Consider the following 115343-nt stretch of genomic DNA (forward strand, 5'->3'; position numbering starts at 1 on the left):
ATCCCGCTTATTTAATACTTTCTTAACAAATGGGATTTTGGTTTATACCTAGTTTTGTTAAAACTAAATAAATCAATTAACTATGAACAAAGTAATACTCTTTTTATTGGCCATTGTGGCATCATTATCCCTTGAGGCCCAAATCAATACTCCGGCCCCAAGTCCCGCTTCCAAATTGGTTCAAATGGTTGGATTGACGGAGGTAGTGGTGAATTATTCCAGGCCTTCCATGCGTGGAAGAAAAGTTTTTGGCGATTTGGTACCTTATGGCAAATTGTGGAGAACGGGTGCCAATGCCTACACAACAATTTCGTTTGATACGGACGTAACCATTGCAGGTAGCGAGGTAAAAGCGGGAACCTATTCCATCTTTACAAAGCCAGGTCAAAAGGAGTGGGAAGTGTTTTTCTACACGGATACCAATGGAGGTGGCGTACCCAGTAATTGGGAAGAGAGCAAAATTGTTGCCACGGCGACCGTACCTGTGTATCCTATTGAAATGCCCATTGAAACTTTTACCATCACCATAGATGACCTTACTACAACAGGTGCCAATTTGGGTATTATGTGGGAGCAGGTCTATGTAGGCGTTCCCATAGAGGTTCCAACCGATGCTACCGTAATGAAAAATATTGATAGAATCATGTCCGGACCAGGAGCTGGGGATTACTATGCTGCTGCGGTTTATTATTTAAGTGAGGGCAAGGACATAAATAAGGCCAAGGAATGGATGGATACCGCCATGAACATGACGGAGAATCCTGCATATTGGCAATTAAGACAGCAATCCTTGATCTTGGCGAAGGCCGGGGATAAAAAAGGAGCCATAGAAGCTGCAAAAAAATCATTGGCAAAAGCGAAAGAGGCCGGTAATGCCGATTATGTAAAAATGAACGAGGATTCCTTAAAGGAATGGGGAGCCTAAGAATATTTTTGTCTTTGTAAAAGGCCCGTAATGCATGTAGCTTGCGGGCTTTTTTATTGGTAACGAAAGAGACTTTATTCCAATAGATTCGCTTAATTTGAAAATTCCATCCGTATGGACATCCAGTGGGCTTACTTCTTGGCAGCTTAATCTAGCACATGGACCCCATCCCCAATTTCCAACGGATAGGTTTCACATTCAATGTTGGTCTCTTTACGATAGGCACTTTTTATTTCGGACAGACAGGATTCAACTTTGTCCGTTTTAAGTAGGTTTATGGTGCACCCGCCAAATCCACCTCCCATCATTCTGGAACCCACTACGCCGTCCAATTTCTCACCTGTTTTTACCAGAAAATCAAGTTCGGGAGTCGTTATTTCAAATTCCCGAGACATGGCCCAATGGCCTTGTAAAAGTAGATTACCTACTTCTTGGGTGTCACCGGCTTTTAGGGCAGCTATCATATTTAAAACCCTTTCGTTTTCCTCTAGAATATATTTTGCCCTTTTGTAATCCGTAGGGCTTACCTCCATTTTTATTTTTTCCAAATGTTCTAGGGTAACATCCCTTAAAGAAGCTGCGGGATGAATATTTTCATTGACCTTGGAAACGACCGTTTCACAAGAAATTCTCCGTTTGTTGTATTCGGAGTCTACAGCAAGGTTGTGTTTTATATTCGAATTGATAAGTACCCAGCTGTAACCACTTAAATTAATCGGTACAAACTCATGGGTCAAATCCCTGCAATCCAAAAACAGCGCATTGTTCCTTTTTCCAAAAAGAACGGCATATTGGTCCATCAATCCGCAGTTAAGTCCAATCCTATGTTCCGCGGCCTGTGCTATGAGGGCATTCTCTTCCCTGTTAATGGAAAGGCCTAAAATTTCCGAAACGCCAAAAATGAAACCACAACAAAGGGCGGCGGAGGAAGATAGTCCGGCTCCTATTGGAATATCTCCTCCAAATACACAATCGAAACCTTTTAATGAATATCCTTTGGATACCATGATTTCCAAAATGGCCTTGAAGTAATTTCCCCAAAAGGCCTGGTAAGGTTTAGGATTTCCCTTTAGGTCGAATTCGATTTTTTCGGCATCCGTCAGAAAAGTTTCTATGTGAATGGACGAACTCCCATTTTTTTGAATGGCAAAATAAATTCCTTTTTCAATGGAAGCGGGTAGTACAACCCCCATATTATAATCTGTATGTTCCCCAATCAAATTGATTCTTCCGGGAGCCTTTACCAGGATCGATTCCCTTTGATATTTTGAAATAAACGAACGCTTGATATCGTGGGCAATCATGGAAATTAGGATAGTTGATTGGTTTTATGCTTCTGTTGGAGGCTTGCTCAACATTCTGTCAAAGGCTTCGAAAATAATGGCCGTAATTATGACCAGGGCAGCCCCAATAAAGTTTAACCATAGGTACCCTAGCTTTTCTTCTCCAGAAGGATAAATATGGATTAGGTTGTAATATATGATGCAGATAATTATCTGGGTAATGATGGCGGCAAAAAACACTGCATTTCCCTTTACGAACTTGAAGAAAAAAGCCAAGAGAAATATGCCAAGTACATTTCCGTAAAAAATACTACCTATAATGTTCACTAGTTGAATTAGATTATCAAAAAGATTGGCAATACAGGCAATCAAAATGGCGATGACACCCCAGGCAAGAGTAAAACCTTTGGAAGCAAGTAAGTAGTGTTTTTCCGTAAAGCTTCCTTTTTTATTACGTTTATACAAATCTAGAGCCGTAATGGTTCCCAAGGCGTTCAGTTCCGATGCCGTAGAGGACATGGCGGCCGAGAGAATTACCGCCAATAAAAGACCGATCAATCCCTTTGGCAGGTTGTTCAGAATAAAGTGAATGAAGACATAATCCTTATCATTGGTTTCGATGGAATCATCTGCTTGTGAAATCAGGGCTTTTGCGGCAACCCTGTTTGTGCTATCTTTTTGATTGATCCGAATGATTTGTTGTTTCGCTTCCTGAACGGCCGTGTATTCCTTAATATCGAGGGCGGTCGAAAACTGATTTTGGGCGATACGCTTTTCAGCTTCCAAGGCAACCTGTCCTTCCTGAAGGATTTTATAATCCTCGGCATAGTCAGACTCCATCACGGCCGTTGTCGCCGCCGGATTAAAATTCAAGGGCGAAGGATTGTATTGATAAAAGACAAAGACCATCACCCCGACCAATAGAATGAAAAATTGCATGGGGATTTTAAATATGGCATTGAAGACCAATCCCAGTTGACTCTCCCTGATGGATTTTCCGGATAAATAGCGTTGTACCTGGCTCTGATCTGTACCAAAATAGGCAAGGGCCAAAAAGAGACCGCCCGTGATACCGCTCCAAAAGGTATACCTACTCTTGGTATTCAGACTAAAATCAAGGATATCCAATTTATTGCTCGCGCCGGCTATTTTTAGGGCCTTGGAAAAAGTAATGTCCGAAGGAAGAAATCCTAATATAAAGAAAAAGGCCACGAACATGCCCGTCATGATGATGAACATTTGCTGCTTTTGGGTAACACTGACCGCTTTGGTCCCACCCGAAACCGTGTAAATGATTACCAAGGTACCTATGATAATATTGAGGGTGCCCAAGTCCCAACCCAAAACGGCCGAAAGGATAATCGAAGGTGCAAAAATGGTGATTCCCGCGGCAAGGCCCCGCTGAATCAAAAATAGGATGGCCGCCAAGGAACGGGTTTTTAAATCGAACCGTCCTTCCAAAAATTCATAGGCAGTATATACCTTCATGCGATGATAAATGGGAACGAACACCAAACAGATGATAATCATGGCCAGTGGTAGGCCAAAATAAAACTGTACGAAACCCATACCATCGTGAAATGCTTGACCGGGCGTGGACAGAAACGTTATGGCACTTGCCTGTGTGGCCATAACCGAGAGTCCAATGGTCCACCATTGCGCCTCGTTTCCACCTTTTACATAATCGTCAACGTTCGCACTTCCCTTGGTTTTCCATACCCCATAGGTTACAATGAATAATAGGGTACCAGCAAGAATCGTCCAGTCCAGTGCGCCCATTTTAATTGTATGAAGTCATTATAAGATAAAAAACGATAATGTAAACAAGATTAAGAATCAGAACCAGGGAATACTCACGTTTCCAACTTTTATGTTCATCTTTTTCCTGACTCATCCTTTGATCTGTTCCTTTTTTGACAGGTTATCCTTACCCACGGATAGCATGTTCGAAAATAATTTATAGGCTCCTGGAACACCCGCGGGAAGTTCCCTGAAAAAGCTTAATCCTGTGTAAATATAGTGACCTTCTCCGTAAGGAGCTATCAATAAACTTCCTTTTGTGGCTCTTTCCCCTTCATCTTTCATTTCCAGGATGGGTGTAAATTCCTTGCTCCAGCTATCCGGAAAATAAAGACCGCGTTCCTGAACCCATCCATTAAAATCATTGGAGGAGATTTTATTGGGATAATTTACCAATTCATGGTCTTGGGCGATTATTTTAACCTCGGAATTTTCATTGGTCACCCGGTCACGGGAAATCTGAAGATCATACGGGGCGATATTTTCAAATTGGTCCGCCCATCTGCCCGCCGTGTTGTACTGGACGATTACGGTACCCCCGTTTTTTGCGTATTCCAGAATATATCGTTGCTTAAAGCTCAATTCATTTACCACATTATAGGCCCTGATACCCAGGACTACGGCGTCGTATTTACCCAAGGAATTTTCGTCTATGTCCGTAGGATTTATAATATGCACTGTATACCCAATTTGTTCCAGACTGGTGGGGACATCATCCCCGGCGCCCATGATATAACCAATATGCTGACCAGCTTTTTGAATATCCAGTCTAACGACTTTTGCCTCGGAGGGCATCAACACGGTCTGAGTAGGTATATGATCGTAGGCGATGGTTACCAGTTCCTTTGAAATGTTTTCGCCGTCTATGGATACTATAGAAGTTAAATACGTTTCATTTTCGGTAGTGGGAGGGGTCAGTGTAAATACCAGCGTCTGCTCGTCGCCCTTCTTCTCAATGGAAAATGGTTGGGTAGCCGAATCGAGAATCCAGCCGTCGCCAATTTCCAAACGTACTTTACCCGATACATGGTCCTTATGGGCCTTTACGGTAACCGGAATCTGTTTTGGCGTTCCGTCCGAAAATATAAGAACTTTGTCCTTCAACATGGACGTTGCCTTTGGCACGATTTCAAAAGGCTGATATATTTCCCCTTTGTCCGGTCTTCCGTATTTATAGGATACATTTTTTGTTATCGGGATATTGACACCGTCAAAAAGTAGATTAAAAGTCGCTTTGAAGGCCCTAGGGGTTTCAGATTTTCCTATTAATTCCGAATCGGTCACTGTATAGGTTCCCAATGTTCCCTTTTCCATAAGCCAATAGGGACTTGTATAGTTTGTAGTGTTGGGAATGGTGATCTTCAGTTGTTTTTTGAACAGCTCGTTGTACTTCAAATCCGTCGATTCAATTAAAAGTTTTTCTCCATTTACCGATACCGATTCCAGAACGATGTCGGCATTGCTTCTGTTGACCGCCTCCAAATTGAGTTCTATGGATTCCCCCGGGTTGGAAAAGGCCTGGGTGGTAAATGCTTCCAAATGAAGCCCCGCCACATCCTCGATGATTGCCTTTAGTTCTTTTGATTTTAGTTCCCTCCAATGGTCATCGTTTATTTTTTGAAGCAGCTGATAGGCCTTTACCAAATCCGATAAATGAACGGAAGGATCCTTAAAATTAAATTCGGACTCAACCTTGTCCAGAATGGCTCCTATTTCCTTACCATCGGCCACCCGGGTCCACGTGGTATTGATACCTTCAAACAAATCCGACTTATTCTTAGGTAAGTCGCCTTTTAGGAGTTCAAGATATTCTTCTTCGGTGCCACGGGAGCTCAATCTTCCAAAACCTTGGCAAAGGTGCTGGCTACTGGCCAAGGAAGCAATTTCATTATTGGACATGCCCAACATAGGATAATAGGTTCCTATATCCACATTCAATAGTTTGGACTTGTCCGCCTGTTCAAACTTTTCTTGGCTACCATAAAACCACCAGGATGTGTTAAAGAACAAACGTTTGGGTTGCCAGGTGTCGGTGTTTTCCAATCGGTCCGAAAATGCCTTGGGGTCATTGGCCAAATCAAAAGCTTCCATACTTAGCATGGCCGATGAAGTATGGTGCCCATGTGTGGTTCCCGGACTTCTATGGTCAAACCGGTTAACGATGACATCGGGCTTGAATTTGCGAATGGCCGTAACCACGTCACCTAGAATCAGTTCCTTGTCCCAGATTTCCAATGTTTCCTTCGGATTTTTTGAATATCCAAAATCAACGGCCCTTGTAAACAACTGTTCGCCTCCGTCCACTCTTCTTGCGGCCAAAAGTTCCTGTGTCCTCAGTACGCCCAGCAATTCCCTAAGCTCCGGACCGATCAAATTCTGGCCGCCATCGCCCCTTGTTAAGGAAAGGTAGCCTGTCCTGGCGTGGACATGGTTGGAAAGGTAGGAGATAAGCCTGGTGTTTTCATCGTCTGGGTGTGCCGCAATGTATAGTGCCGTGCCTAAAAAATTCAGTTTTTGAATCTCATGGAAAATATCGGCGGGGGAATGGTTTTTTGGTGTCTGGGCAAAGGATGGGCCAATAAAAAGGAGGCCCATGAGTAAAAATATGGTGATACGGCGCATTAAATTGGTTTTTGGTCTAATCTCAAAGATAAAAAGATTGCATGCCCAAGACTCGATTTTACGACTTCTTTAACAGACTGGTAACTTATTTATCCGCAGCAATTTCCTCGCTTTTGTATGTCGATATCAATACCACCCCTTTTTGAAGGACCAAGTTATTGGGATAGGTAATAATTTCCCCGTTTGCCCTTCTCAAGTGAAGATGAAAGGGCTTAATATCCTCAATGACAAAAACCTCCCTCTCGGGATTGTCGGTATCCAGAATTTCTTTGTCCAGTATTCGAATGGTATTGCCAATTTTAAATGGAAAGGAAAAGAAGATGATGACCCCCGCAGTAATATTGCTCAAAATAGACCATTGCGCAAATAAGGCTACGCCGATTACTGCAAAAACGGAGGAAAGCAGAACGCCCAGATCCCGGTAGTTTACGCCCCAAATAAAGGTGAGGGCAATGATGGCCAAGGTAATCAATACGATATTGATGTACTTGATAATCAAATTGATCCGTACGGGATTAAAATCGCTCAATTTACCCACTTTCTTTACGATGGAGGTAAATATGATTTTAAAAATGAGGATAATTACAAAAAGTACAAGACTGAACAGGAGACTGCTTTTGTGATCTTCAATAAAACCTTCCATAAATTATAGACCTAAACTGTCCCGCAAATATAAATCCTTATTGTGATTCTTTTGCCAATAGGGAGCATTAATGGTCTTGATTTTAGTAGCTTTTGAAGTAAGAATTTGGGCGTCTGGGCCAAACCCACTTTTTGAGGTTTCTGACCAGCTTTCGATGGGATACGGAAAAGCATTTCCAAAGGTTATGGAAAGGCTTCTTTCCAATTCCGGATACGTAATTTCATAGGTATAAAAACCATCAGAATTTGTTAGGGTGGCTTCTGCATCATAGGCTTTTAATTCCTTGTGGCTGAGCCTAACATATTCGAGGGAAGGAATGATTTGATGGGTGCCTTGCGGCAGATTTTCCGGATCGATTTTTAGTTTGTTCCAAAGTTCATTTTCCAAAACTGTTTTTTTCAGGTTGAAATCTTGGTCGCCCTCCGATTCAAAATAGGAACGGGACATGACCTGAAACGCTTCTTTATTGTTAATTTGGGCATATACATGACCACACCACTCCTGCGCTGAAAAGGACACTTTAAGCGCATGCTGGTTGTCATAAACAGGATAGAAGCTACTGGTCATAATGGAGTAGGGGTAAATACCGGTCAGGTATTTCTTGGTGGCGTTCAATTTTAGGACCGGGACATTATCGCTAGATGCATTGTCCGCTTTGACCTGTTTGTCTTTCAAAAAAGGTTCCGTTACATAGATCATCACCGCCTTGCCTGTTCGTATTTCTCCATAGCGTGCCTGCTCCAGTTCATAGGATGTAATTTCCGCTGTGCCGGAATACCAATAGTCCTTAAATTCTTGGGATAATTTTTTTCGCGGGGATTCCGTTTCTTTTTTGGGCGTTACACTGTCTTCCTTTGTATCGTTCGCTACTTTGGAATTGCAGGACTGAAACGTCGTAAAGATGGCAGCCAAAAGGACCACCAACATTTCCAAGGTCAACCATTTCTTAAGCATAAAACGTTCTTTTCTTTAAAATTAAGGAAAATCTATCTGGAAACCATATCCAAAAGCGTTTCGTATACCAGGTTTGTAGGTAGACCCACCACGTTGGTGTAGGAACCTTGAATTTCAGAAATGCCAATAAGGCCTATCCATTCCTGAATGCCATAAGCACCAGCCTTGTCATAGGGCGCAAAATGGGTGATGTAATAATCGATTTCGGCATCGGACAGGTTCTTGAACTTTACTTTGGTGATGCTGTTTTTAATAATCTGTTCGCTATTTGTGGTAAAACATACCGAGGTAATGACCTCGTGCCAATCGCCAGATAATTTGGCAATCATGTCATGGGCCTCTTTGGCATGGCCCGCTTTGGCCAAGGAGGTGTTTTTATGCCATACCACGGTATCGGACGTAATTAAAATTTCCTTTGGACCCAATGTCCCTTCAAAAGCCGATGCCTTTAGTTTCGAAAGAAAGTCAGATATTTCCGCACCTTGAAGTACTTCGGGGTAGATTTCCTCCACAGGCTTCAACCTAATTTCAAAGTCCAGCCCCATCTCCTCCAAGAACTGTTTTCTCCTAGGCGAGCCAGATGCCAATATCAATTTGTAATCGCCAAGCTTTTCCCGTAACATCCCTAAGCGTTTGCCGCGTCAAAATTATCCATCCAGTCCCCCCGTACTTTAAGTACCTGTTCAATGACGTCCCGTGCGCATCCAGAGCCACCGTTGATATGCGAGATGTAGTCACAGATGGCCCTAACTTCCGGTACGGCATTTTGCGGGCAGGAGGCCACGCCCACCTTTTTCATGGCAGGGATATCCGGTATGTCATCGCCCATATAAAGTACATTTTTCGGATCGATTCCATAAATGTCCAAGTATTCTTCCAGAGCATCGATTTTGTGATGGGAGCCCATGTAAAAATCGGTGATGCCCAAACCTTGTAAGCGTTTTTTCACGCCCTCGTTGGTACCGCCAGTGATGATACATATATTGTACCCTTTATCGATGGCGACCTTTAGTGCGTATCCGTCCTTTACGCTCATTTTTCGGAGCATTTCCCCCGTGGTGGTCACCAGGACACTACCATCGGTCAAAACGCCGTCCACATCAAAGATAAATGTGGTAATATCCTTTAAGTACTCCTTATAGCTTTTCTTCATTTTCGTTTTGGTTGGATGCCTTTATCGCATTGCTTATTAGTTTATATAGGGTCCTATGCTTTTCATCGGTTAACAAAGTAAGGTGTCCGTGCAAGGTCTTTAAATCGTTACGAATGGCCGGGCCTGTTTGTGCAGCTTTGGGGGACAAAGTTTCTATTTTGGCAGCGGTTTCCTGTATCAAAGGATACAGTATTGAAAAATCCAAGTCATTTTCATCGCAAATTTGCTTTCCGATGGTATACATATAATTGGTAAAATTATTCACAAATACAGCGGCCACGTGCAACACTTTTCGTTGGGCGGAATCAATATGCTGAACGTTATCGCTAATTTTTCTCCCCAAGGTTTCCAATAGCTCCATGTCCTTTTCATTGAAAACTTCAAGACACATGGGAACAGTTTTAAAATCAATGATCTTTCCTGCGGTAAAGGTCTGTAGGGGGTAGAAAACACCCCTTCGTTCATGCTTTGACAGGGCATCCAGACCAACGCTTCCGGAAGTATGCACTACCATTCCTTCTGCGTTCAGGGCATCGGACACTTCCTGTATGGCATCGTCCTTCACGGCAATGATGTAGATATCGGCCTTCGGTATATCCATCCAATCCAAAACAACATTGACTTTGCCCTCAAAATGGGATACGCAGGCCTCTGACCTGCCAAGGACTCCTGCCAGATGTATTTTGGGAACACCATGCAATGCCGATGCCAAATTTTGGGCCACGTTCCCAGTTCCTATAATGACTACGGAAATCATTCGGCGAAAATACAAAGAATTGCTTGGAGATTTTATGGGTAAACTGTTGTAGTTCCTTCGTTCCGTGGGAAGCTTCCTGAAAGTGTTTTAATACCAAGAGCCAATTTTTCGAAAATAATTATGCTCTTTGGGACAGCCAAACTATAGGAAATATGGATGTGATTCTCACCTGTATAGGCTTATGTCGTTCCTAGAAAATTAACATTTTTGTTACACTATTCTCCATGGTTATCGTTTAAAAAAAGTGTAAAAGGACGTATTTTTGCGACCTGAAAACCATTGTCTTCTTACATGACAGATCTGTTAAAGAAAATTTTCTTCTCCACCCGTTTGATGTCCGTTTTGTTTATCGTATTTGCCGTGGCCATGGCATTTGGGACTTTTATTGAAAGTTGGTATAGTACCGAAACGGCCCGAATCTGGATATACAATACCACCTGGTTCGAGGTTATTATGGTCTTTTTTGTAATCAACTTTATTGGGAACATTGCGCGTTATCGCTTGTTGCGAAAGGAAAAATGGCCCGTTCTGGTCCTGCATTTGTCTTGGATTTTGATTATTGTTGGTGCATTTGTAACCCGATATATCAGCTACGAGGGCATGATGCCCATCAGGGAAGGGGAAACGGAAAATGTGTTCTTTTCGGATAAGACCTATCTGACGGCGTACATCGAAGGTGATATCAATGGAGAGCCCAGAAGGAAAACCATGGAGGATGATTTGATCGTAACCCCAGAGGCCATAAAATCCAATTTGCCATGGACCGGTGACTTTAACGGCCAGGAATTTACCATTTCCTACGTTGATTTTATTGAGGGTGCCAAAGAAGGCCTAATTCCGGGACCGACAGGGAATACATACCTAAAAATCGTGGAAGCAGGCGATGGTCAGCGACATGAGCATTTTTTGGAGAATGGTAAGGTCATGAGCATTCACGGTGTGCTGTTTTCCTTGAACAATGAGACCGATGGGGCCATAAACATTTTCACCGATGGCCCCGAATACCGAATATCCTCTCCGTTTCAAGGAAGTTTTATGCGTATGGCAGACCAGTTTCAAGGACAATTGGTCCAGGACAGCGTTCAAAAACTACAACTGCGTTCGCTCTACAATACGGCCAATATGCAGTTTGTCATCCCCGATTCCTTGGTACAGGGAACCTACGGCATTGTAGAAATACCCGAAGCCGAAAAAATGGAATTCGATTTGGATGCGCTTGTACTTTCCGTATCCAGTAATGGCGAGACCAAGGAAGTAAAGGTGTTGGGAAGTAAGGGGCAGACCCAGTTCAGCGATAAATTCAACGTTGGGGGCTTGGATTTTGCCCTGCGATATGGCTCAAAAATATATGAATTGCCCTTCGCCATACAACTCAACGATTTTATAGCCGAAAAATATCCTGGAACGGAGAACGCCTATGCCTCCTTTATGAGCAAGGTGACCATAAAGGATGAAAGGCCCTTTGATTATGATATTTACATGAACCACATTTTGGACCATAAGGGATACCGATTTTTCCAGGCCAGTTTTGACCCGGACGAAAAAGGTACCCGACTTTCAGTAAACCACGATTTTTGGGGCACTTGGATTACCTATGTAGGGTATTTTCTGCTGTATATTGGCTTAATGGGGATTATGTTCTTTGGGAAAACCCGCTTCAAGGACTTGGCGGAATCCTTGGACAAATTGAAGGAAAAAAAGAAAAAGATACTTACGGTCTTTATACTGTTAATTGGGCTATCTGGTTCCTTACAAGCGCAGGAGCATACTGCGGACGATGGCCATGACCATACCCAAGCACCCACCCAACAACAAATAGATTCCCTCATAAAATCCTCCATGGTGGCCAAGGAACATGCGGATAAATTCGGGAAATTGGTGATTCAGGATGAAGGCGGAAGGATGAAGCCCGTCAACACCTTTTCTTCGGAATTACTCCGGAAGTTGAGCCTTAAGGACACCTATTTAGGGTATAGTTCAGACCAAATTTTTCTTTCCATGATCATGAACCCCGCAGTTTGGTACAATGCGGAGTTTATTGCCTTGGACAAAAAGGCACAAAACGATAGCATCCGAAAAATTATAGGAATTCCGCAAGGGCAGAAATACGTAAAGGCGACCGATTTTTTTAATCCGGACGGGACGTACAAGCTGGAGCCCTTCTTAAGGGAGGCAACAGCTACAAATAACCCCAACAAGTTTGAACAGGATTTCAAGGATGCCAACATCCGTTTGAGTCTATTGAATCAGGCCTTAGGTCAGGATATCGTTAAAATTTTCCCGCTGTTGAACGATGAGAACAACAAATGGATATCGGCAGTGGAATATCGCGGGGGACAGATCCAGATTCAGGATTCCCTATATGCCAATTTTGTCAAGAATGCCATGCCCTACTATTTGATGACCTTAAGTAAAGCGCAGCAAACGGGAGATTATGGCGAAGCAGATCGACTTCTGGCCGCTTTCAAGCAAAATCAGGTAAACAATGGTAGTGAAGTTTTACCATCGGAAAGAAAAATCAACACCGAAGTTATTTACAACAAGCTGAATATTTTTAATCGGCTGTATCAGTATTATGCCTTGGTTGGCGTACTTTTCTTTTTGATTCTCATTTTTCAAATTTTTAAAGATCGTTCAATCTGGAGAATTGGGGTCTATTTTTTCAAAGGTGTCATTTATTTATTCTTTTTGTGGCATACCGCAGGTTTGATTTTGAGATGGTATATCTCCGGCCACGCGCCATGGAGCGATGCCTATGAAAGTATCTTGTATGTTTCCTGGGCAACGATGGGCATGGGCTTATTGTTTGGTAGAAAAAGTAATATGACCATTGCCGCATCGGCCTTTGTAACCTCCATGCTCTTATGGATAGCCCACCAGAGTTGGGTGGACCCTTCCATTGCCAATTTGGTTCCCGTATTGGACAGTTATTGGTTGATGATACATGTGGCGGTCATTGTTGGCAGCTATGGTCCTTTGACAGTGGGGATGATCTTAGGGGTGGTTTCTTTGATCTTGATTCTGTTGACCAATAAGAAAAATCGCGAACGTATGGATATCAATTTGAAGGAACTCACCATCATCAATGAGCTTTCGTTGACGATAGGTTTGGTCATGCTGACGATTGGGAACTTCTTAGGGGGTCAATGGGCCAATGAAAGTTGGGGCCGTTATTGGGGCTGGGACCCTAAGGAAACGTGGGCCTTGATATCCATTATGGTCTACGCCTTTGTCATCCACACACGATTGGTTCCCGGGCTAAGGGGAAGGTGGACCTTTAATTTTTTGAGCGTCGTTGCCTTTGGTAGTATCATGATGACCTATTTTGGTGTGAACTTTTATTTGGTGGGACTTCATAGCTATGCGAGTGGGGCACAGGTGATTACACCAACCTTTGTGTGGTATACGGTTGCTGGCGTTTTGGCCTTGGGAGCACTGAGTTACTGGAGGTATCAGGTGAATTACGCCAAAAAAAAGTAGGTGCTATCATGAAGCTGTTGATACACGGTGCGACTGGAAGAATATCTAAATATATAGTTTGACCGACCTTGGAGCAGGTATATAGTCAAAACCATGCAATATTGAACAAAGGATAGAAGAGAAAATCTCAAATTCCAAATCACAGAATACCGCTTAGTTTTTAAGCTAAAGTTGTTATTGGTTTAAATAAATCGTTTATAATTATAAAATTTACAAAAATCCATTTCGAACAACGAACAACGAACAACCCATGCCCCGAGCGTAGTCGAAGTGAACAACCAACAACTATTCCTTCTCCAACAACAACCGCATTATCTCCTCAGCGGCAACCTTTCCTTTCTCCTTTAGAAAATCCCGGGGCGTGTTATCGCCCAGTTCAAAAACGATGGCCGGCATGCCATGGTGTACATAAAAGTAATTTCTGGAAACCATGGTCGGTTTGATTTTATCGGAGGGGGCAATGTTCGTCCTTTTTTGAGGGAGTCGGGTTGAAATGCTTTCGATCCAATCGTAAACGATCTTTCCTTTTTGTCCGATGACCGTGCTGTCAATTGGATAATAGATATCGTCCCAAGTTGAGTGAAAATCGGCCCCAAAAACGAATTCGTAGCCCTCTTCATTTTTTTTGTTCAGAAAATCGCGCACGCTTCTTGTTTCCGGCTGATTGAAATTTTCCCAATCGCGATTCAGGTCAATACCGCCCATGTTATGACGCCAATGTCCGTTGTCCACGCCATCGGGATTCATAAGCGGTACGGCGAAAATATCAAACTTTTCCCTGAAAGTCTTTGCCTGTTCCGTATCACTGGATATGGTTTCCATAAAGGATTTCATCACAAGGAATCCAGTAACTTCCGGCGGGTGTTGTCTGGAGATGATCATCAATGCTTTCTTGGTACTTGGATATTCCTTGATCTCCATGAGCTGGATAGCACGGTTTTCGTGGGATTTCCCAATTTCATAATTGGTAATGAAGGGTTTAACGGAGAGTGAATCTACCCATTCCTGCACTCTTTTGGAAGTATAAAGTTCTTGGGCCGATATCCAAACGGGTTCATTACCAATGGTTAAGGTAATTTCAGCAAACTCGGGTGCCGCTTTGATGCCAAACTCCCCTTCGCCCGGATTTATTACCTTGTAGTTGGTACTGTCCAAAACCTTAAAATGGATACCATCTGAACTGATTTTGGGATAATACCTACTTCTTGAATCCTGATAGGAAAGTTTAATGGTGATTTCCCTGGGCTTACCGGTCCAAACTTTGAAGGAATACCAAGGACTCACGTTTATGGGCGTATTCTCTGCAGTTATCCAAATGGTGTAATGGTCGTTACCGTCTTCGGCCACACCGTTCAATCGGGCACCATCAAAATCGTTCGAAAAGTAGGTTTGATTTTCCATGGACCAGATGCCCTTCCATTGTTTTTGTACCGGTCTGTTTACGGTAGGCACGACAGGGCTGACACCTTGTCCTTGATAGCCGGAAGTTGATTTTTGGGGGACTACGGTCGCGGTATTTTTACAGGAAATGATTACCGAAAAAAGGATGAGAATTGCAAGTAATTGGGTCTTCATAAAGTAAGGCATATGAATCATTGTAGAAAATTAGCAGATTTTATTTTTGGTTGAAAGGTATTTTAAAAAAATCGAACCAAAGTTTGTCGGCTTTTATTTGCTTAAAGTGTTTCAGGGAGTAGTTTTGATCTTGAGTAAGCGCGTAAACTGCGTCGACTAAGTTTCACCTTCATTTCGTAACTTTAGCAATTCATTAAACTAGGAACAATGGATAAAAGAGGTAAAGGCTTGAATACAATTTGTACACACGTGGGAGAATTGGAGGATACCAAATATAAAGGCGCGGTTTCCCCCTTGTATATGAGTACTTCGTATGCGTTTGATGATGTAGATGTTAAGCGATACCCTAGGTATTTTAATACCCCCAACCAGGAAGGTCTTTGTAAAAAGATCGCCGCATTGGAACATGCGGAGTCGGCCTTGATTTTTGGAAGCGGAATGGCTGCGGTAAGTACGGCCCTCTTGGCATTCCTTAGGGCAGGGGACCACATTGTTTTACAACAGACCTTATATGGGGGCACTTATAATTTGGTGACCGAAGAGTTCGATAAATATGGTATTTCCTATTCCTTTACAAAAGGATGGGAGCCTAAGGATTTTGAGAACGAAATTAGGGAAAACACCAAGGTGCTTTATATAGAAACACCCTCGAATCCCTTGTTGACAATAACCGATATAGAAGGTGTGGCCGCCATAGCGAAAAAACATGGCATCGTTTCCATGATCGATAATACATTTGCCAGTCCGGTGAACCAAAATCCGATAGATTTTGGCATCGACGTGGTCATTCATAGTGCCACCAAATACATGGGCGGTCATTCGGATATCTGTGCGGGTGCCGTAGCCTCTACCAAGGAACATATGCATCGCATATTCCATTTGGCCAAAAACTTTGGAGGTAGCCTTAGTGATTACACGGTTTGGTTGTTGGAAAGAAGTATAAAGACGATGGGGCTCAGGGTCCGGGCCCAAAACGAAAATGCTTTGGCAATGGCCCAGTATCTAGAAGCCCATGTGGATATTGATGCAGTGTATTATCCCGGGTTGACCATCCATAAGGACCATGAACTTGCCAAGCGGCAAATGAAAGGCTTTGGGGGAATGCTTTCTTTTGAATTGAAGCCCTATTTGGATGCCTCGCTTTTTCAGAAATCCCTAAAAATAATCAAATCCTCCATGAGTTTGGCAGGTGTGGAAAGTACGGTACTTTCACCAACCCAGACGAGCCATGCCCTGATGAGTGCCGAAGTAAGGGCAGAACAAGGCATCAAGGATGGGTTGATTCGATTTTCAGTAGGAATCGAGGAGCCGGAAGATCTAATTGCGGATATTGAATATGCCATTAAAAAAGTCAAGAAAGAGACTAAAACGACCGTTTGATATTTTTAAAAATCCAAAAAGGCACTTATAAATGAAATTAGATATTTTGGTATTTGGAGCGCATCCGGACGATGCTGAACTTGGTGCGGCCGGGACCATAGCCAAGGAAGTCTCCAAAGGCAAAAAGGTAGGCATTGTGGATTTGACCCGAGGTGAGTTGGGAACTCGGGGTACTGCAGAAATTAGGGACAAGGAAGCTGAAAATGCCAAAAACATTTTGGGAGTTTTGGTCCGGGAGAACCTAGGCTTTCGTGACGGGTTCTTTGTAAATGACGAGGCACATCAATTGGAGGTTATTAAAATGATTCGAAAGTACAGACCTGAAATAGTCCTATGCAATGCCATAAATGACCGACATATTGACCATGCCAAGGGAAGTGAATTGGTGAGCCATGCCTGCTTTTTAAGCGGACTTATAAAAATTGAGACCCTTCTTGATGGTAAGGTTCAAGAAAAGTGGCGTCCAAAATTGGTATATCATTATATCCAATGGAAAAACCTGATACCTGATTTCGCAGTGGATATAAGCCTATTCATGGGAAAGAAAACAGAAGCCATTTTGGCGTATTCCTCCCAGTTCCATGACCCAAAGAGCAAGGAGCCGGAGACGCCCATCAGTAGCAAGACCTTTATTGAAAGTGTGCGCTACAGGGCTCAAGATTTGGGCAGATTGATCGGGGTGGATTATGCCGAAGGTTTTACCGTAGAGCGTATGCTGGCCGTAGACTCCCTTGATTCCTTGATTTAGGCCGTTTTCTTGTATTGTTTTTTGGCTTTTGGTATGGTGAAGTAAAAGCTGGATCCTTTGTGGATGGAGCTATCCACCCAAATGTTACCATGATTTTTTTCAACCATTTCCTTGCACAGTGACAAACCAAGTCCGGTACCTTTTTCATCATTGGTTCCATAGGTAGTATGGGAATTGGCCTGGTCGAATATTTTTCCAATGGTTTCCTTGCTCATACCTACACCATTATCGCGTACAAGAATTTCCCAGTGTCTGGCTTTTTCGGCTGCGCTTATGGTTACCATACCGTCCTTAGGAGTGAATTTCAAGGCATTGCTGATCAAGTTGCGGATTACAATATCAATTTGGTCACTATCGCACCAAGTCAGTGTATTGGACTCTATTCTGTTGATAAGCCTTATGGATTTATTGTTTGCTACTTCTGAAAGCAAGGCTATATTTTCGTTAACTATACTTTCTATGGCCGTGATTCCAGGTTTCGTATGGGCCCCATTCATTTGGGTTTGTCCCCAAGAAAGTAAATTGTTGAGCGTAAAGGCGATATTATCTATATCCGATTTCAATTTGGGTACAAAGCCTAAAAACTCTTCCTTGGACATGTCACCTTCCTTAAACAATTTGATCAGCCCTTGGAAAGCTCCAATGGGGCCTCTGAGGTCATGACCAATGATTGAAAAAAGCTTGTTCTTGGTCTGGTCGACCTCGTACAAATACTTTTCCTTTCTTTCTAAATCTTCTTGTTTTAAAATAAGTTCCTTATTCAACTCCTTCTGAATTTTAGCATTACGTTTAATTAGGGCTGTTATGAACAAGAATATTATTAAAACAATTAAGGTGGCATATACATAGTTCTTCTGTTTGGCCAAAGCCTCCTTATTTTCAAGGATTAACTGCTCCTTCTGACTCTCATACGCTATTTTGGTTTTTAACATCGTAAGTCCCTTTTTACTTTCCTTTCTGGAAATTTTTCCGGACACCTCATTGAAAATTTCATGGTACTCTAGTGCCATTTTATAGTCGCCTTTATTCTTGTATATTTCATACAATAATTCAGCACCTTCCTCTATTCCTGATAAAGCATCCAGATTTAAGGAATGGTCGTAAGCCTGCTGTGCGTATATTGTTGATATACTATCATTTCCCAATTTCAGATGTGCTTTTGCCATTCCCGTCAAAAGCTGTATTTCCTCCCTTAAATCGTCTAACCTATCATGAAGGATTTCACTTTGAGCATACCAATATAAGGCCCATTTATTCTTCTGCTGTTTTAAGTACACTTTACCCTTTACCTGGTATGCATAGGCGAGCCAATCCCTGATACTGTTATTCTCAAAGGTTTTTATGGCACTATTTATATTGAACATGGCAAGTTCCAATTTTCCCATATCGGCATAGGCCGAGGCCATATTGCTCATGGTTTCAGCCATGATGATTGCATCTCCTATTTTTTCGTTGATTTTTTTGACCTTTTCATAATAGAACATACCTTCTTCAAAATCCTTTTGGGAAATATAGAGGTTGGCAATATTTTCGTTGATTATGGATAACATCTTTTGATTTTCAAGATATTCTGCCAGTTCAATGCATTCAAGGTATTTGCTTAGGGCAAGGTCATAATCACCCTTATAGTCAAATTGTTCGCCTATGGTATTGAGAATTGTTAAGCGTAAGGTATCGTCCTTTTCAACAAAACTGATATCCAAGGCCTTTTGCAAGTTGCCCAAGGACTCATCATATTTGCCCTTGTCTGAATAAAATGTTCCTAAACCTAGGTAAGCATTTGCCTTACCGATTTCATAGCCTATTTTCTCACTTATTCTAAGCCCTTCCTCTGATAGTAATTTAAGGCTGTCCAGATTGAAATACCGCTGCTCTAGACCTAATTCCAATAACAATTCTACATACTCAGTATTTTCTTTGGACGATTTTTGAAACTTTGAAATTCCAATCAATAGGGAATCCTTGTAAGACATTTGGGCAAGTGCACCATAAGTAAAGAAAATAAATAGTAGAAGCACTCCTCTTATATAAAAGGCTTTGCTGTCGTAGTTCTTAAAGGGTTTAAATTTATAAATCACCTGAATTTGCTCATACAAAATGTGAATTTACAATGCCTTTACCACATGTCTCATTTTTTGTTGTGAACTATCAATTTTTGTGTGTTTTATCTTGAATTTATGTAATTCATCGATAGTTTGAAATTTCTACATCTAAATATTATTTATATTACTAATAAAGTAAAGCCTTTAAAGATAAAACGAAAATGCATCCTAAAGTTGGAAATTTTAGGTGATTAAGTACAGGGCCGCAAACTTACTTTGAAAGTTGTGCCCTTATTTATTTCACTTTCCACCCAAATATCACCATTATTTTTTTCGACCATTTCCTTGCAAAGCATCAGCCCAAGACCAGTACCTTTTTCGTCGTTCGTACCAAAAGTTGATAAATGTTCCTTGTAGTCCCATATCTTTTTAATATTGTCTTCGCTAATGCCAACACCGTTATCCTTAACTTTAATCAACACCTTGTCTTTTGATATTTCTCCATCAATAAAAATTTTTCCGCCTTCATGTGAAAATTTAATTGCATTGCTTATTAAATTTCTAAAGACAATTTCAAAATGGTTCAAATCCATTTTGGCACATAAATTATCTGGTATAGAGTTGATAAGTTTAATTCTTTTGTTTTTTAGATTTTCATTAAAAATCTTGGAGATATCTTCGACTTCATTTCGTGCTAGAAGATTTCTTGGTACCATACTTGATCCCTTCATTTGTGTTTGACCCCAATTCAAAAGGTTGTCCAAAGTAAAATGAATATGTTCAAGGTCCTTCTGTAATTTAGGTCCAAATCTCCTGAACTGACTTTCACCATTTTCTTCATTTAGGGAGACATCCAACAAACCCTTCAACGATATGATAGGACCTCTAAGATCATGACCCACAATGGAAAACAATTTATCTTTTGTTTGATTTGTTAGGTGTAATTCTCGCTCGTTGTCGGCAAGAATGGTATTTAATTTTTTTCTTTTTTTACTGGATTTCTGAATAAAAAAAATAACGACTATTGCCATTATTAGTGATACCAATGACCAACCTATGTATTTTTTTTGGGTATTTATGGTGGCCAGATTGGTTTCTTCAAGTCTTGACCTTTCCTCCTCAAAGGCCAACTTTGCCTTTAGCATGGAGAGATTGGTCTTATTTTGTTCTTTGGAAATGGAGTCAGAGTAGGCTTCGGCACTTTCCAAATATTTAAGGGAGTCTTCAAAATCACTTTCATACTTTGCCAACTTATAGAGTATGCGAGAACACTTTTCCAGGCCAGATCTTAATTTAAAGGATTTGTATAAATCTAGGCTTTTAAGGGCAAATTCCTTCGAAAGGGCATAATTACCTAGTTCGTAATGAACTGACGCAAATCCAAAATATAAATCCGAAATACCTTTTTTATCCCCACTTTTCTGATATTCCTTTTCGGCTTTTTCATAAAATTCCAATGCTTTGTCATATTCCTTATTTAAACTAAATACTTCACCGGTAGTCAGATAATTGAACGCAATGATTGTTGAAAAGTTGGTTTTTTTTGCAAGTTCAAGACCTTGCTTTAAATAATCCTTTGCTCTATCCAAATTATTTTTCCGCATATTCAGATAGCCAAGATTTGATAGAATAATACCATGGATGTGAACTGGCGTTTCTTGATCGATAACTTTTCTTGCAGCGTCATAATAAAGCATTGATTCGTTATAATCTCCCAATAATAGGAACATTGTACCCAAATTGTTGTTAATACGAACCAATTCGTTTAAATTTTTGGTTTTTTCAGCCAAATAATTGGCCATGAGGAAGTTTTGAAAGGCCTTTGGATGATCTGATTGTATGAAGTGGGCTTGGGCAATATCATTATATATTTTTATGCCCAAATCTGGGTATTTGGACAAGCTTGGATGGTTTGAAATTCCTAAATTTATTTCCAAGGATTTCTTGCTGTTCCCTTGATACAACTCGTAGCTGGCCAGATTGTATGTGGAATACAATACACCTCTTTCATAGTTGATTTCCTTGCTTAGCTCCAAAGCCTGTAAGGCGATGATTTGAATGGAATCCGATTTTCTATAGCGCAGTTCTTCCGCTCGTTTGTTGAGCTCCAAAATATAAATAGTGTCCTTAAGTATGGAAGGTATCTTTTGTGAGTATACAGCTATGGAAATAAATAGGAACAGAAATGTAGTTTTAAGCATTTTTGAACTTTTCATCCTGTTTAATAGTTAAATGGATATTGATACGTGTGTGAACGAAAAATACTAAAATTTTACTTTTATTTTATTCTTGAACGTATATAGAGTTTGTAATAGATTGGCTTTTGATTAGTGTTACTTTATAAAAAAAATCAGTTAGAAGGTAAATTCACCATCGTATTAATTTGTCAATTTCTCTTACTCTAGTGCACAAGTTTTTAATGGTTGAATTAAAACCTGATAATAGTAAGTATAACTTAATCTTTTTGTACGATCAACAATATTTTAAAGTAGATTTTCTTTTGATAAGTAGAAGAAAAAAAATTACCTTTGCCACCGCTTATAAATGGTGGTTGTAGCTCAGCTGGTTAGAGCGCTGGATTGTGGTTCCAGAGGTCGCCGGTTCGAACCCGGTCTTCCACCCAAAAAGCATTTTAAACTCGCCCTGTACATGATATGTCCGGGGCTTTTTTGTATCCTGAATGTAGGGTAAGAAGCCTGTGTAGAGCAAGGAATGCCCAGATTCCAGTCTTTACTTTTTAAAAGAAAAAGGCCGATAATAACTATCGGCCTTTAACTTAAATCTTAAACTTCCTTAATCCGAAGCCTTATCGACAACAACGGGATTGGCCCTGTTTGCCAATTCCCATGCCGTATAGAAAATCAGTCGGGTTCTGTTCTCCAATAAATCATAGTTTATTTTGTCCGGAGTGTCACTAGGCCTGTGATAATCGTCATGTGTTCCGTTAAAATAGAAAATTATGGGAATGTTGTTTTTGGCAAAATTGTAGTGATCGCTTCGGTAATAAAATCGATTGGGGTCGTTTTCATCGTTATAGGTATAATCCAATTCCAATTGGGTGTATTTGGAATTCACTTCCTCGGAAAGCTCATGTAGTTCCGTACTCAATTTATCGGAACCAATGAGGTAGATATAATTTCTATCCCCATCCCGCTTAGGGTCTATTCTTCCCACCATGTCAATGTTCAAATTCGCAACTGTCTGGCCTAGGGGAAAAATGGGCTCTACATCGGTATAATATTCAGAACCCAAAAGGCCCTTTTCTTCTCCGGTCACGTGCAAGAAGACCACAGACCTACTCGGTCCATTTCCGTCTTCCTGAGCTTTTTTAAAGGCTTCCGCAATTTCCAAGAGCGCCACGGTTCCAGACCCGTCATCGTCCGCGCCATTGTTGATCTCGCCCTCTTCGGTAATTCCTATATGGTCCAAATGCGATGAAATGATAATATATTCATTGGGTTTCTTGCTTCCCTGTATAATTGCCACTACGTTCTCCGAATCTACCTCCTCGTTGGAACTTTCAAATGCCAATGTTGCTTTTGAGTCTAATTCCATGGGCGTTTGGTCTGTTTCTATAGATGGTAAAATCGCTTTTGCCAACGTACCATCGATAAACAGACTTGAAAAGTCATTTTCCTGAAGGTCCTTAAGGCTCATTCTGCCACTATTACTGTTTCGCATATAGTCGAACCGACTTTTAAATCTTGGGTAATTATCGGCATCGTAGTAAAGTACGCCAATAGCTCCCTTGTCTTCGGCCAATTGGAAGCGTTTTCCAAGTGATTCCGACATGTTGCTCCAAATCGATTTTTCAGAGGTACCGGAAATCGTGTACGTACCGTCCGAGTTCATGGGCTCCCCGGTTTTCATCAATACCAACTTGCCGGCAATGTCCATTCCCTGGTAGTCAGAATAATTATCGTCCTCGATACCGTATCCTACATATACAATTTCATTGTCCCCGGATTGGGCTTTTGAAAAGGTAAGTACGTGCTCGCCCAAAAGATAATCGGAAGTGTCGATGCTTAACTTGCCAACGGGAATATTGCTGATTTCAATGGGTACTTTCTGAAAGTAATCACCATTGGACTGGGCGGGAGGAATCTCCAAATTCTCATATTCCGCTTTAAGGTAGGCAATGGCCTTTTTTTGTCCGGGTTGTCCGGTTTCCCGGCCTTCAAATTCATCGGAAGCGTAAATGTACAAATGCTCCTTCAATTCGGCCACTGTTATTGTTTCCGCATAGACTTTAGGGTCGACGGGTCCTTTTGAAATGGTTTCCGTGCTTACTGTCTTCTGTGAGGAATTACATGCGGCCAAAAGGACCGCCACCAACCAAACTAATTTTCTCATACGTTTAAATTAAATGCAACATATTGATTTTTAATTGCCTCCTTTGGAAGAGGAATTTAGTTAATCACTCAAATCCCTTGATGAGGGTTTCATAGGTATTTTGTGAAATTTGTCAAAAATAAGGAAAAGTGGGATATGGAATATGATCAGCAAGATGAATCGGCCACTATCTTCCAATCCCCATTAATTCTTTTGAAAATAATGAGAAAGGTCCCTTTGGCATCCCCAACCTCCCGGGTCAAATGATATTCTCCCATCACCCAATAGGCATCTTTGTTTATTTTGGAAATATCAGCGATTTTAAATTGTAAATTGCCCGTATGTGCTTTTGAAGGATAGCGCAGGTTATAATTCTCCAAGGTTGTCTCCCAGCCCTTGGAAAGTTTGGCACCACTGTAAAACTTAAGGGAGTCGCTCTCCCAGTATCCGGCCATAAAACCCTCAATATCACCGTTGGACCAGCTAGTTTGTTGGTCATGTAAGATTTTTTTGATTTGGTAGATGTCCTCCGCATCGTTACTAGTTTCAGCGCAGGAAACGAAAATACCTAGAGTGATGGCAAGTAAAAAGTACTTCATAATAGTTGGATTTACACGTCAATATAGAAAATAGAATTCAGTATCTTTAAGGGTAACCTTTATTATTTTTGACCGATGCAAATTAGGGATTTGGCAGAGCGACATTCGCTCATCTCAGAACTTTTTAAATTCCCCAAAACAGCGGATGAATGGGAGGCTTATAAACTATCCGAAGCCCAATTGACCCATTACGAGGAATATGGATATGTATCCGGTATCAAACTGTTGGACGAAGGGCAAATTTTACACTTGCAAAAGGAATTGGACGAGCTTATGGATCCAAAACATCCTGCACACTCGCTTTTTTACGAATTTCACAGTAACGAATCGAAGGACCAGGATTCCGTATTGTTTCATTCCCTTGGGCATTGGAGGATTACGGAAGGCTTTCATGATGTTCTATGGAATCCGGCGTTTGTAATGGCGGCCTATCAATTGTTGGGAAATAGGGCGGTTCGTTTTTGGCACGACCAGCTTTTTTATAAACCTGCAAAGCACGGTGGGGTAGTGGCCTGGCACCAGGACTACTCGTATTGGACACGCACCGTGGCCATGCAACATTTAACCTGTTGGACAGGTCTGGACGATGCCACCGAAGAAAACGGGTGCTTGTATTATGTTCCAAAAAGCCACAATTGGGGGTTGCTGGATGCCCCTGAACTTGCCGGAAACATGGAGGGGCTTTTGGACTATTTGACCGAAGATCAGCGCAGGGAATTTAACCCTGTTCCCATTCCCTTGAAGAAGGGCTATGCCACTTTTCACCATCCCTTAATGGTACATGGTTCCTATGAAAACAAATCGGATAGGCCTCGAAGGGCCTTTGTCCTCAACGTTTTTGCCGATGGTACGGTAAGTAATACCAATGATGAACTTTTAAAAGGTGTCCCGCCTATTTCAAAGGGGCAGAAAATGGAGGGTAAGTTTTTTCCGTTGCTTTTTGGTTAGGCCAAGCTTTTTGATTTTTCCTGCGTCCTTTTTTGTCGTAGCCTGATTTTCTTTTGTATCTCCTCCGGGTAGTTATTGGGAGTGTCTTCGGCCTCCAAAATGAGCAATTCCTGCCCTTCCTGGGGTTCTTTTAGTTCATCGGCGTGGCATCCTAGAATAACCGCTGCCGTATTTACCCCAGAATGGCTTGCCCCGGCCACACCGTGCGATAAAATACTGGCACCGCATAGATATAGGTTTTCTATCTCACTTTTGGATTTGTATGCAAAAGGTCCAATATGCTTTAGGCTTTTTTCTGTTCCGTAGACATTTCCTCTTGTTGTATTGATGTAATATTCGTTGGTAATTGGGGTGCCCAATTCTTGGTGGACGATGTGCTCGCTGATATTTGGGACCACTTTTTCCAAGCCCAAAACCATTTTTTTGGTGAGTTCCTCCTTAAACCGGAGGTATTTTACCGACCGTTCGGCACTTTCCTCCGCAAAAGGCTCAAATGTCCTGTAGTCTATAAAGGTGATTACTTCCAGGCAATGGTGCTTTCCATCAAAACTTGTAGGGTCTTTCAAGGTGGTACAGCTCACGAAAAGCGCCTCGAAAAATCCGACCTTTTGAAGGTCCGATTTCATTATGCTGTCATAGTAATCATCCATATCCCTATCCGGTAAAACCCAAATATTTCCGGAGTCCAAACCGGCCTTTCGCACATCCATATCCACCGTCAAAAACAACATGAGCGAAGTGCATGAATAGACCGTTTTTTCCAATTTTTTTTGAAGCTTTTGGCTTAGGTGCTGCTTCCCGATGAGTTGGTTGTAAGTGATGCCGACATCCGCATTGGAAACAATATGCTTCCCGAAAATTTGCCTTCCATCGGCAAGTTCCACTCCGGTAGCTTTCTTGTTCGTTCCGCCTTCGATCAGTATTTTTTTGACGGATGTGGAAGTTTTTAGGACACCTCCATATTCCTTGAATTTATTGGTCATTGATTTCACCAGGGCACCTCCGCCTCCCATGGGATAGTAGCCACCTTTAAAATAATGGTACATCAAAGCGGCATGTAAAATAAATGCAGCCTTCCTTGGCTGCACCCCGTGGTCGCCGCATTGAATATTTAGAACATTTTTTAAAAGTGGATCTTTGATATGCCAATTAATGACCCTTTTGAGACTGAACAAACCGTATCTGCCAAAATGCCTGGTTCTGTACGGAATGGTCAATTTTTTCCAAAATCCCTTTATGTAGGGTAACGAGTAGAGTTCCTCGCTTGCCTGTCGGATTAGCTTTAGGTATTTTTTGATTCCTTTTCTTTCCTTCGGAAATCTGTTAATCAATCGGTTTTCAAGTTCTTCGGGATTATCGGGAAAATCAAATCGGTGGTTTCCAATACGCACATGTTCATAAGCATCGGGATTCATCCTAAAAAACACCAAATCATTGGCAATGCCCAAACCTTTGTACAAATTACTGGTAGATTCACCTTCACCTACCAACCCGATATAATGTACACCCGGTGTAAATCGGTGTCCCTCTAAATAAAAGCTATGGCACCATCCACCGGGTACGTCGTGTTGTTCCAACAATAGGACTTTCTGTCCGGCCCTTGCAAGGCATAAAGCAGTGGTCAGCCCCCCAGCACCTGAACCTATGACGATGCTATCCCAGTTTTGGGTCGATATATCCTCTTGTAAATCCTTTTTTTTCAAGAGCTATTTTTTCAAGGCTTTCTGAATGGCTTCCTCCACTAAAGGCTCCATGACCTTATATCCTTCAACGGTGGGATGGACCTCATCATCCGCATATTTTTTTGGCAATCCGTTGCGTTCATCCGCCATTTGCGAGAAATAATCAAGATAGACATGCCCTTTTTCGTCGGCATAGGCCTTTATCATTTTGTTAAGTGCCACTATTTTTCCGGCGGGTTCCATCCCTGGTTTCCATGGATAATCATACGCTGGCAAGGTAGATGACAATACCACTTTAATATCATTGGCGTGTGCAATTTCTGCCATGCCCTTGATGTTGTCCATGATCATTTCCAAGGTGGACGGTCCCGTGTTCCCGGCAATATCATTGGTTCCGGCAAGGATGACCACCACCTTTGGATGAAGGTCCACCACATCCTGCCGAAAGCGAATCAGCATCTGGGGCGTCGTCTGTCCACTAATGCCCCTGTTCACATACGGTTTTCCCTCAAAGAATTCCGGTCTGGAATTCAGCCAACCAATGGTGATGGAATTGCCCATGAAAACGACCCTATCTTCATTTTCTTTTGGCGCTTCCAAAGATCCATTGGCCTCTTGGAACATTTTTAAGTTGGCCCAATCCTGAGCTAAAACCGTGTGCTGGGATAAAAAAGTGGCAAGAATTCCCATAAGCAAAACCTTGAAATTTTTCATTTGTACGTTATTGATAGTGATTGTGTTGAAGTATTCTTTTTTCGTCCGATGTCAAAGGAAGCGTATCCAAGAGCTTTTGTAGGTTTGGCCGTTGTACGACCAAGTACAGAACCAAACACACGGCTATGACCAAGGGCAAGGCATTTCCGGATGTATTATAGGCGACTATGGCCAAAAAAGCGGGCCCTTCCAATAAGGCATATTTAACGATCGATGCGGACTGGTATCTTTTCAATTTTTCCTCCAAAGGCATTGTTTTTTCTATGGCAGAAATCTGATTTCTAAAAATAAACTGACTCCCAAAATAGCCCGCGACGGCCACAATAGGAATGAGGTATAAAAATGGATTTGATTCATCCATTTGGGCATTAAATTCCCCTGAGCCTAAATAGGAAAGAAGTAGAAAAACCGAAACACCGGCCACCAAGGCCAGGTGAATTATTTTATTTGTCCTTAAATAGCTTTTGATCTCCAAGACGTTGAATAAAGCCCTAAGATACTATTTTAAACTAAAGTTTTAATGTAAAGTGATTCGGGATAGCTTTTGGTACACTAGTAAGGTCAAAGGTGATTTGTGAAGCCCTGGGGAAGTATGTACTTTTTGATTATCGGATAAAAAACAGCAACAAACCAATGCTTTCAATATATTTGCGTGGTATGAGAACAGTATTGTTATTTTGCCTTGTAGTTGGCTTTGCAGCAAAAGGATACTCCCAAATTGGTGAGGACAAGGTGCTTCATTTTGTGGGCGGTAATCTTTTTGGTATGGTTGGTGCAGGTTTGGCGAACCAAATTTCGGATGGAAACAGGGCATGGACCTTCGCTGGGTCTGTGGGTGGAAGTTTGCTCATAGGCTTGGCAAAAGAGGGCATCGATCAAAACCAATATGGTGGTTGGGACAATTCCGATCTATTGGCGACCGTCCTTGGTGGTGTTAGTGTAGGTGTCACCATCGATGTTTTCAAACAAAAGAAAAAAAGAAAGCGAGCGCAACTTTACAGGGAGGCCATTGGATTTAAAATTGAACATGATCATTATCCAATGGATTCCATTTCCCCAGCTACCTCGCTTTCCGTTTTGGCTATTTCGCCAAGTGTTCTCAGCGGCGAATACTAGTATTTTGCACTTTTGCCGTTTGCTTGCGTGTTTTTTATGAATTCACGAATGTCATCATTGGCCTTTTGTAAGTCCTCCTTACGAAGGTACATCATATGACCGGAACGATACCCTTTAAAACTGAATCGGTCTTTCATTCTACCACTGGGGTCCACTTGCCACATCAGATATTTTGCATTGAAATACGTAGTGGCGCCATCGTAATATCCTGATTGTACCATCACGTTCAAATACGGGTTTTGCGCCATGGCCTGTCTTAGGTTCTCACGTGTATTCTCATCTGAGTTGTCCCATGGATGTACGGGGCCGAACATATTGTATTTGATGTCGGTCTTAAATTTAAGTTCTTCCTGCAGATAGTAATTTATGGCCGGCGTAAAACTGTGCAGCCAGGAAGTAATTTCGGAATTATAATCGGGTCGCATGCCCATCAACTGTTTGTCCATTCCCAAATACCTGGAATCCAATCGCCCAACGGTATATCCCCCTTTTTCCTTCAACAGGTTTTTCCAAAAGAAGGAAGTTGGAACGGACAAATTCTGGTCCAAAATATCTTTCGCTTCCAAGCCGGAGTAATAGGCCATTTTTTCGGCAACCGCAGACCTTTCCGCATTCGGTATAAACCCACCTTTCGCCAACGCTGGAATCAAGGTGTTGATGGTATACTCCTCGGATTCGGGTAAAATTTCAAGTAAATCCTTGTTTTGCAATGTCGGGGGTAATGCCTTATGATGCCATGCAGCCGCCGTATAGTAAGGCAGGTTCATCGCCTCGGCAACGGGTCCGGAATTTCTGATGATTTTATAATCGGCGGGCGAGACCAAGATCACCCCGTTCAAGTACATCCATTGTGCATTTTGCAATTCCAGGGAAAGGCCCATTACACGAGGACCACCATAACTTTCCCCAATGAGGTACTTTGGGGAGCGCCATCTGTTGTGTCGGGTAACAAAGGTGTTCAGCCATTCTGCGAGGTATTTGATATCGGCATTGATACCAAAGAACTTTTTACGGTCCACTTTATCGCCAGTTTCCGGAATCGTTCTGGAATACCCGGTGTTCGCGGGATTTACGTAGACCACATCGGTTACATCCAAAACGGAATAAGGGTTTTCTTTAACCCCATAGGGTTGCACGGGATATCCCTCGTCATCAATGTTTAATATTCGGGGGCCTGTATAGGCCAAATGCATCCATACGGAACCGGAACCAGGCCCGCCGTTAAACGAAATCAATAAAGGTCTGGCCGCACGATCCTTAACATTGTTACGGGTATAATAGGTATAATGCAAGGAGGCAATGGGATCGCCATTTTCGTCCCAAACGGGCTGCGTTCCCGTTTTTGCGGTGTAATCAATGGAAGTCCCGTTTATGACAACGCTATGTTGGGTGGTAACTACCGTATCGACGGGAAGTTCCCTTCCCTGGGCCTTGGATTGAAAGTGAAATAGTAAAACTAGGATGGTTGGTAAAAGTAATCGTTTCATATGTTCTCTGAATTAGGCCCCTAAAAATAACCATTATATGTATATATCTCTTTTTACACGATCCAAAATTCAACTTTATTCTTAGTATATTTAAAAGTGTATCAAATTGATTAATCATTAAAGGAAGGAAATGAAACCCTCATCGAGGGTTTTGTTACAGTAAGTTAAAGACCTATGTAAAAGGAAATTTTTAAGAATCGAACTATTGACCAAATTTTAAACGCATGAAAACATTCACTCGTCGCGACTTTGGATGGACCCTTGGAAAAGGAATAACGGCCACGGCATTATTGGGCAGTACCAGTCTGGCCTGTGGCCAAAGCGCAAAAAATGAAAATAAAAAATTGGGCGTGGCCCTAGTGGGCCTCGGCAGCTACAGTACGTATCAATTGGCTCCGTCGTTGAAAGATACGGAGCACTGTTATCTGGCGGGCATCGTTACCGGGACCAAGGAAAAGGAACAAGTTTGGCAAGATAAATACGGGATACCAAAGGAGAACACCTATAATTATGACAATTTTGATACTATTGCCAATAACGAGGATATTGATATCGTATATGTGGTGCTACCAAACAGCATGCATGCAGATTTTAGCATTCGTGCAGCAAAGGCAGGGAAACATGTTATCTGCGAAAAACCCATGGCCATTAGTGTGGCCGAATGTGATGCCATCATCGATGCCTGTAACAAGGCCGGTGTGAAACTTTCAGTTGGCTATCGAATGCAGTCCGACCCGTATACGAAGGAAGTAAAAAAATATGTAGCCGAAAAGACATTTGGGAATGTTCATTTTGTTTCTTCGGATGCAGGATATATTTCCAATGGGAATCCGGATCAATGGCGACTCAATAAGGAATTATCCGGCGGAGGTGCCTTGATGAACATGGGCGTTTATTCCATACAGACCAGTATTTACGGATGTGGGTCAAACCCTTCATCGGTTTCAGCACAGGAATTTAGTACCAGACCCGATTATTTTAAGGATACGGACGAAACCATAACGGCCCAATTTGAATTTCCAAATGGTGCCGTCGCCCATATGATGACCTCCCATAATGCCAATGGAAATCGGCTAAAATCACATTGCAGCAATGGTTGGTTTGAATTAGACCCTGCCCATAGCTATGGGCCTATCAGCGGTAGAACATCCAACGGAAACGTCATCAGTTTTCCACATCAAAGGCAGCAGGCTCTTCAAATGGACGATTTTTCCAAACACATACTCATGGGAACACCAAATGTGGCCCCTGGGGAAATGGGGAAAAGGGACATGATCATTGTGGAGGCCATTTACAGGTCTATTGCGGAAGGCGGAAAAAAACAAATGCTGGATTTGGGCAACATGGGCATCGTGGGCTGAAACCAAGGTATAATGAATTTATAAACGGTGAATTTACATTAATTTAAAGCCCTAACCTTTAGGAAAACTAATCGTAATACATTCCTAATTTTAAGGACACCTTATAACAAGGTACCCGTTATAGTTTTGGACTATTCATAACCTGAAAACTGTAACGAAAATGAAAAAATCAAAAAATGTATTGTTTAAAATCTGTGCACTTTCCCTGCTTGGGATTGCGGCCGTTAGTTGTAATCCGGAGGATGGAATCGATGGTATGGACGGTCGTGACGGCATCGACGGTGTTGACGGAAGGGATGGGGTAGATGGTCAGGATGGCGAGGACGGACAGGACCTTACCATTGAGGAAATGGTACCTTTGACCAGTTCTGTAGTGCCTGATGATGTTTTTGAATTGAAAGGATCTTTTGCAAGTTCCGCCAATCTAAAAATGATTCTTTCTTCCGCTGATATCTTAGCATCGGATTCCACCTTTGTATACGGTTCTTATATGGACGGTGCCGCTTTGTATCCCTATGGAGATGGTACGTACGCATTTATCAACAATCTGGAGGCCGATTATTCCATTGCCCGAATCCGAATGAACTCGAATTTAGAGCCCATGGAAGGGGATTACATCGTCAATTCAACGGCCACTGCCTTTACCGCCATGTGTTCCGGTTCTTCGGTAACCGTCGAGGAACATGGATTTGGGCCCTTGTACCTTTCCGGCGGGGAATGGGGAGGAAACGCCAAAGGCGTCTACAAAGTAAATCCTTTTAGGGCCGCAGAAAATAGGGTAGAGGCCGAAAGGCTTCCTGCTATGGGCGAGTGGTCCACGGAAAATGCCGTGGTGATCGGTAAGGATGCCTATCCGTCCCAAACCGTTGTGTTTATGGGAGATGATGATAGTAATAATACCTATCCACAAGCACATTTTGGAATGTACGTAGGTTCCAGAGGAGATTTGTATGGTGGAAAATTATATGTATTGAGAGGGAAAAACCCGGTGGAAACCGCTCCCGGGGCTGGAGGACAATTGTTTGAAATGGGAATGGCCGAAGACATCGAGTATGATGTAGAATGGGTGGAAGTTACGGAAAGGACCTTGGCCGAATTGAACCAAGAGGCCATCGATTCATCTGCGATAGGCTTTCAGCGAATTGAGGATATCGACTGGAGAAAAGGTTCTGCCCAGGCCAACAGGGAAGTTTATTTCAATGCCACCGGAAGGATTCGGGGTGATAACCCGGACCTTAACTTGAGAGGGACCGGATTTGGTAGGGTATATAAATTGGAACTCAATCCAGATGATCCTACCGGTGATGCCAAATTGACCGTTGTGGTGGATGGTGACCTGGAAGGCGGAAAAGGTGATGGGATGCATTCGCCCGATAATATTTTGGTAACCGAAAACTATGCCTATATCCAAGAAGACCCCAACGGTTATGCTTCTTTGAATGCCGATATTTCCGGATTTGCAAAACTATGGCAATTGGATTTGAATACAGGTGCCTTTGTAGAGGTCATGGAGTGTAACCAGACCGTTGCGGCAGGATTAGGTTTGGGAACTACTACCGATATGTGGGAAATAACCGGTCTTATTGATGTAACCGATATTATTGGCGCTTCCGAGCCAACGTTCATGGGCGGTGCACAGGTACATGGATGGAGCTTTAGCGATACACCTGATACAGCGGTACGTGCGGACGGTTTGAAGTTTGTGGATCCAACGGCCATCGATGAATCCAGTGCTACCTTGGAAGGTTCCTTCCTTTTTAAAGTAACAGGCTTACCTAGATAATAGGATTTAGAATTTTATTCAAAGGGGTTTCTTACAAAAGAGACCCTTTTTGTCTATTTAAAAATTGAACGAAAATGGGAATAAAAGATTTGGGATTGATTATGGTTACCACATTTGTGTTGATGATTTCATGCAAAGGGGATACGGAACCTAAATTGTTGGCTTCAAATGAGATGGAATCCGCATTTAATGAATCGATACGAGCGCATTACTTTACTACTTTGGATAGCACGGCGCATTTTATTTCGCAAATGGATACCTTAAAGTCGGTAGCGGCCAATCGGGAATTATTTTTAAAGTCTAGAAAATGGTATAAGAGGGTAGAGCCCCTGCTCATCGCTTACGATTATGAAAATTACCTTTCCATGAACGCACCAAACCTAGTAAAGGTTGAAATAGACGATTATCAAGATGTTAAGGTGCTTCAGCCAAAAAGTTTTCAAGTTTTGGAGGAACTTTTGTTTGCCGAAGAGGGCTTTTCCAACAAGGAATTGAATACCGTATTGGAATACTTAAAGGTGCGCATACCTTTTGTAAGAAAGAATCATATATTGATTAATCAAAGAGATCGCCATCACCTCAAGATGATTCGTGATGCCGTTGTTAACATTGCGACCAAGGGCATTACAGGCTTTGATTCCCCCATGTTGTCAAATTCCTTGAACGAGGCGGTATACAATTACGAAACACTTTCCAAGGTTATCGATATGTATGAAAATGCTTTCAACGACAAATCCCTCTATCAGCAATGGAAGACCGAAATCGCCTTAACGATGAAGGATTTAAATACTTCCGATTTTGACAGTTTTGACCGTTACACCTTTATAAAAAATCATACTAACAAACAATTGGAATTGATCCATTTGACTGCCATCGATTGGGGGATTTCCATGAACACGTCCCGCACTTTAAATCCTTCCGTTACGAATCTTTTTGATAAAAACTTTTTCAATATGAAAATGTTTTCGGAACAACGGGATCCACAAATGACCCAAGATCGTATTGAATTGGGGAGAAAACTCTTCAACGACCCTTCCTTATCAAGTACCGGAAACATAAGCTGCGCAACTTGCCATATAAAGGAGAAAGCCTTTACGGACGGGCGGAAAATAGCAATCGGCATTAACAATAAAGAGCTTCAAAGAAACACTCCTACATTAAGTTACGCCGCCTATCAAACCTCGTTCTTTTTCGATGGTCGTTCGGATGGTCTCGAGGATCAAATCGTAAACGTAGCGAACAATGAGGACGAGTTTCATATCGATTTAAAACTTTTGGAACAAAAAGTTCAAGCGAATGCGGATTATAAGATTCAGTTCGATTCGTTGTTCAACGGGACCATTTCCGACCTGAATGTACGAAACGCCATTGCGACGTACATACGAAGCTTGGCTCCTTTCGATTCCAAATTTGACCGAAATATGCAGGATTTGGAAGCATCACTTTCGGACGAGGAAATAGAAGGTTTCAATCTTTTTATGGGCAAGGCTGCATGCGCCACATGTCATTTTCCCCCTGTTTTCAATGGTACGGTTCCTCCCAAATACATGGAAACCGAATTTGAAAATTTGGGCGTACCCAAAACAGATAACTTTGACCATCCTGAATTGGATGAGGATATGGGACAATTTTTTCCATACAAGGTAGCTGAAAAACGTAATTTTTTTAAAACTTCTACCGTTCGAAATAGTGAATTGACAGCGCCCTACATGCATAATGGCGTGTATGACAACTTGGAAGAAGTCATCACCTTTTATAATGTGGGCGGCGGTCAGGGAATGGGACTTGATGTTCCCAATCAGACCCTTCCTGCGGATTCCCTGGGGTTGACGGACAACGAAACAAAGGCCATTATCACATTCTTAAAAACCCTGACCGATAGGGAATTTGAAACCGTGAACTAGAATTTTTCAAAAACACCCAAACCAAAAAGGGCAAAATCATATTTTACCGGGTCAACGGGATCAAGTTTTCTTAAGTTCCTGTCCAGTTCGGCCAATGCTTTGGCATCGTTCTGTTTGCGTTTGAGCAGTTTTAGTTTGCGGGCCACGTTTCCGGAGTGTACATCCAAAGGGCAGGACAATTTGGAAGCTGGTATGTGCTGCCATAATCCAAAATCCACTAGGGTATTGGCATTACGCACCATCCAACGTAAATACATATTGATTCGTTTTGCCGCGGAACCTTTCAAGGGGTCGGAGACATGTTTTGCAGTGCGCCTCTCGAACGGAAGTTCAAAGAAGCGTTCTTTAAAAAGGGAAATGGTGGGTTGCAAAGAGGTTTTACCCTGGTTTTGAGTAAAAACACCTTCAAGTCCCCCGTGATTTTCATAAATGTTCTTGAGGCTTCGAATGAAATATACCAAGTCATTTCCATTGAAGGTCCTATGAACGAAACTGTCCAAAGCATCCAAATCTGCCAGCGTATGATTCAGTACAAAGTCATAGGGGCTATTGCCCAGTAAATCCATCATCCTTTGGGCATTGTTGATGATGCTTTTTCGATTACCCCATGCAATGGTCGCCGTTAGAAAACCACTGATTTCTATATCCTCTTTTTTGTTGAACCGATGCGGAATTTGAATGGGATCCGATTCCAAAAATCTGGGATTGTTGTATTCGATTACCTTTTGGTCCAAAAATTCCTTTAGTTCCTTTTTGTTCATTCGATGGGGATATCTAATAGTTGGAACACTAAAATGGGCCCAGCCAAAACGAAATTGTAAAGGGCGTGAAGTAGTATGGAATATAGAAGCCCGAATCTGACCCTTGCAAACCCGAGTAATAGTCCCGCAGCCAACTGTGGTGCGACTAGAATAGGGGACAACGCCAGGTTTTGAAGGGTCATTTCATAGTTGGAAATGTGCATAAACCCGAAGCCCAGTGTCAATACATAAAAAATGAACGGGAAAAACTTGGAATGCTTGAACCATATCATGGGCCCTCGAAATAGCAATTCTTCAAGGACGGGAGCGCCTACGACCGCGAAAAACAATAGGTAGACCAGCGGGTAATTTTCTAGAAAATCGTCCATAGCATGTTTTCCCAAATCCAAATTGAAGAGGGTTTCCAATAAACCAAGGAGGAAGCTCAAAAGGATACTTAGTGCAATGGCCAATACCACCAATTTTAGTATATATCTGAGTTTTTCCGAGGTGGTTAGGGAATCCATTTCCTCGTAAACCGGTCTTTTTAGGAAAAATAGGATTTCCTCGAACATGGAATTAGGAAAGTATGACCTCTTTGTCCACAATTTTACCGTCTACCATGGTCAACTTTCTGTCGGCCATTTCCGCGAGTTCCTCGTTATGGGTAACGATTACGAAGGTTTGTCCGAATTTTTCACGAAGCTCAAAAAACAGATTATGGAGGTTGTCCGCACTTTCAGAATCCAAGTTGCCACTGGGTTCATCGGCAAAAATGATAGAGGGATTGTTGATCAATGCACGTGCTACGGCCACTCTTTGTTGCTCGCCCCCGGAAAGTTCGGCAGGTTTATGGTCATAGCGATGCGATAGTCCAAGAAAATCCAACAGCTCCTTGGCTCTTTTTTCCGCCTCTGATTTGGGCGTTTTTTTTATAAACGCCGGCAGGCATACATTTTCCAAGGCCGTAAACTCAGGTAAAAGTTGATGGAATTGAAAAATAAAACCGATGTGTTCGTTCCTGAATTTGGCCAGTTCCTTATCGGACAATTGGGTAGTCTCCGTTCCGTTGACAATCAAGGTGCCATCGTTGGTATTTGTAAGAACGTCCAGTGTGCCTAAAATCTGTAAAAGCGTTGTTTTTCCGGCACCTGAGGCACCCACTATAGAAACGATTTCGCCCTGTTTTATATGGAGGTCAACACCTTTTAACACTTCCAATTCCCCATAATATTTATGGATGTTCGTGGCTGTAATCATATCATGGATTATTGAAGTGGTGAAAATAAAGAATGGGGGTCAGATAAAAAAATCCATCGGACATTTGAGAAAGTATTTGCGGTTGGGAAACGCACACAATAGAAATATTTGATTTCGGTATTCGAATTTTAACGATATATTGGCTTGAATTGATGTATCAATGAATATTTTTGTTCAACAAATAATTTAATTTATTAAACAGAATAAATGGCGCCATATAGAAATCTAGAGGAATACAACATGGAAATTACCGATGGAATCAAGGAAAAATTTGCATCGGTAATCGATGAAATAGGGGAGGACAAAAGTAGGGAAGGACTCTTAAAAACACCGGAAAGGGCCGCTAAAGCCATGTTGTTTCTTACGCAAGGCTACAAACAGGATGCCGAGGAAATTTTGAAAGGGGCTATGTTCAAGGAGGATTATGACGATATGGTCATTATAAAGGATATTGAACTTTATTCTTTGTGCGAGCATCATATGTTGCCATTTTTTGGCAAGGCACACATCGCCTATATTCCAAATGGACACATTGTTGGACTTAGTAAAATTCCACGGATAGTGGATGTTTTTGCCCGACGATTGCAGGTACAGGAACGACTTACCCATGATATTCTGGAATGCATCAACAATACATTGAAACCCAAAGGGGTGGCCGTGGTTATCGAGGCATCCCATATGTGTATGATGATGCGGGGTGTCCAAAAGCAAAATTCCGTCACTACTACATCTGGTTTTAGGGGGCAATTTGAAAAAATTGAAACCAGAAATGAATTCCTAAAATTGATCAGCTCAGATTTATCCTAAAACCTTATTATTTACGATTAGGATATTTTTAACCAATTATATCCCCTGTCTGGTCGAGCGGAGTTAAGACCTAATTTTATATAATTTTAATGCCATAACTTTAGTACTACCTTGAGGCTAATGATAAAGGGTACACCCTTTCTCAAATAAAATTCCTTGTGAAACTTGGCATTGTTATTGTTCTTTTCAGTAGGTTTTTTAAATTTATGACATGTCAAAATCTACAGATAAAAAATACAAACAATTATTCCTAGGGCTTCTGTTCGATGCTATTGGAATGCTATCCTTTGCAATTCCATTTGTGGGAGAGTTTTCGGATGTCATTTGGGCCCCTTTATCGGGTTGGCTTATGACCCGTATGTACAAAGGAAAAATTGGTCAGGCTGCCGGGATCATTACCTTCATTGAAGAGATTATTCCTGGTTTGGATATCATTCCAACGTTTACCATTATGTGGTTTTATACGTATGTGTTCAAGTCGGCCAAAAATAGAAAAACCATAGAGGTATAATTTCTTCCGAAATTTTAAAAAGATGTAACTTTAGGAGCAAATCCACGCATCTTGAAAAGAAGAAATTTTGTTAAAAAAGCCAGTTTTGGGGGCTTCTCCGCCATCGTTTTAAGTGATATCGTTTTTAAGGATTTACTGCCAAAAGACTATGTTCCACTGGCTTTCCAAGATCCGGAACCTTTTAAAATGTTCCAAAAGGACCCAGAAATGGTCCTCCTCAACGATAAGCCCTGGAATATGGAAGCCAGGGCCCACTTGCTCAACGATGCCATCACACCAAACAAATACATGTTCATACGGAACAACGGCATTGTTCCAGAATCAATTGACGCGTCAAATTGGACCTTAACGATTGACGGTGAGTCGGTCAAGCAGGAGAAAACATATACGCTCTCCGAATTGAAATCAAAATTTAAAAGCCATACCTATCAGTTAACTTTGGAATGTGGGGGCAATGGGCGAAGTGAATTTGACCCTCCTGCCAAAGGAAATCAGTGGACCATCGGGGCGGTATCCTGTGCCAATTGGACCGGTGTACGGTTGCGGGATGTATTGGAGGATGTAGGTATAAAATCCGATGCGGTGTACATAGGATACCATGGCGCCGATTTGCATCTCAGTAGGAATCCCAATCTGGAGCCGATTTCCAGGGGGGTTCCTATGACCAAGGCCCTACAAAATGAAACGCTTCTCGCCTTTGCTATGAACGGTGAGGATATTCCTTTGGTGCATGGATATCCTTTGCGATTGGTGGCGGGTGGTTGGCCTGCATCCGTATCGGGTAAGTGGATCAATAGAATCAGCGTGAGAAATAAAATCCATGATGGTGAAAAGATGGGGGGAAGTTCCTACCGAGTCCCTTGTGAAACCGTTGCCCCGGGAGAAAAAGTGGCGGATGAGAACATGTGCATTATAGAATCCATGCCTGTTAAATCCTTGATAACGTCTCCCAAATCCGGAGCGGTAATCGAAATCGGCGCCAATTTCCGAATAGCTGGCCATGCCTGGGCAGGGGAGCTTGCCGTTTCACAAATGGAGTTCTCCATAGATTTTGGATCATCATGGCAGCCATGTTCCTTAAAGCGACCTGTAAACCGATTGGCATGGCAACGCTTCGAAGCCACAGTGAATTTTCCCAAAAAGGGATATTATGAGGTATGGGCAAGGGCCACCGATAGTGAAGGAAAAAAACAACCGATGGTCCTGCCAGGATGGAACCCAAAGGGATACCTAAACAATGCCTGTCACAGGATTGCCGTTAAAGTGGTATAGGGCAAAGAACATCGATAAATGAAGAAAAAACGAATAATTAGTTATGTCGCCATTGTGGCTATTTTGATGCTGACCTTGGGTGCAGTTTATTTGTACATAATGCAATTGGAAAGGACCCAAAAGGACGATACATACGAAGTATTGGATGAAAATCCGGATGAAATTGTAGACGGTATTCATGTGAGAACCGGATTGATTGCTGCTGAAGGGCTACAGGAGGTCATTACCAACTGTACGACATGCCATTCCTCCAAATTGATCGTACAAAACAGAATGGGAAAGGAACAATGGAACGCAACCATCCGTTGGATGCAGGAAACACAGGGGCTTTGGGATTTGGGCGAAAACCAGCAAGTCATTGTGGACTACTTAACAACGAACTATCCAACCTTCAAAAAGGGTAGGAGAGCGGCCCTAACGGACATTGAGTGGTATACCTTGGATACAAAATAGTTCCAATTAGCATTTCCCAAATATCTATTTGTTCAATGGTCTAAATGAAAAAAGTCTTTCCATTGAATAGGAAAGACTTTTTTACAACTTGAACAAATTTATTAGTATCTAAAGAATTTAAACTATCGAAGAACTAAAGTGGCGTTTTACTCAACCACCAAAGTGAAGGTTTGGGCAATATCTGTTTCACCCCCCGCATCGGCCAAAGTTCCATCATTTGGCTTTTTGGGTTCATGACGTAGGGTAATCTGTAAGGTTCCGCTCCCTGCATCACCCGTGGTCAAGGTAAAACTCAATCCTACTGGGTTTCCATCACCATCCTCGTCATCGTAATCAACACTCGTAATCGCACCTGAAGCCGTAAAAAAGAATTGATGTTCTTCATCTTCTTCTTCAACTTCTGCAGTGATATCCTCCGCGGGAGTTTCCGTTTCGTTCAATAGCTCGATACTCCCATTATAGGTGGTATTTGCAACCAAGTTTCCTGAAACCGTTATTTCTGGAGGATTGGGCCCATCACCGTCCAAATCTTGGGATGTTAAAGTTACTGGGCTACCAGAAGCCGTCAATCTAACGTTCATTGTGGTTATGACCTCTTCCTCATCAATTGGTGCTGGATTGTCATCGTCATTATCACAGGACACAAAGCCAAATGCAACGAAGCATAGTAAAAGAATCGATTTGATAGCGTTGTTGTTTTTCATTTTAATTTTAATTGTATTCATAGTCATTTGTTTTTATTAGTAATTATAGATTATTCTTAGATTAATGTTTCTCCCCATGTCATCAACAAAATACCGTAACCTGTTTAAATAATCCCTGTATGAGGTATTTAATAGGTTGGTCGCAGCCAATCCTACGGTTAAATCATTTTCGTTTAACAGTGAAAAAGACTTTTCCGCGTTTAAGGCGATCAAGTGATATGCCGGCGGTGGTGTATTGATGGCCAAAAGGACATCTTCTTGTTGTTCCGGTGAGAAGACGGTGATGTTTGGGGGAAATCTTTTTTGCTCAAATACGAACTGACTTTCCATGCCAAACGTAAAACTGTTCCACGAAGGAATTTTAAATTCAATACTATTGTTCAAGTTTGCCGCCGGAATATTGATCAATGGGATATCGGTAACGACATCGGTACCTCGAACCCAGGCAAAATTATGTTCCGAACGTATATTTGTGTTCCAGTTATTATATATGGAGACGTCCAATCCATACAAGGTGGCATCGGTCTGCCTGTAGGACCAAACGGGAAAGGCTCCTCTAATGGTGAATTCCGCACCTGTTGGTTCCAGTAGTATAAAGTCCTTGATGCTATTGAAAAAAGGCGCAATTGTATAGCCCCAATTGTGGGCGTTTCGCTCCAGGGATACCGAAACTTTGGAGAACTTTTCGCTGTTGATGCGCAGATCGCCCAATTCAATCCTTGCCGCGGAGTGGTGAAGGCCTTCACTGAACAATTCGGCTGGATTGGGCGCCCTTTGCGAATAGGTGTAATTTACCCGTAACAAATTGTCACCACCCATTTCATAATTTAGGCCGGCACTACCAGAAAAATTGTGAAAATTGAAAATTGGATTTGTGAGAAGTTGTGTCCCCAAATCCTCCAATACAATATCACTGAAATCCTGATCGTACCCCCTTTCTTCCCATCGACTGGTGCGATAGAATTTTTTAGCGTTTATCCTATTAAAGTCGTAGCGCAAACCTCCATCTACGGTCCAAGACTCATTTAGACTGTATTCGGCCACGCCAAAGGCCCCCAAATCATATTTATCATAATCTGGAATGAGTCGTCTAACGCCCGTATCGGGGTTGGCAAAATTGTTTTGATATCTTCCCAACAGGCCTACCTTAATATCCAACCCTTGCTTCGCATCAAATTTTACATCCGTTAACAGGGAATGTGTGGTCAACTGCAAATCCAAGGAAGCTTTGTCGGCATCATCACCAACCCGAATATCATATTCAAACCTTCGGTTTTTCTGAAAATCGTACTGTACCGTCCATTTACCAAACCCTTCCATTCTGCGATAATAATTCAGTTTGCCAAGATGGTGTGAAACCTCTTGGTTGGGTCTGGCAATGGTATAGGTGAAATCGTTGATGACATTGGGCTGCTCACTATTAATGGACTGGATTAGGTCGTCCACATTACCAATATGCGAGGCCCTAAGGATTCCTATATCGGTATCGAAAAAGGAATAGTAGGCCTCCCAGCCTTGTATGAAGTCCCTTTTTCCAACATTGAAGGAAACCCCAATTTGCCTGATGCCTGTATTGGACAACATATAATCTGGAGCTTCCAAATCGCCCAAAAGCTTATAGGATCCTTGTGCTTTTAAATAAAGTCCTGAATCATACGATTTGGCAATTGTGCTCGTGATATTACCTCCACGACCATTGGAGAAAAGGTTCATTTGTGTTTTTCCAAACAGCGAATCCTTTCGAACGATAGGCAATGGGTTTAAAACAATAACACCTCCAACGGCATCCCCTCCATATTCAAGTGCTGCGGCACCTTTGATGACGCTTATTTCCTGATTTGCATTGATATCCACATTGGGAGCGTGTTCATCTCCCCATTCCATATCCTGCATGCGCACGTTGTTGTTGAGTATCAAAACCCTACTACCGTTCAACCCTTGAATGACAGGTTTTACTATATTGCCACCAGTATTCAAGGTGGATACGCCCGTAATTTTCTTTAGTGCGTCTCCCAAGCTACTACCGCTACTTCGTTCGATATCCTTTTGGGACAAACGCTCTTCCTGACCGGAATTCGTGTTTTTTGGAATATTGCCAACAACCTTTACCTCTTCCAGTTCCTCCAAATGATGTTCCAAAAAAACCTTCTCAAAAGTATCTCCCTTAATCGTTAGGACCACAAACTTTGTGGTACATGACGGATGTGAAATCTCCAATTCCAGGACACCATCGCATAGGTTCCTAAAACTGAACTTACCATCTTCCTTGGAAAGCGTAGTTCTATCCTTGCCGGTTATGGAAACGGTAGCCCCGTCCAAGGGACGGTTGTCATGAAAATCATATACCTCTCCCACCAAAATGGAATTACAATCCTGGGCACTTACCCTGAAGCCAGCAAATACAAAAAGTAGTATAAAATAATACCTCATTAAATGATGTTTACGCTAAATAATATCGGCAACCATAGTTTACCGATTTGAAAAGATGGAAATTAGCGTAAACTTGGGGGAGGTCTCCCGAAATGTGTATATGGAAGATTGGGAGACTTTAAAAGTTCAGTAGTCTCCTTTGTAAATTTTCTGTCGATATAAATCAGCACCAATGCCGTGAAAATTAGCACCGAAACAGTGCTAAATGCTACTTGCTGATTTTGAAAGGAAAAGTAACAGGTTTCACAGTTTTCGATCGTATCGGAACCATCTTGATGTGTATAAATATGAAAGGAAGACACCTTGAAAAGCATCAAGGTGAATAAGACAAAAGCCGCTAGATATGTAAATAGCCTACTTCCCATAACAGCAAAACTAGCAAATGCTACCCTAATAATTGTTAAATAAAACTTAACCCTTAAACAAAAAGCCAAACCCCATTCTTTTCAGCATCTTTTTTTCAAAGGTCCAAAAGAACTTGAATTGTCCAAACAACCATCCGTAGGCCACCAAAAGTACTTGATAAAAGGGAAATATAAGAAGTATACGTAATGTCCAATAGACAATTGGACTCCACCAAGTATCCGGAAAATTGTCTTGATCTAGTCCAATTACATCCAAAAATGGTTTTGCCACATATACCGATGAAGAACCGGTAATAGCGAAAACGATGAATATTATTATGAGTTGGAAATTAGAGCGTATTCCCCAATGCTTCTTTAACTTCTGCATTTTTTTTGATTTGCAGGGCAAAGATAAACCCTAAATCCTAGGTAAAAAAGGTCCCAGTCTTTGATTGTATTTGCGTTGAAAATAAATAAAGTAATTATAGAGTTTATAATTGACTTCATACCCATAATCAATTTCCGATTTATAATCGATTTGCAATTCGTACAGATTTGGACTGAACTGTGCAGGTTGTAAAACTCGTCTATTCCATTCCATGACCATTAAAATATTCCTGTTTTCCAAAAAGGATTGGGAATAATAACCTTCCGGCCTGGCTATGGAATTTAGCCAAGTGTAGAAACCGGGATCTATGATTATGATTTCATATTCAGTTTCTTCATTGGCAATTCGAACCGTGTCTCCCTCGGTTGACTCAAACGCCTGCCTTTCTTTATCGGAAATGGAAAGTGCCTCCTTGGAACCTCCACAGTGCGCCAGTAAAAGGCCGAGCGAGAGAACGCCTATGATTTGTAACGATGTATTTAGTATTTTCATTTTCACAATCATTAAGATACAAAAAAGCCGTTTGAACAATCAAACGGCTTCGTTAAATAAGGTTAAAAATGGCTTATTTGCCAAAAAGACCTCCCAAGAGACCTCCCAGTCCGCCTTTCTTTTTATTACTGCCCATGACCATACCGGCTACGTCGTCCAAAATGCTTCCGTCACCATCGGCATCCAACAATGTGGTAATCAAACTTTGGTTTTGTTGTGGTTGTCCGCCCAGCATACTTCCCAAAAGGGCATTCATTCCATTGGAATCGTTGACACGGTTTTGAGAGGTTTCCCTACCCAAATAGCCCATAACGATAGGAGCGGCTATCTTAAGGATTTGACTGACAGTTCCTGCGTCCAATCCGGATTTCTGACTTAGGGCATTTTCCACCTGCGGCTGCTTGCCACCAAAGACATGGCCTAAAATTCCAGCTCCATCGTTCATAACGGAATCATCGACCCCACCTTGGAACAGGCCTCCCAAATTGTCCAAAATACTTCCATCGTGCTTGTTGTTCAAAGCGCTCATCAAACCTTCAGCGCCACTTGGAGATTTTACATTTTTTTTCATAGCGCCCAAAATTAGGGGCATAGCCATGCTCAACACATCCGCCGTTTTACTTTCCGGTTGATTGGTCTGTCCCGCAACACCGCTAATAACCTGTTTGCCTATTGGGCTATTCAATAAATCTAATAATCCTGCCATTTTATAGTTAATTTAATGTTCTGTTGGTAATGTACAAAAAGAGTTCAAAAAAGTCGCAATAAAGCACTATTTAAAATGTGAAATTATCTGTTCCGCCAACTCAATCCCTATCCTATCCTGTGCTTCGTTGGTGGCACCTCCAATGTGTGGTGTCAACGATATTTTGGGGTGCATCAATATCCTTATTTCGGGTCGCGGTTCCGATTCGTACACATCCATCCCGGCAAAGGAAACCTTATCACTCTCCAAGGCATCCACAAGGGCGACTTCATCAATTACACCTCCTCTGGCCGCATTGATGATTCCAACACCATCTTTCATCAGGTCAAATTCCTTCTTGCCCAAAACATAGTTTTTCTGTGCGGGAACATGAACCGTTATGAAGTCCGATATCCTTAATAATTCTTCCTTATCCGTTTTTTTAAGATGGAAAGTGACGGATTGTCCGTCAAAAAAGGACAATGTTAGGGAAACATCATCCAACAATGGGTCAAAGAAGACCACTTTCATTCCTGCACCGAGGGCCAATTTTGCAACGGCCTGACCGATCCTTCCGAATCCAATGATACCCAAAGTCTTACCGGCAAGTTCCTTTCCGTTTCCGTAGGATTTTTTTAGCTGTTTGAACTTGCTATCGCCCTCCAAAGGCATGTTTCTATTGGCATCATATAAAAACCGGACACCACCGTACAAATGGGCAAATACCAGCTCCGCTACCGACAATGAGGATGCCGAGGGCGTATTGATTACCTGGATACCTTTTTTGTGGGCATATTCCACATCGATGTTGTCCATGCCTACGCCACCACGGCCAACGAGCTTTAGGTTGGGACATGCATCGATCAAATCTTTGTTGACCTTTGTGGCACTTCGTACTAAAAGTCCGGTTACCTCGTTTTTATTTATAAAATTGCCCAGTTGTTCTTGGGCCACATTGGTAGTAATTACGTCAAATCCATTCTTCTCAAGAAGCGAAATGCCCTTCTGGGATATTCCGTCGTTCGCCAATATTTTCATCTGTTTATATTTAATATTGTTAAAAGGTCAGATGCAATTCGCCAATAACCATCAAGGTGGGTATCAAGACTTGTTATGGCTCATTTCATACGTTAAATATGTGGTCAATAGCCTGATTATTAAATATTCAATCTGGAATAAGTAATTTACTTACCATAACAACTCCCTCGATTAGGGTTTCATTTTGTTATGCTTTCCGTTCCATTTCGCTCATTACGTCCACCAGGACTCCAACACTTTCCAAGGAAAGGGCATTGTACATACTGGCCCTATATCCACCAACCGAGCGATGCCCGTTCAAACCGTTGATTCCGGCTTCTTTCAGCATGGCGTCAAACGTATCCTTAAGACCTTCTTCCGCCAAATTAAAGGTGGCGTTCATATTGGAACGGTCATTTTTGTTGGCATACCCCTCGAATACGGGATTCAAATCGATTTCCGAATACAGTAACTGGGCCTTTTTCTCGTTGATTTCCTCAATGGCAGCGATGCCTCCCATATTCTTTAGCCATTCCAAGGTGAGCATGGACGTGTAGACGGCAAAAACGGGTGGGGTGTTGTACATGCTTTCCTTATCGATATGTAATTGATAGTTCAGCATGGATGGAATTTTCCGGGACACCTTGCCCAATATTTCCTCCTTGATAACGACCAATGTGGTACCGGCAGGGCCCATATTCTTTTGTGCGCCGGCATATATCAACTCGAATTTAGAAAAATCCAGCACCCGTGAGAAAATATCGGAACTCATATCGCAGACCAACGGAGCATCGGTCGTAGGAAATTTTTTAAACTGTGTTCCAAAAATGGTATTGTTGGATGTAAGGTGTAAATAATCCAAACCAGAAGGAACCGCATATCCCTTTGGTATGTAGTTGAAATTTTCGTCCTTAGAAGACCCGACTTCCACTACCTCCCCAAAAAGTTTGGCCTCCTTGATGGCCTTATCGCTCCAAGTTCCTGTATTTAAATAGCCCGCCTTCGTTTCCAAAAGATTGTAGGCCACCATTAAAAACTCCATACTGGCACCCCCTTGTAAAAATAGGGCCTGATACCCCTTTCCCTCTAGATTTAATAATTCCAACACAAGGGAACGGGCACGTTCCATTACGGCCACAAAATCCTTACTTCGGTGAGAAATTTCTATTAAGGACAGCCCAGATCCGTTAAAATCCATAACGGCCTCAGAGGCTTTAAGGAGTACTTCCCTAGGAAGGACACAGGGACCAGCACTAAAATTATGTTTTTGCATTTTTCAATTGATTAAGGGGATAAAGGTCAGAAATTTCTATTGATTTAAGATAAAGATGGATTTAATTCTTGAGGGATGTTTTTAACAGGAATTCAACAGTATCCACTCCATCCGCATAATCCCAGAGTGCGGGTTTTTGGGATTCTCCAAAGGCGATATGGCCTGGACGGGGTTTGGAAGAAACGATGCACTGGATTTTATCGGCATCCCTCGTCAACGTAGTTTCTAGAGACTCCCAAGTTTCATAATATTCGTAAAAAAGAGTCGCAATGGGAGAGGCATAGCCGTCATCTTCCTTCAATAGTAGGAAACCGTTGTCCAAAAACTTGAATTCGCTCATAAGGTACACGGCCTTGTTGTAATCATAGTTATTGGCGTATTTATTCTCGTGTATAATAGGATTAAAGGGATAAATGGCTTTGTAGAGCCGGTCAAAATCGAACCCATGGGGGACCAAGATTTTGGATACGCTTCTACATCCTAGGCCATAATACAGGAAAATATCCTCACCTAATAGCGAAAGTGTTTCGGGTGTTTCGTCGCCCTGGATTATTGCAACCGAATTTCTGTTTCTTCGGATAATGTTCGGCTTCTTGCCGAAATAATACTCAAAATAGCGGGCGGTATTGTTGCTTCCCGTAGCGATGACCGCATCATAATCGGTCAGGATTTCATCCGAAAATGAAATACGGTCTGAAAGTAAGGGGTCAGCCGATACAAGATATTCTGCCAAAAAGGGCAGCAAAAGGGTGTCGTTGCTGGATAACTTTACCAAGGCGCGGTTTCCGGTTACCAGCACGGATAAAAAATCATGGAACCCAACCAAGGGAATGTTTCCGGCCATAATGATGGCAACTGTTAAGGGACTCGAACTTTGAATATCATACCGATCCAGCCATTTTTTCAAGTTATCGGCCTGCAACGCGTTGGACCACTGTTCAAAGGCGAATAGGATGTTCTCCTTTGTGAACCAGCCGTTATGACTGGATGCCCTACCTACCACGGCCTCCAGTTTTTGGAACCAAGTTACTTGGTCTCCTTTAATTTCATTGTTCCCTTTGGTAAATTGGCAAAAATCACCCAAAAATTCTCCGAGTTTAACAAAAGCTTTTATGCTTTCTGGTTGTTCTGCCATTATATTTGTATACAAGTTTACTAGGGTTTACTTTTGTGCAAAAGTAAGATTCTCAATTGAAAAAGTGTGGGGCAGAAGTACCCAAAGATGGTTTTAATTTTGAATCGATATTAAATAAAAATTGAATTATGGCTATAATAATAACAGACGAATGTATAAACTGTGGGGCCTGCGAGCCGGAATGTCCCAATACGGCAATTTATGAAGGAGCAGATGAGTGGCGCTATGGCGATGGTACTTCTTTGAAGGGAGACGTGGTTTTGCCCAATGGTAAGGCCGTGAACGCAGAGGATGCCCAAGAACCTATTAGCGATGAAGTATATTATATAGCACCGGATAAGTGCACGGAATGTATGGGCTTTCATGAAGAGCCACAATGCGCGGCCGTATGTCCTGTGGATTGCTGTGTGCCCGATGAGGACCACGTGGAATCAGAGGAGACCTTGCTGGCCAAACAGGCTTTCATGCATCCAGAAGATTAGACTTAATAAGTTTGATTTTCAAAGGGTCTTCAATCATTTTACCCGAACTCTGTTCGGGTTTTTTATTTGATAGGAATAATAACAGCGTAAAAGCTATCTTTGCGCCCTGAAATAAAAGTCTATCATCTAATATCTAGTATCTAACTTCTAAAAAATGAAAGCAGGAATCGTGGGATTGCCCAATGTGGGAAAATCGACCCTATTTAATTGTTTGTCCAACGCGAAGGCACAAAGTGCCAATTTTCCGTTTTGTACCATAGAGCCGAATATTGGTGTGGTAAACGTCCCTGACACACGGTTGGAAAAACTGGAGGAGTTGGTAAAACCGGAACGTGTGGTGCCTGCGACCGTGGAAATCGTGGACATTGCCGGTTTGGTAAAAGGAGCCAGCAAGGGTGAAGGTTTGGGAAACCAGTTTTTGGGAAATATCCGTGAGACCGATGCTATCCTACACGTATTAAGATGTTTTGATAACGAAAATATCGTCCATGTTGATGGAAGTGTGAATCCGATCCGGGATAAGGAAACCATTGACATGGAACTTCAATTAAAGGATTTGGAGACGGTGGACAAAAAATTGGACAAGGTAAAAAGAGCGGCCAAAACAGGAAATAAGGAAGCACAAAAGGAAGAGGTAGTTTTGATGGCGATTAAAAATGGCCTGGAATCCGGGGTTTCCGTTAGGGCCATCGAAATATCCAATGAAGATAGGACGGAATTCGTGAAACCACTACAGTTCATAACAGACAAGCCCGTAATGTATGTGTGCAATGTGGATGAAGAGTCGGCATCCACAGGAAATGCCTATGTGGAAAAAGTAAAGGAGGCCGTTGCCAACGAAAATGCAGAAGTGATTTTTTTGGCCGTAGGTACAGAGGCCGATATAACCGAGTTAGAGACGTACGAAGAACGGCAAATGTTTCTGGAAGACCTTGGTTTGAAAGAGCCGGGATCTGCAAAATTGATACGTGGTGCATACCGACTCCTAAATCTTGAAACCTATTTTACAGCGGGAGTAAAGGAAGTTAGGGCTTGGACCATTCCAGTAGGAGCGACGGCACCCCAAGCAGCCGGAGTCATTCATACCGACTTTGAAAAAGGTTTCATCCGCGCCGAAGTAATTGCCTATGACGACTATGTGAAATTTGGCAGCGAGGCCAAGGTGAAGGAAGCAGGTAGAATGCGTGTGGAAGGCAAGGAATACATCGTTAAGGATGGTGACGTAATGCACTTTAGATTCAATGTGTAAAGTCCCCTATCTCCCAAAGGGGCAAACCTATTTTACTTAAAACCTGCTTTAAATTGGTTTCATTGGCTGTTCTATTCAATATAAATACTTCAATTTACACCAATACATCACCTTTCAGGATAAAAAAATTGGATTGTGGGCATGTTGAAAAACATGGGCTTTATAATTTTCCCTTGGAGGACAGGTAGCTACTATATCAACAATACGGGGCCATCTATTGTTAATTACTTTACTGTTAAGGGGTTTTATCTTTATGCGAGTCATGCTATCTTTAGCCACACTTTCATAAATTTTAGTTAAATGTCCCAAGAATCTCAGTATACCGAAGATAACATACGCTCGCTCGACTGGAAAGAACACATCCGATTGCGGCCTGGGATGTATATCGGAAAATTGGGGGACGGCTCTTCGGCAGACGACGGAATCTATATTCTGCTCAAGGAAGTTATCGATAACTGTATCGACGAGTTCGTTATGGGCGCCGGAAAGACCATTGAGATTACCATCAAGGACAAGACCGTTAAGGTTCGGGACTATGGTAGGGGCATACCTTTGGGCAAGGTGGTGGATGTTGTTTCCAAAATGAACACCGGGGGTAAGTATGACAGTCGTGCTTTTAAGAAATCCGTAGGACTTAACGGTGTGGGTACAAAGGCTGTGAATGCCCTTTCCAGTTTTTTTGAGGTCCAGTCCTCTAGGGACAATCAGGTAAAGACCGCACAATTCAGTTTTGGGAATCTGGATAAGGAGGAAGGCCCGGAAGATACTTCCAAAAGAAAGGGAACCAAGGTCACTTTCGTTCCGGACGAAAGTATTTTTAAAAATTACAAGTACCGGAACGAGTATGTGGAGCGCATGCTCAAAAACTATGTATACCTAAATCCAGGGTTGACCATCGTTTTTAATGGTGAGAAATTCCATTCGGAAAATGGGCTAAAGGATCTATTGGAGGACAATAACAATATGGATGACATGCTGTACCCCGTTATCCATTTGAAAGGGGATGATATAGAGGTCGCGATTACACATAGCAAGACGCAGTACAGCGAGGAATACCATTCCTTTGTCAACGGACAGCACACCACCCAAGGAGGTACCCACCAAGCGGCTTTTAGGGAAGCCATTGTAAAGACGATTCGTGATTTCTATGGGAAGAACTATGATGCCTCGGATGTGCGCAAATCGATTATTTCGGCCATCTCCATCAAGGTCATGGAACCCGTCTTTGAAAGTCAGACCAAAACGAAATTGGGCTCCACGGAAATGGGGGGCGATTTTCCAACGGTTAGGACCTACATAAACGACTTTTTAGGTACCCAGTTGGATAATTATCTACACAAAAATCCGGAGACAGCTGATAAACTCCAGCGTAAGATCATCATGGCGGAGAAGGAACGTAAGGAACTTTCCGGAATCCGAAAATTGGCCAGGGACCGAGCCAAAAAAGCCAGCCTGCACAATAAAAAATTACGGGATTGCAGGGTGCATCTGGGGGATATGAAAAATGAGCGAAGGTTGGAAAGCACCCTATTTATTACGGAGGGGGATTCGGCTTCCGGTTCCATTACAAAATCCCGGGACGTGAATACCCAAGCCGTTTTCAGCCTACGTGGCAAGCCATTGAATTCCTATGGCATGTCCAAAAAAATCGTTTATGAAAACGAGGAGTTCAACTTGCTGCAAGCTGCACTGAATATAGAGGAATCCATGGAGGACCTGCGGTATAACAATATTGTAATCGCTACCGATGCCGATGTGGACGGAATGCACATTAGGTTATTGCTCATCACTTTTTTCCTGCAGTTTTTTCCCGAATTGATCAAGGAAAATCATCTGTACATTCTCCAAACCCCGTTGTTCAGGGTTCGGAACAAGAAAGAGACCATATATTGCTATAGTGACGAGGAGCGTCAATTGGCCATTCAAAAACTTTCCGGCAAGCCTGAAATAACGCGGTTCAAGGGCTTGGGCGAAATTTCCCCAGATGAATTCAAGCATTTTATTGGGGACGACATTCGGTTGGAGCCGGTAATGTTGGACAAGGCCATGTCCATAGAGGAATTGCTGAATTTTTACATGGGCAAAAATACACCGGATAGACAGGAATTCATCATAGAAAACTTAAAAGTGGAGATTGACCTTGTGGAGGAAAATCAAAAATAAATTAGAAATACGATTGCTTCTGAATGGAAGAAAATGCAGCATTGAACGACGGTCAGAACGATAATCTATCTGAAGGTCAACAACCAAACAAAGACGAATCGTCCGAGGCCCTAACGAGGGTTACCGGAATGTACAAGGATTGGTTTCTAGACTATGCTTCCTACGTTATTTTGGAACGTGCCGTTCCCGCCATTGAGGACGGATTTAAGCCTGTTCAAAGGCGAATCATGCATTCGCTCAAGGAATTGGATGACGGTAGGTACAACAAAGTCGCCAATGTTGTGGGCCATACGATGCAGTATCACCCCCACGGGGATGCCAGCATCGCCGATGCCATGGTGCAATTGGGGCAAAAGGATTTATTGATCGATACCCAAGGGAACTGGGGAAACATTCTTACTGGAGATAGTGCCGCAGCATCAAGATACATAGAGGCCAGATTGTCCAAATTTGCCTTGGAGGTCGTTTACAGTCCTAAGATCACCGAGTGGCAATTAAGTTATGACGGTAGAAAAAAGGAACCTGTAAACCTACCGGTAAAATTTCCGCTTTTGTTGGCCCAAGGGGCGGAAGGTATTGCTGTGGGGCTTTCGACCAAAATCCTGCCGCATAATTTCATCGAGCTGATAGATGCCTCCATAAAACACCTAAAAGGAAAGCGTTTTACGTTGTTTCCCGATTTTCCAACCGCCGGGATTATCGATGTAAGCAATTACAATGACGGATTACGTGGAGGGAAGATTCGGGTGCGTGCAAGAATTTCCCAATTGGATAAGAATACTCTGGTTATCAGCGAAATACCCTATGGAACCAATACCTCTACGTTAATCGATTCCATCCTAAAGGCGAATGAAAAGGGGAAGATTAAGATCAAGAAAATCGAGGACAATACCGCTGCGGAAGTAGAAATTTTAGTCCACCTGCCATCCGGGATTTCGCCCGATAAGACTATAGATGCACTGTATGCCTTTACGGCCTGCGAATCCTCCATTTCTCCTTTAGGCTGTATTATTGAAGATAATAAACCATTGTTTATCGGAGTAACGGAAATGCTGAAACGTTCTACGGATGCTACGGTAGAACTGTTGCGGCAGGAATTGGAAATCCAGCTTTCTGAGTTGGAGGAACAATGGCACTTCGCTTCGCTTGAAAGAATCTTTATAGAAAATCGGATTTATCGGGATATCGAGGAAGAGGAAACTTGGGAAGGCGTCATCACTGCCATTGACAAAGGCTTAAAACCCCATACCACGCATTTGAGGCGTCCCGTCACCGAGGAGGATATCGTTCGCCTGACCGAAATCAGGATAAAACGGATTTCCAAGTTCGATTTGGACAAGGCCCAACAACATTTGGAAAGCCTTGAGGAGAAAATCGCCCAAGTAAAGCACCATTTGGAACATTTGGTCGAATTTGCCATAGACTACTTTAAAAACTTAAAGGAAACCTATGGTAAAGGCAAGGAGCGAAAATCCGAAATACGCATTTTCGATGATATCGAGGCAACAAAAGTGGTTATTAGAAATACCAAGCTCTATGTTAATAGGGAGGAAGGTTTTGTGGGGACTTCATTAAAGCGCGACGAATATGTGACGGACTGCAGCGATATTGACGATATCATAGTATTTACTAGGGATGGTTCCATGCAGGTAACCAAGGTAGACGCCAAGACTTTTGTGGGTAAGAACATTATCCACGTAGCCGTTTTTAAGAAAAAGGACAAGCGCACTATTTATAACATGATTTATAAAGATGGTAAAGGAGGCCCCTCCTATATTAAAAGGTTCAATGTCACTTCCATTACAAGGGACAAAAGCTATGATTTGACGGCAGGCACCCCCAATTCACAGGTATTATATTTTTCAGCCAATCCTAATGGGGAAGCCGAAGTGGTTACCGTGAATCTGAGGCAAGCTGGAAGCATCAAAAAATTGAAGTGGGATATCGATTTTGCCGATGTACTTATTAAAGGCAGAAGCTCCAAAGGGAATGTGGTGACCAAATATTCCGTGAAGCGTATAGAGCTCAAGGAAAAGGGCGTTTCAACGTTAAAACCCAGAAAGATCTGGTTTGATGATGTCGTCCGAAGATTGAATGTTGACGGTAGGGGAGAACTCATAGGGGAATTTAAGGGAGATGACCTTTTGCTGATTATTACACAAAAAGGGGTCGTGAAAACCATTCAGCCCGTATTGACTTCCCATTTTGACGAGGATATGATCGTTCTGGAAAAATACAATCCCAACAAACCAATCTCGGCCATTTATTGGGAAGGTGAAAAGGAACGTTTTTATGTGAAAAGGTTCCATGTTGAAAACGAAAATAAGGAGGAAACCTTCATAACTGATCACTCAAAGTCGTATTTGGAAATCGTTTCAACCGATTGGCTTCCGGTGGTAGAAGTTGAATTCCCCAAACCCAGGGGCAAGGATCCAAAGGAAAATCTGAGGGTGGAACTGGAGGATTTTATAGCAGTTAAGGGAATCAAGGCTATGGGCAATCAACTGACACCTGAGAAAGTAAAAAATATCAACCTGTTGGATCCGCTGCCTTATGAGGAAAAGGAACCCGAAGATGCCGAGGATATTGAAGTGGTGGATGAGGAAAATATTTCTCCAGAAGAAAATGGAAATGATGGCTCAGGGCCTACAAGTAAGTACGACAGTGATGAAAAGGAAGGCGAGCAGGGTGAAGGTCAAACTACTTTATTTTAATTTAGGTAATACATGAAAAGTCTGTTCAAAGAGTTCAAGGATTTTGCAGTTAAAGGCAATATGATAGACATGGCCATTGGTATCATCATTGGTACCGCCTTTAATGAAGTGGTAAATACCTTGGTTAAGAAGGTCATTATGCCGCCTTTATCATTGATGACGGATGATGTTAATCTTAGTAATAAGAAATGGATTTTACGGGAAGCAACTGAAGCCATGGAAGAAGTAGCAATTGGTTATGGGGAATTTATTGAAGTTATCCTAGATTTCGGAATCATAGCCTTTACCATCTTTGTAATGCTCAAGTTCATAAATAGGTTCAAGGAAAAATCTGAAGATCCCGCCAATGCGGAGGTGGTGACTCCAAAAAACATCGAGCTGCTGTCAAATTTGGAAAGTTTAATGAAAGAGCAGAATACCATCCTAAAAAATCAACAGCAACGCTAATTTTTTGAATTATTTATAGTTTTATAGAAATGAATTATTTTAATTCTCCTTCATAAGAACCTTTTCTAATTATATTTGGCTAAATCACGGAATTAAATGGATTTAACGAACCCCCTCATTTACGGAGTACCCTGTTTTATTGCTTTCATATTATTGGAACTTACCTATAGTCACACCCATGGTGACGAGGATTTATATGTCTGGAAGGATTTAATGGCTAGCGGGGCGATGGGAATCGGATCCGCCATACTGGGTCCGTTGATCAAGGTTACCGTATTGATTGTGGTTTTCAATTTTACCTATGAACTATTCAACCCTATGGTGGATGGGGTTAGAATGAATATCATGGGATATAAATCCTTTGGCTATGAATGGTATATTTTCCTACTGTGCCAACTGGCTGATGATTTTACGTACTATTGGTTCCACAGGGCCAATCATGAAATTAGGATACTTTGGGCAGCCCACATTGTGCATCATTCTTCGGATCATTTTAATTTGGGTACCGCCATTAGAAATGGATGGTTCACTTTATTGTACAAACCGTTTTTCTATATGTGGATGCCGGCCATAGGATTTCCTGTGGAAGTGGTGATATTTTGTTTGGCGATAGAATCTTTTTGGCAATTTCAGCTACACAGCAAGTATGTACCCAAAATGGGTTGGATAGAAAAGATTTTCAATACCCATACGATGCATCAGGTGCACCATTCGCAGAATATAGAGTATTTGGATAAAAACCACGGGGGGTTCCTCAACATATTTGATAAAATATTCGGGACTTGGAAGGAATTGGATGATGATATAGAGGTGAAATTCGGGGTGATTCACGCACCAAATTCCTATAATCCCCTAGTTATTTTAACGCATGAGTTCAAGGATATATGGAACGATGTGAAGAAAGCGGACAAATGGTCCCATAAGTTCATGTATATTTTTGGACCTCCAGGTTGGAGCCATGATGGCAGTACCTTAACGGTAAAGCAGCAGCAGCGTCTTTTTAACGAACATAAAAGCGCCAACCCAGAGATTGTCTTTAATAGACCTAATTAATAGTTCAAAAATCTATACTTCCCACCCATCCCTATAGGTCCTTCCTACAAATTGATTGGCTTCCTCCAAGTTGGTGATTCTCATATTTTCACCGTCCCATAATAATTTTTTGCGGGCATAGAAGTCCATTTGGCCTTGTTCATTTTCTTTTCTAAGCATGTAGCTTCGTATGGCGAGATTCCCCATAAGTACGGTTTCCGTCATTGGGCCCGCATAATCAAAGGAAGATGTTAAGGCCAAGTGTTCCTCACTTCCAAATCCCGCTTTACAAGCGTCTACCCATTTTCGCTGGTGCCCATACTCAGGTTCTAAATTTTCTTCCACTTCTGGACCAAATTCCGTAGTGCCATCGTTTAGATACAGTTTTGGCATCAATGGTGAACTGTCGTTGATATTGGTGGATATGATTCCCTTTTCTCCAATAATCAGAACGCCATTGGCACTGTTTCTCCCTCCTATATCATCATTTGCCGGAATGATATCTGGATGGGCCGGTCTGATGCCTCCATCACTCCAGGTCATTTCAATGGGCGACTTGGTTTTCTCCGTTGCATCAAAATTCAATGTGATGAATGAGGATGGAGGACAACCTTCTGGATAATAATCCGGTGTCCACATCTGTGTATAAACAGAACCGACACTACACTCAGCGGCCGTTGGATACTTCAAGTTTAGGGTCCTAAAAGGAATATCCACCAAATGACAACCAACATCTCCCAATGCACCTGTACCAAAATCCCACCAACCTCGCCAATTGAACGGATGCAAATTAGGAATGAAAGGTCTCTCTTCGGCTGGTCCCAACCATAGGTCCCAATTGAGATCCTTTGGTTTAAGACTGGCATCGGCCTTGGGCATCTGGATTCCTTGGGGCCATACGGGTCTGTTTGTCCAAATCTGTACTTTACTGATAGCACCTATTTTATCGTCGTCTATCCATTTTTGGACCATTCCCAATAGAGGATTGGAACCACCTTGATTACCCATTTGACTAACAATTTTGCTCTCCCTGGCCATTTGCGTGAGCTTTCTGGCTTCCTTGATATTATGGGTCATCGGCTTTTGAACATACACATGGATACCTCTTTCCATGGCATATTTGGCGGCAGGTCCATGTACGTGATCCGGGGTCGAAATGGTAACTGCGTCTATATTCTTTTTCTTATCAAGCATCACCCTAAAGTCATCGTAAAGTTTTGCTTTTGGAAAAGCTTCAACAGCCTTGGACGCAGAACCGGAAAAATCTACATCGCAAAGGGCCACTACACGTTCCCTACCATTAACTGATGCGTTAGTGATATCGCTAAATCCCTTACCTCCAGAGCCAATGGCCGCTAAGTTGAGCTGATCACTTGGGGCTATGAACCCAGGCCCTCCAAGAACGTTCCTTGGGACAATGAATATGGAAGAGGCCATGGCACTTTTCTTTACAAAACTTCTTCGGCTAATTGATTGATTTTGTTTACTTGATTTTTTCATTTTATTTAAAAGGTTGATTTTATGAATATCGTAATGGAATTTCAATGTACTAATTAAATTCGGTGTGAATCCAGCAAAATTTCAAACAATTGATAAAACTGCTTAAAATTCAAGAATTTGATTTGATAAAATCCGGGATGATGGGATTCGTAACCTATGTAAACCTAAAAAAATAATGATTTGGTGAAATAGTGTATTGGTGAGATAGTGAAACAGTTAGTTTGTGAAATGGTAAAATAATTAAAAAGGAACCGGTAATCTTTTGTTGAAATTTTGCACTTGAACTTGATTCTAGCACTTGAGTTTAAACTTATTACTTTAACCTGACTGCCGTACCAGTTTTTACGACGACTTTTCGATTAGGGTCCTTAACGGCATTCTTATATTCAAAGGTGTAAGAACTATCGGTCGTTTTGATGATTTTATAGTGGATGCCTACTTTGCTCTTCAAGTCCTGAAGTACAAACTCACAATCATTGATCCATCGAATGGATGCACTATCAACTTTGTTCTCATAATAATCCACACTGAAATTTTCACCTCGTATAAACCGCCCTTGTTTCAGGGAATCCCCAATTTGATAATCGAATAAAAATTCCCCTGTTTTAAATGCCTGACAATCCCTACTTGGACCATAGCAGGAGACCAAAGCAATGAACAAAATAAAAACAAAAAGTACTCTTTTAAACATGGGTGCAAAATAACCAAAATCGTCCTTTTTATTCACGAAGAATTGAAGCATGCCTACAAAAACTTTTGTTAAATTTTTTCAAGGAGTTTTGCCTTTCACGAATTGTCCATTAGCTATAAACATATAGGTAGGGGGTGGTAGTAAATTTGGGATTTCTAAGATAGTTTGTATTATTTTCGTTGAGCGAAATTAAAAATTATGCCGGACAAAGACGACTATCTAAATTTCAAGGTAACATCCGTTCAAGGTAGGTACGTAACCAATCAACATATCGAATCATTCCTAAATGGTCTGGGCAATTCGTTTAATTTAAAGGTTTTGGGACGTTCCGTAAAAGATAGGCCAATTTATGGAGTTAGAGTTGGTCAAGGGCCAAAGCGTATATTGATGTGGTCACAAATGCATGGTAATGAATCTACCACTACCAAAGCAGTACTTGATCTTCTAAACCTATTAAAGCAAAGCCCCTCACTGGTCGGGGATTTTCTGGGGAAGGTTACTTTACAGATTATTCCAATTCTCAATCCGGATGGCGCTAAGGCCTACACCAGGTCAAATTCCAACGAAATTGACTTAAATAGGGACGCACAGCATAGGTCGCAGCCAGAAAGCAAGGTGCTTCGCAGAGTTTTTGAAGCGTTCAAACCGGACTATTGTTTTAACCTTCACGATCAACGGACCATTTTTAACGTAGGCAGCATAAAAAGTCCGGCCACTGTGTCCTTTTTGGCGCCTTCATTTGACGAGGCTCGAAATAATTCCGATTCAAGAGGCATCGCCATGAAAATTATAGTGGCCATGAATGAGGAACTACAAAAATCGGTTCCAGGTCAGGTAGGTCGGTTTGACGATTCTTTCAATCCTAATTGTGTCGGGGATGCTTTTCAAATGGAAGGAATACCTACGATACTTTTTGAAGCCGGTCATTTCCCTGGTGATTATCAACGGGAGAGAACGCGGGATTTGATTTTTCAGGCACTTTATAAAGCTATTTATACAATTGCTAATGACAAAATGGATTCGTACCCATTAGAAAATTATTTTAAAATACCGGAAAACAATAAGCTATTTGTCGATATTCTTGTTGAAAATGCCCATATATTGGATGAATCCTTACGGGAAGGGGAATGCATTTCCTTACTATACAAGGAAGTTTTAGAGGATAACAATGTGAAATTTGTACCTACGATAACTGAAAAGGGACATAAACGAAATATATATTTTGGACATATAACCAAAGATTGTTTAATCAAACAAGATTTGAATTGGCTAAATACCAAGAAAATCACGGATTTGATCAAACAATAAAATTATTTATGGTTAAGTTTAGACTCATTACGATTTTCGTACAAAAACGTAATATTTATTATAATTCTTTTTAATATTTTTTATTTTTGCATAAAATAAATCAACCATGGGTAAAGTAAAATTAGACGAAATTGATCATCAAATTCTGGATATGTTGATTGACAACACCAGAACTCCTTTTACCGATATTGCTAAAAAACTACTGATTTCCGCCGGTACCGTTCACGTCAGGGTAAAAAAAATGGAGGAAGCAGGAATCATTAAGGGCTCCTCACTCACGTTGGATTATGTAAAGCTTGGATATGCTTTTATAGCCTATGTGGGCATATTCCTTGAAAAAACACATCAAACCAAATTTGTCTTGGAACGTTTGAATCAAATCCCAAACGTGACCATTGCCCATATCACTACGGGCAAGTTTAATATCTTTTGTAAGATTAGGGCGAAGGATACCACGCACGCAAAAAACATCATTTTCAAAATCGATGATATTGATGGCATCAGCAGAACGGAGACCATGATTTCGTTGGAAGAAAGTTTTAACGACAAGAAACGATTGATGCATACCATTTTTAATGAATTATAGTATTTATTTGACACTTATTCCAAGCCCGATCAAGAACTGATTGGGCTTTTTTGACCAAACTATCGGCACATATTATGAAGAAATCAGAAATTCCAAACTTAGGTTCCTCCAATTTTTACGATACCTATATCAACACCCTGGAAGATGTCAACCTCATGGATTCGTTTTACGAGGGAAAAGAGTGGTTTCTAGATTATGTTAAGGAACTTCCTTTGGAAAAATTAGGTTATGCCTATGCCGATACTAAATGGACCGTTGCGGAGGTGTTGATTCATATCATTGATACGGAACGCATTTTTCAGTATAGGGCATTTAGATTCTCAAGAAATGACAAAGTTGAGTTGCCCGGTTTTGATCAGGATGCATACATTTTGGAAAGCAATAGCCTTAATAGGACCAAGGAGGAAATACTTGAAGAGTATTTAGCCGTCCGTAATGCGACTATAACACTTTTTAAAAATCTTGGAAATACCCAGTTGGGCAGGGTTGGTACTGCCAGTGGAATTCCTTGGAGTGTTTCGGCATTGGGTTTTGCCATTAGCGGACACCAAAAACATCACGCCAATATCCTGTTGGAAAAATATGCGTAGACTAGTCTAAGTCTGAGTAATCCTCGTCTTCGGATTCGTAGTTCATCTCCAATTCAGGGATAATTTGTTCATCTTCCTCAATAGCATCAGCCGCAGTTTTTCTGTCCAATTCCTTTTCTATGGTATCTTCAAAATTGGCGATAAAGTTGGAGAGACTTTTACTTATTTTCACTAAGTATAAGGTGTCTTCCGTTCTCAGTTCTACCGCTTCCACAAATTCACCACTTGCATTTTTGAATACGATAATGTCCTCATCCCCATATCCATAAGGGTATTTTTCAATTAATAAAGTGGCTAGATGATGGTCTAACTTTTTGTAATCAATGAGTCGTCTGGTCATAATAGTTTAGGTTGGTTACTGTGATACTTAATTCTTGAACCTAAACTAATTATTTAATGCATTGATATATCTAAAGAGTTGTGAAACAGTAGTTTTAGTATATGTAGAATTTATTCCATGTAGTAAGCAAAAGCTTCCTGAAATAATTCGGGTGAAATGGTTACATCTATCTGGGTTTCTCCGATTCCTTTTAAAAGGACAAAATTGATATTTCCATGGGAGTTCTTTTTATCATATTTCAACAGTTCCAGAATGGCGTCAATATCCTTGGCCGTGAATGACACTTTCTCATAATACTTCAAAAAAGTGGATTTTATATCTTCTAATTGTGACAAAGGTAATCCAGTAAGCTTGTAGGAAAGGTAGCCCTCGGTAATCATGCCTATGGCAATGGCCTCACCGTGCAACAAGGTCTCCTTGTTCTCGTTTTCCAAAAAGTAGGATTCAATGGCGTGGCCCAAAGTATGTCCGTAGTTCAATTCCTTACGGATGTTTTGTTCGGTAGGGTCCTGTAAGACGATATCATTTTTGAGCGCTACGGATGGCAAAATATGATCTCTTAGTTCATAAAGGGAACTTACCTGCTTTAAGGATTCCCAGTAATCGACATTTCGTATGAGACCGTGCTTGAGCATTTCCGCAAAACCGCTTGTAATTTGTCGTTCGTTTAAGGATTCTAAAAAGTCGGATACAATTAATACCATTTCAGGCTGATTGATAACCCCTATTTGATTTTTCAAAGGCCCAAGATCTACACCTGTTTTTCCTCCAACGGACGCGTCCACCATGGACAAGAGGGTCGTGGGGACATTTATGAACTTTATCCCCCGCTTGAAAGTCGAGGCCACAAATCCACCCAAATCGGTAAGAACGCCACCTCCTAAGTTGATGAGCAAACTTTTACGATCGGCACCAAGTTCTGATAGTGCTTCCCAAACCCCCACACAGGTTTCAATAGTCTTATTGACCTCTCCCGATTCAATTTCAATAATCTCAAAATTATAGTCCCCTGCAATTTCCGACATAAACTGGGGCAGGCACAATTCATGGGTGTTCTCGTCCACCAAAATAAAAATGGTTGAGTAATTGTGCGAGGACAAATGGGAATTTAGGGCTTCAAATGCATTGCTTTCAAAATGGACGGAATATGAATCTGATACTATGGACTGCATGGGATTGGAATTACGAGTACACCAAAAATCTTTTATTTAAGAGCGCAAAATAAAGGTTATTTTACTCAATAGAATAGAAATCCTGTCTTTATCTTTGGAGCCTTAAAAATTGTACGCGTATGGACGCTATTTTTGAGAATACTGCAACTGCATTTTCTCTAAAATCAGATTCTGAATTAGAAAGGGCCTATTTTCTTTTTAAGATGATTGCCAACGAGCCCTTGGTCAAAATTGGAACGGCAATGACCAATTTTGCCATCAAGGCGCATCTACCCGTAGAAGGGCTCATTAGGGCCACCGTGTTCGATCATTTTTGTGGGGGCGTCAACGAGGCGGATTGTATGCCTGTGGTGGATAAAATGTTCGAAAAAGGAGTATGTTCCGTATTGGATTATTCCGTAGAAGGAAAGGATGAGGAAGACCCGTTGGACAATGCCACGGAGATGATCCTAAAAATCTTGGATTTTGTAAAGGAAAAGGATGCCATACCGTTTGCCGTTTTCAAACCAACCGGATTTGGAAGGTTTGCCCTGTATCAAAAAATAAGTGAAGGCGGAAAATTAACGGAAAAGGAGGAGGCCGAGTGGCAACGGGTCATCAATAGGTTTGACAAAGTGTGCAAAAAGGCGCATGACCTGGATGTTTCCTTGTTAATAGACGGAGAGGAGAGTTGGATGCAGGATGCTGCCGACCAACTTGCCGAAGATATGATGCGCAAGTACAACAAAAAGAAAGCCATAGTTTTCAATACGCTGCAGACCTACAGATGGGACAGATTGCCCTATTTAAGGGATTTGCACGAAAGGGCACAAAAGGATGGTTTCAAAATTGGAATCAAGGTGGTGCGTGGGGCCTACATGGAAAAGGAAAATGAACGGGCAAGGGAGAAAGGGTACCCAAGCCCCATTTGTGAGTCAAAAGCGGCCACCGATGAAAACTTTGATGCCACCATTGCCTATATGCTGGAAAACCTGGAGGGTATGTCGATTTTTTCAGGTACCCATAATGAAAATAGTTGTTATAAACTTATGGAATTGATGCGGGAAAAAGGAGTGGAGAAAAACCATAAGGACATTTGGTTTGGACAGCTCTATGGTATGAGCGATCATATTTCTTTCAACCTCGCGGCACACGGATATAATGTGGCCAAGTACCTACCTTTTGGCCCCGTGAGGGATGTTATGCCGTATCTCATCAGAAGGGCAGAGGAAAATACGTCCGTTGCAGGGCAAACCAGTAGGGAGCTTTCCTTGCTGAAGAAGGAACGAAAACGAAGAAAAATCTAGTTACTCGATCGAGACTGACTCAATACTGGCTTTCTCCCTGCAGTTTTTGACCCAAGCGGACAGTTTCTGGTCTTTTTGTTTTCCTTCGATAAAATAGGTTTTGCAAGGCGTACTTTTTGTGTCGCTCTTTGAGAAATCCACGTTGCCTTCGTTCAAAAGAAAAACAATATCCAAGGTATCCAATTCCTTTTCGGAAAGTTGACGCTGAACGGCGTCCGAGTAGTACAAGGATTTGGACCGAATGTCCTTTAAGGTTCTACAATTGGGGAAGTAACAGAAATTGACTCCTGTTTCGTCCGATTTCTTTCGTAAAAACAATGCCAAAAATAGAATCCCGATGGCAAATCCGCCCAAATAAAATCCCAGTCGCTTTAAAAAAGACATGGTCATCGATACAATTAGATGAGCAAAATTAGCGGTTTACTGCCAATACCGAAAGCTTGGAGTCCTATTTCTAAAAAATAAGAAAGTTGATGTCGCTGTAGGAAAGGTCGAACCAATCCCCAACGGATTTATTTGTTAGGATGCCGTGGTACATATAAAGACCGTTTCGCAGCCCTTTGTCAAAACGCAGGGAATTTTCAAGCCCGCCGTCCTCACCAATTTTTAAGAGATATGGGGTGAAAATATTACTGATGGATACAGAGGCCGTTTTAGGATATCGAGATGGAATGTTGGGTACACCATAATGTAAAACCCCACTCTTTTCAATGGTAGGTTTATTGTGATTCGTAATTTCACTGGTTTCAAAACACCCGCCGGTATCAATGCTTACGTCAATGATGACAGCTCCTTTTTTCATGTGCTCCACCATGGTCTTGGTTACAATGACCGGAGACCGACCTTTACCTCGGGTGGCTCCTATGGCGACATCGCATCGCTTTAAGGATTTGAGCAGGTTTTTAGGTTGTATTGTAGAGGTGTAGACCGTCTGTTTTAAATTGGTCTGGATATTCCTGAGCCTGGTTATGGAATTGTCGAAAATCTTCACGTTGGCACCTAATCCAATGGCCGATCTTGCGGCATATTCCCCAACAGTTCCGGCACCAATGATAACCACCTCTGCAGGTGGAACCCCACTTATATTCCCGAACATGAGTCCGTTTCCCTTATTGGTGGCCGCCATTAATTCCGCGGCAATGAGTACGGAAGCCGTTCCGGCAATTTCACTTAAGGAGCGCACGGCGGGATATTTGCCATCCTCGTCACGAATGTATTCAAAAGCGATGGCCGTTATCCGTTTTTTGGCCAACTCCTCAAAATAACTTTTGTTCTGGGTTTTTATTTGTAAGGCCGATATTACCGTAGTCTGCGGATGGATCAAGGCTATTTCCGATAGGGTAGGTGGCTCCACTTTAAGCAACAGCGGACATGAAAGGACCTTTTTCGTATCGCGGGTTATTTCTCCTCCGGCATCTACGTAATCTTTATCGGAGAAATTGGCACCCTCCCCGGCACCCGATTCCAAAAGTACCCTATGACCATTGGAAGTAATGGCATTTACTGCATCTGGAGTGAGGCATATCCGTTTTTCTTGATATTGATTTTCTTTGGGAATACCTATAAAGAGTTCCCCTTTTTGCCGTAGGACCTCAAGAGTTTCCTCTTGGGGTATTAATTGCTGTTTACTAAATGGAGAGCTTGGTTGGTTCATAGAGGCATATCTAAAAAAGGATGAATACGTCCTAAATCAAATGTACGATTTTTAGATAAATGGATTTCGTAATAGTATACCTGAATGTCCGGATGGTCAAAGCCTGAAATGGAACCAGTTTTGCAGTTTGTCCTGGAAGATTTTTAAGCCTTGCTCTATATTGTCCGTGGAAAGTTTTCGGTTTATTTCTTCGGAGAGCGACTCGGGTTTTAAATCTTCGGCTACGTCTACGTCATTTTCATGGGAAGCTTTTGAGGAATATCCGTCTTTACTATTTTTTTCTTTAAGCTCTTCCAATTCAGCCTCCATGGCTTCCAAGTCGATACCATGTACGTACTTGTCATAAAGCTTAATTCTAATGAAATAAACAAAAGGAATAATTACCATACAAATTGGTAGTAGCCAAAGGATGTTTTCAGTATCAATATAATAATCATCTGAATAAATCTCTTCGAAAATTTGAAAAGCATACATTGTAATAGGAATCAATATTATATGATACCACCAGTGCTTACATGTAAAAAACCATATTAAAAGAAGGTATAATGGAACTAATTTTCCTAACATGAACCATATGTAAACACTTAAGTTAGCAAAACCATTATCATTTATTTCAATTCCTAAAATGTTTAATGTAGCCCCTTCTTCAGTGGATACATATTCGTGAAGTTTGAAGATGAAAGGAGAAGCTATAATTAAAAAGACCATCAATGAGTCTAAAAATAACTTCCTCTTTGCTCGCTTTCTTTCTGAATTATTCATTTACGTCATCGATATTTCTTTGCTTGGAATACAAGCTAAAATATCTCAACGAAAAAAAGGACAATTTATTGATTGTCCTTTTGTTAAATTTTCAAAACTGAAATTTTAGACTATTGCTTTTTCCCGGTTTTGGTAATTAATCGTTTATCCACACTAGGCTTTTGGTCTAGAACTGTTGGAGAAATAACTCCTAACAGAAATACTCCTAATGCGAGGGACGCAAGAAATGTTCTTTTATTTTTCATTTTCACTAGGGGTTTTAGTTAGTAATCAAATTGTTCTACTGCAAACGTAAGAAATAATGGACAAAAAAAATGCATTTAAACGTTAAAATTGTGCATTTCGTCGTGAAAAATATACATTTTATCGATATACATGTATTTCATCGAAAAAATACAATAATTCCCTTTGCTAAACGATGTTGATTTTCTTTGAAAATGGAGGTAATTGTGCGAATGACTTGATCAAACCATGGATATCTTTCTGGTTGTTGTATCCAAAATTTCAATTTTTATGGCAATTACGTTGTCCGGCAAAAGGGATGGGATTTTTTCCGGCCATTCCATAAAAATATAGGCATCGGCATTGAAATAGTCTTCCAAGCCAAAATCCAAGGCTTCCATTTCATCCTTCAATCGATAAAAATCAAAATGGTAGGCGATCGGATTACCATGGGTATCTGCATATTCATTGACCAGTCCAAACGTGGGGCTGCTTACTTCGTCAACGGCGCCCAATTCCTTTACGAGGGCCTTGATCAGGGTCGTTTTTCCGGCACCCATGGGAGCGTAAAAGGCGAATATGTTTGTAGAAAATTCCGCTAGGATGGCATTTGCCGTTTTCTGAAGTTCCTTTTCGGTATAAATAAGTTCCATGAAGACTATTTTGGCTCCAAAACTATAAAAGGCACAATCATTTCCTCCAAGGAAACCCCACCGTGTTGATACGTGTTCCTGTAATAGCTTACGTAATGATTGTAGTTATTTGGGTAGGCAAAGAAAAGGTCGTTCTTGGCAAAAATAAAGGAACTGCTCACATTGATATTAGGAAGAAAAATACTTTTTGGGTCCTTTGCGGCAAACACGTCCTTTTCCTCATAGCTAAGACTCCGACCCGTTTTGTACCGCAAGTTTAAGCTGGTGTCCCGATCCCCAATGACCTTGGACGGGGATTTTACATTGATAGTGCCATGGTCCGTCGTAATGATTAATTTCAGTCCTAGGCCTTGCGCCTGCTGGATGATTTCCAACAGTGGGGAGTTTTTGAACCAGCTTTGTGTTAGCGAGCGATAGGCCTTGTCATTGGATGCCAATTCCTTAATGACCTCCATCTCCGTTTTGGAATGGGAGAGCATGTCCACAAAATTGTAGACAATTACGGTAAGGTCATTATCTTTTTGGGATCTAAAGTTCTGGGATAGTTGTTTCCCTTGCTTAAGACTACTAATTTTATGGTATTCCCATTTTAAATCGAGTCCCAATCGCTTCAATTGCGCCTCCAAAAATTTGTCTTCATAAAGGTTTTTGCCTCCTTCATCCGTGTCGTTCTTCCACCAATCCGGATATTTTTTCTCCATGTCCAAAGGAGTCAATCCTGAAAAAATCGCATTTCGAGCATATTGAGTAGCCGTTGGCAAAATACTGTAATAGGATTTTTCCTTGGTCTTTTTGTAGAACGAACCTACTGTATCCTCAAAGGAGTACCACTGGTCGTATCGCAAATTGTCCACTACGATTAACAGTGTCTTTTCATCCTTAATTTCGGGGGCTACCCAATTTTTAAAAAGGGTATGCGATAGTACCGGGGCATCGCCTCCGTGGAACCAATCTTCATAATTTTTATCGATGAACTTCCCAAATTGGTTGTTAGCTTCCACTTTTTGGGATTCCAGGATTTCGAACATTCCACTGTCCTCTATTTGTTCGAGTTGAAGCTCCCAATAAATCAATTTTTTATAGAGTTCTACCCATTCGTCATACGAATTCACCATGGATAGGTTCATGGCAATTTTCCGGAATTCCTGCTGATAGTTACTGGTGGTCTTTTCCGATACCAATCTGGAATGGTCCAGACTCTTTTTAAGGGACAACAAAATTTGATTCGGGTTCACAGGTTTTATGAGGTAATCGGCAATTTTGGAGCCTATGGCCTCTTCCATAATAAATTCCTCTTCGCTCTTGGTAATCATCACCACGGGCAATGAGGAATCAATAATCTTGATTTCGCTCAAGGTTTCCAATCCTGAAATACCCGGCATGTTCTCGTCCAAAAAAACAATGTCCACCCGTGTTTTTTCCAATTCTTCCAAGGCTTCCTGTCCACTCTGACAAGTAATTACTTCGTAATTTTTATTTTGAAGGAAGAGAATGTGTGGCTTTAATAGGTCCACTTCATCGTCCACCCAAAGTATTTTTATTTTGTTCATCAAGTATTCTAAGTCGTTATTGGTTTTTCGCTATTCGCTGTTGGCCGTTGGCTGTTCGTTGTTCGTTGTTCGTTGTTCATTGTTAAAGAAACTCCTTATCGCTTTTAATTTTTTACATTTTCACTAATAAGTATCTCATCTTACATCTAGATTCTCATATCTTAATTAAATCATCTCAATTCTAAACACAAGGTATTACCTTATTAATTTACATAACTTTGAAAATTGGATGCAACCTCTAATGTTTAAATGAAACCCAAAAAACTCACCATATTCAATGATCCAATTTACGGATTTATTAGGATTCCCAGCGATTTGATTTTTGACCTGATAGCCCATCCGTATTTTCAACGCTTGCGTAGAATATCGCAAATGGGACTTTCTTATATGGTTTATCCAGGTGCGCACCATACCAGGTTCCACCATGCTTTAGGTAGCATGTACCTAATGCAAAAATCGATTCGGGTACTACGATTTAAAGGTGTAGCTATTTCGGAGGCGGAAGAAAAAGGACTTCTGGGAGCGATTCTTTTGCACGATATTGGTCATGGCCCGTTTTCTCATGCTATGGAACATAGTATCGTAAACGGGGTTAGCCACGAGCAAATTTCGCTTCAATTCATGCAAGAACTAAACAAGGTTTTCAACGGAGAATTGGACGAGGCAATTTCCATTTTTACAAGGAAACATCCTAAAAGGTTTTTGAATCAGCTGGTTTCAAGTCAGTTGGATATGGATCGATTGGACTACCTCAAAAGGGATAGTTTTTATACGGGCGTATCTGAAGGAAATACCAATGCAGACCGACTCATCACCATGTTAAATGTGGTGGACAGTGGTAATCTCGTAGTGGAAGAGAAGGGTATTTATTCTGTGGAAAAGTTTTTGATGGCCCGCCGTTTTATGTATTGGCAAGTGTATTTACACAAGACTGGGGTGGTGGCGGAGCAAATTCTGATCAGTATTCTAAAGAGGGCGCGTTTCTTGATCAAAAATGGCCGGCAATTACATGGGAGCAACTCTTTACTTTTCTTTCTACAAAATGATATTAATCGGGATAGATTTGACGCTCAAGTGCTGGAGCGGTTCTCAAAGTTGGACGATATCGACATTTTATCCGCAGTAAAGAATTGGCAGGAAGAGGATGATAAGGTGCTCTCTAAACTTTGCAAAATGTTGATAAATAGAAAGCTGCTGCACATCAAAGTTAAAAAAGAGCCCATCAAAAAGGGAAAATTGACCCGAAGGAAGGAGAAGGTTGCCAAGATGTTCGGGTTATCCACGGAGGATGAAATCTCCTATTTTATATTCACCGGGGAAATTGAGAACAGGGCCTATAATCAAGAAAGCCAAAACATCCACATTTTACGAAAAAATGGGAAAATCGTAGATGTAGCAAAACTTTCGGATCACTTGAATATTACAGCCCTGTCAAAAACGGTGACCAAATATTATATCTGTTACCCCAAAGATGCCGTATAACAATTTTTCTTACATTTGTGCCCATGGTGTTTACAGCAGGTCAAATTGCAGGTATTTTAGAGGGTGAAGTCCATGGAAATCCAGAGATAGCCGTTCACAAATTGGCCAAGATCGAGGAAGGAGAAAAGGGCTCTTTGACCTTTTTGGCCAATCCAAAATACACTTCCCATATTTACAAGACCAAAGCTTCCATCACCATAGTAAACAAGGATTTTATTCCGGAGCAGGATTTGGAAACGACCCTTATCAAAGTGGAGGATGCCTATAAGTCCTTTTCCAAATTACTGGAATATTACAATCAGGTCAAGAATAACAAAACGGGCATTGAGCAACCTGTTTATAAATCGGATTCCGCCACATTTGGTGGCGATTTGTATTTGGGGGCGTTTTCCTATATTGGAAGTAATGTAACCATTGGAAATAACGTCAAGATTTACCCCAATGTCTATATTGGGGATAACGTGCGAATAGGCAATAACGTTGTCGTTTTTGCGGGGGCCAAAATTTATTCTGAAAGTATCATTGGAAACAATTGCGTGGTTCATAGCGGAGTGATTATCGGTGCCGATGGCTTCGGGTTCACCCCCAATTCCGAAGGAGAATTCAGCAAGGTTCCCCAAACGGGAAATGTGATTTTAGAGGATAATGTAGATGTGGGGGCCGGTACCACCATCGATAGGGCAACTTTGGGTTCCACCATCTTGAGAAAAGGTGTGAAACTTGACAATCAAATTCAGATTGCCCATAACGTAGAAATTGGGGAACATACGGTAATTGCCGCCCAAACAGGGGTTGCGGGCTCTACAAAAATCGGGAAGCACTGTATGATAGGCGGTCAAGTGGGTATCGTAGGTCATATCGTTATTGGCAATAATGTAAAAATACAGGCGCAATCCGGAATAGGAAGAAATGTAAAGGACAACGAAGTCCTTCAAGGATCGCCGGCATTGAATTATGGCGACTTTAACAAGTCGTACGTGCATTTTAAAAACTTACCTAAAATAATGAACAGAATCGACAACTTGGAAAATAAGGATCGACGATGAATACGAATGATAAACAACGCACCATTGCCAAGGAAGTTTCCCTTGCCGGAGTAGGTCTGCATACCGGGGAGAACGTGACCATAAAGTTTGTTCCCGCACCTGAAGACCATGGCTATAAATTTAAGCGTGTAGATCTTGAAGGTGAACCTATTATAGAAGCCGATGCCAATTACGTGGTAAATACCCAGCGAGGTACTAATTTGGAAAAGAACGGCGTAAAAATCCATACTTCGGAGCATGTACTGGCCGCACTGGTAGGTTTGGAAATCGATAATGTACTGATCGAGCTGGACTCTCCCGAGCCGCCCATTATGGACGGCTCCGCAAAGTTTTTTGTAGAAGCTTTGGAAAGCGCGGGTATTGTTGAGCAAGAAGCAATGCGGGAAGAGTATGTCGTTAAGGATGTGCTAAGCTATAAAGATGAAGCCAGCGGAAGTGAAATCACCGTTATTCCTGCGGATGAATATCAGGTGACCACCATGGTGGATTTTGGCACCAAAGTACTAGGTACACAAAATGCCACCCTGGACAAACTTTCCGATTTTAAAGAGGAGATTTCCGCAGCACGTACCTTTAGTTTTCTGCACGAGCTTGAAATGCTTTTGGAAAATGGCCTTATCAAAGGAGGAGATCTGAACAATGCGATCGTATATGTTGACAAGGAGATATCCGAGGCGACGATGAAAAAACTGGAAAAGGCCTTTAATAAAAAGAAGCTATCCGTAAAACCGAACGGGATTTTGGATAACCTCACCTTGCATCAGCCCAATGAGGCCGCCCGTCATAAACTCTTGGACGTTGTAGGGGATTTGGCACTGGCCGGAACCCGAATTCGTGGAAAGGTAATAGCCAACAAGCCCGGTCATTTTGTAAACACCCAATTTGCAAAAAAGCTTTCCAAAATCATAAAGCTTGAAAAAAGAAATAACGTACCTAAATATGATTTGAGTCAACCGCCTTTGATGGATGTTACCCAAATTATGAAAATGTTACCGCATAGACCTCCTTTCTTATTGGTAGACAGAATATTGGAACTCTCCGATTCGCACGTTGTGGGTATGAAAAACGTAACTATGAACGAACCTTTCTTTGTAGGACATTTCCCAGGTGCTCCAGTAATGCCAGGTGTTTTACAAGTGGAAGCGATGGCCCAAACAGGCGGGATTTTGGTGTTGAGTACCGTACCGGATCCAGAAAACTATTTGACTTTTTTCATGAAAATGGACAACGTAAAGTTCAAAAGACAGGTGCTTCCCGGTGATACTTTAATATTCAAATGTGATTTGATTTCGCCCATTAGAAGGGGAATATGCCACATGCAGGCCTATGCCTATGCAAATGATAAATTGGTCTCTGAGGCGGAACTGATGGCCCAAATCGTAAAATCAAAATAATAAGGACAGTATGAATCAGCCGCTGGCATATGTGCATCCAGGCGCCAAGATTGCAAAGAATGTGGTAATAGAACCCTTTACCACCATTCACAACAACGTAACCATTGGAGAGGGCACTTGGATCGGTTCCAATGTCACGATCATGGAAGGTGCTAGAATCGGGAAAAACTGCAATATTTTTCCTGGTGCCGTAATTTCCGCCCCACCACAGGATTTAAAGTACAAGGGTGAGGAAACGACCGTGGTCATTGGAAACGGAACTACCATCCGTGAATGTGCTACCATTCATAAAGGCACATCGGATCGTATGAAAACGGTGGTGGGCAAAAATTGTCTTATCATGGCCTATTGCCATATCGCCCACGATTGTTTGGTGGGCAACAATTGTATTTTCTCCAACAATTCTACCTTGGCCGGACATGTGACCATTGGTGACAATGTTATTTTGGCCGGATTGGTGGCGGTGCACCAATTTGTATCGGTTGGGCAGCATGCCTTTGTAACAGGAGGATCTCTGGTTAGAAAAGACGTACCCCCTTACGTGAAAGCCGCCCGGGAACCACTTTCCTATGTCGGGATTAATTCCGTCGGTTTACGAAGGAGGGGCTATGAATCGGATAAAATCAGGGAAATTCAAAATATATATCGCATTCTATATCAGAAGAATTTTAACAATACCCAGGCCGTCCAAATTTTGGAGGCCGAAATGGAGGCGACTCCAGAGCGTGACGAAATTCTACAGTTCATAAGGGATTCGCAACGTGGAATTATGAAAGGATATTTCAGTAATAGTTAATTACTGTACTTTTGCAACGTCTTGGTTTATCCAGATAAATTATCAAAAATCATTTTAAGAATATAACGAATGGCATCTACATCAGATATTAGAAAAGGATTGTGCATCAGATACAACAATGATATCTATAAAATCATTGAATTTTTGCATGTGAAACCGGGTAAGGGACCGGCTTTTGTTAGAACCAAACTAAAAAGTGTCTCTACCGGGAAGGTATTGGACAACACATTTTCTGCAGGACACAAAATTGAGGATGTACGTGTAGAAACACGATCGTACCAATTTCTGTATGCGGAAGGGGAGACCTACCACTTTATGAACACAGAGGACTACAACCAGATTACCCTAGCCGAGAGCGCTTTGGATGCGCCTGGACTTTTAAAGGAGGGGGAAGTGGTTAAGATTATGTTCAATACGGAGGATGCCATGCCCCTGTCCGTTGAAATGCCGGCAAGTGTAGTTTTGGAAGTAACCTATACGGAGCCGGGGGTAAAAGGAAATACCGCCACCAATGCCACAAAACCAGCCAAAGTGGAAACTGGTGCAGAGGTGAACGTACCGTTGTTCATCAACGAGGGCGATAAAATTAAGATCGACACCTCCAGCGGATCATACATGGAGCGTGTAAAAGAATAAAACCAGGTACTTGAAATTTCCGACTACTTTTTCCCTAAAACAGATTTCCGAAATCATTCAATCCGATTTTGTTGGTGATCCGGATTTTCCCGTGTTGGGCATGAACGAGATCCATGTAGTGGAAGCAGGGGACATTGTATTTGTAGACCATCCAAAGTATTACGACAAGGCCTTACATTCCAAGGCGACCGTAATTCTAATCAATAAAGAGGTAGATTGCCCAATAGGCAAGGCCCTTTTGATTTCGGATGACCCATTTAGGGATTTCAACAAACTCACCCAGTATTTCAGTCCGTTTGTAGCTTCGGTCAGGGCGATATCCAACTCGGCCAACATCGGAAAAAATACCATAATACAACCCAATGTATTTATAGGGAACAATGTTACCATTGGGGACAATTGTGTAGTTCATGCCAATGTGAGTATTTATGATAATTGCATCATTGGAAATGGGGTTACGATCCATGCGGGATCCGTCCTTGGCGCCGATGCTTTTTATTATAAAAACAGGCCTGAAGGCTTTGATAAATTGTTGTCCGGAGGAAGGGTCGTTCTTGAGGACAATGTGGACTTGGGCGCCCTCTGTACCATAGACCGTGGCGTTACCGGGGATACTACCATAGGTGCGGGATCAAAATTGGACAATCAAGTCCATGTAGGACACGATACGGTTATTGGCAAGAAATGTTTGATCGCTTCCCAAACTGGTATTGCCGGTTGTGTGGTCATTGAGGATGAAGTCACCCTATGGGGGCAAGTGGGTACCAATAGTGGCATCACCATAGGGAAAAAGGCCGTCATCATGGGCCAAACGGGCGTTACAAAGTCGGTTCCTGGAGGTAAAAGCTATTTTGGTACGCCTATTGAAGAATCTCGCGAGAAGCTGAAGCAATTGGCATACACAAAAAAAATACCGGAAATAATAAAAAAACTGGACAATAAATAAGAAGCGGAATACTTTAGTATTCTTTGACAAACATATATTTTTGCAGCAGAATTATACCTCGGGTCAAACCAACGGGTAATACGTTAGGAACTAATTTTAATTTCGAGGCAAGCCAATCGGTGTTTAACCCTTGGCTGTGCCAATAAAAATCAACAGCAATATGAGCGTTTTAGTAAACAGGGATTCCAAAATTATTGTACAAGGATTTACAGGAAGCGAGGGCACCTTTCATGCCGAACAAATGATTGAATATGGCACCAATATCGTTGGTGGTGTTACTCCGGGAAAAGGCGGCCAAGAGCATTTGGGAAAACCTGTTTTTAATACCGTTAGTGAAGCTGTTGAAAAAGTTGGGGCAGATACCTCTATCATCTTCGTTCCGCCCGCTTTTGCGGCGGATGCGATTATGGAAGCTGCGGATGCAGGCATCAAGGTGATTATTACCATTACCGAAGGAATTCCGGTAGCGGATATGGTGATCGCTTCCAACTATATCAAGGACAGAAATTGTAGGTTGATCGGTCCAAACTGCCCTGGAGTCATCACACCGGGAGAGGCCAAGGTAGGTATCATGCCAGGTTTCGTTTTTAAGAAAGGAAACATTGGCATTGTATCTAAATCCGGTACATTGACATACGAAGCTGCCGATCAGGTGGTACGACAAGGCTTGGGAATCACTACGGCGATCGGTATTGGTGGTGATCCTATTATTGGTACAACTACTAAAGAAGCTGTAGAACTTTTGATCAATGACCCTGAAACCGAGTGTGTAGTCATGATCGGTGAGATTGGCGGTCAATTGGAAGCTGATGCTGCAAAATGGTATAAGGAGAGCGGAAGTAAAAAACCGATTGTAGGATTTATTGCTGGGGAAACGGCTCCTGCGGGAAGGACCATGGGACATGCCGGGGCCATTGTTGGCGGTAGTGACGATACGGCACAGGCAAAAAAGAAAATCATGCGGGAGCACGGAATCCATGTAGTGGATTCTCCTGCCGAAATAGGTGCCAAGGTGAAAGAAGTAATGTCTTAGGACGTACCAAAATCAATGGACACCTAGATTTAATCCGCTAAATTCTTTAATTGAAATCAATTCAGTGGTTTTACTGAGCATAGTATTTTTTTTAAATCTCGATTATCGAGTAAAATCCCGTTGTTACGGGATTTTTTTTAGTCTATATACTTATATTTGATAAACGACCCTAGAAATAGTAACTGCATGAAAGCCTCATTGAGGGATTTGTTATGGAAAGTCAAATACCTCAAAAAAGGAAATGTTTAAGAATCAAACTATTAACCTAATTTTAAACGTGTGAAACTGTTAGAAGGAAAAAATGTAATAATTACCGGTGCCAGTCGAGGTATTGGAAAGGGAATCGCCAAGGTATTTGCGGAAAATGGGGCCAATGTGGCGTTTACGTATAGTTCTAGCGAGGCACCCGCCTTGGAGTTGGAGAAGGAACTTAATGCCCTTGGCGTAAAGGCAAAAGCCTACAAAAGTAATGCTGCAAGCTACGCCGAAGCGGAAAACCTGGTTGCCGAAGTTTTAAAGGATTTTAACGGCGTAATCGACGTACTTATAAACAATGCGGGAATCACAAAGGATAATCTTTTAATGCGTATGTCTGAGGAAGATTTCGATTCCGTTATGGACATCAATTTGAAGTCGGTCTTTAACATGACAAAGGCCACACAACGTACCTTCCTAAAACAACGCAAGGGCTCAATCATAAACATGAGTAGCGTGGTTGGTGTAAAAGGCAATGCCGGACAGACCAATTATGCGGCCTCCAAGGCCGGTATGATCGGTTTTACAAAATCGGTTGCACTGGAACTCGGATCTCGAAATATTCGCTGCAATGCCATTGCACCGGGTTTCATAGAAACGGAAATGACAGAGAAGCTGGATGAAAAAACGGTCCAAAGCTGGAGGGACGGCATCCCTCTAAAGCGTGGTGGCACTGCGGAAGACATTGCTAATGCCTGTCTGTTCTTTGCCTCTGACCTATCGGCTTACGTTACGGGACAGGTGCTCAATGTGGATGGCGGGATGCTGACATAAGCATCCAATATTTCCCGACTTCCAAAAGTCATCTCAACAAATTCAATTAATGCAAACTGAAACAGTTCTCCTTGTTATTTTAGCCGCAATGGTGGCTATTTTGGTAGCACTGTTTCAGTATTTTTATAGGAAAAAGAAAAGGACTCGGTTGACCCTTTTTCTGGCCTTCTTTCGCTTTTTAGGTGTATTTGGTATTTTGTTGCTCCTCATTAATCCCCAATTTGCCAAATCTACCTATACCATTGAAAATCCGGTATTGAATATATTGGTCGATAATTCCACATCCATGCAGGAACATGGAACTGACGTAAATACCGTTCTGGAAGCCTTGAACAATTCCGAAAACCTTCAAAATAGGTTTGCCATAAGCAGATTCGCCTTTGGAACCGATTTGAAACCTTTGGACAGTCTTTCCTTTAAGGATAAATATACGAATATAGGCGAACCTATTTTTAGTATTAACGAGGCCTATAGGAGAAAGCAGGGTGCATTGATCCTTATTTCCGATGGGAATCAAAACGTGGGCAGGGAATATACCTATCAGAGTGGTCCTAAAAAGCCCGTGTATACTATCACGGTCGGCGATACTACGGCGTATGAAGATTTGGGTATCGGACCTATAAATACAAACACCTATGCTTTCCTGAACAATAAATTCCCGGTTGAAACCTATGTGCGATATCAGGGAAGCGGCTCTATTGCTACACGGGTCCAAATAAAGGTAGGGGAAAGGACTATTTTTTCCGAAACCATTGAACTATCGGAATCCAACAATTTAAAAAACATCAATACGCTGATAGATGCTACTACTGTAGGCCTAAAAAGGATAAGCGTTAGCACGTCCCAATTGCCTTCGGAAAGAAATATTGCAAACAATAGCCGAGAAACCATGGTGGAAGTGATCGACGAAAAAACGAATGTCGGCATCGTTTCTGAAATTCTGCATCCAGATTTGGGAGCTTTTAAAAAAGCGATTGAAAGTAACGAACAAAGAAATGTGACATTCTTAAAACCAAATGCTCTAGCCGGAACTTTAGAGGAAATGGATATTTTTCTGCTGTATGATCCCAATAGAAGTTTTAATGCCATCTTTCAATTCATAAAAAATAAAAAAACCAATTATTTGATCATAACTGGGGTCAATACCGACTTTAATTTTCTCAATCAGGTTCAGGAAGATTTTGAGGTTGAACTGGGTTATCCGGAACAAGAGGTGTTTGGGAGGCCCAATGCCGCTTTTTCCAATTTTGATATTTCCGATTTTGATACCGACGATTTTCCCCCATTAACGAGCGATGCAGGTCCCATTACAATGAAGGTACCCCATGATGTATTACTGGATTCCGAAATCAGGGGCGTGAACATCAATTCACCCTTGCTTACTGTTATGGAACAGGAATCGTGGAAGAAGGGTATTTTGGCAGGTGCCGATATTTGGAGATGGCGCGCTCAGACCTATCGTTCCACTGGCGATTTCACGAATTTCGATAGCTTTATGGGGAGACTGGTGCGGTATTTTACGGCAAGTGCACAGCGAGACCGACTCAACCTGGAGTATTCAAATACCATTGAGGGCAGCAATAGGGCGATCATTACCGCCACGTATTTTGACCAGGCATATATATTTGACCCAAATGCAACTCTGAATATAACCATTACAAACACTGAAAACGGGAACTCCTCCAGTAGGACCATGGCCATAAGAAGCGGATACTACGAAGCGGATTTGAGCGATTTGGAACCGGGATCCTATGAATTTACAGTAAATGTGGAAGGGGAGGGAATCTCAAAAAACGGGAGCTTTGCAATTTCTGATTTTGATCTTGAAAAACAATTCGTTTCCAGTGACCACAAAAAAATGGCCCTGCTTGCCAATAACACCCATGGTGCTTCTTTTTTTCCAGACCAAATCGATAGCTTGATCGAGGATTTAACCAGCAACAACAACTACGTGCCGACACAAAAAAGCATTGAAAATATCGTATCTTTGATAGACTACAGGATACTCTTGGCCATAATCATAGTGGCGTTTAGTACGGAGTGGTTCCTAAGAAAATATAACGGACTAATTTAAACACAAAGAGATGGACAAATTACCAAAAATAGCCTTGCCGGTCATTTTTATTTTTATTGTACTGGTCATATTAATTTCAAAATCTGCCGTTACCATTGGTTCTGGTGAAGCAGGTGTGCTCTACCGAACGTTTGGAAACGGTGTGGTAACGGATAAGCCCCCCATGGGAGAAGGATTTCACTTGGTCGCACCTTGGAACAAGGTATATATCTATGAGGTTAGGCAGCAGGAAGTCTTTGAAAAAATGAACGTACTTTCCAGCAATGGTCTGGATATAAAGCTGGATGCATCGGCCTGGTTTCAACCAAAATACAATGAGTTGGGCAAGTTGCACCAAGAAAAGGGGGAAGATTATGTACAACGCGTATTGTTACCCACGATCCGTTCCGCGGCGCGTTCCGTAGTTGGTCGCTATACACCGGAGCAATTGTATTCCAGTAAAAGGGACGCCATTCAAATGGAGATTTTTGAGGAGACCAAAAAGATTGTGGACGACGAATACATACAGCTCAATGAAATACTGGTACGTGATGTTACTTTGCCACCGACTATCAAGGACGCTATAGAGCGAAAATTGAAGCAGGAACAGGAATCCTTGGAATATGAATTCCGATTGATTACTGCCGAAAAGGAGGCTGAGCGTCAAAGAATTGAAGCGCAAGGCAAGGCCGATGCCAATAAAATACTAAGTGCATCCTTGACCGATAAGATTTTGCAGGATAAAGGTATCGATGCTACCTTAAAAATGTCAGAATCCCCAAATTCAAAAGTAGTGGTCATTGGAAGTGGAGGGGACGGATTGCCTTTGATTTTGGGAAATAACTAAAATACCTAAGCATTTCGCTTTTTGAACTAAATCTCGAATATCGAGTCAATTGTTATTTTTCGGAAATATTCTTTTCCATAAAAAAATTAAATTTTACTTTTACACAGTAATGAAGAAAAAAAATACACATCATCATTTTTATACTTGCTCTCAAGCGAGGTAAAAATGTATTGTAGTATTACAGACATATTTTAAAACCCGTTTGAGAAATCAAGCGGGTTTTGTTTTTGGTTTCAATAGCATCAACAAAAAAATAAAGAAACGAGCATGACAAAAATTAGGATTGCGATTCAAAAATCGGGAAGATTGAACGAGGATTCCCTTCAAATTTTAAAGGATTGTGGCATTTCCATAGATAATGGCAAGGACCAATTGAAGGCATCCAGTAGAAACTTTCCCATGGAGGTTTTTTACTTGCGCAATGGCGACATTCCCCAATATTTGAGGGACGGAGTGGTGGATATAGCCATAATCGGGGAAAATGTTTTGATTGAAAAAGGAGAGGATATTTCGATTGCGGAAAAATTGGGCTTTTCCAAGTGTAAGGTCTCGTTGGCGGTTCCAAAATCGGTTAAATATAAATCCGTACACGATTTTGAAGGAAAACGTATCGCTACCTCGTATCCCAATACCGTGAACAATTATTTAAGGGAAAAAGGGGTCAAGGCGGAATTACACATTATTAACGGGTCTGTGGAGATAGCACCCAATATTGGCTTGGCGGATGCAATATGTGATATTGTCTCCAGTGGTAGCACCCTTTTCAAGAATAATTTGAAGGAAGTGGAAGTGATGCTTACCAGCGAAGCGGTATTGGCTGTTTCACCAAAGATATCAGAGGAGCGCAAAGCCTTGTTGAAAAGACTTCAATTTAGGATTCAGTCGGTTTTGCGAGCCCGAAAATCAAAATACGTGCTGTTGAACGCCCCAAATGATAGGTTAAATGATATATTAAAACTACTTCCCGGGATGCGCAGTCCAACGGTGCTACCTTTGGCGGAAGAAGGATGGAGTTCCGTGCATACGGTTATCGATAAGGATACCTTTTGGGAAGTGATCGACGAATTGAAAAAGGTGGGTGCCGAAGGTATTTTGGTATGCCCAATCGAGAAAATGGTTTTGTGAAACGGCTATTGGATGTTGGCATTTTGCTCGTAGTTATAAAATATAATGAATTTCCAAAAGCTAAAAATCAGTTGCTAATTTGAGATTGAAAGTATGAACAAAATTTATAGCCCAAGTAAAGAATCTTGGGACAAGTTGCTAAAAAGACCCACCCAAACTATATCTGATATCGAGGATACGGTAAATAGGGTCTTCTCAGAAGTGAAGGATGGTGGGGATTCCGTTTTGAAGAAGTATACGGTAACCTTTGATGGGGTAGTGCTGGATAGTTTATTGGTATCTGAACAGGAAATAAAGGATGCAGCAGGTTCGGTATCCCAAAAGCTACAGCAAGCCATTCAATTGGCAAAAAGCAATATCGAGAAGTTTCATAGGGCCCAAAAGACCCAAAAGGTTTCTGTAACAACCGCTCCTGGTGTGGAATGTTGGCAGGAAAAGAGACCTATTCAAAAAGTCGGTTTATACATTCCTGGGGGAACGGCCCCTTTATTTTCTACTATTTTGATGTTGGCGGTACCGGCGAATTTGGCGGGATGTAAAGAAATTGTTTTATGTACGCCACCGGACAAGCAAGGTAATGTCAATCCTGCGATATTATATACAGCGGGATTATGTGGCGTGACAAAAATCCTGAAAGTTGGGGGTATCCAGGCGATTGCAGGAATGACCTTTGGTACGGAATCCGTTCCCAGAGTCTATAAAATTTTCGGACCCGGAAATCAATATGTAACCGTCGCAAAGCAAATTGCCACGAAGCATGGCGTGGCCATCGATATGCCCGCAGGGCCTAGTGAACTTTTGGTTTTTGCCGATGATTCAGCAAATCCCGCTTTCGTTGCATCCGATTTATTGAGTCAGGCCGAACACGGTACGGACAGTCAGGTACTATTGGTTTCAACCTCAAAAGAAATGATAAACCAAGTAGAAACAGAACTTGAAAATCAGCTCAAAGAATTACCACGAAAGGACATCGCCGAAATGGCCATTGAAAATAGTAAATCGATTTATATAGAAGATGGGCAAACGGCCGTAGAATTGATCAATGCGTACGGGCCGGAACATTACATTATCTGTGCCAAGGACGAAGATTATTTTATTGACAACGTGGCAAATGCCGGATCCGTATTTGTTGGAAATTATACCCCGGAAAGTGCGGGCGACTATGCATCCGGAACCAACCATACACTTCCCACCAATGGTTATGCGAAACAGTATAGTGGCGTGAATCTGGACAGTTTTATGAAAAGTATGACCTTTCAAAAAATAAGCCCGGAAGGAATTCTGAATATAGGCGAGGCCATTGAGCTTATGGCGGAGGCGGAAGGTTTGCAGGCACATAAGAATGCGGTCACCTTACGGTTGAAAGAACTAAAAAATGTCATTTAGATCAAGGTCGAGAAATATTGATATGCAAAAATTTGAACTGAATAAATTGATCAGGGAAAACGTAAAGGGCTTAAAACCTTATTCCTCGGCTCGGGACGAATATGTTTCGGATGGTTCGGAAATGATTTTCTTGGACGCCAATGAAAATCCGTTTCAAAATGGCGTCAATCGCTATCCAGATCCACAGCAGCGGAGTTTGAAGTCGGTACTGGCCGCGCAAAAGGGAATCTCAGAAGCCAATATTTTATTGGGCAATGGCAGTGATGAAGTGCTCGATTTGCTTTTCCGGGCCTTTTGTGAACCAAAAGTGGATAATATTATTACACTGCCGCCAACGTATGGCATGTACAAGGTTTTGGCTGATATCAATGTAGTGGAAAATAGGGAAGTACTATTGTTGGAGAATTTCCAACCGGATGTGAACACGATTTTAAATACGATGGATACCCAAACCAAAATGATTTTCATCTGTTCGCCCAACAACCCCACAGGGAATAGTTTCGCTGCGGAAAGCATTGAATTTTTGTTGCAGTCCTTTCAAGGTTTGGTGGTCATTGACGAAGCCTATATAGATTTTTCATTGGAGGATAGTTGGGTATCCAAATTATCGGACTATCCCAATTTGATTGTAACACAGACTTTGTCAAAGGCCTATGGCATGGCCGGCATCCGTTTGGGGATATGTATGGCAACCGAAGAAATAATATCGGTATTAAACAAAATAAAACCGCCTTATAATGTCAATGAACTGACCCAACAACGGGCGTTGGAAAGGGTAATGAATCAGGAAGGAATTATCCAAGAAGTCGAGAATATCCTTAAAGAAAGAAAGGCATTGGAACAAACGTTGAAAACCATTCAATTTGTTGAACAAGTTTATCCTACCGATGCCAATTTTATTCTGGCCAAAGTGGACAATGCATTGCTCAGATATGACCAATTGCTAAAAAAAGGTATTGTCATTCGCAATAGAACTACGCAACCGCTTTGTGAAAACACCTTGAGATTTACCGTAGGGACCCATAGGGAAAATGAATTTTTGATAAAGGCCTTAAAAGAATTACCATGAAACCCTCATCGAGGGATTTGTTATGGCAATCCAGTCCCCGTACAAATGTAAATGCTTAAAAATTAAACTATTGAACTAATTTTAAACCTGTGAAACCCTCATCGAGGGCTTTGCTATCATAAGTTAAAAACCTCTAATAAAGGAAATGTTTAAAATCAATCTGTTAACCTAATTTTAAACGAATGAAATCGGAAAAAGCTAAAAATAGTTTCCCCATTGGGGGCGGAGGGGGCCGCAAAGTCCTATTTATCGATAGGGATGGTACCCTTATTAAGGAAACGGTAGACGAGCAGATAGACGCCTTTGAAAAAATGGTTTTCTATCCAAAGGCGTTTACCTTTCTAGGAAAAATAGCCAAGGAGCTGGATTATGAACTGGTCATGATTACCAATCAGGATGGCTTGGGAACCGATTCCTTCCCGGAAGAAACCTTCTGGCCCGTTCATAATTTCATTCTTAAATCCTTTGAGAATGAAGGCGTGGTATTCGATAAAGTATTCTTGGACCGCACCTTTCCCCATGAGAACGCCAATACTAGAAAACCGGGCACCGGACTCCTTACAGAATATTTCTCTGACGAATACGACATTGAAAATTCCTTTGTCATTGGCGACCGATTAACCGATATGGAACTCGCTAAGAATTTGGGTGCCAAAGGCATCTACATCAATGACGAAACACATCTGGGAACTTCCGAAATTACGGTGAAAAGAGAAGAGCTGGATGCATTTATTGCATTGGAAAGCAACGATTGGCAAAAAATCTTTGAGTTCTTAAAACTGAAGGAAAGAACGGCTTCTACACATCGTAAAACCAACGAAACGGACATCCTTATCGAATTAAATTTGGATGGGACGGGAAAAAGCGACATCCATACCGGATTGGCCTTTTTTGACCATATGTTGGACCAATTGGCGCGACACGGGCAGATGGACCTAAAGATTAAAGTCGACGGCGATTTGAAAGTGGACGAGCACCATACGATAGAAGACACAGGAATTGCCTTAGGAGAAGTATTTTATGCAGCTTTGGGAACTAAATTGGGCATTGAACGTTACGGATTTTGCCTGCCCATGGACGATTGCTTGGCACAGGTCGCTATCGACTTTGGCGGAAGAAACTGGTTGGTCTGGGATGCCGATTTCAAACGGGAAAAAATTGGGGACATGCCCACCGAAATGTTCCATCATTTCTTTAAATCATTTTCGGATGGTGCCAAGGCAAACCTAAATATTAAGGCAGAAGGAACCAATGAGCACCACAAGATAGAGGCTATTTTCAAGGCCTTTGCAAAGAGTATAAAAATGGCGGTAAAGCGGGACGCTGAAAAAATGTTCCTACCATCTACGAAAGGTGTGTTATGAAAATTGTTATTATAAATTATGGTGCGGGAAACATCCAAAGTATAAAATTTGCGATAAAACGTTTAGGGTATGATGCTGTATTAAGCAATGCTGCAGACGAAATACGAAATGCGGAAAAAATAATATTTCCTGGCGTTGGAGAAGCCAGTAGCGCTATGAAAAAATTAAGGGAAAGTGGGTTGGATAAATTGATTCCCACCCTTAAACAACCAGTTTTGGGTATCTGCTTGGGAATGCAGTTGATGTGTAACGGTTCGGAAGAAGGTAATACCAAAGGACTGGGCATCTTTGATGTCGATGTTGTAAAGTTTGGCCCACACACACCTGAAAGGAGCTTAAAAATTCCACAAATTGGCTGGAACAAGATATATGATTTGAAGGGTGACTTGTTTCAAGGTCTTACTGAAGATTATGTGTATCTGGTTCATAGTTTTTACGCATCCTTATGTGGAGATACTATTGCGATTACGGATTACGGTCTACCCTACAGTGTGGCCCTTCAAAAAGATAATTTTTATGGGACCCAATTCCATCCTGAAAAATCGGGGGAATATGGTTCGGCAATATTGGAGAATTTTTTATGGGTATGACAAAGGTAACTATGGATGGTATTTCCCCATTGGGGGATAGGGGGCTTCGAATCATACCAGCCATCGACATAATAGAAGGGAAGTGTGTACGGCTCTCCAAAGGGGATTATGATACCAAGAAAATATATAACGAAAATCCTTTGGAAGTCGCCAAGGAGTTTGAGGCCCATGGTATAAAATACCTTCACCTAGTGGATTTGGACGGGGCAAAATCCAAGCATATCGTTAACCATAAGGTACTGGAACAGATTGCATCCAAAACAAGCTTGAAAATAGATTTTGGCGGTGGATTAAAAACCGATGAGGATTTGAAAATTGCCTTTGAAAGTGGTGCCAGTCAAATTACAGGTGGAAGCATAGCGGTAAAAAATAGGGAAGTATTTCTTGGTTGGCTGAATGCACATGGGGCAGAAAGGATAATTTTAGGGGCCGATGCGATGGAAGAAAAAGTGGCCGTTTCCGGATGGCAGGAAGAATCGACCGAAGACCTGATTCCTTTTATTCAGGAATATCAGAAAGAAGGGATTTCCTATGTTATTTGTACCGATATATCAAAAGACGGAATGTTACAAGGCCCCTCGTTTCAACTGTATGAAAAAATAGTAAAGGAAACATCGGGGAAATCTCTAAAACTAATTGCGTCGGGGGGGATTTCCTGTTTTGAAGAACTTCCCCGGTTGGCGCAAATTGGTTGTGAGGGAGTCATTATCGGCAAGGCCATATATGAAAATAGGATTACCTTGAAACAATTGGAAACTTATATTATGAATCATGGATAAAGAAGCACGATTCATAGAGGAGCTGGTCAAGAATGCCCTCTATCGAATGGATGAAAGTACCCGGATGATTAAAACAAGTATGGAATCCATCAACGATGCGGAGGTCTGGCAAAAACCGAACGACTCCTTGAATAGCATTGGAAATTTAATTCTCCATATTTGTGGTAACATGACCCAATATATTATTTCTTCCCTGGGCGAGGTGGACGATATACGCAATAGGGATGCCGAATTTCAAACCAAAGGGGGGCTCACTAAAGTGGAATTGCTTAAAAAACTGGGCAGTACGGTGGATGATGCCAAGAGGGTCATTTTTGATGCCAAACCAGAGCAATTGGTCAAAATTCGTTCCGTTCAAGGGTTTTCCTTTTCAGGAGTAGGGATCATAATGCATGCGGTGGAGCATTTATCTTACCACACGGGTCAAATCGCTTTTTGGGTAAAGCTTTTGAGGAACAAGGATTTAGGTTTTTATGATGGTCTAGATTTAACAGTTTTGAATGACGAATTCAGAATGAAGAATAAAAGCTGAATAATAAAAATTAATGAAGGATTTAAAAATTAGAACTCAAAATTTTTCCTTTGAATGTTGGGAACTTTGTAAGCTAATTCCTAAATCAAGGGAATTTGATGCTTGGGTAAGACAACTGATTCGTAGTTCCAGCTCAGTTGGTGCAAATTATAGAGCTGCTTGTAGAGCAAAATCCGATAAAGATTTTATTAATAAACTGAAGATTGTGGAAGAAGAATTGGATGAAAGTATGTTTTGGTTTGAAATGTTTCAAAAAACTGAAATTAATGAAAAAAATAATTTGAATGTTCTTTTAAAGGAAGCCAACGAACTACTTGCCATAACGGTTAGTTCAATCATGACCGTTCGAAAACGATTAAATCAAATTTCTTAACCATGAATATGAGAAAATTAATATTCTAAATTTTAAATCCGTAATTCTAAATTAAAAAGTGTTAGCAAAAAGAATCATACCCTGTTTAGATATAAAGGACGGCAGAACAGTAAAGGGCGTCAATTTTGTAGACTTAAGGGATGCCGGTGATCCGGTGGAACTTGCAGAAATCTATAGCAAGGAAGGCGCGGATGAACTGGTCTTCCTGGATATTTCGGCAACAGAACAAAAAAGAAAGACCTTGGCGGATTTGGTGTATCACGTAGCTGAAAAGGTAAACATACCATTTACCGTTGGAGGTGGTATTTCCTCAGTAGAGGATGTGGATATTTTACTGCAAAACGGTGCGGACAAGGTTTCCATAAACTCCTCGGCGGTGAAGAATCCGAAATTAATCAATGATTTGGTAGCTAAATTTGGATCTCAATGTATTGTGGTGGCCATCGATGCCAAACAAATTGATGGAGAATGGATTGTGCATTTGGTGGGAGGCAAGGTACCTACGGAACGGAAACTATTTGAATGGGCCAAAGAGGTTGAAGTACGGGGTGCCGGTGAGATATTGTTTACCTCCATGGACCACGATGGTACAAAGGACGGTTTTGCAAACCGAGCCTTGGCCAAATTGTCCGACGAACTTACTATTCCAATTATAGCATCAGGCGGGGCAGGAAATATGCAGCACTTTACGGACACCTTTAAGGAAGGTAAAGCAGATGCCGCCCTGGCCGCCAGTGTGTTCCATTTTAAGGAAATTAAAATAAGGGATTTAAAAAAGGAACTTCAAAAAGAAGGCGTTCCCGTTAGGATATAGAGATAGATGAAAAAAATCGGACTTATTGGAGGTATAACGTGGCAGTCCACCCAACTGTATTATCAGTACCTAAACGAGATAGTGAATTCAAAATTGGGAGGTTCCCATTCGTGTAAATTGGTGATGGAGTCGGTAGACTTCCATGAAATCTCCAAAAAGCAAAGTGCCGGGGATTGGGAATCCTTGAACAAGGAATTTGCCAATATCGGCAGAAGGTTGGAGCAAACCGGAGCAGAAATGATTCTCATCGGTGCGAATACCATGCACCTATGTGCGGATAGTATAAAGAAGGTAACCAACATACCCTTACTCCATATTGCCGAAGCTACTGGGCAAGCTGTTGTTTCCAAAGGAATTGACACGGTGCTTTTGTTGGGAACCAAATATACCATGGGGCTTGATTTTTATAAAGATATCCTCAAAACGCAGTTTGGAATAACAACTATGATACCCAAAGAGTCAGACCAAGAATTGGTCCATAACATTATCTATACAGAGCTTTCCAAAGGAATTATTTCGCCTGAATCCAGGGAAGTTTACCTCAGGATTATCGATGCTGGAGTAAAAGCAGGGGCAAAAGGAGTTATTTTAGGTTGTACCGAAATACCTTTGTTGATCCAACAGGAACATTGCAATATTCCTACCTTTGACACTACATTAATTCATTCAAATGCGGCCGTGAATTTTGCCTTGGCCGAATAACGACTTACGATGGAAGTAGATTTTACAAAAAATACGGACGGACTTGTTCCAGCCATTATACAGGATGCACGAACAAAAAATGTGCTCATGTTGGGATATATGAACCAAAAGGCCCTGGAGAAAACCCAAGAAAGTGGAAAGGTTACTTTTTATAGCAGGACAAAGGAGCGGTTGTGGACCAAAGGTGAGGAAAGTGGTAACTTTTTAAAGGTGGTTGCCATAAAAAATGATTGTGATAACGATACGCTATTGATATACGTACATCCGGTAGGGCCAACCTGCCATACAGGAAGTGATACTTGTTGGAACGAGGAAAACAATTCTAATTTTGGATTCTTTTCAGAATTGGAAAATACAATTGCCCAACGGAGAAAAGCCGCTAAAGGCGACACTTCCTATGTTGCTTCCCTTTTTGAAAAAGGCATCAACAAAATTGCCCAAAAAGTAGGGGAGGAGGCCGTGGAAACGGTCATAGAAGCCATGGATAACAAAGATGATTTGTTTCTTTATGAAAGTGCCGACCTACTTTTTCATTATTTGATCCTATTACAGGCCAAGGGGTTCAGTCTAAAGGATATCGAAGCCGAGTTAATGAAACGGAAAAAGTAAGGAGTACCGTTTTTTATATGTAATTGATTCAATAAATACTATTCGATTTCCCTAGCTCTGATGTTTTTGAAGTAAACACGTTGGCCGTGATGCTGAAACATGATGTGACCTTCCTGGTGGGAGTGAAAATCGGGATTTTCCTTAAACTTGCTTTCGTTCAACAATTTCTTCATTTCGGGACTGTTCATCTCAAATTCTATGACTTTGTTCCCGTTTAGCCAGTGCTCAACGTGTCCGTTATTGTGAACAAGTCTTGCTCTGTTAAAATCGCCGATTGGTTTTAGTTCCTTGGCAACAGGTTCAATCAAATCGTACAAGGAACCAGCAGATCGTACGGCAAGGGTGTCGTAAAAATTTTCATCGTCCAGGATTTGCAGTTCATAGTTGTCCAACCAGTTTGGACTATTGCCATTTCCCGCTTCCATGGACAAATCTTCCTGCATGTGAAAGAAAACCCCTGAATTTGCTGCGGTATCAACGGCCCATTCATATTCCAGTTCAAAATTCCTAAAACGCTGCTTGGTAACAAGGTCCCTATTTGTGGTATCAGGACTGGCAACCAAGGCACCGTTCTCCACATACCAAATACCTTCTGGAAAGTCTTCAATACCATAACCCCTAAGGGCATCGGTAGAATGTCCATCAAAAATAATGACCCAATCCTTATTCGTGGATGCCTCAAGTTTTGGTTTTGGCTTTTCCTCACCGCAAGCACCAAGAAGTAAAACGGTTAAACAACTACCAAGAATTTTTTTCATGACACTCTTTATTTTCTAATCAGTTAATTTAAAATATTGGTTTCAAAACCATCTATACTCTGTGTGTTTTTATGCTTCCAATACTCCTTAATTTTTTCCTCTCCCTGATTTTCGGCCCAAACGTTCAGGGTATTTCGTTCTTCTTTATAATCCATCAAAGGTACAGCAAAACCGCAGGAAACCTGAACAAGGTCTACATCCATTTCTATAATCTGTCTAGCACCGGCATTTTTTGGAAAAAGTTCGCTGTATACTTGAAACGCCTCATCTCTTTTGTGGTAAATCTTCGCATTTCCATATAACCTTAAAATCTTTGGTTTCCCATCAAAGGCACAAAACATAAGGGTCATCCTGGCGTTTTTTAATAAATGGGCCGCCGTTTCGTTTCCGCTGCCCGTAAGATTTAACCAAATCACCTTGTTTTCAGTAATGACTTTTAGACTATCGGTTCCTTTTGGGGATACATTTACCCTCCCTTCACAAGCTGCAGTTCCAACAAAGAATATATGTTGGTTTTCTATGAATGTCCTTTGTTCCACATCAATACTGGCAAACTTCTTACCCATAACAATCCATTTTTAACTTTAATATTACCTTATTAAGTCCAACATAGTTTTTTAAATCCGTCTTTTAGCTTGTAGCCTTTTCGCGGAATTCAATCATTTAACGACTTACCAATCTAAATTTGATAAGAATTTTGTCCCCAGATTTAAGAACCAGTTTTCCATCGGCTAAGATCAATAAAAAGTAAACCTTGGACCAGAAATATATTCCAATTCCCATGTTTTTCCGACGGTTCCTCGGTAGGGACAATCTTCCTACTGGTACAAGAAATGAAAAAAGTACAGGTCTTTTGGTTATCATTGTCACTTCGCTTTTGATTTGATAAACATTAAGGTCAAACTATCAAATTTTGTATGGATGGAAAAATACATTTCCACCAATAGGAATTTACTAATGTTAAATTCCTTATAATTCAAGGTATATGAAATTGTTTAAGGTTTTTGTATTTTTAATCAGCTTCTAAAATAACCTGAACATGACGATACTGAACAAGATAAAATGGGTGTTGGGAATCTTAATGATTTTTGTGTTGATTCTTGCAACGAATCTAATCGATAGAAACAATTTTCTAAGGGTAAAGGATTCTGTTATTACTATATATGAAGACCGACTCGTTGTTAACGATATCATATTCGAGTTTTCCCAATACGTTCATGAAAAGGAAATCGCCATGATGGGAAAGGATTCCACTTTTTATGGGAATAGGAACTTGGAGATCAATGACAAAATTCAAACTCTGGTTCGGCGATATTCCGAAACGAAACTGACCAAGGAGGAGGAAAGGATTTTCAACGAATTCAGGCAAAATTTGGAGGAATTGGAATTACAAGAGAGAGCTTATGTACAAACCAATATGATTGAAAGAACATCTTTGCTGTCCAAAATTGATGATGTAAAGGAAAACCTTTTTGACCTTTCCAAAATCCAATTAAGTGAAGGGGGTAGACAAATGAACATTAGCAAGAAAGCCGTGGACTCCGTTGATCTGTTCACACGACTAGAAATTTATGTATTGATTTTCCTTGCAATTATAGTACAGGTCATCATACTCTACGACCCAAAAAAATCTTCGGAAGATTAAGATCCCGATTGAACCACCTCGGGGCAAGCGCACTAGAAATTCTTCCAAAAGGAAGTTTTAATTTGTAAGTCTGCCCGACTAGCGTTAAGGCGTACAAGTCTCGGGATATCAATCCCCTTGGTATATCAAATAAATTTTACTTTTAAAATCCGATTTTCTTTTTGAAACAAACGCTGTTTTCAATGCCCTCATAGGGAGGATAGTTTGCGGTGACTTCATACCCACTCTTTTTATACAGACTGATGGCCTCCGGTTGCCGGAGCCCGGTTTCCAAAACACACTGTGTATTTCCCAATTCCAATGCCCACGCCTCCAAAGCTCCCAATACTTTTGAAGCAATGCCCTTGGATCTATGTTCAGGTAGCACGTACATACGTTTGATTTCTACACTTTGGTCAGCGAACTTCTTAAAAGCCCCACAACCTATTGCAACACCATCCTTGAAAAAAACAATGCAGTGCTGTAATTGGGTTATGCCGTTAAATTGGGAATAGAAAAGGGTGTCCTCCCCATCGCGATTGGCAAGATCTGCATCCAATAATTGCACCAGTTTTTTAAAGGCCTGATTGCCGGAATCCGTTCGTAATAGTTCTTCTTTCATTCTAATCCTATACTGAAATGGTAACACCTTCCGCACTACCGCCGGCTTCATCGAAATAAAAATCGACCCTACCTACATTGACGCCAAAGCAACCCACTTGATTAACCAAAATTCCACGTCCGTTTGCATTGGTAACCACGGTAGGCCTTTCCAAAAATGTATGTGTATGGCCACCAATAATCAAATCCGTATACTTGGTACGTTTACCCAATTTCAGGTCATCAGGTCTATTTTCATTTTCATAGCTGTATCCTAAATGGGATAGGCAAATGATGATATCGCATTTTTCGGTTTCCTTTAAAAGAGCTTCAATGTCCGTTGCCACTTCGTAGGGGTCCAAGTATTCCGTTTCCTTATAAAGTTTTTTGGTCACCAAACCCGCCAAATTGATGCCTAGGCCATAAATACCAACCTTTAAACCATCTTTAATGTACGTTTTATAGGGCTTGGTATATCCGTCCAAGACTGTATTCGTAAAATCATAATTGGCGATGAGAAAATCGAAACTTGCATAGGGTAATTGCGCCAAAAGCCCGTCGATTCCATTATCAAAATCGTGATTGCCAATGGTGGCGGCGTCATATCGCAGCATACTCATTAGCTTAAACTCGAGTTCACCGCCATAAAAATTAAAATACGGGGTTCCCTGAAAAATATCGCCAGCGTCCAATAAAAGCGTATTGGGATTTTCCTCGCGTATTTTTTGTACCAACCCCGCACGTCTAGCTAAGCCGCCCAATCCTGGAAAGTCAGCATGATTTTTAGGAAAGGCATCCATGTGGCTATGTACATCATTAGTATGTAGAATGGTCAGATGCTTTTTTGAAGCCTTACAGGAATTCAATAAGACGCCTCCGGCCGATAGCATTACCGAACCCGCTATCGTATGTGTAACAAATTTTCTTCTATCCATTTGTAATTTCAAGTTCAAAAATCAAATTCAAAATCAAAAGATTTAAGGTTCTAGCTAGTAGCAAAAATATCAAAAACCAAATCACAAGATTGAAAACGAATTGGGCTTAGCGCACAGCGTCGAACCGATGGCTTAAAGCCAATTGCCCCACTTATTCAATCTTGTAATATCTCAGATCAACTATTGGCGCAAGCGTATCCACTTTTGTAAAATAATCGATCAAGGCATTTCTAATTTTATAATCAATGTCCGTCACCTTCAAGGCGTCTTTAAAAAAAAACATATCATCACCGCCGGAGACCAGATAGTCGGAAGTAGCCACATAATAACTTTTCTTCTCATCAAAAGGTACCCCCTGAATGGTTAAGGATTTGATACTATCGTCCTTGTCCAAAACCAACTGAATACCTGCAATTGGGTGTGCTCTTTTGGACCTAATAAGATAGGTCAGCATTTCTTTTACGGATTGCCCTTTCAATTCCACTACCACCGTATTGTTTTCAAAGGGCATCACCTCAAAGGCCGTTCGGGCAGAGACCTTTCCCTTGGAAATACTGGATCGGATACCTCCATGGTTTAATAACACAAAATCCAAATCCTTTCCCGTTCTGCTTTTAAATATAGGAGCCGCTTGCTCCAAAATGATATCCGCCATAAGGTTACCGGCCGTGGTATTGTAAATTCCGTCCGTTTTGGAAATGTCCAAAGAAGCATATGCCAATGTACTGTCCAACATTTTTTCTACATGATTATGGTAGGGCAGAATAAAATTGGAAATTGAATCCACAACCGCATAGGTACTATCTACAATCAGTTGTTTTCCTTCAATATTAATGAGTCTGTCCTGAGATTGACGGCAGGCTATCATTCCTATAAATGTTATAAATAAAACAAAATGTTTTATTTTTAAACAACCAAAGTGTTTTAACTTCGTCATACAGTTGAACGGATATTATTTACATTTGTAGAAATGTAAAAATACATGTTTTTAAAAGGAATTAAGGACAGGTTTAAACAGAAATCCGGACTTAAATTTATCAAACAGGAGCTCGAAAAACCGGGATACGTAAGTACCCGTGAAAAGGGGATAAGTTCTTTGGGTTGTATTGTGGATTTGGACAAATTCGATAAGACCGATGTGTTCTATCAGTTTTTGGATGATTTTTCCTTAAGGCCGAATGCTGTGAAAATCATAGGCTATAAAAGCTACTATGACAAGAATTCTCCGTATTCCACCCCGATATTTTCGGATAAAGACTTGGGTTGGAACGGCGAAATCGAAAACAGTTATGCGTTGGAGTTCTTGAACAGGGAATACGATCTATTGGTGAACTATTATGATGAAAACAACCTGTTGCTGAATTTGATGTCCATCAAGACCAAAGCAAGGATTAAAGTAGGATTTGGAACTGTGGGACCGGATTACAACGACCTGATAATGAACACCCAAATGTCCGATTTTAAAACGTTCAAACTGGAATTGAAAAAGTATTTAGGCGTTTTTAAAGAAATATAGCATATGGAAAAGTTAAAGGGAACAGGTGTGGCGTTGATAACACCGTTTACGGGGTCGGGTTCTATAGATGTGGAAGCCTTGAAAGAAATAGTTTCCTTTACTATTGAAGGAGGTGTGGACTACCTTGTGGCTTTGGGTACCACTGCAGAATCTGTCACCCTTTCCAAACGCGAAAAGCAATTGGTCAAGGATACCATAATCGAGGCAAACGAGGGTAGGCTTCCATTGGTAATAGGTATAGGGGGGAACAATACCGCTGCTTTGGTAGAAGAACTCCAAACCACGGACCTTAGCCATTTTGATGCGGTACTTTCCGTTTCGCCCTACTACAACAAACCGACTCAGGAAGGAATTTATCAACATTATAAGGCTTTGGCCGAAGCTTCTCCCTTACCCATCATTCTTTATAACGTGCCGGGTAGGACTGGAAGCAATATGTTGCCAAGTACTACGCTCAGGTTGGCACGGGATTTTGAAAATATCGTTGCCATAAAGGAGGCCTGTGGAAATATGGTACAAGTAATGGAATTGATTGAACAAAGACCTAAAGGCTTCTTGGTGCTTTCTGGGGATGATATTACCGCTTTGCCCACTATTTTGGCCGGTGGAGAAGGTGTCATTTCCGTTATAGGTCAAGGTTTGCCCTCCGTATTTTCACAAATGGTAGGTCTTGGAATGGATGGCAACAGTGACGAGGCCTATGAATTGCACTACATGATGCAAGAAGGGATGGGCCTTATTTTTGAGGAAGGCAATCCTGCCGGTATAAAGGCAATTTTTGAGATTCTGGGTATGTGCAGGGCATCGGTACGGTTGCCACTATTGGAAGCATCTTCAGGTCTAAAGAATAAAATAGCCGATTTTATAGCTTCCCTTACCAAGATTCCGGCATAACACCATCGGCGTTAAATCCATGCCAATTACCACGGGTTTATCCAATAACGCTCCTATTTTTGGCGGATTAAAAATGTTTTTTAAATCCGTTGATAATCACTAATTTTGCAAAATGTTTTTCAAAATGAGAAAATTTATTGCTTTTGGTCTGTTGTTGGTTGTTTTTCAATCCTGTAGCGAGTACCAAAAAGTGCTCAAGAACGAGGATTTGAAGGCAAAATACGACCTTGCCGAAAAATTCTACGATGCAAAGGACTTTAAGCGGGCAAATAGGCTTTTAGAGCAGATTGCGCCTAAATACGTAGGCAAACCCCAAGGTGAGCGGGTAATGTTCTTTTTGGCGAACAGTTATTTTGAGCGCGGGGATTATAACATGGCCGGATATCAATTTGAGCGGTTTATAAAATCGTATCCAAAAAGCGATAAAATTACCGAAGCATCGTTTTTAGGTGCCAAAAGTTACTATGAGCTTTCCCCCACCTATTCCTTGGACCAGACCGATACGGACAAGGCGCTTTTAAAATTACAGAACTTTATTAACACGTATCCAGAGTCGGAATTCTTTGACGATGCCAATGCCATGGCCCAGGAGCTCACACGAAAAAAGGAGAAAAAAGCGTTTGAGATTCTCAAGCAATATAACAAGCTTGGGGAATTTAATTACGATATGTTGAAATCTGCCATTGCTGCAAGCGATAACTTTATTTCGGATTTTCCTGGTTCCATTTACAGGGAGGACGCCTATTTTATTAAAGTAGATGCCCTAACACATTTGGCCATCAATAGTTTTGAAAGCCTTCAGGAGGAGCGACTTACTGAAGCTATGGAAGCATATAAAACGTTGATGAAACAATATCCAAGTACAAAATATGAAAAGGAATCTGCTGAGCTCTTGAAGCGGATCAATAATGAATTACAGAAATTCAACACCATAGAAGAATCAAAATAATTAGTTTTAGTATGAACATGAACGATTTAAAAAACTCAAAAGCGCCAGTATCAACGGTGACCATCAACCGAAATGAGTTTGATGCCCCTACCAACAATATTTACGAGGCAATTTCCATTGCTTCTAAGCGTGCCGTACAGATCAATTCCGAAATTAAGAAAGAATTGCTCGAGAAATTGGAGGAGTTCGCCACCTATAGTGATAGCCTGGAAGAGGTTTTTGAGAACAAGGAACAAATAGAAGTTTCCAAATTCTACGAAAAGCTTCCCAAACCACACGCCTTAGCAGTAGAAGAGTGGTTGAACGATAAAATTTACCACAGAAATACGGAGAAAGACGTATAGAAAAGATGTTGGAAGGCAAAAACATCCTCTTAGGCATAACCGGAGGGATAGCTGCCTATAAGACGACCTTTCTAGTACGTTTATTGATAAAAGCTGGCGCTAAGGTTAAAATCGTTCTTACCGAAAGCGCCAGTTGCTTTGTATCCCCGTTGACCCTTGCCACGCTCTCAAAAAATCCCGTAGTTTCCAATTTCGTCAAGACAGAAAACAATACGACCGATTGGAACAACCACGTGGAATTGGGACTCTGGGCGGATATCATGCTTATAGCCCCCGCAACCGCCAATACGCTTTCAAAAATGGCAAGCGGGGCTGCAGACAATATCCTTTTGGCATGTTACCTATCGGCAAAATGCCCCGTTTTTTTTGCTCCTGCGATGGATTTGGACATGTACCAACATCCTACTACAAAAAAGTCTTTTGAGGCACTGGAGTCTTTTGGAAATTTGATGATTCCTGCGGATTCCGGTGAATTGGCCAGTGGACTGCATGGAGAAGGAAGGATGGCGGAGCCCGAGGCTATCGTACAGTTTCTATCCAATTATTTGTCCGCCGGGCTTCCCTTGAAAAATATAAAGGTATTGATTACCGCCGGGCCTACCTACGAAGCAATTGATCCCGTGCGTTTCATTGGAAATCATTCTTCTGGATTGATGGGGTTTGAATTGGCGAAGGCTGCATCAGATCTAGGTGCAGAAGTCGTTTTGGTATCCGGACCTTCAAAATATGAAGCAGCCAATGAAAGCATACACTTGATACGGGTTGTCTCCGCCGATGAGATGTATGAAAAGGCCCACAGGCATTTCGCCGATTCTGACATTGTCATTTGTGCGGCCGCTGTGGCCGACTACAAGCCGAAAGTCAAATCGGCCCAAAAAATAAAAAAATCCGATGCCGAATTGCAAATTGACCTTGTTAAAAACAGGGATATTTTGTATTCCTTCGGTCAAGAAAAAAAATCTCAATTTCTTGTCGGTTTCGCCTTGGAAACGGAAAACGAACTGGAAAATGCAAAATCGAAGCTCAAACGTAAGAATTTGGATGCCATCGTTTTGAACTCCATGAACGATCAGGGAGCCGGATTTGGAGGCACCACCAACAAAATTAGCTTTATAGATACCAATTTGGAGATCCAAACGTTTGAATTAAAAACTAAGGCTGCAGTAGCCAAGGATATCCTGAACGAAATCATAAAAAGACGCTATGCGTAAGTTGTTATCGATCCTGTTAATTTTTCTAGGTATTTTATCGCTTCATGCGCAGGAATTGAATTGTACGGTGACTATAAATTCGGATCAGGTTTCACAAACCAACCAACAAATTTTCAAGACCTTGGAACGCTCCTTGAGTGATTTCGTCAATAAAAACAAGTGGACGAACAGAGTTTATAAGGAAAATGAACGGGTAAATGCCCAAATGTTCATAACGATTACGGACTATGAATCGGACCGATTTAGTGGTAACATCCAAATCCAATCCTCACGACCGGTCTACAACACTTCCTATGAAAGCCCGGTCTTCAATTATAAGGACAACCAGTTCAACTTTCAATACATAGAATTCCAACCTTTGGTCTTTAATGAAAATGTATTCGAATCCAACTTAGTGGCCGTGGTCGCTTATTATGTCTATATTATTTTGGGACTTGATGCGGATACGTTTTCCTTGGAAGGCGGTACCGATTTCTATCGAAAGGCCCAAAGTATCGTAACGCAAGCCCAAGGTAGTAATTATAGTGGTTGGACACAAACAACGGATCGTAGCAGATTTGAATTGGTGGACAATTTACTATCCAATACGTATAAAGAATATCGCGTGGCGATGTACAACTATCATAGAAAAGGTTTGGATATTTTGGCCGATAACAACAGTACTGGAAAGCAGATCATTGCAGGTACCATGAACCTGTTCCAGACCATGATCAATAGAAGGCCCAATGCCTTTCTGATTCAGACCTTTTTTGATGCCAAGTCAGAGGAAATCCAGAATATCTTCTCCGATGGTCCCAAGGTGGATATTGTAAAACTAAAGGAGACCCTCAACAAAATTGCCCCCCTGTATTCCAGCACTTGGAATGAAATTAAGTATTGATTTTTTTGGCTTTTGGCCATTTGCTGTTCGCTGTACGCACAACGCTAATCGCTACTAGATTAATAGCGCAACAGACATTTGGAATTTGAATTTTTAATTCATTTTTCCAACAAATAGCTAATTATTTTTCGTTTTTCACTGTCCGCTGAACGAAAAGCGCTATTCGCACTAAAATTTAATATTTTCCACTTTTAACTTTTGACTTTTCGTTTTGAACTTGAACTTGTTCTTGAATTTGATTTTGATACCCTAAATAGATTACCTTTGATTTTCTAAAAATTCAAGGATTTGCTGACCAATCTTTCCATTGACAATTACGCACTGATCGATAGTCTAGAAGTCGGTTTGGATGCTGGTTTTACCATTATCACCGGTGAAACGGGTGCCGGAAAATCCATTTTTTTGGGAGGTCTTTCCTTGGTATTGGGAAAGCGGGCGGATCTGTCTTCTCTGAGGGACAAAGAACGCAAGTGCGTTATAGAAGCCTATTTCCAGATTAAGAACTATGGTCTCCAATCGTTTTTTAAGGAGAATGATTTGGATTATGAGGATAGTTCGGTAATTCGAAGGGAAATTCTCCCCAGTGGCAAATCGAGGGCATTCATTAACGATACCCCGGTAACCTTGGATGTGCTGTCCCAATTGGGGGACCGCCTCATAGACATCCATTCCCAACATCAAACGTTGCGATTGACCGAGAACGATTTTCAATTAAAATTGATTGACGCCTTGGCGGACAATAAGTCTGGACTCCATGAATTTAGAAAGACGTTGTCTTCCTATACATCCACAAAATCGGCACTTGAGGAACTTATCGAGTTTCAAAATAACGCCCTAAAGGAACAGGACTATAATGATTTTTTATTGACTGAACTTGAAGCGGCGCCCTTAAAGGAAGGTATTTTGGAAGAATTGGAAGAGCAATACGAGCAATTGAACAATGTTGAATTGATCATGGAGGAACTTTCCAAGGGCGACCAATTGATGAACGACGAACAGATCGGACTAACAACACTCTTGTCCGACTTAAAAAGCACTCTCTCCCGACTGTCCGGTTTTGGGAAGCAATATGAAAACCTACACGAGCGCATCCAATCTATTTATATTGAAATGGATGACATAAATGCGGAGCTGCAGGCTTTTCAGGATGGTGTAGAGTCCAATCCGGAGCTTTTGGAACAGACCAACACCAAATTGCAGTTACTGTACAATCTACAGAAAAAACACGGGGTTTCTGAAATATCGGAATTGATTAAAATAAGGGAGGAACTTTCCCAAAAAGCCTTTGAAACCGCCCATGTGGATGAAAAGATATCCATCAAAAGGAGGGAACTCCAAGACTTGGAATCCTCATTGGAGGAGCAGGCACTGGTATTAAGGGAACGCAGGAATGCCATCATACCTGATTTAAAACACCAGTTGGAATCGGATTTGGCCCACTTGGGAATGCCCAGTGCTTCCTTCAGAATCCAACTGGAAAGTACGGATGCGTTTAGGACCAACGGCATGGACGAGCTATCTTTTTTGTTCACGGCCAATAAAGGAAGTGATTATGGCGAACTTAAAAAAGTGGCATCGGGCGGTGAACTTTCCAGGATTATGTTGGTCATAAAGGCCATTTTGGCGAAATACGAAAAATTGCCCACCATCATGTTCGATGAAATTGACACGGGCGTATCCGGGGAAATATCGAACCGTATGGCGGACATCATGAAGGAAATGAGCAAGGATATGCAGGTATTTACCATTACGCACCTGCCACAGGTCGCATCCAAGGGCAATCACCATTTTAAAGTATTTAAGACCGATACGACCGATGGAACCAGTACCAACATGCGCAAACTGTCCAATGATGAAAGAGTAGTGGAACTCGCCCAAATGCTAGGAGGCAACGAACTATCTGATTCCGCCTTGGCGCATGCCCGGCAATTGCTAAATTAAATCCGAAGGGGTAAAATCGGATTGGTATATTTTAAATATCTTTGAAAAATTAACAACTGAAAGAACCAACGAACATGGCCTATAATCTATTGAAAGGAAAAAAGGGAATCATTTTTGGCGCTTTGGATGCCAATTCAATCGCATGGAAAACGGCGGAACGTGTACATGAGGAAGGTGGAACATTTGTCCTAACCAATGCTCCCATAGCGATGCGAATGGGGCAGATCAAGGAGTTGGCCGAAAAGACGGGTTCCGAAATTATTCCCGCCGATGCCACGAACGAGGAAGATTTGTCCAATTTAGTGACCAAGTCGATGGAAATTTTGGGGGGCAAGTTGGATTTTGTACTACATTCTATAGGGATGTCAGTGAATGTGCGAAAGGGAAGGGCCTATACCGATGAAAACTATGATTTTACGGCAAAAGGCTGGGATGTTTCCGCGCTATCCTTTCATAAAGTAATGCAATCCTTATACAAGAACGATGCAATGAACGAATGGGGCAGTATTGTTGCCTTAACATATATTGCCGCACAGCGAACTTTTCCAGACTATAATGATATGGCCGATAATAAAGCCTATCTGGAATCCGTAGCCCGTAGTTTTGGTTATTTCTTCGGTAAGGAAAAGAAGGTTCGGGTCAATACTATTTCCCAATCCCCAACGGCAACCACTGCCGGTCAGGGTATCAAGGGCTTTGATGGCTTTATTAATTACGCGGAAAAAATGTCGCCTTTGGGGAATGCCACTGCCCAAGATTGTGCAGACTATACCCTAACCTTATTCTCAGACCTAACAAGAAAAGTGACCATGCAGAATCTTTTTCATGATGGCGGATTCTCCAATACAGGCGTTAGTCAGGAGGTGATAGATAAATTCTAACAAGATTTTCCGAGGATTATCGGGGATTTTAATTGTGTGAAATGAGCATATAATATCTTGATATCCAGTAAGATGGGTATTTTGAATTACATCAAATCTGTTAAAAACAATAAAAATAAACAGATGAAAATTTGAAATGAATTTATCATTTTCGTTTATAATCCCGGTATATAACAGGCCCAGCGAAATAGAGGAACTTTTGGAGAGTCTTTTAAAACAGACCTATCCCAAGGAATTTGAAGTTGTGGTTATTGAAGATGGTTCCACAGTTCCCTCAAAAGAGGTTGTTGCAAGTTATGAGGGACAACTCAATATATCCTATTTTCAAAAACCAAATTCTGGCCCAGGGGATTCCCGTAATTATGGTATGAAAAAGGCCAAGGGGAACTATTTCATTGTCCTGGATTCCGATTGCATTCTACCGCCACAATATTTGGAGGAGGCTGAAAAAAGCCTAACCCAGGAATTTGTACATTGCTATGGCGGCCCTGATGCGGCACACTCCTCCTTTAGTGATGTGCAAAAGGCAATCAATTATGCCATGACCTCCTTTTTGACCACAGGCGGAATCCGCGGAAGAAGGGATGCCGTAAATAAATTCCAGCCCAGAAGTTTTAATATGGGCATTTCAAAGGAAGCATTTGAAGCTACTGGCGGTTATGGGAATATCCATCCCGGCGAAGACCCAGATTTGACGATTCGTATCTGGGAAAAGGGTTATGAGACAAAATTGATACCCGAAGCCTTTGTATACCATAAAAGAAGGATAGACTGGAACAAATTTTACATACAGGTCAGGAAATTTGGAATGGTACGCCCCATACTTAACAAGTGGCACCCAACAACGGCAAAATTGACCTATTGGTTTCCCACATTGTTTATTTTATTCCTCTTAACATCTATTGGATTCGCTTTTTTGGGTTTTAAGGCTCCTTTAATTTGCGTTTTGATTTACTTTCTGGTCTTGTTTATGGATGCTACTGTTAGCACTAAAAGCTTAAAAGTGGGCAGTATGGCTGTTTTCGCTACGTTGGTGCAATTTGGCGGCTATGGTTTTGGTTTTTTGAAGTCTACTTTTTATACTACATTTAGTAGTAGGACACCGGAGGAAATTTTTCCGAAATTATTTTTTAGAACTTAGGATAGGTTGTGATCATAGAGCGAATAAAGACTGGATTAAAAAAGCGTAAGGTCAAGGTATTTTTGGTCTTTTTATTTTTCTCCTTTTTGGCATGGTTGGTAAACAATCTTGCCCAAACGTTTGTAGGTACAACCTCTTTTGAATTGAACTATGTAAATGTTCCACCAGAGTATCTCTTATTAGAAAATCCTAGAAGTGAACTACGGGTTCGGTTACGTGCGGTAGGCTTTCAATTTATTGGGTTTGGCATCAGAAAAAAGAGCATCCAGATCAATTTATCGGACATACAAAAGAAGTCGGATCGCTTTTACATACCTCCATCCGTTTACAGAAAGCAAGTACGAGATCAACTATCCAACAACATGGAACTGCTGGATATGGACAACGACACGATTTTTGTGAAATTGACTACACTTGAATCCAAGGAAGTTCCTGTTTTACCAAAGCTCAACATTACATTTGCCAAGAACCACACACTTATGGACTCTTTGGTAATTGAACCCAAAACCATTGTTGTCAACGGCCCAAAACCCCAAATTGATACTATTTCGTCCGTTTCTACCTCCTATACGGAACTATTGAACCTAACTACTGATTTTACAAAGAAAATTACGTTGGTTAAATCCCGGGAATTGACAAAGACCAATTTTGAGCCTTCTATAGTGACAATTTCTGGGAAGATTTACAAATTTTCAGAACAGGTTTTTGAAGTTCCGGTCACTATGTTGAACCTACCGGATAGCGTTCAGGTCCGTATGTTCCCGGATGTCGTTCAGGTCGTTTGCCAAGCACCCTTGGAAGTGCTCAAAAAGATTTCCTCAGAGGATTTTCTGGTTTTGGCAGATTATGAAAAAATCGAGGAAAATAACCAAAATATTTTGCCCGTGGTGCTCCGGGAAAAACCGGAAAATATCAATAGTGCCATCCTAAGACCCCAGGAAGTTGAATTTATTTTAAAGAAGGAATAATACCTGACTTATAAAGAGGAAACTATTTTTAATTTATTACTTTCTGTGGCATCCAAAATTTTTTTAAACGCTTTCAAACAGATGAAAATAATTGGCCTTACCGGAGGCATTGGTAGTGGAAAGACTACCGTAGCAAAGATGTTTGAAGAATTGGGTGTGCCTATTTATAATTCTGATTTGGAGGCCAAAAAACTTATGCATACCTCCAAAACCATTAGAAAAAAGCTGGTAGACTTGTTTGGGGAAACGGCCTATCAAGATGGCAAATTGAACCGTTCATATATAGCAAAGTCGGTCTTTAACGACCCCAAATTATTGAAAAGGTTAAACAAAATTGTGCATCCTGTCGTTCGGAAACATTTTGTTAAATGGAGTGAAACTCAAAATGCCCCATACGTAATTCAAGAAACTGCATTGTTGTTTGAAAATGACGCCCAGGGTTTATATGATAAGGTTATTTTGGTCACTGCCCCTATGGAAGTACGCATAAAACGGCTTTTGGAACGGGACAACGCGACACGTGAGGAGATCTTGGCCCGAATGAACAATCAGTTGGAGGATTCAAAAAAGTTGCCCTTAGCGGATTATGTCATTGAAAATGTTAACCTAGAAAAAACTAGTGCAAAAGTGGATGAGATTCATTCTCGAATCCTTGATTTTTACTAAGGACTGCAAATTTTAACATTTGTGTTAAGGTTTGGTTAAACGTACTTAGGGCTTCCCTGTAAATAATTAATTTTAACATTATAATGAATAAGAGGTTATTTGTTCTCTTGGTAGTTCTAATGAGCCTTTCTCTCATTGGGTTGATTTTCATTCAAAGTATTTGGATAAAAAAATCCGTCGAGAACAAGGAAGAACAGTTTTCAAATGTTGTTTCCGAGGCTTTAAACAGTGTTACCAATCAAATAGAGGAGCGGGAGAAAAAAAATTATTACGATAGATATCTTTATGCTAAGGATAGTATCGGGGAATTGAAGGAAACCCATTTCAGAAATTTCTTTTTCATTGATAGGGATGTCAATTCCAATGAGATATTGTTGTATGAGCATGGTATCCTGGAGGAGGACTATGGAATTTCCTCAACGTTCTTTGATAATGGAGAAGTGGGCGATACCACTTTCATCAAAAACTATACAAGCAAGCGTACTACTTCTATCTTTAGGGAAGATTTAAATATAGATGGAAAAGGATATCGGCTTACACCTATCCAAAGATTGGAAAAAATAGGTGGTTTGAGGGATATAGACAAATATGCCGTTGAGGATCTTTTTACGAACTACGCCAAAAGGGTTCCCATTCACAAGCGCGTATCCAAACAGGAAATTGAGTTATTGGTACAGCGGGAATTAGCTGATAGGGGCGTAGATATAGCTTTTGAATATGGTGTATATAGCAATGGTCTGCCGACCAAGTTGAAATCCAGAAAATTCAAATATTCAGAAGTGAATATCTATAAGTCACCCCTATTTACGGATTTTGACGGTATTTCCAACTTTGACTTGTTGGTTTCATTTCCAAAAAAGAAGCGCTTTTTGGTCCAGTCCATTTTGGGATTGGCACTTTTGTCACTCCTTTTTACACTAATAATTGTCATTGCATATTCAGGGGCGATATACCAGTTGATCAGGCAAAAACAGATATCCGAGATAAAATCAGATTTCATCAACAACATGACGCATGAGTTCAAGACGCCCATTGCAACTATCAATCTTGCAGTTGAAGCGATTCGAAATCCAAAAATCATAGGTGACCAGGAAAAGGTTTCCCGCTATTTACAAATGATCAGGGACGAGAACAAACGTATGCACGCTCAAGTTGAAAATGTACTTCGTATCTCCAAATTGGAAAAAAATCAATTGGATATCAGTAAGGATAGAGTAGATGCGCATGATATAATTAACGATGCAATTACACATGTTGAACTTATCGTTCAGGATAGAGGGGGTTATATTGAAACCCATTTGGATGCACACCGTTCAGAAGTTTTGGCAAATGAGATGCATTTTACCAATGTTATTGTAAATATTTTGGATAATGCCATAAAATATTCAAATGATTCGCCAAAAATAGATGTATATACAGAAGTAGTCAAGAATAGTATTCTTATTAAAGTGCAGGATCAAGGAGCAGGGATGAGCAAGGCCGTATTAAAACGGGTATTTGAAAAATTTTATAGAGAACACACTGGGGATATTCACAATGTTAAGGGTCATGGATTAGGACTGGCCTATGTTAAAAAAATAGTAGATGATCATCAAGGGGAAGTATATGCGGAAAGTGAAAAAGACAAAGGAAGCACTTTCTACATTAAACTGCCTTTAATTTAAAAATTATGGAAACAGTAAATAAGAAAATACTTTTAGTAGAAGACGATCCAAACTTTGGTATTGTCCTTAAGGACTATTTGTCCATGAACGACTTTGATGTAACCTTGGCCAAAAATGGTATGGAGGGATTTGAAAAGTTTAAGAAGGACAACTATGACATCTGCATTTTGGATGTTATGATGCCCTATAAGGATGGGTTTACCTTGGCTAAAGAAATAAGGGAAAAGAACGAGAACGTTCCCATAGTTTTTTTAACGGCGAAAACCATGAAGGAGGATGTCCTAAAAGGTTATAAGGCGGGTGCCGATGATTATCTGAACAAACCTTTTGACTCTGAGGTGCTATTGATGAAAATAAAGGCCATACTTCAAAGAAAAGCATCCAGCAGCCTTGCCGATAGTAAAAAATTCGAATTTGAAATTGGAGGCTTCCATCTCAATTCAAAACTTCGTTTTTTAAAGTACAAGGAAGAGGAAGCTATAAAATTGTCCCCAAAGGAGAACGAGCTGTTACGGCTTTTGGCTCTCCATGAAAATGATCTGATGCCTAGGGAATTGGCACTGACCAAAATCTGGAGAGATGACAATTACTTTACTTCCAGAAGTATGGACGTGTATATCGCCAAACTTAGAAAATACCTAAAACGAGATGAAAATGTTGAAATTTTGAACATCCATGGCGAGGGCTTCCGGTTGGTCATAAAAAATGAGGACGAATAATCGTGTCCTAACAATTATAAGAACAAAAAAGCACCTCACTAGGGTGCTTTTTCAGTTCGAAAGGAGATGTATGGCCTGATTCACGATTTCTTCCGGTGAATTGTCTATTGCTACTACAAGTGCGTTTTCTGGCTCCTCCAAAGATTCAAATTGGGATTGCAACAATTCCTTGGGCATAAAATGTCCCTTTCTTAAACTAAGCCTATAATTAATTTGCTCCATAGTACCCTTTAGAAAAAGAAAAACTGCCCCTTCTTCCAATTCGTTCCTTAGCATTTCCCTATAGGTTTCTTTTAGTGCGGAACATACGATTACGGCCCCCTGCTCCCGGTGCTTTTTCCCTAATTCATTCAATGTTTCCAACCAACTTTTTCTATCATTATCATCTAAGGGAATCCCTTTGCTCATCTTATCTATGTTCGCTTGGGGATGGTAATTGTCACCATCAAAAAAGGCATAACCCAATTTCTTGGCCAAAAGGTTTCCAACGGTCGATTTTCCGCAACCGGAAACACCCATTACGAAAATAATTTTTGCTTCATTCATTTTGTAATTCTTTGACCTTCCTATCAACTTTGGTAATCATTTTATCTGCAGTATTATCAAAATCCAACCACAGGACATCCTCGGTTTTTTTGAACCAGGTAATCTGTCTCTTGGCAAATCTTCGCGTATTTTTCTTGATTTCTGAAACTGCAAAATCCAAGGTCCAATTTCCATTTAAATACTCAAAAAGTTCTTTGTAACCTACCGTTTGCAGTGCGTTCAATTCGCTATATGCAACGAGGGATTTCACTTCTGCCAACAGACCGTCCTGCATCATACCATCCACCCTTTCATTAATTCTATAATAGACCACTTTTCTGTCGGCCATTAAACCAACGGATACCACTTTGAAGTTTCTTTTGTCTTTGGGCCTATTCAAAAAACTGGAATAAGGTTTTCCCGTACCAATACAGATTTCCAAAGCCCTTATGATACGATGGGGGTTTTGAATATCCATTTTTTGATAGTGATCGGGGTCGAGTTCCTTGAGTCTGGATTGTAAACTTTCAATTCCTATTTCGGCTAGCTCCCTGTTCAGTTTTTCACGTATGGCACTATCCACTTGGGGAAAGGAATCCAGTCCCTTGGTGACGGCATCCACATAAAGACCGCTACCACCCACCATGATTGCCACATGATTTTTTTGAAATATTCCCTTCAACATGTTTAGGGCATCCCTCTCAAAATCACCCACGGAATAGGGTTCAAGTATACTTTTATGCTGTATGAAATGATGAACGGCACTAGAAAGCTCGGTAGGGTTTGGTACAGCGGTACCTATTGACATTTCCTTAAAAAACTGTCGGGAATCCGCGGAAATGATTTCCGTTTTGTAATGATTTGCCAATAAAATGGCCAATCGCGTTTTTCCGATCGCCGTGGGACCAATTACAGAAATGAGCACTTTATTCATTCAGCAAACTTCCGCAATTATAACAATGGCTGGCATCGTCCCTATGGCCTTCCTTGGAACATGATGGACACGCTTGGGTGTTTACATGGACGAATTTTTCCACTTTATCCTCGCCCGTTTTTAAAGCCCTGGACCGTTTCCCAAATTCAACGGTTACCATCCCCGTTGGCACGGCAATAACACCATAACCCAGCAGCATAATAACGGTTGCTATGAACTGACCCTGTGGGGTTATGGGAGCAATATCTCCGTAACCTACCGTGGTTAAAGTAACTATGGTCCAATAAATACTCATTGGGATGCTGGTAAATCCAGCTTCGTCGCCTTCTACCAAATACATCAAAGTACCCAACATTACGGAAAGTATCAAAACGGCAAACAAAAAGACCGTAATCTTGGCGCTACTTGCTCTCAAAGCACTTTTCAATTGTGAGGCTTCGCCAAGAAAACGGACCAATTTCAATATCCTAAATACGCGCAACAATCTAAATGCCCGCACCGCCAACAAAACCTGGGAGCCCGCGAGCACATAGGAAAGGTATAAGGGAATCGTGGATAAAAAATCGATGATGCCGTAGAAACTGAAAATATACTTAAAGGGCTTTTGTATGCAAATGATTCTTGCGATGTACTCTATGGTGAAAAGAATGGTGACGACCCATTCCAAGGTAAGAAGTGTTCTATGATATTCCTCATCGATTTGCTTCACACTTTCCAACATAATCAACAGCACACTGAAGAGTATGACAAAAATAAGGACAATATCAAACCATTTGCCCATAGGGGTATCTGCCTCATAAATGATTTCATGAAGTTTCTGTTTCCAATCGGTATTTTCGCCCTTCTTGTTCAATGGTATTTACAAGGAAATCGTTTTCAATATTTTCCGTTTTCTTAGATATGATTCAATAATGAAATTGGCGTTTTGAGTGCCGTTCATTGGAGTTATCAAATTTTCTAAGATATGAATATTATTTATTTGATGGTTAAGGTCGTAATAACCAACACCCACCAAAGAACCTTTCCGAACCATAATGGCCGAATATTCACCTACCTCACGACCTTTATCCACCAACACCACTTCCTTATTCCTTAGCGAATATTTTTGCAGAGCTTCCAAAATCCGTTCATTGTAGGTTTCAACATCTTCCCTTTGAATACAGGCACCTTTGCATTTGCCTTCCAAATAGTTGGCACAGTTACCTCTGGCCTCACTTATGCCATTGATTTTGTCACATAGGTTGAATTCCCTAGTAATCTTAAACAAATGATTTTTGGCACTGAATTCCCCGTTGAAAAATCCCCAAGCGTCCGTACACTGATTTACCTTGACAGTTTTTAATCCCAAATACCCATATTCATTTTTTGAAAGACAGAGCGTATGGGAGAACATTCTTTTTCTTGGCATGGAATTGTATTTAGGCCTATTTTTTAATAGTTCTTGATGTTCTTTGAGCAGTGCCACCAATTCGCTGCCCGTTTTTTCATAGGTAACCTTTCTGGTATCCTTGGTCAGTTTTCTGGCCCGTTCCCCAGCCTTGGTAAATAGTTGGTTCACCTTTTTTTTGATATCGGTGCTTTTGCTCAAGTAAATGATATCCCCATCCTTGTTATGCATGTAAAAAACGCCGGTCTTATTGGGCATGCTTTGGACAATATCCAATTGTTTTTCAGAGAGTTCCCCATGCGCCTCTTTTCTAATGACATCCTGGATTATGGTCTTTCCCGTATCCTTTGCCAGCAGTAGCTTGAATAATTTTACGGTAGCCAGGGCATCTCCATTTGCCCGGTGACGGTCACTTACCGGAATACCCAGGGATCTAACCAATTTACCCAAACTATAGGATTCGGCATCGGGTAAAAGCACTTTGGACAAGTCGACCGTGCAGAGGCTTTTTCGCTCGTAGTTATAACCCAATCTACGAAATTCCGTTCTCAGTATACGATAGTCGAACTGAGCATTATGTGCTACTAGTACGGCATCCTCGGTAATTTCGATGATTCTTTTGGCAACCTCATGAAACCTGGGTGCGGTGCGGAGCATTTTGTTGTTTATGCCCGTTAAATTGACCACATACGGCTGGATTTCCTTTTCGGGATTGATCAAGCTGATAAAAGAATCGGTTACTTTATGCCCATCGAATTTATGAATCGCGATTTCCGTAATGCCCTCTTCATTGAATTTCCCTCCCGTCGTTTCTATATCCAGTATGGCGTACATAAAATAATTTCAATCCTATTTTGAACGTTGCACTAACACGTTTACTTGTAATTCCGTTTTCCAAAGATACTACTTCCAATGCGTACCATCGTGCTTCCTTCTTCAATGGCAACGGTATAATCGCCGCTCATTCCCATGGAAAGAATGGCTATTTGGGGAAGTGTATTTTTCAATTCGCGAAAAAGCCTGTTCAAGGTCCTGAATTCCCTTCTAACCTGTTCCATGTCATCCGTAAATGTGGCCATACCCATCAATCCTTGAACGGATATGTTCTGTAGTTTTTTGTATTCCGGATGGTGAATCAAATCGGTTATTTCATCGGCATCGAAACCAAATTTGGTATCTTCTTCGGCAATGTGTACCTGTAAAAGACAGGGGATTACCCGATTGTGCTTTTTCGCCTGTTTATCGATTTCGGATAATAATTTTATACTGTCAACCCCATGTATCAAGGAAACGAACTCCGCCATATATTTGACCTTATTGCGTTGTACGTGTCCGATCATATGCCATTGGATATCCTTGGGCATTTCCTCCCATTTTTGGACCATTTCCTGCACCTTGTTTTCCCCGAAGATTTTATGTCCGCTATGGTAGGCCTCCAGAATATCCGACACCGGTTTGGTTTTGGAAACCGCTACCAAGGTTACGCTTTCAGGAATCTCTTTTTTGATGGACCTAAGGTTTTCGGCTATGGACATGGATATTATTTAAACTGATTTGAAACGGTTTCGGCTTTTGTGTTTTCTGAATAATCATAAAAACCCTCCTTGGACTTAACACCCAATTTTCCTGCGGTAACCATGTTGACCAAAAGGGGGGAAGGTGCATATTTTGGATTTTTAAATCCGTCGTACATCACCTGTAAAATGGATAAACAAACATCCAACCCAATGAAATCTGCCAATTGCAACGGACCCATGGGGTGGGCCATACCCAATTTCATGACCGTATCTATTTCCACCACTCCGGCAACCCCATGATGTAGGGATTCTATGGCCTCGTTTATCATAGGCATAAGAATCCTATTGGCCACAAATCCGGGATAGTCGTTGACTTCGGTGGGTGTCTTTCCCAATTTCTTGGAAAGCTCCATAATCTGTTTTGTGGTTTCGTCCGAAGTAGAATATCCACGGATGATTTCCACCAATTGCATAATGGGCACTGGATTCATAAAATGCATCCCAATTACCTGGGATGGCCTAGAGGTCACCGAAGCAATCTGGGTAATGGAAATGGAGGATGTATTGGTTGCCAAGATAGCATCAGGTTTGCAGAAGGCATCCAATTTTTTAAAAATATCCAGCTTGATTTCCAATTTCTCTGAGGCGGCCTCTACGACCAGATCCACCTGTTTTACCTCGCTTTCCAAATCGGTATATGTAGCAATATTATCTAAAGTATTTTGTTTATCTACTTCGGATATTTTTTCCTTGGCCAGCATTCGGTCTAAATTCTTGGAAATGGTGGCAATACCCCTTTCAAGAGCATTTTCATTCAGGTCGATTAACTGTACCTTATAACCATTTTGGGCAAAAACATGGGCAATTCCGTTACCCATCGTTCCAGCACCTATCACCGCAATTTTTTCCATTCTTTCTTTTATTTAAAGCATTTAGGAGATTACAATAATCATCCCAGCACTGATTTATTCTCAAATGCATCTATAATCTGTAGGGCCACTTTTAAGGCCTCCGTACCCTGTTGCAATGTTACTGTGGGCCTAGTATTGTTGTTAATTGCATCGGCAAAGGATTCAAGTTCATCCAAAATAGCGTTGTTGCCCAAAATGGAAGGATTTTCAAAATAAATCTGCTTTTTAACGCCTTCCGCATTTTGCAAGATCATATCAAAATCCCCGGGAACCTCCGGTGCGTCCTTCATTTTCACTACTTCCACCTTTTTCTCCAGAAAATCCACGGATATATAAGCGTCCTTTTGGAAAAATCTAGATTTACGCATGTTCTTAAGACTAATACGGCTTGCGGTTAGGTTGGCGACGCAGCCATTCTCAAATTCCAATCGGGCATTCGCAATGTCCGGGGACTGACTCAACACCGATACCCCACTTGCCTTTATCCCTATTACCTTCGAATTCACCACGCTCAAAATGGCATCGATATCATGAATCATCAAATCCAATACAACCGGAACATCCGTACCCCTGGGATTGAACTCCGCCAAACGATGCGTTTCAATGAACATGGGTTGGTTTATGGATTCCCTAACTGCAGTAAAAGCAGGGTTGAAGCGTTCCACGTGGCCCACTTGTCCCTTGACCCCAAATTTTTGCTCAAGAACCAAAAGCGTTTCAGCTTCTTCCAAGGTATTGGTAATGGGTTTTTCAATAAAAACATGCTTGCCTTTTTCCATGGCCTTCTTGGCGCATTCGTAATGGGAAAGGGTAGGAGTGACAATATCGACCACATCAACGGCATTTATCAGCGTGTTGATGTTGTCAAAATAAGTATAACCAAACTCGGTCTCCACTTTAGTACCATTCATGATATCGGCATCATAAAACCCTTTCAATTCATATTTTTCGGATTGGTTTAGCAAACGTAAATGAATCTTGCCTAAATGACCGGCCCCTAGAACCCCAACTTTGAGCATGTTGTAACTTTTTCATCAAAAATACACATAGTTTATAAGTTACGACAGCATTGTAAAATCCATTTTTGATAATTACCATTGGGGCCACTTCATTTCTAATGCTATCTTTTATAACTTTGGTAACCAAACCAAGCTAACATTGAAAGACACCTATAAACACAGGGGCATGCGAAATCAATTGGCAGAATTGCTGATTGAAAAGGGCATAACCGACAATAAGGTCTTGGATGCCATCAGGGCAGTGCCGAGGCATCTTTTTATGGACAGTAGTTTTGAAGGGCATGCATATCAAGACAAAGCATTTCCTATTGCTGCAGACCAAACAATTTCCCAACCCTATACCGTTGCCTTTCAAACGGAATTATTGCAACTGGAACCCAATTTGAGTGTTTTGGAAATAGGCACCGGAAGTGGTTACCAAACTGCCGTGCTGTTAAAATGCAAGGCAAAAGTCTTCACCATTGAAAGACAGTTGGAACTTTTTAAAAAAACGAACCTCTTCTTTAAAAAAATGGGCTATCGCCCCAAGAAGTTTGTTTTTGGGGATGGTTATAAAGGCCTTCCCGAAGAAGCACCCTTTGACCGCATTATCGTTACCGCTGGTGCGCCAGAAGTACCAAAGGCATTGATGTCCCAACTAAAAGTAGGGGGTAGGCTTGTGATTCCTGTTGGATACGAAGAGCAGATTATGACGCTTTTTGAGAGAACTTCTGAAAAGGAATTCAAAAAGACGGAATACGGTTCTTTCCGGTTTGTGCCCTTGTTGGAGGACAAAAACTAGGCAGTTAGGCATTAAAGCTCTTTTTTATACGATCCAGGTTACGCTTATTGTCCCTGTCCTTAATGGTTTCCCTTTTATCGTAAAGCTTTTTACCTTTTGCCAAAGCAATCTGTATTTTGGCAAGACCACGGTCATTGATAAATAGGGTCAACGGAACTATGGTAAGTCCGGTCGTTTTGACCTCTTTATGCAATTTTTTCAACTCCCGTTTGTTCAAAAGGAGCTTACGCTCCGCTTTGGGTTTGTGGTTAAAGTGCGATGCATGGGAATACTCGTCGATCTGCATATTGATAACAAAAAGTTCTCCACGGTCATTGAACTCGCAAAAACTTTCAGTTATGGAAGCCTTTCCATACCGGATGGATTTTATCTCGGTTCCCGCTAGTACGATACCTGCCGTAAAGGTTTCCAACAGCTCATATTCAAAGCGTGCCCTTTTATTTTTTATGTTGATGTTCTTTTGCATTTCCCACAAAAATAAGCACATTTAAGCGATATAAGGTTTTATTGCATTTATTTTGTAATGAATCCGATAGGTATACGATTAAGCATGAAAACATCAATGACCAGAATTATTTCATTTTTCGTTTTACTTGGCCTTATTATGAGCTGTGAGGTAAAGGAAAAGATTCCCACAGCCCAAGAAATAATAGACCAAAGTATTCAAGTAAGCGGTGGGAGTAACTATACGAAGTCCAATATCGACTTTGACTTTAGGGACATTCATTACAGTTCAAAATTGGAGAATGGAAATAAAGTCTTGGAGCGGATTA

At 41.3% G+C, this 115343-nt stretch carries 110 protein-coding genes and 1 tRNA gene (1 of these 111 cut by a window edge); 61 read left to right on the forward strand and 50 right to left on the reverse strand.

The genetic code is table 11. The annotated features are described in order from the left end of the window. Nucleotides 1-82 precede the first annotated feature (82 nt). On the forward strand, nt 83-925 hold the full coding sequence (locus ACZ41C_RS16215) for a DUF2911 domain-containing protein (RefSeq protein WP_138258070.1): 843 nt from the start codon (nt 83-85) through the stop codon (nt 923-925). A gap of 146 nt (nt 926-1071) precedes the next feature. Here ACZ41C_RS16215 and galK read toward each other — a convergent pair whose 3' ends face one another. The 8 genes from galK to ACZ41C_RS16255 form a co-directional block, all read right to left on the reverse strand. Continuing rightward, nucleotides 1072-2229, reverse strand: coding sequence for a galactokinase (gene galK, locus ACZ41C_RS16220; RefSeq protein ID WP_464562933.1), 1158 nt, complete (start codon nt 2227-2229; stop codon nt 1072-1074). Between the two features lie 24 nt (nt 2230-2253). Beyond that, the gene (locus ACZ41C_RS16225) at nt 2254-3987 is read right to left on the reverse strand and encodes a sodium:solute symporter family protein (protein ID WP_138258072.1); all 1734 of its coding nucleotides are present in this window, start codon (nt 3985-3987) and stop codon (nt 2254-2256) included. A gap of 111 nt (nt 3988-4098) precedes the next feature. Further along, complete coding sequence (locus ACZ41C_RS16230) at nt 4099-6630, reverse strand: PIG-L family deacetylase (RefSeq protein WP_464562935.1); 2532 nt, start codon at nt 6628-6630, stop codon at nt 4099-4101. Between the two features lie 85 nt (nt 6631-6715). Continuing rightward, the gene (locus ACZ41C_RS16235; RefSeq protein WP_138258074.1) at nt 6716-7273 is read right to left on the reverse strand and encodes a mechanosensitive ion channel domain-containing protein; all 558 of its coding nucleotides are present in this window, start codon (nt 7271-7273) and stop codon (nt 6716-6718) included. A 3-nt stretch (nt 7274-7276) separates the two neighbouring features. Next, a complete protein-coding gene (locus ACZ41C_RS16240; protein ID WP_464562938.1) occupies nt 7277-8227 on the reverse strand; it encodes a septum formation inhibitor Maf in 951 nt (316 codons plus the stop codon). Nucleotides 8228-8259: 32 nt separating this feature from the next. Continuing rightward, entirely contained in the window at nt 8260-8850 is a 591-nt protein-coding gene (locus ACZ41C_RS16245) for a Maf family nucleotide pyrophosphatase (protein ID WP_464562940.1), read from the reverse strand. A gap of 2 nt (nt 8851-8852) precedes the next feature. Next, nucleotides 8853-9380, reverse strand: a complete 528-nt coding sequence (locus ACZ41C_RS16250) for a KdsC family phosphatase (protein WP_272636831.1) — start codon at nt 9378-9380, stop codon at nt 8853-8855. After that, the gene (locus tag ACZ41C_RS16255; RefSeq protein WP_464562942.1) at nt 9364-10137 is read right to left on the reverse strand and encodes a Rossmann-like and DUF2520 domain-containing protein; all 774 of its coding nucleotides are present in this window, start codon (nt 10135-10137) and stop codon (nt 9364-9366) included. Before ACZ41C_RS16255 ends, ACZ41C_RS16250 begins: the two co-directional genes overlap by 17 nt. Nucleotides 10138-10428: 291 nt before the next feature. Here ACZ41C_RS16255 and ccsA point away from each other — a divergent pair, with 291 nt between their 5' ends. Further along, a complete protein-coding gene (gene ccsA, locus ACZ41C_RS16260) occupies nt 10429-13617 on the forward strand; it encodes a cytochrome c biogenesis protein CcsA (protein WP_464562944.1) in 3189 nt (1062 codons plus the stop codon). 285 nt (nt 13618-13902) lie between these two features. Here ccsA and ACZ41C_RS16265 read toward each other — a convergent pair whose 3' ends face one another. After that, the gene (locus ACZ41C_RS16265) at nt 13903-15192 is read right to left on the reverse strand and encodes a M14 family metallopeptidase (RefSeq protein WP_138258080.1); all 1290 of its coding nucleotides are present in this window, start codon (nt 15190-15192) and stop codon (nt 13903-13905) included. Nucleotides 15193-15399: 207 nt separating this feature from the next. Between ACZ41C_RS16265 and ACZ41C_RS16270 the strand changes: the two genes are divergently transcribed. Both ACZ41C_RS16270 and bshB1 read left to right on the forward strand, forming a co-directional pair. After that, on the forward strand, nt 15400-16572 hold the full coding sequence (locus ACZ41C_RS16270; RefSeq protein ID WP_464562947.1) for a trans-sulfuration enzyme family protein: 1173 nt from the start codon (nt 15400-15402) through the stop codon (nt 16570-16572). 31 nt (nt 16573-16603) lie between these two features. Continuing rightward, nucleotides 16604-17320, forward strand: coding sequence for a bacillithiol biosynthesis deacetylase BshB1 (bshB1, locus tag ACZ41C_RS16275; RefSeq protein ID WP_138258082.1), 717 nt, complete (start codon nt 16604-16606; stop codon nt 17318-17320). Here bshB1 and ACZ41C_RS16280 read toward each other — a convergent pair. Then, nucleotides 17317-19338 carry a tetratricopeptide repeat-containing sensor histidine kinase gene (locus tag ACZ41C_RS16280; protein ID WP_464562950.1) on the reverse strand — a complete coding sequence of 674 codons (2022 nt, stop codon included), beginning with the start codon at nt 19336-19338 and terminating at the stop codon, nt 17317-17319. The genes bshB1 and ACZ41C_RS16280 overlap by 4 nt on opposite strands. A 275-nt stretch (nt 19339-19613) precedes the next feature. Then, nucleotides 19614-21563, reverse strand: coding sequence for a tetratricopeptide repeat-containing sensor histidine kinase (locus ACZ41C_RS16285; RefSeq protein WP_161595337.1), 1950 nt, complete (start codon nt 21561-21563; stop codon nt 19614-19616). A gap of 345 nt (nt 21564-21908) precedes the next feature. On the opposite strand from ACZ41C_RS16285, the gene ACZ41C_RS16290 reads away from it, so the two are divergent. Next, nucleotides 21909-21984, forward strand: a tRNA-His gene (locus ACZ41C_RS16290). Nucleotides 21985-22155: 171 nt separating this feature from the next. Here the strand turns inward: ACZ41C_RS16290 and ACZ41C_RS16295 are convergent. Continuing rightward, nucleotides 22156-23715: a M28 family peptidase gene (locus ACZ41C_RS16295; protein ID WP_464562952.1), complete on the reverse strand. Its 1560-nt coding sequence runs from the start codon at nt 23713-23715 to the stop codon at nt 22156-22158. A gap of 146 nt (nt 23716-23861) precedes the next feature. Further along, entirely contained in the window at nt 23862-24293 is a 432-nt protein-coding gene (locus tag ACZ41C_RS16300) for a YybH family protein (RefSeq protein ID WP_138258085.1), read from the reverse strand. A gap of 75 nt (nt 24294-24368) precedes the next feature. Between ACZ41C_RS16300 and ACZ41C_RS16305 the strand changes: the two genes are divergently transcribed. Continuing rightward, nucleotides 24369-25241 carry a phytanoyl-CoA dioxygenase family protein gene (locus ACZ41C_RS16305; protein WP_464562955.1) on the forward strand — a complete coding sequence of 291 codons (873 nt, stop codon included), beginning with the start codon at nt 24369-24371 and terminating at the stop codon, nt 25239-25241. Here the strand turns inward: ACZ41C_RS16305 and ACZ41C_RS16310 are convergent. Genes ACZ41C_RS16310 through ACZ41C_RS16320 form a run of 3 tightly spaced genes read right to left on the reverse strand, consistent with a single transcriptional unit; the run spans nt 25238 to nt 28112 of the window. Next, nucleotides 25238-26944: a phytoene desaturase family protein gene (locus ACZ41C_RS16310; protein ID WP_464562957.1), complete on the reverse strand. Its 1707-nt coding sequence runs from the start codon at nt 26942-26944 to the stop codon at nt 25238-25240. The genes ACZ41C_RS16305 and ACZ41C_RS16310 overlap by 4 nt on opposite strands. A gap of 3 nt (nt 26945-26947) precedes the next feature. Next, nucleotides 26948-27637 carry an SGNH/GDSL hydrolase family protein gene (locus tag ACZ41C_RS16315; RefSeq protein ID WP_464562959.1) on the reverse strand — a complete coding sequence of 230 codons (690 nt, stop codon included), beginning with the start codon at nt 27635-27637 and terminating at the stop codon, nt 26948-26950. Nucleotides 27638-27644: 7 nt separating this feature from the next. Beyond that, nucleotides 27645-28112, reverse strand: coding sequence for a hypothetical protein (locus ACZ41C_RS16320; RefSeq protein ID WP_464562961.1), 468 nt, complete (start codon nt 28110-28112; stop codon nt 27645-27647). Between the two features lie 182 nt (nt 28113-28294). Here ACZ41C_RS16320 and ACZ41C_RS16325 point away from each other — a divergent pair, with 182 nt between their 5' ends. Then, the gene (locus ACZ41C_RS16325) at nt 28295-28753 is read left to right on the forward strand and encodes a hypothetical protein (RefSeq protein ID WP_464562963.1); all 459 of its coding nucleotides are present in this window, start codon (nt 28295-28297) and stop codon (nt 28751-28753) included. Here ACZ41C_RS16325 and ACZ41C_RS16330 read toward each other — a convergent pair. Then, nucleotides 28750-30240: a S10 family peptidase gene (locus tag ACZ41C_RS16330; RefSeq protein ID WP_464562965.1), complete on the reverse strand. Its 1491-nt coding sequence runs from the start codon at nt 30238-30240 to the stop codon at nt 28750-28752. The genes ACZ41C_RS16325 and ACZ41C_RS16330 overlap by 4 nt on opposite strands. Nucleotides 30241-30464: 224 nt before the next feature. On the opposite strand from ACZ41C_RS16330, the gene ACZ41C_RS16335 reads away from it, so the two are divergent. From ACZ41C_RS16335 to ACZ41C_RS16345, 3 genes are all read left to right on the forward strand, one after another. Then, nucleotides 30465-31601, forward strand: a complete 1137-nt coding sequence (locus ACZ41C_RS16335; protein ID WP_464562967.1) for a Gfo/Idh/MocA family protein — start codon at nt 30465-30467, stop codon at nt 31599-31601. 160 nt (nt 31602-31761) lie between these two features. Then, nucleotides 31762-33384, forward strand: coding sequence for an alkaline phosphatase PhoX (locus ACZ41C_RS16340; RefSeq protein ID WP_464562969.1), 1623 nt, complete (start codon nt 31762-31764; stop codon nt 33382-33384). A gap of 74 nt (nt 33385-33458) precedes the next feature. Next, a complete protein-coding gene (locus ACZ41C_RS16345) occupies nt 33459-35288 on the forward strand; it encodes a cytochrome-c peroxidase (protein ID WP_464562971.1) in 1830 nt (609 codons plus the stop codon). Here ACZ41C_RS16345 and ACZ41C_RS16350 read toward each other — a convergent pair. From ACZ41C_RS16350 to ACZ41C_RS16360, 3 genes are read right to left on the reverse strand one after another with little or no spacing between them, the layout of a single operon-like run. Further along, complete coding sequence (locus ACZ41C_RS16350) at nt 35285-36049, reverse strand: TIGR02757 family protein (RefSeq protein WP_464562973.1); 765 nt, start codon at nt 36047-36049, stop codon at nt 35285-35287. The genes ACZ41C_RS16345 and ACZ41C_RS16350 overlap by 4 nt on opposite strands. Continuing rightward, on the reverse strand, nt 36046-36603 hold the full coding sequence (locus ACZ41C_RS16355; RefSeq protein ID WP_464562975.1) for a CPBP family intramembrane glutamic endopeptidase: 558 nt from the start codon (nt 36601-36603) through the stop codon (nt 36046-36048). Before ACZ41C_RS16355 ends, ACZ41C_RS16350 begins: the two co-directional genes overlap by 4 nt. A gap of 4 nt (nt 36604-36607) precedes the next feature. Then, on the reverse strand, nt 36608-37288 hold the full coding sequence (locus tag ACZ41C_RS16360) for an ABC transporter ATP-binding protein (RefSeq protein WP_138258096.1): 681 nt from the start codon (nt 37286-37288) through the stop codon (nt 36608-36610). Between the two features lie 207 nt (nt 37289-37495). Here ACZ41C_RS16360 and folE point away from each other — a divergent pair, with 207 nt between their 5' ends. The 4 genes from folE (at nt 37496) to ACZ41C_RS16380 (ending at nt 40331) form a co-directional block, all read left to right on the forward strand. Beyond that, nucleotides 37496-38095 (forward strand): GTP cyclohydrolase I FolE, encoded by a 600-nt coding sequence (gene folE / locus ACZ41C_RS16365; RefSeq protein ID WP_138258097.1) that lies wholly within the window; start codon nt 37496-37498, stop codon nt 38093-38095. A 211-nt stretch (nt 38096-38306) separates the two neighbouring features. After that, nucleotides 38307-38606: a hypothetical protein gene (locus ACZ41C_RS16370; RefSeq protein WP_138258098.1), complete on the forward strand. Its 300-nt coding sequence runs from the start codon at nt 38307-38309 to the stop codon at nt 38604-38606. 51 nt (nt 38607-38657) lie between these two features. Further along, nucleotides 38658-39878, forward strand: coding sequence for a sulfite oxidase (locus tag ACZ41C_RS16375; protein WP_464562978.1), 1221 nt, complete (start codon nt 38658-38660; stop codon nt 39876-39878). An 18-nt stretch (nt 39879-39896) separates the two neighbouring features. Next, complete coding sequence (locus tag ACZ41C_RS16380) at nt 39897-40331, forward strand: monoheme cytochrome C (RefSeq protein WP_464562980.1); 435 nt, start codon at nt 39897-39899, stop codon at nt 40329-40331. 146 nt (nt 40332-40477) lie between these two features. Here ACZ41C_RS16380 and ACZ41C_RS16385 read toward each other — a convergent pair whose 3' ends face one another. The 8 genes from ACZ41C_RS16385 to ACZ41C_RS16420 form a co-directional block, all read right to left on the reverse strand. Further along, complete coding sequence (locus ACZ41C_RS16385) at nt 40478-41056, reverse strand: type 1 periplasmic binding fold superfamily protein (RefSeq protein WP_464562982.1); 579 nt, start codon at nt 41054-41056, stop codon at nt 40478-40480. Between the two features lie 15 nt (nt 41057-41071). Then, a complete protein-coding gene (locus ACZ41C_RS16390) occupies nt 41072-43465 on the reverse strand; it encodes a TonB-dependent receptor (protein WP_464562984.1) in 2394 nt (797 codons plus the stop codon). 411 nt (nt 43466-43876) lie between these two features. Then, entirely contained in the window at nt 43877-44197 is a 321-nt protein-coding gene (locus ACZ41C_RS16395) for a DUF6787 family protein (protein ID WP_464562986.1), read from the reverse strand. Between the two features lie 30 nt (nt 44198-44227). Beyond that, the gene (locus tag ACZ41C_RS16400) at nt 44228-44689 is read right to left on the reverse strand and encodes a DUF6146 family protein (protein ID WP_464562988.1); all 462 of its coding nucleotides are present in this window, start codon (nt 44687-44689) and stop codon (nt 44228-44230) included. A 73-nt stretch (nt 44690-44762) separates the two neighbouring features. Continuing rightward, entirely contained in the window at nt 44763-45395 is a 633-nt protein-coding gene (locus tag ACZ41C_RS16405; protein ID WP_464562990.1) for a DUF937 domain-containing protein, read from the reverse strand. 66 nt (nt 45396-45461) lie between these two features. After that, complete coding sequence (locus ACZ41C_RS16410; protein ID WP_464562992.1) at nt 45462-46412, reverse strand: D-2-hydroxyacid dehydrogenase; 951 nt, start codon at nt 46410-46412, stop codon at nt 45462-45464. 187 nt (nt 46413-46599) lie between these two features. Continuing rightward, a complete protein-coding gene (gene serC, locus ACZ41C_RS16415; protein WP_464562994.1) occupies nt 46600-47664 on the reverse strand; it encodes a 3-phosphoserine/phosphohydroxythreonine transaminase in 1065 nt (354 codons plus the stop codon). Between the two features lie 61 nt (nt 47665-47725). Then, nucleotides 47726-48799, reverse strand: coding sequence for an acyl-CoA reductase (locus ACZ41C_RS16420; RefSeq protein ID WP_464562996.1), 1074 nt, complete (start codon nt 48797-48799; stop codon nt 47726-47728). Nucleotides 48800-48927: 128 nt separating this feature from the next. On the opposite strand from ACZ41C_RS16420, the gene ACZ41C_RS16425 reads away from it, so the two are divergent. The 6 genes from ACZ41C_RS16425 (at nt 48928) to ACZ41C_RS16450 (ending at nt 56907) form a co-directional block, all read left to right on the forward strand. Next, a complete protein-coding gene (locus ACZ41C_RS16425) occupies nt 48928-49281 on the forward strand; it encodes a 4Fe-4S dicluster domain-containing protein (protein WP_138258108.1) in 354 nt (117 codons plus the stop codon). 154 nt (nt 49282-49435) lie between these two features. Next, nucleotides 49436-50530, forward strand: a complete 1095-nt coding sequence (gene ychF / locus ACZ41C_RS16430) for a redox-regulated ATPase YchF (protein ID WP_464562998.1) — start codon at nt 49436-49438, stop codon at nt 50528-50530. Between the two features lie 300 nt (nt 50531-50830). Beyond that, entirely contained in the window at nt 50831-52693 is a 1863-nt protein-coding gene (locus tag ACZ41C_RS16435) for a DNA topoisomerase IV subunit B (protein ID WP_138258110.1), read from the forward strand. 23 nt (nt 52694-52716) lie between these two features. After that, nucleotides 52717-55407 carry a DNA gyrase/topoisomerase IV subunit A gene (locus tag ACZ41C_RS16440; protein WP_464563001.1) on the forward strand — a complete coding sequence of 897 codons (2691 nt, stop codon included), beginning with the start codon at nt 52717-52719 and terminating at the stop codon, nt 55405-55407. A gap of 12 nt (nt 55408-55419) precedes the next feature. Beyond that, nucleotides 55420-55854 (forward strand): large-conductance mechanosensitive channel protein MscL, encoded by a 435-nt coding sequence (gene mscL / locus ACZ41C_RS16445; RefSeq protein ID WP_138258112.1) that lies wholly within the window; start codon nt 55420-55422, stop codon nt 55852-55854. Between the two features lie 96 nt (nt 55855-55950). After that, a complete protein-coding gene (locus tag ACZ41C_RS16450; RefSeq protein WP_464563003.1) occupies nt 55951-56907 on the forward strand; it encodes a sterol desaturase family protein in 957 nt (318 codons plus the stop codon). A 12-nt stretch (nt 56908-56919) separates the two neighbouring features. Here the strand turns inward: ACZ41C_RS16450 and ACZ41C_RS16455 are convergent, their stop codons facing one another. Both ACZ41C_RS16455 and ACZ41C_RS16460 read right to left on the reverse strand, forming a co-directional pair. Continuing rightward, nucleotides 56920-58386, reverse strand: a complete 1467-nt coding sequence (locus ACZ41C_RS16455; protein WP_138258114.1) for a Gfo/Idh/MocA family protein — start codon at nt 58384-58386, stop codon at nt 56920-56922. Nucleotides 58387-58699: 313 nt separating this feature from the next. Then, the gene (locus ACZ41C_RS16460) at nt 58700-59128 is read right to left on the reverse strand and encodes a hypothetical protein (RefSeq protein ID WP_464563006.1); all 429 of its coding nucleotides are present in this window, start codon (nt 59126-59128) and stop codon (nt 58700-58702) included. Between the two features lie 147 nt (nt 59129-59275). On the opposite strand from ACZ41C_RS16460, the gene ACZ41C_RS16465 reads away from it, so the two are divergent. From ACZ41C_RS16465 to ACZ41C_RS16475, 3 genes are all read left to right on the forward strand, one after another. Continuing rightward, nucleotides 59276-60385, forward strand: coding sequence for a M14 family metallopeptidase (locus ACZ41C_RS16465; RefSeq protein ID WP_464563008.1), 1110 nt, complete (start codon nt 59276-59278; stop codon nt 60383-60385). A 106-nt stretch (nt 60386-60491) separates the two neighbouring features. Continuing rightward, nucleotides 60492-60971, forward strand: coding sequence for an Lrp/AsnC family transcriptional regulator (locus ACZ41C_RS16470; RefSeq protein WP_027066901.1), 480 nt, complete (start codon nt 60492-60494; stop codon nt 60969-60971). Nucleotides 60972-61045: 74 nt separating this feature from the next. Next, the gene (locus tag ACZ41C_RS16475; protein WP_464563011.1) at nt 61046-61561 is read left to right on the forward strand and encodes a DinB family protein; all 516 of its coding nucleotides are present in this window, start codon (nt 61046-61048) and stop codon (nt 61559-61561) included. Between the two features lies 1 nt (nt 61562). Here ACZ41C_RS16475 and ACZ41C_RS16480 read toward each other — a convergent pair whose 3' ends face one another. Then, entirely contained in the window at nt 61563-61901 is a 339-nt protein-coding gene (locus tag ACZ41C_RS16480) for a hypothetical protein (RefSeq protein ID WP_138258117.1), read from the reverse strand. Nucleotides 61902-62011: 110 nt separating this feature from the next. Further along, complete coding sequence (gene aroB, locus ACZ41C_RS16485; RefSeq protein ID WP_464563013.1) at nt 62012-63073, reverse strand: 3-dehydroquinate synthase; 1062 nt, start codon at nt 63071-63073, stop codon at nt 62012-62014. 119 nt (nt 63074-63192) lie between these two features. Here aroB and ACZ41C_RS16490 point away from each other — a divergent pair, with 119 nt between their 5' ends. Beyond that, nucleotides 63193-64359, forward strand: a complete 1167-nt coding sequence (locus tag ACZ41C_RS16490) for a proline dehydrogenase family protein (protein WP_464563015.1) — start codon at nt 63193-63195, stop codon at nt 64357-64359. Here the strand turns inward: ACZ41C_RS16490 and ACZ41C_RS16495 are convergent, their stop codons facing one another. The 5 genes from ACZ41C_RS16495 to porX form a co-directional block, all read right to left on the reverse strand. Further along, the gene (locus tag ACZ41C_RS16495) at nt 64360-64743 is read right to left on the reverse strand and encodes a DUF4258 domain-containing protein (RefSeq protein WP_464563017.1); all 384 of its coding nucleotides are present in this window, start codon (nt 64741-64743) and stop codon (nt 64360-64362) included. It lies immediately after the preceding gene. Nucleotides 64744-64813: 70 nt separating this feature from the next. Then, nucleotides 64814-66013 (reverse strand): alanine dehydrogenase, encoded by a 1200-nt coding sequence (locus ACZ41C_RS16500; RefSeq protein WP_138258120.1) that lies wholly within the window; start codon nt 66011-66013, stop codon nt 64814-64816. A gap of 96 nt (nt 66014-66109) precedes the next feature. Next, nucleotides 66110-66775: a hypothetical protein gene (locus ACZ41C_RS16505; RefSeq protein ID WP_193554885.1), complete on the reverse strand. Its 666-nt coding sequence runs from the start codon at nt 66773-66775 to the stop codon at nt 66110-66112. A 464-nt stretch (nt 66776-67239) separates the two neighbouring features. After that, nucleotides 67240-67650, reverse strand: a complete 411-nt coding sequence (tsaE, locus tag ACZ41C_RS16510; protein WP_464563020.1) for a tRNA (adenosine(37)-N6)-threonylcarbamoyltransferase complex ATPase subunit type 1 TsaE — start codon at nt 67648-67650, stop codon at nt 67240-67242. 5 nt (nt 67651-67655) lie between these two features. After that, nucleotides 67656-69200 carry a T9SS response regulator signal transducer PorX gene (gene porX, locus ACZ41C_RS16515; RefSeq protein WP_464563022.1) on the reverse strand — a complete coding sequence of 515 codons (1545 nt, stop codon included), beginning with the start codon at nt 69198-69200 and terminating at the stop codon, nt 67656-67658. 249 nt (nt 69201-69449) lie between these two features. Here porX and ACZ41C_RS16520 point away from each other — a divergent pair, with 249 nt between their 5' ends. The 21 genes from ACZ41C_RS16520 (at nt 69450) to hisIE (ending at nt 89805) form a co-directional block, all read left to right on the forward strand. Continuing rightward, entirely contained in the window at nt 69450-70682 is a 1233-nt protein-coding gene (locus tag ACZ41C_RS16520; protein WP_464563024.1) for an HD domain-containing protein, read from the forward strand. Between the two features lie 23 nt (nt 70683-70705). Then, nucleotides 70706-71728 (forward strand): UDP-3-O-(3-hydroxymyristoyl)glucosamine N-acyltransferase, encoded by a 1023-nt coding sequence (lpxD, locus tag ACZ41C_RS16525; protein WP_464563026.1) that lies wholly within the window; start codon nt 70706-70708, stop codon nt 71726-71728. Then, the gene (locus ACZ41C_RS16530) at nt 71725-73122 is read left to right on the forward strand and encodes a bifunctional UDP-3-O-[3-hydroxymyristoyl] N-acetylglucosamine deacetylase/3-hydroxyacyl-ACP dehydratase (RefSeq protein ID WP_138258125.1); all 1398 of its coding nucleotides are present in this window, start codon (nt 71725-71727) and stop codon (nt 73120-73122) included. The genes lpxD and ACZ41C_RS16530 overlap by 4 nt, the downstream gene beginning before the upstream one ends. 10 nt (nt 73123-73132) lie before the next feature. After that, nucleotides 73133-73918 (forward strand): acyl-ACP--UDP-N-acetylglucosamine O-acyltransferase, encoded by a 786-nt coding sequence (gene lpxA, locus ACZ41C_RS16535; RefSeq protein WP_138258126.1) that lies wholly within the window; start codon nt 73133-73135, stop codon nt 73916-73918. A 69-nt stretch (nt 73919-73987) separates the two neighbouring features. After that, the gene (gene efp / locus ACZ41C_RS16540; RefSeq protein WP_138258127.1) at nt 73988-74554 is read left to right on the forward strand and encodes an elongation factor P; all 567 of its coding nucleotides are present in this window, start codon (nt 73988-73990) and stop codon (nt 74552-74554) included. Nucleotides 74555-74564: 10 nt separating this feature from the next. Beyond that, nucleotides 74565-75500, forward strand: coding sequence for a UDP-3-O-(3-hydroxymyristoyl)glucosamine N-acyltransferase (locus ACZ41C_RS16545; protein ID WP_138258128.1), 936 nt, complete (start codon nt 74565-74567; stop codon nt 75498-75500). A 160-nt stretch (nt 75501-75660) separates the two neighbouring features. Then, a complete protein-coding gene (sucD, locus tag ACZ41C_RS16550; protein WP_464563030.1) occupies nt 75661-76533 on the forward strand; it encodes a succinate--CoA ligase subunit alpha in 873 nt (290 codons plus the stop codon). 279 nt (nt 76534-76812) lie between these two features. Further along, nucleotides 76813-77562: a 3-oxoacyl-[acyl-carrier-protein] reductase gene (fabG, locus tag ACZ41C_RS16555; RefSeq protein ID WP_138258130.1), complete on the forward strand. Its 750-nt coding sequence runs from the start codon at nt 76813-76815 to the stop codon at nt 77560-77562. 49 nt (nt 77563-77611) lie between these two features. Beyond that, nucleotides 77612-79636 carry a vWA domain-containing protein gene (locus ACZ41C_RS16560; protein ID WP_464563032.1) on the forward strand — a complete coding sequence of 675 codons (2025 nt, stop codon included), beginning with the start codon at nt 77612-77614 and terminating at the stop codon, nt 79634-79636. Between the two features lie 10 nt (nt 79637-79646). Further along, the gene (locus tag ACZ41C_RS16565) at nt 79647-80462 is read left to right on the forward strand and encodes a prohibitin family protein (protein ID WP_138258132.1); all 816 of its coding nucleotides are present in this window, start codon (nt 79647-79649) and stop codon (nt 80460-80462) included. Between the two features lie 267 nt (nt 80463-80729). Then, nucleotides 80730-81587, forward strand: a complete 858-nt coding sequence (gene hisG, locus ACZ41C_RS16570; RefSeq protein ID WP_138258133.1) for an ATP phosphoribosyltransferase — start codon at nt 80730-80732, stop codon at nt 81585-81587. Nucleotides 81588-81680: 93 nt separating this feature from the next. Then, nucleotides 81681-82973: a histidinol dehydrogenase gene (gene hisD / locus ACZ41C_RS16575; RefSeq protein ID WP_138258134.1), complete on the forward strand. Its 1293-nt coding sequence runs from the start codon at nt 81681-81683 to the stop codon at nt 82971-82973. Nucleotides 82974-82995: 22 nt separating this feature from the next. Continuing rightward, nucleotides 82996-84042, forward strand: a complete 1047-nt coding sequence (gene hisC, locus ACZ41C_RS16580) for a histidinol-phosphate transaminase (protein ID WP_464563035.1) — start codon at nt 82996-82998, stop codon at nt 84040-84042. A 182-nt stretch (nt 84043-84224) separates the two neighbouring features. Further along, nucleotides 84225-85406: a bifunctional histidinol-phosphatase/imidazoleglycerol-phosphate dehydratase HisB gene (gene hisB, locus ACZ41C_RS16585; RefSeq protein ID WP_464563037.1), complete on the forward strand. Its 1182-nt coding sequence runs from the start codon at nt 84225-84227 to the stop codon at nt 85404-85406. Continuing rightward, complete coding sequence (hisH, locus tag ACZ41C_RS16590) at nt 85403-85996, forward strand: imidazole glycerol phosphate synthase subunit HisH (RefSeq protein ID WP_464563039.1); 594 nt, start codon at nt 85403-85405, stop codon at nt 85994-85996. The genes hisB and hisH overlap by 4 nt, the downstream gene beginning before the upstream one ends. Next, entirely contained in the window at nt 85993-86775 is a 783-nt protein-coding gene (gene hisA, locus ACZ41C_RS16595) for a 1-(5-phosphoribosyl)-5-[(5-phosphoribosylamino)methylideneamino]imidazole-4-carboxamide isomerase (protein WP_240042709.1), read from the forward strand. Before hisH ends, hisA begins: the two co-directional genes overlap by 4 nt. Then, on the forward strand, nt 86768-87307 hold the full coding sequence (locus ACZ41C_RS16600; protein ID WP_464563041.1) for a DinB family protein: 540 nt from the start codon (nt 86768-86770) through the stop codon (nt 87305-87307). The genes hisA and ACZ41C_RS16600 overlap by 8 nt, the downstream gene beginning before the upstream one ends. 13 nt (nt 87308-87320) lie before the next feature. Beyond that, the gene (locus ACZ41C_RS16605) at nt 87321-87680 is read left to right on the forward strand and encodes a four helix bundle protein (RefSeq protein ID WP_464563043.1); all 360 of its coding nucleotides are present in this window, start codon (nt 87321-87323) and stop codon (nt 87678-87680) included. 58 nt (nt 87681-87738) lie between these two features. Beyond that, nucleotides 87739-88494 (forward strand): imidazole glycerol phosphate synthase subunit HisF, encoded by a 756-nt coding sequence (gene hisF / locus ACZ41C_RS16610; protein WP_464563045.1) that lies wholly within the window; start codon nt 87739-87741, stop codon nt 88492-88494. Nucleotides 88495-88500: 6 nt separating this feature from the next. Next, a complete protein-coding gene (locus tag ACZ41C_RS16615) occupies nt 88501-89196 on the forward strand; it encodes an aspartate/glutamate racemase family protein (protein WP_138258141.1) in 696 nt (231 codons plus the stop codon). 9 nt (nt 89197-89205) lie between these two features. After that, the gene (gene hisIE, locus ACZ41C_RS16620) at nt 89206-89805 is read left to right on the forward strand and encodes a bifunctional phosphoribosyl-AMP cyclohydrolase/phosphoribosyl-ATP diphosphatase HisIE (protein WP_138258142.1); all 600 of its coding nucleotides are present in this window, start codon (nt 89206-89208) and stop codon (nt 89803-89805) included. Nucleotides 89806-89843: 38 nt separating this feature from the next. Here hisIE and ACZ41C_RS16625 read toward each other — a convergent pair whose 3' ends face one another. After that, nucleotides 89844-90563, reverse strand: a complete 720-nt coding sequence (locus tag ACZ41C_RS16625; protein ID WP_464563048.1) for a 3-keto-disaccharide hydrolase — start codon at nt 90561-90563, stop codon at nt 89844-89846. 23 nt (nt 90564-90586) lie between these two features. Further along, entirely contained in the window at nt 90587-91129 is a 543-nt protein-coding gene (locus ACZ41C_RS16630; protein ID WP_138258144.1) for a pyridoxamine 5'-phosphate oxidase family protein, read from the reverse strand. A 473-nt stretch (nt 91130-91602) separates the two neighbouring features. Here ACZ41C_RS16630 and ACZ41C_RS16635 point away from each other — a divergent pair, with 473 nt between their 5' ends. Next, a complete protein-coding gene (locus tag ACZ41C_RS16635) occupies nt 91603-92208 on the forward strand; it encodes an MCP four helix bundle domain-containing protein (RefSeq protein WP_138258145.1) in 606 nt (201 codons plus the stop codon). A 142-nt stretch (nt 92209-92350) separates the two neighbouring features. On the opposite strand, the gene ACZ41C_RS16640 is transcribed toward ACZ41C_RS16635, so the two are convergent. The 3 genes from ACZ41C_RS16640 to ACZ41C_RS16650 form a co-directional block, all read right to left on the reverse strand. After that, entirely contained in the window at nt 92351-92809 is a 459-nt protein-coding gene (locus ACZ41C_RS16640) for a GNAT family N-acetyltransferase (protein ID WP_138258146.1), read from the reverse strand. Between the two features lie 7 nt (nt 92810-92816). Next, complete coding sequence (locus ACZ41C_RS16645) at nt 92817-93722, reverse strand: bifunctional metallophosphatase/5'-nucleotidase (RefSeq protein ID WP_464563051.1); 906 nt, start codon at nt 93720-93722, stop codon at nt 92817-92819. Nucleotides 93723-93873: 151 nt separating this feature from the next. Continuing rightward, entirely contained in the window at nt 93874-94590 is a 717-nt protein-coding gene (locus tag ACZ41C_RS16650) for a 5'-nucleotidase C-terminal domain-containing protein (protein WP_240042710.1), read from the reverse strand. Nucleotides 94591-94704: 114 nt separating this feature from the next. Between ACZ41C_RS16650 and ACZ41C_RS16655 the strand changes: the two genes are divergently transcribed. From ACZ41C_RS16655 to ACZ41C_RS16715, 13 genes are all read left to right on the forward strand, one after another. After that, nucleotides 94705-95238, forward strand: a complete 534-nt coding sequence (locus ACZ41C_RS16655; protein WP_154919427.1) for a DUF6913 domain-containing protein — start codon at nt 94705-94707, stop codon at nt 95236-95238. Between the two features lie 3 nt (nt 95239-95241). Further along, on the forward strand, nt 95242-96132 hold the full coding sequence (dapA, locus tag ACZ41C_RS16660; RefSeq protein WP_464563054.1) for a 4-hydroxy-tetrahydrodipicolinate synthase: 891 nt from the start codon (nt 95242-95244) through the stop codon (nt 96130-96132). A gap of 124 nt (nt 96133-96256) precedes the next feature. Further along, nucleotides 96257-97081 (forward strand): outer membrane protein assembly factor BamD, encoded by an 825-nt coding sequence (locus ACZ41C_RS16665; protein WP_464563056.1) that lies wholly within the window; start codon nt 96257-96259, stop codon nt 97079-97081. An 11-nt stretch (nt 97082-97092) separates the two neighbouring features. Further along, entirely contained in the window at nt 97093-97425 is a 333-nt protein-coding gene (locus tag ACZ41C_RS16670; protein WP_193554886.1) for a DNA-directed RNA polymerase subunit omega, read from the forward strand. Nucleotides 97426-97430: 5 nt separating this feature from the next. Further along, on the forward strand, nt 97431-98636 hold the full coding sequence (coaBC, locus tag ACZ41C_RS16675) for a bifunctional phosphopantothenoylcysteine decarboxylase/phosphopantothenate--cysteine ligase CoaBC (RefSeq protein ID WP_464563058.1): 1206 nt from the start codon (nt 97431-97433) through the stop codon (nt 98634-98636). Beyond that, nucleotides 98629-99516: a type IX secretion system protein PorD gene (porD, locus tag ACZ41C_RS16680; RefSeq protein WP_138258153.1), complete on the forward strand. Its 888-nt coding sequence runs from the start codon at nt 98629-98631 to the stop codon at nt 99514-99516. The genes coaBC and porD overlap by 8 nt, the downstream gene beginning before the upstream one ends. Nucleotides 99517-99804: 288 nt before the next feature. Then, complete coding sequence (gene recN / locus ACZ41C_RS16685; RefSeq protein ID WP_464563061.1) at nt 99805-101457, forward strand: DNA repair protein RecN; 1653 nt, start codon at nt 99805-99807, stop codon at nt 101455-101457. A 74-nt stretch (nt 101458-101531) separates the two neighbouring features. Continuing rightward, on the forward strand, nt 101532-102338 hold the full coding sequence (locus tag ACZ41C_RS16690; RefSeq protein WP_464563063.1) for an enoyl-ACP reductase FabI: 807 nt from the start codon (nt 101532-101534) through the stop codon (nt 102336-102338). A gap of 136 nt (nt 102339-102474) precedes the next feature. Continuing rightward, on the forward strand, nt 102475-103479 hold the full coding sequence (locus tag ACZ41C_RS16695; RefSeq protein ID WP_138258156.1) for a glycosyltransferase family 2 protein: 1005 nt from the start codon (nt 102475-102477) through the stop codon (nt 103477-103479). An 8-nt stretch (nt 103480-103487) separates the two neighbouring features. Next, nucleotides 103488-104447 carry a CdaR family protein gene (locus ACZ41C_RS16700; protein ID WP_464563065.1) on the forward strand — a complete coding sequence of 320 codons (960 nt, stop codon included), beginning with the start codon at nt 103488-103490 and terminating at the stop codon, nt 104445-104447. An 81-nt stretch (nt 104448-104528) separates the two neighbouring features. Further along, entirely contained in the window at nt 104529-105113 is a 585-nt protein-coding gene (gene coaE / locus ACZ41C_RS16705) for a dephospho-CoA kinase (protein WP_138258158.1), read from the forward strand. A gap of 83 nt (nt 105114-105196) precedes the next feature. Next, a complete protein-coding gene (locus ACZ41C_RS16710) occupies nt 105197-106777 on the forward strand; it encodes a sensor histidine kinase (protein WP_138258159.1) in 1581 nt (526 codons plus the stop codon). A gap of 5 nt (nt 106778-106782) precedes the next feature. Continuing rightward, nucleotides 106783-107496 (forward strand): response regulator transcription factor, encoded by a 714-nt coding sequence (locus ACZ41C_RS16715; protein ID WP_138258160.1) that lies wholly within the window; start codon nt 106783-106785, stop codon nt 107494-107496. A gap of 51 nt (nt 107497-107547) precedes the next feature. Here ACZ41C_RS16715 and ACZ41C_RS16720 read toward each other — a convergent pair whose 3' ends face one another. Genes ACZ41C_RS16720 through ACZ41C_RS16750 form a run of 7 tightly spaced genes read right to left on the reverse strand, consistent with a single transcriptional unit; the run spans nt 107548 to nt 113789 of the window. Next, complete coding sequence (locus ACZ41C_RS16720) at nt 107548-108042, reverse strand: gluconokinase (protein WP_464563068.1); 495 nt, start codon at nt 108040-108042, stop codon at nt 107548-107550. Beyond that, nucleotides 108035-108955, reverse strand: a complete 921-nt coding sequence (gene miaA / locus ACZ41C_RS16725) for a tRNA (adenosine(37)-N6)-dimethylallyltransferase MiaA (RefSeq protein ID WP_138258162.1) — start codon at nt 108953-108955, stop codon at nt 108035-108037. Before miaA ends, ACZ41C_RS16720 begins: the two co-directional genes overlap by 8 nt. Beyond that, nucleotides 108948-109808 carry an ion transporter gene (locus ACZ41C_RS16730; RefSeq protein ID WP_240042712.1) on the reverse strand — a complete coding sequence of 287 codons (861 nt, stop codon included), beginning with the start codon at nt 109806-109808 and terminating at the stop codon, nt 108948-108950. Before ACZ41C_RS16730 ends, miaA begins: the two co-directional genes overlap by 8 nt. A gap of 6 nt (nt 109809-109814) precedes the next feature. After that, a complete protein-coding gene (locus tag ACZ41C_RS16735; RefSeq protein WP_138258163.1) occupies nt 109815-111176 on the reverse strand; it encodes an exonuclease domain-containing protein in 1362 nt (453 codons plus the stop codon). A gap of 41 nt (nt 111177-111217) precedes the next feature. After that, nucleotides 111218-111877: a YggS family pyridoxal phosphate-dependent enzyme gene (locus tag ACZ41C_RS16740; RefSeq protein WP_138258164.1), complete on the reverse strand. Its 660-nt coding sequence runs from the start codon at nt 111875-111877 to the stop codon at nt 111218-111220. Between the two features lie 5 nt (nt 111878-111882). Further along, complete coding sequence (locus ACZ41C_RS16745) at nt 111883-112770, reverse strand: 3-hydroxyacyl-CoA dehydrogenase family protein (RefSeq protein WP_138258165.1); 888 nt, start codon at nt 112768-112770, stop codon at nt 111883-111885. A 38-nt stretch (nt 112771-112808) separates the two neighbouring features. Continuing rightward, complete coding sequence (locus ACZ41C_RS16750) at nt 112809-113789, reverse strand: Gfo/Idh/MocA family protein (RefSeq protein WP_464563072.1); 981 nt, start codon at nt 113787-113789, stop codon at nt 112809-112811. Between the two features lie 139 nt (nt 113790-113928). Here ACZ41C_RS16750 and ACZ41C_RS16755 point away from each other — a divergent pair, with 139 nt between their 5' ends. Then, nucleotides 113929-114570 (forward strand): protein-L-isoaspartate(D-aspartate) O-methyltransferase, encoded by a 642-nt coding sequence (locus tag ACZ41C_RS16755; protein WP_138258167.1) that lies wholly within the window; start codon nt 113929-113931, stop codon nt 114568-114570. A 4-nt stretch (nt 114571-114574) separates the two neighbouring features. On the opposite strand, the gene smpB is transcribed toward ACZ41C_RS16755, so the two are convergent. Then, nucleotides 114575-115036, reverse strand: a complete 462-nt coding sequence (smpB, locus tag ACZ41C_RS16760) for an SsrA-binding protein SmpB (RefSeq protein WP_138258168.1) — start codon at nt 115034-115036, stop codon at nt 114575-114577. 96 nt (nt 115037-115132) lie between these two features. Here smpB and ACZ41C_RS16765 point away from each other — a divergent pair, with 96 nt between their 5' ends. Beyond that, nucleotides 115133-115343 carry the 5' end (the start) of a DUF6503 family protein gene (locus tag ACZ41C_RS16765; RefSeq protein WP_138258169.1) on the forward strand. It continues 542 nt past the right edge of the window, so the window shows 211 of its 753 coding nt (coding positions 1-211); its start codon is at nt 115133-115135; its stop codon lies beyond the right edge, outside the window.

It is taken from the genome of Maribacter sp. C-4077, from assembly GCF_055378385.1.

Excerpts from the sequence above, each read along its gene's own strand:
- ACZ41C_RS16215 (WP_138258070.1), top strand. The coding sequence starts at position 83 with ATGAACAAAGTAATACTCTTTTTATTGGCCATTGTGGCATCATTATCC.
- galK (WP_464562933.1), bottom strand. The coding sequence starts at position 2,229 with ATGATTGCCCACGATATCAAGCGTTCGTTTATTTCAAAATATCAAAGG.
- ACZ41C_RS16225 (WP_138258072.1), bottom strand. The coding sequence starts at position 3,987 with ATGGGCGCACTGGACTGGACGATTCTTGCTGGTACCCTATTATTCATT.
- ACZ41C_RS16230 (WP_464562935.1), bottom strand. The coding sequence starts at position 6,630 with ATGCGCCGTATCACCATATTTTTACTCATGGGCCTCCTTTTTATTGGC.
- ACZ41C_RS16235 (WP_138258074.1), bottom strand. The coding sequence starts at position 7,273 with ATGGAAGGTTTTATTGAAGATCACAAAAGCAGTCTCCTGTTCAGTCTT.
- ACZ41C_RS16240 (WP_464562938.1), bottom strand. The coding sequence starts at position 8,227 with ATGCTTAAGAAATGGTTGACCTTGGAAATGTTGGTGGTCCTTTTGGCT.
- ACZ41C_RS16245 (WP_464562940.1), bottom strand. The coding sequence starts at position 8,850 with ATGTTACGGGAAAAGCTTGGCGATTACAAATTGATATTGGCATCTGGC.
- ACZ41C_RS16250 (WP_272636831.1), bottom strand. The coding sequence starts at position 9,380 with ATGAAGAAAAGCTATAAGGAGTACTTAAAGGATATTACCACATTTATC.
- ACZ41C_RS16255 (WP_464562942.1), bottom strand. The coding sequence starts at position 10,137 with ATGATTTCCGTAGTCATTATAGGAACTGGGAACGTGGCCCAAAATTTG.
- ccsA (WP_464562944.1), top strand. The coding sequence starts at position 10,429 with ATGACAGATCTGTTAAAGAAAATTTTCTTCTCCACCCGTTTGATGTCC.
- ACZ41C_RS16265 (WP_138258080.1), bottom strand. The coding sequence starts at position 15,192 with ATGAAGACCCAATTACTTGCAATTCTCATCCTTTTTTCGGTAATCATT.
- ACZ41C_RS16270 (WP_464562947.1), top strand. The coding sequence starts at position 15,400 with ATGGATAAAAGAGGTAAAGGCTTGAATACAATTTGTACACACGTGGGA.
- bshB1 (WP_138258082.1), top strand. The coding sequence starts at position 16,604 with ATGAAATTAGATATTTTGGTATTTGGAGCGCATCCGGACGATGCTGAA.
- ACZ41C_RS16285 (WP_161595337.1), bottom strand. The coding sequence starts at position 21,563 with ATGCTTAAAACTACATTTCTGTTCCTATTTATTTCCATAGCTGTATAC.
- ACZ41C_RS16295 (WP_464562952.1), bottom strand. The coding sequence starts at position 23,715 with ATGAGAAAATTAGTTTGGTTGGTGGCGGTCCTTTTGGCCGCATGTAAT.
- ACZ41C_RS16300 (WP_138258085.1), bottom strand. The coding sequence starts at position 24,293 with ATGAAGTACTTTTTACTTGCCATCACTCTAGGTATTTTCGTTTCCTGC.
- ACZ41C_RS16305 (WP_464562955.1), top strand. The coding sequence starts at position 24,369 with ATGCAAATTAGGGATTTGGCAGAGCGACATTCGCTCATCTCAGAACTT.
- ACZ41C_RS16315 (WP_464562959.1), bottom strand. The coding sequence starts at position 27,637 with ATGAAAAATTTCAAGGTTTTGCTTATGGGAATTCTTGCCACTTTTTTA.
- ACZ41C_RS16325 (WP_464562963.1), top strand. The coding sequence starts at position 28,295 with ATGAGAACAGTATTGTTATTTTGCCTTGTAGTTGGCTTTGCAGCAAAA.
- ACZ41C_RS16330 (WP_464562965.1), bottom strand. The coding sequence starts at position 30,240 with ATGAAACGATTACTTTTACCAACCATCCTAGTTTTACTATTTCACTTT.
- ACZ41C_RS16335 (WP_464562967.1), top strand. The coding sequence starts at position 30,465 with ATGAAAACATTCACTCGTCGCGACTTTGGATGGACCCTTGGAAAAGGA.
- ACZ41C_RS16340 (WP_464562969.1), top strand. The coding sequence starts at position 31,762 with ATGAAAAAATCAAAAAATGTATTGTTTAAAATCTGTGCACTTTCCCTG.
- ACZ41C_RS16345 (WP_464562971.1), top strand. The coding sequence starts at position 33,459 with ATGGGAATAAAAGATTTGGGATTGATTATGGTTACCACATTTGTGTTG.
- ACZ41C_RS16350 (WP_464562973.1), bottom strand. The coding sequence starts at position 36,049 with ATGAACAAAAAGGAACTAAAGGAATTTTTGGACCAAAAGGTAATCGAA.
- ACZ41C_RS16355 (WP_464562975.1), bottom strand. The coding sequence starts at position 36,603 with ATGTTCGAGGAAATCCTATTTTTCCTAAAAAGACCGGTTTACGAGGAA.
- ACZ41C_RS16360 (WP_138258096.1), bottom strand. The coding sequence starts at position 37,288 with ATGATTACAGCCACGAACATCCATAAATATTATGGGGAATTGGAAGTG.
- folE (WP_138258097.1), top strand. The coding sequence starts at position 37,496 with ATGGCGCCATATAGAAATCTAGAGGAATACAACATGGAAATTACCGAT.
- ACZ41C_RS16370 (WP_138258098.1), top strand. The coding sequence starts at position 38,307 with ATGTCAAAATCTACAGATAAAAAATACAAACAATTATTCCTAGGGCTT.
- ACZ41C_RS16380 (WP_464562980.1), top strand. The coding sequence starts at position 39,897 with ATGAAGAAAAAACGAATAATTAGTTATGTCGCCATTGTGGCTATTTTG.
- ACZ41C_RS16385 (WP_464562982.1), bottom strand. The coding sequence starts at position 41,056 with ATGAATACAATTAAAATTAAAATGAAAAACAACAACGCTATCAAATCG.
- ACZ41C_RS16390 (WP_464562984.1), bottom strand. The coding sequence starts at position 43,465 with ATGAGGTATTATTTTATACTACTTTTTGTATTTGCTGGCTTCAGGGTA.
- ACZ41C_RS16395 (WP_464562986.1), bottom strand. The coding sequence starts at position 44,197 with ATGCAGAAGTTAAAGAAGCATTGGGGAATACGCTCTAATTTCCAACTC.
- ACZ41C_RS16400 (WP_464562988.1), bottom strand. The coding sequence starts at position 44,689 with ATGAAAATACTAAATACATCGTTACAAATCATAGGCGTTCTCTCGCTC.
- ACZ41C_RS16405 (WP_464562990.1), bottom strand. The coding sequence starts at position 45,395 with ATGGCAGGATTATTAGATTTATTGAATAGCCCAATAGGCAAACAGGTT.
- ACZ41C_RS16410 (WP_464562992.1), bottom strand. The coding sequence starts at position 46,412 with ATGAAAATATTGGCGAACGACGGAATATCCCAGAAGGGCATTTCGCTT.
- serC (WP_464562994.1), bottom strand. The coding sequence starts at position 47,664 with ATGCAAAAACATAATTTTAGTGCTGGTCCCTGTGTCCTTCCTAGGGAA.
- ACZ41C_RS16420 (WP_464562996.1), bottom strand. The coding sequence starts at position 48,799 with ATGGCAGAACAACCAGAAAGCATAAAAGCTTTTGTTAAACTCGGAGAA.
- ACZ41C_RS16425 (WP_138258108.1), top strand. The coding sequence starts at position 48,928 with ATGGCTATAATAATAACAGACGAATGTATAAACTGTGGGGCCTGCGAG.
- ychF (WP_464562998.1), top strand. The coding sequence starts at position 49,436 with ATGAAAGCAGGAATCGTGGGATTGCCCAATGTGGGAAAATCGACCCTA.
- ACZ41C_RS16435 (WP_138258110.1), top strand. The coding sequence starts at position 50,831 with ATGTCCCAAGAATCTCAGTATACCGAAGATAACATACGCTCGCTCGAC.
- ACZ41C_RS16440 (WP_464563001.1), top strand. The coding sequence starts at position 52,717 with ATGGAAGAAAATGCAGCATTGAACGACGGTCAGAACGATAATCTATCT.
- mscL (WP_138258112.1), top strand. The coding sequence starts at position 55,420 with ATGAAAAGTCTGTTCAAAGAGTTCAAGGATTTTGCAGTTAAAGGCAAT.
- ACZ41C_RS16450 (WP_464563003.1), top strand. The coding sequence starts at position 55,951 with ATGGATTTAACGAACCCCCTCATTTACGGAGTACCCTGTTTTATTGCT.
- ACZ41C_RS16455 (WP_138258114.1), bottom strand. The coding sequence starts at position 58,386 with ATGAAAAAATCAAGTAAACAAAATCAATCAATTAGCCGAAGAAGTTTT.
- ACZ41C_RS16460 (WP_464563006.1), bottom strand. The coding sequence starts at position 59,128 with ATGCTTCAATTCTTCGTGAATAAAAAGGACGATTTTGGTTATTTTGCA.
- ACZ41C_RS16465 (WP_464563008.1), top strand. The coding sequence starts at position 59,276 with ATGCCGGACAAAGACGACTATCTAAATTTCAAGGTAACATCCGTTCAA.
- ACZ41C_RS16470 (WP_027066901.1), top strand. The coding sequence starts at position 60,492 with ATGGGTAAAGTAAAATTAGACGAAATTGATCATCAAATTCTGGATATG.
- ACZ41C_RS16475 (WP_464563011.1), top strand. The coding sequence starts at position 61,046 with ATGAAGAAATCAGAAATTCCAAACTTAGGTTCCTCCAATTTTTACGAT.
- ACZ41C_RS16480 (WP_138258117.1), bottom strand. The coding sequence starts at position 61,901 with ATGACCAGACGACTCATTGATTACAAAAAGTTAGACCATCATCTAGCC.
- aroB (WP_464563013.1), bottom strand. The coding sequence starts at position 63,073 with ATGCAGTCCATAGTATCAGATTCATATTCCGTCCATTTTGAAAGCAAT.
- ACZ41C_RS16490 (WP_464563015.1), top strand. The coding sequence starts at position 63,193 with ATGGACGCTATTTTTGAGAATACTGCAACTGCATTTTCTCTAAAATCA.
- ACZ41C_RS16495 (WP_464563017.1), bottom strand. The coding sequence starts at position 64,743 with ATGTCTTTTTTAAAGCGACTGGGATTTTATTTGGGCGGATTTGCCATC.
- ACZ41C_RS16500 (WP_138258120.1), bottom strand. The coding sequence starts at position 66,013 with ATGAACCAACCAAGCTCTCCATTTAGTAAACAGCAATTAATACCCCAA.
- ACZ41C_RS16505 (WP_193554885.1), bottom strand. The coding sequence starts at position 66,775 with ATGAATAATTCAGAAAGAAAGCGAGCAAAGAGGAAGTTATTTTTAGAC.
- tsaE (WP_464563020.1), bottom strand. The coding sequence starts at position 67,650 with ATGGAACTTATTTATACCGAAAAGGAACTTCAGAAAACGGCAAATGCC.
- porX (WP_464563022.1), bottom strand. The coding sequence starts at position 69,200 with ATGAACAAAATAAAAATACTTTGGGTGGACGATGAAGTGGACCTATTA.
- ACZ41C_RS16520 (WP_464563024.1), top strand. The coding sequence starts at position 69,450 with ATGAAACCCAAAAAACTCACCATATTCAATGATCCAATTTACGGATTT.
- lpxD (WP_464563026.1), top strand. The coding sequence starts at position 70,706 with ATGGTGTTTACAGCAGGTCAAATTGCAGGTATTTTAGAGGGTGAAGTC.
- ACZ41C_RS16530 (WP_138258125.1), top strand. The coding sequence starts at position 71,725 with ATGAATACGAATGATAAACAACGCACCATTGCCAAGGAAGTTTCCCTT.
- lpxA (WP_138258126.1), top strand. The coding sequence starts at position 73,133 with ATGAATCAGCCGCTGGCATATGTGCATCCAGGCGCCAAGATTGCAAAG.
- efp (WP_138258127.1), top strand. The coding sequence starts at position 73,988 with ATGGCATCTACATCAGATATTAGAAAAGGATTGTGCATCAGATACAAC.
- sucD (WP_464563030.1), top strand. The coding sequence starts at position 75,661 with ATGAGCGTTTTAGTAAACAGGGATTCCAAAATTATTGTACAAGGATTT.
- ACZ41C_RS16560 (WP_464563032.1), top strand. The coding sequence starts at position 77,612 with ATGCAAACTGAAACAGTTCTCCTTGTTATTTTAGCCGCAATGGTGGCT.
- ACZ41C_RS16565 (WP_138258132.1), top strand. The coding sequence starts at position 79,647 with ATGGACAAATTACCAAAAATAGCCTTGCCGGTCATTTTTATTTTTATT.
- hisG (WP_138258133.1), top strand. The coding sequence starts at position 80,730 with ATGACAAAAATTAGGATTGCGATTCAAAAATCGGGAAGATTGAACGAG.
- hisD (WP_138258134.1), top strand. The coding sequence starts at position 81,681 with ATGAACAAAATTTATAGCCCAAGTAAAGAATCTTGGGACAAGTTGCTA.
- hisC (WP_464563035.1), top strand. The coding sequence starts at position 82,996 with ATGCAAAAATTTGAACTGAATAAATTGATCAGGGAAAACGTAAAGGGC.
- hisB (WP_464563037.1), top strand. The coding sequence starts at position 84,225 with ATGAAATCGGAAAAAGCTAAAAATAGTTTCCCCATTGGGGGCGGAGGG.
- hisH (WP_464563039.1), top strand. The coding sequence starts at position 85,403 with ATGAAAATTGTTATTATAAATTATGGTGCGGGAAACATCCAAAGTATA.
- hisA (WP_240042709.1), top strand. The coding sequence starts at position 85,993 with ATGACAAAGGTAACTATGGATGGTATTTCCCCATTGGGGGATAGGGGG.
- ACZ41C_RS16600 (WP_464563041.1), top strand. The coding sequence starts at position 86,768 with ATGGATAAAGAAGCACGATTCATAGAGGAGCTGGTCAAGAATGCCCTC.
- ACZ41C_RS16605 (WP_464563043.1), top strand. The coding sequence starts at position 87,321 with ATGAAGGATTTAAAAATTAGAACTCAAAATTTTTCCTTTGAATGTTGG.
- ACZ41C_RS16615 (WP_138258141.1), top strand. The coding sequence starts at position 88,501 with ATGAAAAAAATCGGACTTATTGGAGGTATAACGTGGCAGTCCACCCAA.
- hisIE (WP_138258142.1), top strand. The coding sequence starts at position 89,206 with ATGGAAGTAGATTTTACAAAAAATACGGACGGACTTGTTCCAGCCATT.
- ACZ41C_RS16625 (WP_464563048.1), bottom strand. The coding sequence starts at position 90,563 with ATGAAAAAAATTCTTGGTAGTTGTTTAACCGTTTTACTTCTTGGTGCT.
- ACZ41C_RS16630 (WP_138258144.1), bottom strand. The coding sequence starts at position 91,129 with ATGGGTAAGAAGTTTGCCAGTATTGATGTGGAACAAAGGACATTCATA.
- ACZ41C_RS16635 (WP_138258145.1), top strand. The coding sequence starts at position 91,603 with ATGACGATACTGAACAAGATAAAATGGGTGTTGGGAATCTTAATGATT.
- ACZ41C_RS16640 (WP_138258146.1), bottom strand. The coding sequence starts at position 92,809 with ATGAAAGAAGAACTATTACGAACGGATTCCGGCAATCAGGCCTTTAAA.
- ACZ41C_RS16645 (WP_464563051.1), bottom strand. The coding sequence starts at position 93,722 with ATGGATAGAAGAAAATTTGTTACACATACGATAGCGGGTTCGGTAATG.
- ACZ41C_RS16650 (WP_240042710.1), bottom strand. The coding sequence starts at position 94,590 with ATGATAGCCTGCCGTCAATCTCAGGACAGACTCATTAATATTGAAGGA.
- ACZ41C_RS16655 (WP_154919427.1), top strand. The coding sequence starts at position 94,705 with ATGTTTTTAAAAGGAATTAAGGACAGGTTTAAACAGAAATCCGGACTT.
- dapA (WP_464563054.1), top strand. The coding sequence starts at position 95,242 with ATGGAAAAGTTAAAGGGAACAGGTGTGGCGTTGATAACACCGTTTACG.
- ACZ41C_RS16665 (WP_464563056.1), top strand. The coding sequence starts at position 96,257 with ATGAGAAAATTTATTGCTTTTGGTCTGTTGTTGGTTGTTTTTCAATCC.
- ACZ41C_RS16670 (WP_193554886.1), top strand. The coding sequence starts at position 97,093 with ATGAACATGAACGATTTAAAAAACTCAAAAGCGCCAGTATCAACGGTG.
- coaBC (WP_464563058.1), top strand. The coding sequence starts at position 97,431 with ATGTTGGAAGGCAAAAACATCCTCTTAGGCATAACCGGAGGGATAGCT.
- porD (WP_138258153.1), top strand. The coding sequence starts at position 98,629 with ATGCGTAAGTTGTTATCGATCCTGTTAATTTTTCTAGGTATTTTATCG.
- ACZ41C_RS16690 (WP_464563063.1), top strand. The coding sequence starts at position 101,532 with ATGGCCTATAATCTATTGAAAGGAAAAAAGGGAATCATTTTTGGCGCT.
- ACZ41C_RS16695 (WP_138258156.1), top strand. The coding sequence starts at position 102,475 with ATGAATTTATCATTTTCGTTTATAATCCCGGTATATAACAGGCCCAGC.
- coaE (WP_138258158.1), top strand. The coding sequence starts at position 104,529 with ATGAAAATAATTGGCCTTACCGGAGGCATTGGTAGTGGAAAGACTACC.
- ACZ41C_RS16710 (WP_138258159.1), top strand. The coding sequence starts at position 105,197 with ATGAATAAGAGGTTATTTGTTCTCTTGGTAGTTCTAATGAGCCTTTCT.
- ACZ41C_RS16715 (WP_138258160.1), top strand. The coding sequence starts at position 106,783 with ATGGAAACAGTAAATAAGAAAATACTTTTAGTAGAAGACGATCCAAAC.
- ACZ41C_RS16720 (WP_464563068.1), bottom strand. The coding sequence starts at position 108,042 with ATGAATGAAGCAAAAATTATTTTCGTAATGGGTGTTTCCGGTTGCGGA.
- miaA (WP_138258162.1), bottom strand. The coding sequence starts at position 108,955 with ATGAATAAAGTGCTCATTTCTGTAATTGGTCCCACGGCGATCGGAAAA.
- ACZ41C_RS16735 (WP_138258163.1), bottom strand. The coding sequence starts at position 111,176 with ATGTACGCCATACTGGATATAGAAACGACGGGAGGGAAATTCAATGAA.
- ACZ41C_RS16740 (WP_138258164.1), bottom strand. The coding sequence starts at position 111,877 with ATGTCCATAGCCGAAAACCTTAGGTCCATCAAAAAAGAGATTCCTGAA.
- ACZ41C_RS16745 (WP_138258165.1), bottom strand. The coding sequence starts at position 112,770 with ATGGAAAAAATTGCGGTGATAGGTGCTGGAACGATGGGTAACGGAATT.
- ACZ41C_RS16750 (WP_464563072.1), bottom strand. The coding sequence starts at position 113,789 with ATGCTCAAAGTTGGGGTTCTAGGGGCCGGTCATTTAGGCAAGATTCAT.
- smpB (WP_138258168.1), bottom strand. The coding sequence starts at position 115,036 with ATGCAAAAGAACATCAACATAAAAAATAAAAGGGCACGCTTTGAATAT.